105 protein-coding genes, 4 pseudogenes and 3 riboswitches (1 of these 112 cut by a window edge) are annotated in these 115343 nt (G+C 41.6%); of the genes and pseudogenes, 75 read left to right on the forward strand and 34 right to left on the reverse strand.

Going from position 1 to position 115343, the window contains the following annotated elements:
• The 7 genes from FQV26_RS08140 to FQV26_RS08170 all read left to right on the forward strand — a co-directional run.
• Positions 1–245, forward strand: the 3' portion of a protein-coding gene (locus tag FQV26_RS08140) for a sensor domain-containing diguanylate cyclase (protein WP_146556992.1). The gene continues 1402 nt to the left of window position 1, outside the view; only the last 245 of its 1647 coding nucleotides appear in the window; its start codon lies beyond the left edge, outside the window; the stop codon is at positions 243–245.
• Between the two features lie 242 nt (positions 246–487).
• Entirely contained in the window at positions 488–3304 is a 2817-nt protein-coding gene (locus FQV26_RS08145) for a 2-oxoglutarate dehydrogenase E1 component (protein WP_146556993.1), read from the forward strand.
• 18 nt (positions 3305–3322) lie between these two features.
• Positions 3323–4585 (forward strand): 2-oxoglutarate dehydrogenase complex dihydrolipoyllysine-residue succinyltransferase, encoded by a 1263-nt coding sequence (odhB, locus tag FQV26_RS08150; protein ID WP_146556994.1) that lies wholly within the window; start codon positions 3323–3325, stop codon positions 4583–4585.
• An 88-nt stretch (positions 4586–4673) separates the two neighbouring features.
• Complete coding sequence (locus FQV26_RS08155) at positions 4674–5264, forward strand: DedA family protein (RefSeq protein ID WP_146556995.1); 591 nt, start codon at positions 4674–4676, stop codon at positions 5262–5264.
• A gap of 224 nt (positions 5265–5488) precedes the next feature.
• Complete coding sequence (locus FQV26_RS08160) at positions 5489–5686, forward strand: DUF6501 family protein (protein ID WP_146556996.1); 198 nt, start codon at positions 5489–5491, stop codon at positions 5684–5686.
• Positions 5687–5868: 182 nt separating this feature from the next.
• The gene (locus FQV26_RS08165; protein ID WP_146556997.1) at positions 5869–6726 is read left to right on the forward strand and encodes an ATP-binding protein; all 858 of its coding nucleotides are present in this window, start codon (positions 5869–5871) and stop codon (positions 6724–6726) included.
• Positions 6727–6735: 9 nt separating this feature from the next.
• Entirely contained in the window at positions 6736–8589 is a 1854-nt protein-coding gene (locus FQV26_RS08170) for a vWA domain-containing protein (RefSeq protein WP_146556998.1), read from the forward strand.
• A 64-nt stretch (positions 8590–8653) separates the two neighbouring features.
• On the opposite strand, the gene FQV26_RS08175 is transcribed toward FQV26_RS08170, so the two are convergent.
• Together FQV26_RS08175 and FQV26_RS08180 are read right to left on the reverse strand one after the other, a co-directional pair.
• Positions 8654–9838 carry a toxic anion resistance protein gene (locus tag FQV26_RS08175; RefSeq protein WP_146556999.1) on the reverse strand — a complete coding sequence of 395 codons (1185 nt, stop codon included), beginning with the start codon at positions 9836–9838 and terminating at the stop codon, positions 8654–8656.
• Positions 9810–10517, reverse strand: coding sequence for a 5-bromo-4-chloroindolyl phosphate hydrolysis family protein (locus FQV26_RS08180; RefSeq protein ID WP_146557000.1), 708 nt, complete (start codon positions 10515–10517; stop codon positions 9810–9812). Before FQV26_RS08180 ends, FQV26_RS08175 begins: the two co-directional genes overlap by 29 nt.
• A 204-nt stretch (positions 10518–10721) precedes the next feature.
• On the opposite strand from FQV26_RS08180, the gene FQV26_RS08185 reads away from it, so the two are divergent.
• From FQV26_RS08185 to FQV26_RS08200, 4 genes are all read left to right on the forward strand, one after another.
• Complete coding sequence (locus FQV26_RS08185; RefSeq protein ID WP_146557001.1) at positions 10722–11018, forward strand: DUF1033 family protein; 297 nt, start codon at positions 10722–10724, stop codon at positions 11016–11018.
• Between the two features lie 183 nt (positions 11019–11201).
• Positions 11202–11402, forward strand: a complete 201-nt coding sequence (locus FQV26_RS08190) for a cold-shock protein (protein WP_008428384.1) — start codon at positions 11202–11204, stop codon at positions 11400–11402.
• 306 nt (positions 11403–11708) lie between these two features.
• Positions 11709–11915: a cold-shock protein gene (locus tag FQV26_RS08195; RefSeq protein WP_146557002.1), complete on the forward strand. Its 207-nt coding sequence runs from the start codon at positions 11709–11711 to the stop codon at positions 11913–11915.
• 52 nt (positions 11916–11967) lie between these two features.
• Complete coding sequence (locus tag FQV26_RS08200) at positions 11968–12444, forward strand: YkvA family protein (RefSeq protein ID WP_146557003.1); 477 nt, start codon at positions 11968–11970, stop codon at positions 12442–12444.
• Between the two features lie 677 nt (positions 12445–13121).
• Here the strand turns inward: FQV26_RS08200 and FQV26_RS08205 are convergent.
• Together FQV26_RS08205 and FQV26_RS08210 are read right to left on the reverse strand one after the other, a co-directional pair.
• Positions 13122–14729, reverse strand: coding sequence for an ABC-F family ATP-binding cassette domain-containing protein (locus FQV26_RS08205; protein WP_146557004.1), 1608 nt, complete (start codon positions 14727–14729; stop codon positions 13122–13124).
• A gap of 107 nt (positions 14730–14836) precedes the next feature.
• Positions 14837–15070, reverse strand: a complete 234-nt coding sequence (locus FQV26_RS08210) for a hypothetical protein (protein ID WP_146557005.1) — start codon at positions 15068–15070, stop codon at positions 14837–14839.
• A 267-nt stretch (positions 15071–15337) separates the two neighbouring features.
• On the opposite strand from FQV26_RS08210, the gene FQV26_RS08215 reads away from it, so the two are divergent.
• Positions 15338–16510: an MFS transporter gene (locus FQV26_RS08215; protein ID WP_146557006.1), complete on the forward strand. Its 1173-nt coding sequence runs from the start codon at positions 15338–15340 to the stop codon at positions 16508–16510.
• Between the two features lie 2 nt (positions 16511–16512).
• Here the strand turns inward: FQV26_RS08215 and FQV26_RS08220 are convergent, their stop codons facing one another.
• Together FQV26_RS08220 and msrA are read right to left on the reverse strand one after the other, a co-directional pair.
• Positions 16513–16824: a hypothetical protein gene (locus tag FQV26_RS08220; RefSeq protein ID WP_146557007.1), complete on the reverse strand. Its 312-nt coding sequence runs from the start codon at positions 16822–16824 to the stop codon at positions 16513–16515.
• 104 nt (positions 16825–16928) lie between these two features.
• Complete coding sequence (gene msrA, locus FQV26_RS08225) at positions 16929–17459, reverse strand: peptide-methionine (S)-S-oxide reductase MsrA (protein ID WP_146557008.1); 531 nt, start codon at positions 17457–17459, stop codon at positions 16929–16931.
• A gap of 266 nt (positions 17460–17725) precedes the next feature.
• Here msrA and FQV26_RS08230 point away from each other — a divergent pair, with 266 nt between their 5' ends.
• The 4 genes from FQV26_RS08230 (at position 17726) to FQV26_RS08245 (ending at position 21281) form a co-directional block, all read left to right on the forward strand.
• Complete coding sequence (locus FQV26_RS08230) at positions 17726–18673, forward strand: LCP family protein (protein ID WP_146557009.1); 948 nt, start codon at positions 17726–17728, stop codon at positions 18671–18673.
• Positions 18674–18731: 58 nt separating this feature from the next.
• On the forward strand, positions 18732–19919 hold the full coding sequence (locus FQV26_RS08235) for an AI-2E family transporter (protein WP_146557010.1): 1188 nt from the start codon (positions 18732–18734) through the stop codon (positions 19917–19919).
• Positions 19920–19983: 64 nt separating this feature from the next.
• Complete coding sequence (locus tag FQV26_RS08240) at positions 19984–20403, forward strand: sporulation protein (protein WP_146557011.1); 420 nt, start codon at positions 19984–19986, stop codon at positions 20401–20403.
• 533 nt (positions 20404–20936) lie between these two features.
• On the forward strand, positions 20937–21281 hold the full coding sequence (locus tag FQV26_RS08245) for a hypothetical protein (RefSeq protein ID WP_146557012.1): 345 nt from the start codon (positions 20937–20939) through the stop codon (positions 21279–21281).
• 155 nt (positions 21282–21436) lie between these two features.
• Here FQV26_RS08245 and FQV26_RS08250 read toward each other — a convergent pair whose 3' ends face one another.
• The 6 genes from FQV26_RS08250 to FQV26_RS08275 all read right to left on the reverse strand — a co-directional run bounded on the left by FQV26_RS08250 (position 21437) and on the right by FQV26_RS08275 (position 26002).
• A complete protein-coding gene (locus tag FQV26_RS08250) occupies positions 21437–21895 on the reverse strand; it encodes a hypothetical protein (RefSeq protein ID WP_146557013.1) in 459 nt (152 codons plus the stop codon).
• A 309-nt stretch (positions 21896–22204) separates the two neighbouring features.
• On the reverse strand, positions 22205–22624 hold the full coding sequence (locus FQV26_RS08255) for a VOC family protein (protein ID WP_146557014.1): 420 nt from the start codon (positions 22622–22624) through the stop codon (positions 22205–22207).
• 45 nt (positions 22625–22669) lie between these two features.
• On the reverse strand, positions 22670–23425 hold the full coding sequence (locus tag FQV26_RS08260; protein WP_146557015.1) for an energy-coupling factor transporter transmembrane component T family protein: 756 nt from the start codon (positions 23423–23425) through the stop codon (positions 22670–22672).
• Positions 23406–24836 (reverse strand): ABC transporter ATP-binding protein, encoded by a 1431-nt coding sequence (locus tag FQV26_RS08265; protein WP_146557016.1) that lies wholly within the window; start codon positions 24834–24836, stop codon positions 23406–23408. The genes FQV26_RS08260 and FQV26_RS08265 overlap by 20 nt, the downstream gene beginning before the upstream one ends.
• Positions 24829–25410, reverse strand: coding sequence for an ECF transporter S component (locus FQV26_RS08270; RefSeq protein WP_146557017.1), 582 nt, complete (start codon positions 25408–25410; stop codon positions 24829–24831). Before FQV26_RS08270 ends, FQV26_RS08265 begins: the two co-directional genes overlap by 8 nt.
• Position 25411: 1 nt before the next feature.
• Positions 25412–26002 (reverse strand): YkoF family thiamine/hydroxymethylpyrimidine-binding protein, encoded by a 591-nt coding sequence (locus FQV26_RS08275; RefSeq protein ID WP_146557018.1) that lies wholly within the window; start codon positions 26000–26002, stop codon positions 25412–25414.
• Positions 26003–26091: 89 nt separating this feature from the next.
• Positions 26092–26197: riboswitch (TPP riboswitch) on the reverse strand.
• A gap of 129 nt (positions 26198–26326) precedes the next feature.
• Here FQV26_RS08275 and FQV26_RS08280 point away from each other — a divergent pair.
• Positions 26327–26425 carry a VWA domain-containing protein gene (locus FQV26_RS08280; protein ID WP_261384283.1) on the forward strand — a complete coding sequence of 33 codons (99 nt, stop codon included), beginning with the start codon at positions 26327–26329 and terminating at the stop codon, positions 26423–26425.
• 142 nt (positions 26426–26567) lie between these two features.
• On the opposite strand, the gene FQV26_RS08285 is transcribed toward FQV26_RS08280, so the two are convergent.
• Positions 26568–27770 carry an MFS transporter gene (locus FQV26_RS08285; protein WP_146557020.1) on the reverse strand — a complete coding sequence of 401 codons (1203 nt, stop codon included), beginning with the start codon at positions 27768–27770 and terminating at the stop codon, positions 26568–26570.
• A gap of 91 nt (positions 27771–27861) precedes the next feature.
• A riboswitch (purine riboswitch) is annotated at positions 27862–27961 on the reverse strand.
• 300 nt (positions 27962–28261) lie between these two features.
• On the opposite strand from FQV26_RS08285, the gene FQV26_RS08290 reads away from it, so the two are divergent.
• The 13 genes from FQV26_RS08290 (at position 28262) to FQV26_RS08350 (ending at position 43709) form a co-directional block, all read left to right on the forward strand.
• Complete coding sequence (locus FQV26_RS08290) at positions 28262–29113, forward strand: glycerophosphodiester phosphodiesterase (RefSeq protein ID WP_146557787.1); 852 nt, start codon at positions 28262–28264, stop codon at positions 29111–29113.
• A gap of 197 nt (positions 29114–29310) precedes the next feature.
• A complete protein-coding gene (gene araD, locus FQV26_RS08295; protein ID WP_146557021.1) occupies positions 29311–30012 on the forward strand; it encodes an L-ribulose-5-phosphate 4-epimerase in 702 nt (233 codons plus the stop codon).
• Between the two features lie 4 nt (positions 30013–30016).
• Positions 30017–31705 carry a ribulokinase gene (locus FQV26_RS08300; RefSeq protein ID WP_146557022.1) on the forward strand — a complete coding sequence of 563 codons (1689 nt, stop codon included), beginning with the start codon at positions 30017–30019 and terminating at the stop codon, positions 31703–31705.
• Between the two features lie 16 nt (positions 31706–31721).
• Positions 31722–33206: an L-arabinose isomerase gene (gene araA, locus FQV26_RS08305; RefSeq protein WP_146557023.1), complete on the forward strand. Its 1485-nt coding sequence runs from the start codon at positions 31722–31724 to the stop codon at positions 33204–33206.
• Between the two features lie 151 nt (positions 33207–33357).
• Positions 33358–34485 carry a GntR family transcriptional regulator gene (locus FQV26_RS08310; RefSeq protein WP_146557024.1) on the forward strand — a complete coding sequence of 376 codons (1128 nt, stop codon included), beginning with the start codon at positions 33358–33360 and terminating at the stop codon, positions 34483–34485.
• 320 nt (positions 34486–34805) lie between these two features.
• Positions 34806–36326 (forward strand): arabinosylfuranosidase ArfA, encoded by a 1521-nt coding sequence (arfA, locus tag FQV26_RS08315; protein WP_146557025.1) that lies wholly within the window; start codon positions 34806–34808, stop codon positions 36324–36326.
• A gap of 107 nt (positions 36327–36433) precedes the next feature.
• Positions 36434–37777 (forward strand): ABC transporter substrate-binding protein, encoded by a 1344-nt coding sequence (locus FQV26_RS08320; protein WP_261384285.1) that lies wholly within the window; start codon positions 36434–36436, stop codon positions 37775–37777.
• Between the two features lie 115 nt (positions 37778–37892).
• Complete coding sequence (locus FQV26_RS08325) at positions 37893–38846, forward strand: carbohydrate ABC transporter permease (protein WP_146557026.1); 954 nt, start codon at positions 37893–37895, stop codon at positions 38844–38846.
• Entirely contained in the window at positions 38847–39686 is an 840-nt protein-coding gene (locus FQV26_RS08330; protein WP_146557027.1) for a carbohydrate ABC transporter permease, read from the forward strand.
• A gap of 33 nt (positions 39687–39719) precedes the next feature.
• Positions 39720–40340: a YesL family protein gene (locus FQV26_RS08335; RefSeq protein WP_186759672.1), complete on the forward strand. Its 621-nt coding sequence runs from the start codon at positions 39720–39722 to the stop codon at positions 40338–40340.
• 53 nt (positions 40341–40393) lie between these two features.
• Positions 40394–41557 (forward strand): family 43 glycosylhydrolase, encoded by a 1164-nt coding sequence (locus FQV26_RS08340; RefSeq protein WP_397430724.1) that lies wholly within the window; start codon positions 40394–40396, stop codon positions 41555–41557.
• Positions 41558–41599: 42 nt separating this feature from the next.
• Positions 41600–42691, forward strand: a complete 1092-nt coding sequence (locus FQV26_RS08345) for a galactitol-1-phosphate 5-dehydrogenase (protein ID WP_146557030.1) — start codon at positions 41600–41602, stop codon at positions 42689–42691.
• Positions 42692–43229: 538 nt separating this feature from the next.
• A complete protein-coding gene (locus FQV26_RS08350) occupies positions 43230–43709 on the forward strand; it encodes an SRPBCC family protein (protein ID WP_146557031.1) in 480 nt (159 codons plus the stop codon).
• A gap of 450 nt (positions 43710–44159) precedes the next feature.
• Here the strand turns inward: FQV26_RS08350 and FQV26_RS08355 are convergent, their stop codons facing one another.
• Positions 44160–44957 carry a GNAT family N-acetyltransferase gene (locus FQV26_RS08355; protein WP_146557032.1) on the reverse strand — a complete coding sequence of 266 codons (798 nt, stop codon included), beginning with the start codon at positions 44955–44957 and terminating at the stop codon, positions 44160–44162.
• A gap of 1360 nt (positions 44958–46317) precedes the next feature.
• On the opposite strand from FQV26_RS08355, the gene FQV26_RS08360 reads away from it, so the two are divergent.
• The 6 genes from FQV26_RS08360 to FQV26_RS08385 all read left to right on the forward strand — a co-directional run bounded on the left by FQV26_RS08360 (position 46318) and on the right by FQV26_RS08385 (position 51734).
• A complete protein-coding gene (locus tag FQV26_RS08360; RefSeq protein WP_146557033.1) occupies positions 46318–47238 on the forward strand; it encodes an ABC transporter ATP-binding protein in 921 nt (306 codons plus the stop codon).
• Entirely contained in the window at positions 47231–48187 is a 957-nt protein-coding gene (locus FQV26_RS08365) for an ABC transporter permease (RefSeq protein ID WP_146557034.1), read from the forward strand. Before FQV26_RS08360 ends, FQV26_RS08365 begins: the two co-directional genes overlap by 8 nt.
• Before the next feature lie 37 nt (positions 48188–48224).
• Positions 48225–48650 (forward strand): DUF4064 domain-containing protein, encoded by a 426-nt coding sequence (locus tag FQV26_RS08370; protein ID WP_146557035.1) that lies wholly within the window; start codon positions 48225–48227, stop codon positions 48648–48650.
• A gap of 352 nt (positions 48651–49002) precedes the next feature.
• Positions 49003–49854: an alpha/beta fold hydrolase gene (locus FQV26_RS08375; RefSeq protein ID WP_146557036.1), complete on the forward strand. Its 852-nt coding sequence runs from the start codon at positions 49003–49005 to the stop codon at positions 49852–49854.
• A 233-nt stretch (positions 49855–50087) separates the two neighbouring features.
• On the forward strand, positions 50088–50837 hold the full coding sequence (locus FQV26_RS08380) for a hypothetical protein (RefSeq protein WP_146557037.1): 750 nt from the start codon (positions 50088–50090) through the stop codon (positions 50835–50837).
• A gap of 123 nt (positions 50838–50960) precedes the next feature.
• Positions 50961–51734: a MerR family transcriptional regulator gene (locus tag FQV26_RS08385; protein ID WP_146557038.1), complete on the forward strand. Its 774-nt coding sequence runs from the start codon at positions 50961–50963 to the stop codon at positions 51732–51734.
• Between the two features lie 10 nt (positions 51735–51744).
• On the opposite strand, the gene FQV26_RS08390 is transcribed toward FQV26_RS08385, so the two are convergent.
• On the reverse strand, positions 51745–52413 hold the full coding sequence (locus FQV26_RS08390; RefSeq protein ID WP_186759837.1) for a CPBP family intramembrane glutamic endopeptidase: 669 nt from the start codon (positions 52411–52413) through the stop codon (positions 51745–51747).
• Positions 52414–52729: 316 nt separating this feature from the next.
• Here FQV26_RS08390 and FQV26_RS08395 point away from each other — a divergent pair, with 316 nt between their 5' ends.
• Positions 52730–53245, forward strand: coding sequence for a GNAT family N-acetyltransferase (locus FQV26_RS08395; protein WP_261384286.1), 516 nt, complete (start codon positions 52730–52732; stop codon positions 53243–53245).
• Between the two features lie 15 nt (positions 53246–53260).
• Positions 53261–53617: pseudogene (locus FQV26_RS08400) on the forward strand (cytidine deaminase); the annotation flags it as partial.
• 223 nt (positions 53618–53840) lie between these two features.
• Here FQV26_RS08400 and FQV26_RS08405 read toward each other — a convergent pair.
• Both FQV26_RS08405 and FQV26_RS19095 read right to left on the reverse strand, forming a co-directional pair.
• Positions 53841–54245, reverse strand: a complete 405-nt coding sequence (locus FQV26_RS08405) for a GNAT family N-acetyltransferase (RefSeq protein ID WP_261384320.1) — start codon at positions 54243–54245, stop codon at positions 53841–53843.
• Positions 54246–54582: 337 nt separating this feature from the next.
• Positions 54583–55056: pseudogene (locus FQV26_RS19095) on the reverse strand (class I SAM-dependent methyltransferase); the annotation flags it as partial.
• A gap of 276 nt (positions 55057–55332) precedes the next feature.
• Between FQV26_RS19095 and FQV26_RS19100 the strand changes: the two are divergent.
• Together FQV26_RS19100 and FQV26_RS08420 are read left to right on the forward strand one after the other, a co-directional pair.
• Positions 55333–55401: pseudogene (locus tag FQV26_RS19100) on the forward strand (DUF2695 domain-containing protein); the annotation flags it as partial.
• Between the two features lie 405 nt (positions 55402–55806).
• The gene (locus FQV26_RS08420) at positions 55807–56151 is read left to right on the forward strand and encodes a winged helix-turn-helix transcriptional regulator (RefSeq protein WP_146557041.1); all 345 of its coding nucleotides are present in this window, start codon (positions 55807–55809) and stop codon (positions 56149–56151) included.
• A gap of 192 nt (positions 56152–56343) precedes the next feature.
• Here FQV26_RS08420 and FQV26_RS08425 read toward each other — a convergent pair whose 3' ends face one another.
• The gene (locus FQV26_RS08425; protein ID WP_146557042.1) at positions 56344–56901 is read right to left on the reverse strand and encodes an NAD(P)H-dependent oxidoreductase; all 558 of its coding nucleotides are present in this window, start codon (positions 56899–56901) and stop codon (positions 56344–56346) included.
• A 395-nt stretch (positions 56902–57296) separates the two neighbouring features.
• Between FQV26_RS08425 and FQV26_RS19080 the strand changes: the two are divergent.
• From FQV26_RS19080 to FQV26_RS08440, 3 genes and pseudogenes are all read left to right on the forward strand, one after another.
• Positions 57297–57716 (forward strand): annotated as a pseudogene (locus tag FQV26_RS19080) (lamin tail domain-containing protein); the annotation flags it as partial.
• Positions 57717–58439: 723 nt separating this feature from the next.
• Positions 58440–59243, forward strand: a complete 804-nt coding sequence (locus FQV26_RS19085) for an endonuclease I family protein (protein WP_315898439.1) — start codon at positions 58440–58442, stop codon at positions 59241–59243.
• Positions 59244–59543: 300 nt separating this feature from the next.
• A complete protein-coding gene (locus FQV26_RS08440) occupies positions 59544–60152 on the forward strand; it encodes a GNAT family N-acetyltransferase (protein WP_146557043.1) in 609 nt (202 codons plus the stop codon).
• A gap of 511 nt (positions 60153–60663) precedes the next feature.
• Here the strand turns inward: FQV26_RS08440 and arr are convergent.
• Positions 60664–61080 carry an NAD(+)--rifampin ADP-ribosyltransferase gene (gene arr, locus FQV26_RS08450; RefSeq protein ID WP_146557045.1) on the reverse strand — a complete coding sequence of 139 codons (417 nt, stop codon included), beginning with the start codon at positions 61078–61080 and terminating at the stop codon, positions 60664–60666.
• 324 nt (positions 61081–61404) lie between these two features.
• On the opposite strand from arr, the gene FQV26_RS08455 reads away from it, so the two are divergent.
• Complete coding sequence (locus FQV26_RS08455) at positions 61405–62391, forward strand: aldo/keto reductase (RefSeq protein WP_146557046.1); 987 nt, start codon at positions 61405–61407, stop codon at positions 62389–62391.
• Between the two features lie 109 nt (positions 62392–62500).
• On the opposite strand, the gene FQV26_RS08460 is transcribed toward FQV26_RS08455, so the two are convergent.
• Positions 62501–63628, reverse strand: a complete 1128-nt coding sequence (locus FQV26_RS08460) for a 5-methyltetrahydropteroyltriglutamate--homocysteine S-methyltransferase (RefSeq protein WP_146557047.1) — start codon at positions 63626–63628, stop codon at positions 62501–62503.
• An 89-nt stretch (positions 63629–63717) separates the two neighbouring features.
• Positions 63718–63826: riboswitch (SAM riboswitch) on the reverse strand.
• A gap of 279 nt (positions 63827–64105) precedes the next feature.
• Positions 64106–64357: a hypothetical protein gene (locus FQV26_RS08465; RefSeq protein ID WP_146557048.1), complete on the reverse strand. Its 252-nt coding sequence runs from the start codon at positions 64355–64357 to the stop codon at positions 64106–64108.
• Positions 64358–64788: 431 nt separating this feature from the next.
• Between FQV26_RS08465 and desB the strand changes: the two genes are divergently transcribed.
• The 7 genes from desB (at position 64789) to FQV26_RS08500 (ending at position 73141) form a co-directional block, all read left to right on the forward strand.
• On the forward strand, positions 64789–65853 hold the full coding sequence (desB, locus tag FQV26_RS08470) for a Delta(10) desaturase DesB (RefSeq protein WP_146557049.1): 1065 nt from the start codon (positions 64789–64791) through the stop codon (positions 65851–65853).
• 582 nt (positions 65854–66435) lie between these two features.
• Positions 66436–69195, forward strand: coding sequence for a sensor domain-containing phosphodiesterase (locus tag FQV26_RS08475; RefSeq protein ID WP_146557050.1), 2760 nt, complete (start codon positions 66436–66438; stop codon positions 69193–69195).
• Positions 69196–69225: 30 nt separating this feature from the next.
• Positions 69226–70866: a thiamine pyrophosphate-binding protein gene (locus FQV26_RS08480; RefSeq protein WP_146557051.1), complete on the forward strand. Its 1641-nt coding sequence runs from the start codon at positions 69226–69228 to the stop codon at positions 70864–70866.
• A gap of 396 nt (positions 70867–71262) precedes the next feature.
• Complete coding sequence (locus tag FQV26_RS08485; RefSeq protein ID WP_146557052.1) at positions 71263–71607, forward strand: hypothetical protein; 345 nt, start codon at positions 71263–71265, stop codon at positions 71605–71607.
• A gap of 145 nt (positions 71608–71752) precedes the next feature.
• Positions 71753–72529, forward strand: coding sequence for a potassium channel family protein (locus FQV26_RS08490; protein WP_186759684.1), 777 nt, complete (start codon positions 71753–71755; stop codon positions 72527–72529).
• Between the two features lie 141 nt (positions 72530–72670).
• A complete protein-coding gene (locus FQV26_RS08495; RefSeq protein WP_146557054.1) occupies positions 72671–72871 on the forward strand; it encodes a hypothetical protein in 201 nt (66 codons plus the stop codon).
• On the forward strand, positions 72872–73141 hold the full coding sequence (locus FQV26_RS08500) for an OsmC family protein (protein ID WP_146557055.1): 270 nt from the start codon (positions 72872–72874) through the stop codon (positions 73139–73141). It abuts the gene before it with no gap.
• 204 nt (positions 73142–73345) lie between these two features.
• Here FQV26_RS08500 and FQV26_RS08505 read toward each other — a convergent pair whose 3' ends face one another.
• Entirely contained in the window at positions 73346–75760 is a 2415-nt protein-coding gene (locus FQV26_RS08505; protein WP_146557056.1) for a sensor domain-containing protein, read from the reverse strand.
• Between the two features lie 906 nt (positions 75761–76666).
• The gene (locus tag FQV26_RS08510) at positions 76667–77359 is read right to left on the reverse strand and encodes an AIM24 family protein (RefSeq protein ID WP_146557057.1); all 693 of its coding nucleotides are present in this window, start codon (positions 77357–77359) and stop codon (positions 76667–76669) included.
• Between the two features lie 280 nt (positions 77360–77639).
• Between FQV26_RS08510 and FQV26_RS08515 the strand changes: the two genes are divergently transcribed.
• Positions 77640–78524 (forward strand): proline iminopeptidase-family hydrolase, encoded by an 885-nt coding sequence (locus FQV26_RS08515; protein WP_146557058.1) that lies wholly within the window; start codon positions 77640–77642, stop codon positions 78522–78524.
• Between the two features lie 97 nt (positions 78525–78621).
• On the opposite strand, the gene FQV26_RS08520 is transcribed toward FQV26_RS08515, so the two are convergent.
• The 3 genes from FQV26_RS08520 to FQV26_RS08530 all read right to left on the reverse strand — a co-directional run bounded on the left by FQV26_RS08520 (position 78622) and on the right by FQV26_RS08530 (position 82503).
• Complete coding sequence (locus tag FQV26_RS08520) at positions 78622–80181, reverse strand: PH domain-containing protein (RefSeq protein WP_146557059.1); 1560 nt, start codon at positions 80179–80181, stop codon at positions 78622–78624.
• On the reverse strand, positions 80178–80672 hold the full coding sequence (locus FQV26_RS08525) for a PH domain-containing protein (RefSeq protein WP_146557060.1): 495 nt from the start codon (positions 80670–80672) through the stop codon (positions 80178–80180). The genes FQV26_RS08520 and FQV26_RS08525 overlap by 4 nt, the downstream gene beginning before the upstream one ends.
• Positions 80673–80907: 235 nt before the next feature.
• Positions 80908–82503, reverse strand: coding sequence for an ABC transporter substrate-binding protein (locus FQV26_RS08530; RefSeq protein ID WP_146557061.1), 1596 nt, complete (start codon positions 82501–82503; stop codon positions 80908–80910).
• 991 nt (positions 82504–83494) lie between these two features.
• On the opposite strand from FQV26_RS08530, the gene FQV26_RS08535 reads away from it, so the two are divergent.
• The 3 genes from FQV26_RS08535 (at position 83495) to FQV26_RS18745 (ending at position 84641) form a co-directional block, all read left to right on the forward strand.
• Complete coding sequence (locus FQV26_RS08535; RefSeq protein ID WP_146557062.1) at positions 83495–83884, forward strand: hypothetical protein; 390 nt, start codon at positions 83495–83497, stop codon at positions 83882–83884.
• A gap of 52 nt (positions 83885–83936) precedes the next feature.
• Positions 83937–84299: a hypothetical protein gene (locus FQV26_RS08540; protein ID WP_146557063.1), complete on the forward strand. Its 363-nt coding sequence runs from the start codon at positions 83937–83939 to the stop codon at positions 84297–84299.
• A 186-nt stretch (positions 84300–84485) separates the two neighbouring features.
• Entirely contained in the window at positions 84486–84641 is a 156-nt protein-coding gene (locus tag FQV26_RS18745; protein WP_186759687.1) for a hypothetical protein, read from the forward strand.
• 174 nt (positions 84642–84815) lie between these two features.
• Here FQV26_RS18745 and FQV26_RS08545 read toward each other — a convergent pair whose 3' ends face one another.
• Both FQV26_RS08545 and FQV26_RS08550 read right to left on the reverse strand, forming a co-directional pair.
• Positions 84816–85586 carry a Bax inhibitor-1/YccA family protein gene (locus tag FQV26_RS08545; protein WP_146557064.1) on the reverse strand — a complete coding sequence of 257 codons (771 nt, stop codon included), beginning with the start codon at positions 85584–85586 and terminating at the stop codon, positions 84816–84818.
• A gap of 99 nt (positions 85587–85685) precedes the next feature.
• Complete coding sequence (locus tag FQV26_RS08550; protein WP_146557065.1) at positions 85686–86435, reverse strand: SGNH/GDSL hydrolase family protein; 750 nt, start codon at positions 86433–86435, stop codon at positions 85686–85688.
• A 372-nt stretch (positions 86436–86807) separates the two neighbouring features.
• On the opposite strand from FQV26_RS08550, the gene FQV26_RS08555 reads away from it, so the two are divergent.
• The 8 genes from FQV26_RS08555 (at position 86808) to FQV26_RS08590 (ending at position 96465) form a co-directional block, all read left to right on the forward strand.
• Positions 86808–87791 carry a ketoacyl-ACP synthase III gene (locus FQV26_RS08555; RefSeq protein WP_146557066.1) on the forward strand — a complete coding sequence of 328 codons (984 nt, stop codon included), beginning with the start codon at positions 86808–86810 and terminating at the stop codon, positions 87789–87791.
• A 248-nt stretch (positions 87792–88039) separates the two neighbouring features.
• A complete protein-coding gene (locus tag FQV26_RS08560; RefSeq protein ID WP_146557067.1) occupies positions 88040–89239 on the forward strand; it encodes a cation:proton antiporter in 1200 nt (399 codons plus the stop codon).
• Between the two features lie 401 nt (positions 89240–89640).
• Positions 89641–89964, forward strand: a complete 324-nt coding sequence (locus FQV26_RS08565) for an IDEAL domain-containing protein (RefSeq protein ID WP_146557068.1) — start codon at positions 89641–89643, stop codon at positions 89962–89964.
• 490 nt (positions 89965–90454) lie between these two features.
• Positions 90455–91483, forward strand: coding sequence for an ABC transporter substrate-binding protein (locus FQV26_RS08570; protein ID WP_146557069.1), 1029 nt, complete (start codon positions 90455–90457; stop codon positions 91481–91483).
• A 35-nt stretch (positions 91484–91518) separates the two neighbouring features.
• Positions 91519–93261 (forward strand): ABC transporter permease, encoded by a 1743-nt coding sequence (locus FQV26_RS08575; RefSeq protein WP_146557070.1) that lies wholly within the window; start codon positions 91519–91521, stop codon positions 93259–93261.
• Positions 93258–94328 carry an ABC transporter ATP-binding protein gene (locus FQV26_RS08580; RefSeq protein WP_146557071.1) on the forward strand — a complete coding sequence of 357 codons (1071 nt, stop codon included), beginning with the start codon at positions 93258–93260 and terminating at the stop codon, positions 94326–94328. The genes FQV26_RS08575 and FQV26_RS08580 overlap by 4 nt, the downstream gene beginning before the upstream one ends.
• Before the next feature lie 287 nt (positions 94329–94615).
• Positions 94616–95614, forward strand: a complete 999-nt coding sequence (locus tag FQV26_RS08585; RefSeq protein ID WP_146557072.1) for an ATP-binding cassette domain-containing protein — start codon at positions 94616–94618, stop codon at positions 95612–95614.
• Positions 95611–96465, forward strand: a complete 855-nt coding sequence (locus FQV26_RS08590) for an ABC transporter permease (RefSeq protein WP_146557073.1) — start codon at positions 95611–95613, stop codon at positions 96463–96465. Before FQV26_RS08585 ends, FQV26_RS08590 begins: the two co-directional genes overlap by 4 nt.
• A gap of 253 nt (positions 96466–96718) precedes the next feature.
• Here the strand turns inward: FQV26_RS08590 and FQV26_RS08595 are convergent, their stop codons facing one another.
• On the reverse strand, positions 96719–97693 hold the full coding sequence (locus FQV26_RS08595) for a proline dehydrogenase family protein (protein WP_146557074.1): 975 nt from the start codon (positions 97691–97693) through the stop codon (positions 96719–96721).
• Between the two features lie 317 nt (positions 97694–98010).
• Between FQV26_RS08595 and FQV26_RS08600 the strand changes: the two genes are divergently transcribed.
• A complete protein-coding gene (locus tag FQV26_RS08600) occupies positions 98011–98586 on the forward strand; it encodes a GNAT family N-acetyltransferase (protein ID WP_261384288.1) in 576 nt (191 codons plus the stop codon).
• Positions 98583–99290 (forward strand): class I SAM-dependent methyltransferase, encoded by a 708-nt coding sequence (locus FQV26_RS08605; protein ID WP_146557076.1) that lies wholly within the window; start codon positions 98583–98585, stop codon positions 99288–99290. The genes FQV26_RS08600 and FQV26_RS08605 overlap by 4 nt, the downstream gene beginning before the upstream one ends.
• A 49-nt stretch (positions 99291–99339) precedes the next feature.
• Here FQV26_RS08605 and FQV26_RS18930 read toward each other — a convergent pair whose 3' ends face one another.
• From FQV26_RS18930 to fdhF, 4 genes are all read right to left on the reverse strand, one after another.
• A complete protein-coding gene (locus tag FQV26_RS18930; protein WP_222433895.1) occupies positions 99340–99468 on the reverse strand; it encodes a YhfH family protein in 129 nt (42 codons plus the stop codon).
• A gap of 77 nt (positions 99469–99545) precedes the next feature.
• Positions 99546–100838 (reverse strand): isocitrate lyase, encoded by a 1293-nt coding sequence (gene aceA / locus FQV26_RS08610; RefSeq protein ID WP_146557077.1) that lies wholly within the window; start codon positions 100836–100838, stop codon positions 99546–99548.
• Between the two features lie 588 nt (positions 100839–101426).
• On the reverse strand, positions 101427–101906 hold the full coding sequence (locus tag FQV26_RS08615; protein WP_146557078.1) for a helical membrane plugin domain-containing protein: 480 nt from the start codon (positions 101904–101906) through the stop codon (positions 101427–101429).
• 14 nt (positions 101907–101920) lie between these two features.
• Complete coding sequence (gene fdhF, locus FQV26_RS08620; protein WP_146557079.1) at positions 101921–104848, reverse strand: formate dehydrogenase subunit alpha; 2928 nt, start codon at positions 104846–104848, stop codon at positions 101921–101923.
• Between the two features lie 257 nt (positions 104849–105105).
• On the opposite strand from fdhF, the gene FQV26_RS08625 reads away from it, so the two are divergent.
• The 9 genes from FQV26_RS08625 to moaA all read left to right on the forward strand — a co-directional run bounded on the left by FQV26_RS08625 (position 105106) and on the right by moaA (position 112088).
• On the forward strand, positions 105106–105489 hold the full coding sequence (locus FQV26_RS08625; RefSeq protein ID WP_146557080.1) for a Na-translocating system protein MpsC family protein: 384 nt from the start codon (positions 105106–105108) through the stop codon (positions 105487–105489).
• Positions 105476–106291, forward strand: a complete 816-nt coding sequence (gene fdhD / locus FQV26_RS08630) for a formate dehydrogenase accessory sulfurtransferase FdhD (RefSeq protein WP_397430748.1) — start codon at positions 105476–105478, stop codon at positions 106289–106291. Before FQV26_RS08625 ends, fdhD begins: the two co-directional genes overlap by 14 nt.
• Positions 106292–106545: 254 nt before the next feature.
• Positions 106546–107829: an L-lactate MFS transporter gene (locus FQV26_RS08635; protein ID WP_146557082.1), complete on the forward strand. Its 1284-nt coding sequence runs from the start codon at positions 106546–106548 to the stop codon at positions 107827–107829.
• 256 nt (positions 107830–108085) lie between these two features.
• Positions 108086–109330 (forward strand): molybdopterin molybdotransferase MoeA, encoded by a 1245-nt coding sequence (locus tag FQV26_RS08640; RefSeq protein ID WP_146557083.1) that lies wholly within the window; start codon positions 108086–108088, stop codon positions 109328–109330.
• Positions 109318–109839 carry a molybdopterin-guanine dinucleotide biosynthesis protein B gene (gene mobB, locus FQV26_RS08645; RefSeq protein WP_146557084.1) on the forward strand — a complete coding sequence of 174 codons (522 nt, stop codon included), beginning with the start codon at positions 109318–109320 and terminating at the stop codon, positions 109837–109839. Before FQV26_RS08640 ends, mobB begins: the two co-directional genes overlap by 13 nt.
• Entirely contained in the window at positions 109826–110266 is a 441-nt protein-coding gene (locus FQV26_RS08650; protein WP_146557085.1) for a molybdenum cofactor biosynthesis protein MoaE, read from the forward strand. The genes mobB and FQV26_RS08650 overlap by 14 nt, the downstream gene beginning before the upstream one ends.
• Positions 110263–110496: a molybdopterin converting factor subunit 1 gene (gene moaD, locus FQV26_RS08655; protein WP_146557086.1), complete on the forward strand. Its 234-nt coding sequence runs from the start codon at positions 110263–110265 to the stop codon at positions 110494–110496. Before FQV26_RS08650 ends, moaD begins: the two co-directional genes overlap by 4 nt.
• Positions 110493–111056 carry a molybdenum cofactor guanylyltransferase gene (gene mobA, locus FQV26_RS08660; protein WP_146557087.1) on the forward strand — a complete coding sequence of 188 codons (564 nt, stop codon included), beginning with the start codon at positions 110493–110495 and terminating at the stop codon, positions 111054–111056. Before moaD ends, mobA begins: the two co-directional genes overlap by 4 nt.
• A 15-nt stretch (positions 111057–111071) precedes the next feature.
• A complete protein-coding gene (gene moaA / locus FQV26_RS08665; RefSeq protein WP_146557088.1) occupies positions 111072–112088 on the forward strand; it encodes a GTP 3',8-cyclase MoaA in 1017 nt (338 codons plus the stop codon).
• Between the two features lie 123 nt (positions 112089–112211).
• Here moaA and citZ read toward each other — a convergent pair whose 3' ends face one another.
• On the reverse strand, positions 112212–113327 hold the full coding sequence (gene citZ / locus FQV26_RS08670) for a citrate synthase (protein ID WP_146557089.1): 1116 nt from the start codon (positions 113325–113327) through the stop codon (positions 112212–112214).
• 522 nt (positions 113328–113849) lie between these two features.
• On the opposite strand from citZ, the gene FQV26_RS08675 reads away from it, so the two are divergent.
• Positions 113850–115145: an L-lactate MFS transporter gene (locus tag FQV26_RS08675; RefSeq protein WP_146557090.1), complete on the forward strand. Its 1296-nt coding sequence runs from the start codon at positions 113850–113852 to the stop codon at positions 115143–115145.
• The last annotated feature ends 198 nt before the right edge of the window (positions 115146–115343 follow it).

The following is a 115343-nucleotide window of genomic DNA, read 5'->3' on the forward strand; positions in this document are numbered from 1 at the left end:
TATGCGGCATTGTACCTGAAGAAAGTCAGTTGCACATTGAAAAAGTCATCAACCGCATCAACCAGACGCTTGTAGAGGGCTGGGAGATAGACGGCTACCGTTTCTCTCCGACATCATCAGCGGGGGTGTCTGTGTACCCTGTGCACGGCCATGATTTTGATGATTTAGTTAAAAAAGCGGATGCGGCTCTTTACCTGGCAAAAAGCAACGGAAAAGGAAAAAGCTATCTCTATACTGCCCCTTGAGCTTCAGGAACAAAGCAAATCAGAACAGCTGGATGAATGAAAGCGCTTTACATGTTGTTATGTGAATATTTTCACGAAAAGCCTTTGTTTTTTAACTTGGAAGTAGTAAGATTGATAGGGAATTTTAATCTTTTATTACCAAAACGCCTTCTGCTTTATGTCTAGTGGGATGCGTGATAAAATAGACGAGACATATACAAATAAAGTGACTGCCGTCAAACAAATAGTTGGAGGTTTTTTTAATGTCTAGCAATTATCCAGATGCGAAATCCCCATGGAGTTCCATTACAGGCCCTAACTTGGGATACATAATGGAAATGTATGATCTGTATCAAGAATCCCCAGAATTACTTGATCCAGAATACGTTGAACTTTTTAAACAATACGGACCACCTGCTGAAGCTTCCACAAGTCCACAAACTTCAGTTGCAGAAACTGTGGAGCCCAATAATTTCGAAAAAGTCATAGCTGCCGTTCATCTGGCTGAAGCGATCCGTGCACATGGCCATCTGGCATCGGATATCTATCCGTTAAAAGATCAGCCTATAGACACCTCACGCATGGAATCTTCGACTTATGGCTTGAATGATCAGGATTTAAAAGAAGTGCCTGTATCTTTACTATTGAACAATGCACCGGATAACGTGAAAAATGGTCTGGATGCCATTAATTACTTGAAATCACTTTATACGGATAAAGTTGCTTTTGAATTCTCACATGTCGTACAGCCGCAAGAACGCAGCTGGCTTCAGGAGAAAATTGAAGCAGGTGAAGTCAAGCCTAAGTTGGATGCGGACAAGAAGAAACAAGTTCTTGATTTGTTGACGCGTGTAGAAGGCTTTGAGAAATTCGTGCATCGTACATTTGTGGGACAAAAGCGTTTCTCAATTGAAGGTGTCGATTCACTGGTTGTCCTGATGGATGAATTGGTTCGTCTTTCCGAGTCGGCCGGAACAAAAGACATTATGATCGGGATGGCGCATCGCGGTCGTTTAAATGTGCTTACACATATTTTGAACAAACCTTATGAAATGATGTTCGCTGGTTTTGCGCATGTAGGAGACGATGCGTTTCTTCCAGAAGATGATTCACTCCAAATTACCAAAGGGTGGTTTGGCGATGTGAAATATCATATGGGTGCAGCTTATAAATCTGCAAATGGAACAAGTGTCAAACTGGCTTACAATCCTTCTCACTTGGAAATTGTCAGCCCGATTGTTGCTGGTCAGACCCGCGCTGCACAGGAACTCACTGAGCAAACAGGCGTAGCAAAAATGGATCCGAAAAAGGCATATGCCATTCTTGTTCACGGAGATGCAGCATTCCCGGGGCAGGGCATTGTAACCGAAACTTTGAACTTCAGTCGTGTTAAAGGTTATCAGACAGGCGGTTCAATCCATGTCATTGCCAACAACTTAATCGGCTTTACGACAGAGCAGTTCGACTCCAGATCAACTCATTACTCTTCAGATCCTGCAAAAGGCTATGAAGTACCGGTATTTCATGTCAATGCGGATGACCCGGAAGCTGTAGTGGCTGTTGCTCGATTGTCGTTTGAATACCGTGAAAAATTCGGCAAAGACGTACTGATCGACTTGATCGGCTATCGCCGTTATGGACACAATGAAATGGATGAGCCGTTAGTGACGAATCCGACAATGTACCATGGCATTCATCAGCACGATACAGTACGCGAACTTTACGGGAAGCAATTAGCAGAAGAAAAAGTTCTATCTGAAGATGATGTCAAAAAGCTTGATGCAGATACGCAAAAGGAAATGCAGGAAGCATACGACAGAGTCAAAGAAAACAAATCAGCTGATTTCCCGAAACTTGAAATTCCTGAAGCTGTTTTAAACGGCTTCCCTGAAGTGCCGACAGGCGTCGACAAAGACGTCTTGACGAAGATGAACGAAGAGCTGTTATCGTGGCCGAGTGATTTTTCTGCCTTTGGCAAGTTGGCAAGAATCCTTAAGCGTCGTGAAGATCCGTTCAATGATAAAGGCAAGATCGACTGGGCTCATGCTGAAACGCTTGCATTCGGTTCGATTCTGCAGGACGGCAATCCAATTCGCCTGACTGGACAGGATGCGCAGCGCGGAACATTCGCACACCGCCATCTTGTTCTGCATGATGAGAAGAATGGCAATGAGTTGGTGCCATTGCATCACATTTCAGATGCTAAAGCATCGTTCGTCGTCTACAACAGTCCATTGAGTGAAGCGTCTGTATTGGGCTTCGAATATGGCTATAATGTTGAAAATGAAAAAGCACTTGTAATTTGGGAAGCTCAATATGGTGATTTCGCCAATATGGCTCAAATGATTTTTGACCAATTCATTTCCGCGGGACGCGCGAAATGGGGCCAAAAATCAGGACTAGTTATGCTGTTGCCTCACGGCTATGAAGGCCAGGGACCTGAACATTCGAGCGCACGTCTCGAAAGACATCTGCAAATGGCTGCTGAAAACAACTGGACAGTTGCAAATCTCTCCAGTGCAGCAAACTACTTCCATATCTTACGCCGCCAAGCTAAGATGCTTGGAGAAGAAGCAATCCGTCCGTTAATCATCGTTTCTCCAAAATCGTTGCTGCGCCATCCGTTGGTCGGTGCAGACGTAGCAGATTTGACCGAAGGCCATTTCGAAACAATTATCGAACAGCCAAACATGGGCAAAGATGTGAAAAAAGTGAAACGTGTTCTTCTGGCAAGTGGTAAAATGGCAATTGACTTGGCCGAGCGGGTAAAAGATGGAAAAGGCTATGAGTGGGCTCATATTGTTCGGGTAGAACAATTGTATCCATTCCCAGCAGATAAGATTAAAGCCATTCTTGACCGTTATCCAAACGCCAAAGAGTTAGCTTGGGTGCAAGAAGAGCCTCAAAACATGGGCTCATGGACGTTTGCAGATCCTTATCTGCGTGAACTGGCAGAAGGCAAAGAAGTGAAATACTTCGGCAGAATTGCCCGCCAAAGCCCTGCAGAAGGCGATGGAGAAGCGCATAAAGTGGAACAAGCGCGTATAATTGATGAAGCATTAGCTAAATTGCAAGGATAATCTAAGGAGGAATTTTTTGTGGCAGAGATCAAAGTACCAGAATTAGCAGAATCGATTACAGAAGGAACAATCGCTCAATGGCTTAAACAGCCGGGCGAAACAGTTGAAAAGGGCGAATTCATCGTTGAACTGGAAACAGATAAAGTCAATGTTGAAGTTATTTCCGAAGAAGCTGGAGTTGTTCAAGAACATTTAGCACAAGAAGGCGATACCGTTGAAGTAGGTCAAGTAATCGCAATCGTTGGCGAAGGTTCTGGCGAAGCTGCAGCACCTAAAGCTGAAGAAGCTCCACAAAAATCCGAAGAGCCAACTAAAACAGAGGCGCCTGCGACTATGGAGCCTGTGGAAAAAGATGTGGCAGCTGAAGATCAATCTTCTTCTGATCGTACAATTGCAAGCCCTGCAGCCCGTAAATTGGCACGCGAAAAAGGAATCGACCTGGCTGCTATCTCACCAGTAGATCCTATGGGCCGTGTACGTGTTCAGGATGTTGAAGCGCATGGTTCGAAACCGGCTGCAAGTGCACCTGCTGCTAAAACAGAAGCGCCAAAAGCTTCTGCACCTTCTTCTGATGAAGAAAGTGGCCGCATTGTCCGTGAAAAAATGACAAGACGCCGCCAAACAATTGCAAAACGTCTTCTTGAAGTAAAACAATCGACGGCGATGCTGACTACATTCAACGAAATCGATATGACGAATGTGATGGCTCTCCGCAGCCGCAAAAAAGACCAATTCCTTAAAAATAACGATGTGAAACTTGGTTTTATGTCATTCTTCACTAAAGCAGTAACAGCTGCACTGAAGAAATATCCATATGTTAATGCTGAATTGGACGGAACAGATGTCTTGCTGAAGCAGTTCTATGATGTAGGAATTGCTGTTTCAACTGAAGAAGGCCTTGTAGTACCGATCGTTCGCGACACGGACAAAAAGAACTTCGCAGAAATCGAAGCGACAATTGGCGACCTAGCTAAGAAAGCACGCGACAAGAAGCTTTCGATTGCAGACATGTCTGGCGGTTCATTTACCATCACAAATGGCGGCGTATTTGGATCATTGATGTCAACGCCAATTTTAAATGGTACCCAAGTTGGTATTCTTGGTATGCACACTATCCAAAAACGTCCTGTAGCAATCGGCGATGAAATTCAAATTCGTCCGATGATGTACGTAGCTCTTTCATACGACCACCGTGTAATTGATGGAAGCGATTCTGTTGGTTTCTTGAAAATGGTCAAAGATATGATCGAGAACCCAGAAGATCTATTACTGGAATCTTAATAATCGTTCAAACCGATAGTCCTGCGTTGCAGGACTATCTTTTTTTTGTCATCATAGAGGATAGAACAGCCTAAAGGCGGTAGAGTCCATGGATATTTCATTCTTAATTGAGTTAGTAAAGGAATATGGGTACTTCAGTATGTTCGTCTTTAACTGGCTGCTGATATTTGGTGTGCCAATCCCCAATGAAGTGGCTGCAGCATTCTCAGGCGTGCTGACCGAAATCAGCTATTTCAAGCCAGTCTATGCTTTTTTGTCAGCTTATTTGGGGCTGATTACCAGCAACACTTTTGCATATTTTATTGGACGCAGTCTAGGGCCACGCCTGCTGAACCGATTGAACAGGACGCGTTTAAAACAGCCGATCAGCCGGTTCAATGACTTTTTGGAAAAACGCGGGGAGTGGGCCATTGCCTTCAGCTTTTTCTTGCCCGGCGTCCGCTGGGCAATGCCATACGTTGTCGGAGCAAACCGGTTTCCATTTATGCGTTATATGATGTTTGCGTATACTGCAGGATTTGTTTGGCTATTCATTTACTTCAACGTCGGCAGGACCTTTCCTTATGCATACCAGACGATTCTTGAGAACCTGCAGTTCTTTTTGATTTTGTTATCGGTACTTGTCATTGCTGTTATGTTATTGCGTTATTTTTACAGTACGAGAGTTTCTAAGAAGTAGTATATTCTTGTTAAGTAAAAGACCTATTATAAACAATTGCTATAGGCAAGCGCTTACTGAACATCGTTCTTTTAGAAGAGGGAAAAGGGTTGTTTATGCCTTCGAGGCGTTGTATTGATAAGTACAGTTCCTTGTTCTTAAGCTTTTGAAAATAGGTGCCAGTTTGAAATTAGTGCAGGTTTTCCTTATACTGAAGTATAGACAGATAGAAAAGGATGAGGATGATGATTCACAACGAATGGCTTGAAAGAGAAACGATAAAAACAGTAACCTGCAAGCATACCGATGCAGCAAAATTTTTGGTGTCGAATGTCTTGACAGTTGGTAAAGAATACGAAGTGAAAAACGAAACCGAAGAGTTTATTTTTGTGGTGGACAATACCGGGAAAATCGGCGGATTTTACAAAACCTACTTCGAGTAATATCAGAAACCGTAAACGAACCGGTGCAACCCGTGAAAGTGGAAATGCAGTTGCTAATCACAGCGGAATAACAGCATAACGGCGACTTTGCCGGAAACCCCTGGCTTCTTCAGCCAGTAAGAATGTCAAAAAGCCGATGGTGCATAAACATCGGCTTTTTCTATGGAAAAGAGGGAATGTAAATGTCATTAATTGAACAGGATATTGCCAAACGAAAAAAACGATTGCATGAAGAATACGAAAAATTAATCGGCCAACCAGGATATATCGCACCTGACAACCACTTATGGGAAGATATCCTGTCTGCGGTTGTCTTGCGAAAACCTGTATTACTGAAAGGACCAACAGGAGCAGGTAAGACCAAACTAGCAGAAAGCATTTCTTCTTTATTCGGTCAACCGATGCAAAGCATCAACTGTTCAGTTGATCTGGATGCGGAAGCCTTACTGGGTTTCAAGACATTAGTGCAGCGCGATGGACAAAGTGTCATTGAATTTGTGGAAGGCCCGGTAGTGACTGCGATGAAAAAAGGTCATTTTCTTTATATTGATGAAATCAATATGGCAAAAGCTGAAACCTTGCCGATCCTCCATAGCGCCTTGGATCACCGGCGCATGATGACAAATCCATTTACCGGAGAAGTGATTGAAGCACATCCGGATTTTGGAGTGATCTCAGCGATCAATGAAGGCTATATTGGAACGACGCCTATGAACGAAGCATTAAAAAACCGCTTTATCGCTTATCCGATTCCTTATCTGACCGGCCAGCAACTGGTTGAACTATGGAATCGAGAATTTCCTGAATCAGAAGAAAGTCTAAAGTCCTTTATGCTGAATTTAGCGGAAGATTTAATGAAGCAAGTAAAAAATGGCTTATTATCGGAAGAGGCTGCATCGATCCGTAGTCTGTTGGATGCCACTGCTTTATCTCAGTATATGGATCCGCTGCGCGCTGTGCAATACGCAATTGCTGAAAAATTGGAAGATGAAAGTGAACGCGATTTGTTCATGGACCTAGCTCATACTTGGAAAAAGTAGGTGAAAATAATGGCGTCAGTCAATCGGTTTATCCAATTTAATAATGAAACCATCGATACGAAGATGCTTCATCAAATGGAGCTGCTTGCAGGAGCTCTTGCAGATGCACCCTATCTTAAAGTGACAACTCGAAAATTGGTGGAACTGCGGCCTTCTGAATCGGCAATGTCTATCAGCGTCTTTTGGCGTCATCGTACGAAGCGAATTGAGCGTAATGGTTATCTATCGGATATTTATTTGATGGCGGCCGGCTATTGGCGTGATTTCGATTTGTCTGCGTGGCGCAAGTTTAGAAACAACAACACACTATTGCCCAATCTTCGCGAACAATTGCTATTATGTGCGGAAGAATTCCGGCTTTCTGAGAAGATAAAAAAAGCACGTCCTGGTACAGTGGGGGCATTTGAAACACGAGAAGCTGTATATACGGAATATCATGAAGATCAGTTTAGGCAAAATCAAAAAAAAGGTTTCAAAAGCGATTCATTGATAAATGCTGCTTATTTGAGCCTGCGGGGAATTGAAACGGATGCAATCGAAGGTTTCAATTCCTTATTCTTTATTTGGACGGATTTATTTGATTCAAAAACGACTAAGGATTCCATAAAAGTGGTGGACCGGATCATGGACCGTGCAGAGTTCTTGCTCGATTCAGATGCGTTGCACAGCTATTACACTTTCGGAGAAGCGGCTGAAAAAGTACCTCCTTTTCATTATCATGAAGGCATTGAAGCTGAAGAGGCGAAGGAACAGGAAGAAATTGAGACGATTGAAGAATGGTTTCAGTCCTGGCATCGGGAAACGGAAATGAGCGAAGCGCCTGCGTTGGAATTTGAACTTGAACGAGGTGATTCCCAGCTTGCTGAAGGCGGCAGGGAAGAGGAAGGGACTGGAGAGGTCCAACAGACGGCAAAAGGTGATTCAAGCGGAGAACATGCAGAAGACAACGATGCAGAAGACCAGCAGATGGAAAGCCAACCTAAAAAAGCAGAAGGTCGATTCGGTTCCGCCAATGACCAGGTTGTATTCTACGAATCCAGACTGAAAGTCAAAGGGGATCATCGCTTAGACATAGAGAGCTGGCGAAAAAAACAGGCTCCGTATGTACGGGCATTGCTGAAAGAGCTGAAAAAACGAATGACGCAAAGGCAAGAAGGAGTGCGGACAAACTTGAATGCCGGCAGGCTGTCAAAAAAATTGGTTCCACTGGCGATTGAAGAACGGCCCAAGCCGTTTTACCGAAAAACAGCGCCTTCAAAAGAACTGGACGCCGTTTTCTGTTTATTGATCGATGGCTCTGCTTCAATGCTTGATAAGCTGGCCGAAACGAAACAAGCCGTCCTATTATTCCATGACGTACTGCGTGGCTTGAACGTGCCTCACGAAATTGTACTTTTTTATGAAGATGCTTACGAGGCAAGCGATGCAGAACAGCCGAATTATTTTGAATGGATGCACAAATTCGAAGACCACGGGAAAAACCACGCTCAGCAAATAGCCTCATTGGATGCTCATGAAGACAATCGCGATGGCTTTGCAATCCGCTGGATGAATAACCGGCTAAAGCGAAGAACCGAAAAACATCGCTTTTTACTGGTATTTTCCGACGGAGAGCCTTCTGCCTATAACTATGCTGAAAATGGTGTAGTGGATACTGCAAATGCAGTGGCGGAAGCGAAAAAGCAGGGAATTGAAGTGCTGCATCTGTTTTTGAGCAGCGACTCGATCACCGAAGAGCAAGCGGCGTTTTACCAGATGATGTATGGCAATAAATCTGTTAGTGCGGATTCATTGGAACAATTTGTTGAACAGACCTTGCGTCTGCTGAAACGGAGCTTGCACTTGGTCATTCAGGCCGGATAATGAAGTATATTGTAATATAGAGATACAAAAAACCGGAAGCTCAATGCTTCCGGTTTTTTGTGATTTATATCGTGTTGTTTTTTTCATTGCCGTCGTGAATGGCAAGTAAGCGCTGTTTCAGGTCTTCTTCCATACGGCCTATTTCTAGTTCTGCAGCTTTACGGTTTCTGCGGCCTTCTGCTTGAATCTGTAATGTCTCTTCAATGGTTTCCAGAAGGTTTTCCTGGGTTTTCTTCAACGTATCGATTTCGACAATACCGCGTTCGTTTTCACGTGCCGTTTCGATCGAATTCATCTTCAGCATTTCAGAGTTTTTCAACAGCAAATCATTAGTAGTAGCAGTGACTTGCTTTTGTGCTTCTACTGCTTTTAGCTGCTTGTTCAATGTAAGTGCAATAGCAATTTGGTTTTTCCACAACGGAATCGATGTCATAATAGAGGACTGGATCTTTTCCGCCAAAGTTTGGTTGGTCTGTTGAATCATCCGGATCTGTGGTGCACTTTGTATGGTGATTTGTCGAGATAGCTGAAGATCGTATAAGCGTTTTTCTAGGCGATCCACATATTGCACCATGTCATTGACTTCTTGATAAACCATTTGATCATGAGAGCTTTCCGCTTTTTTGCGGAGAGCAGGAATCGTTTCGTTCATGATTTCATCGCGTTTCAGTTCAGCTGCTGCGATATAAACGTTTAATGCCTGGAAATAAGTTTTGTTTTGATCATAAAGCTGCTCGAGCATTTGAACATCATCCAATAATCCGCGTTTCGAATGGTCAAGTTGGATGCTGATGCGGTCAACCTGGCTGCTCAGCTTCTGGTACTTGCTCATCATTTCCTGAACCGAGTATTTTGCTTTTGAGAACAACTTACGGATTCCGGTTTTTTTTCCTTGCGTCAATTCTTCTGGATTTAATTCCTCCAGTTTTTTCATCAAATCGTGAAGGACATCACCGACAGGGCCGATGTCTTTGCGCTGCACATGGTCGAGCATTTTATGCGAAAACTGGCTGAGCTGGTTTTGTGCATTGGCGCCGTAAGTCAGGATGGCTTCGTTATCGCCAATCGGAATCTGCTTGGCAAGCTCGCGTGCCTTAGCTTGTTCTTCTTTCGTTAAACGGTCCATCAGAGCAACGGGGCGACCTTCAGCCTGTTCAGCAACAGTCTGCTCCTGTTTTTCTAATTGCACACCAAAAGGTGATTCCAAAAGATCATCCAATTCACTTCGAGTTGATGGTTTCTCTGTCATGTTCCACGTCTCCCTCTTGTTCAGGTTCTGGCTGTACGAGTAATTTCTGATTATTGTGCTGATCGACAGCCAATTGTGCATAATCCAACTCCATGCGCAGTTTTTCAACATCGCTGGACAAAACACGCTTCAAGTCCTGCTCCATCACTTTGTTTAGCGATAACAGCATTTCCCGCGTATCCTGCAAGGCAACACGCATTTCCTGGTCTTTGACGGGCTGACCGACCAAGAGTGTATATTTTTCCGTCAATTCAATAGCTGAATCCAGATGAGAATAAAAGAAAGGTTCAGCTAAATAGAATTTTCTCGGATTTTGCTGGACGACTGTAATAATTTTGTTAGCAATTTTTGTCATGTCCATTAATTGCTTAAAAGATGAAATGGAACGTACTTTATAATAATTGCCTTGAAGCTGTTTGATTTTTTCCTTGCCTTCTTTTATTTGAGTACGCACATTTTTGTATTCACTGCGTGTCATTCCAAGGTTTTTGGAGTCGGAAGAAATCTGGACTTGCTTAATGGTGCTGTTACTGGCTATATAAGTTCCGGCAGCCACTGCTCCAGAAGCGATCAACCCAATTTCTGCGCCCAAATAAAGAACAGGGAACATCACTGTCATGAGAGGCAAACTGACAGATTGCCTCTTTATAAAATTTTCAATCGGCTTTAGGGGCTTCATGCAAAGGACCTCCTTCACTGCTACTTTATCTATACGTTCTGGGCACTGAAAAGTTTCATTTCAGCGCTTGCTATACCTTATATTTTACGTGAAACAGCAAGTCAATACAAACTTTCGAATCCTTTTATAAAATTGGGTTTAACTCTTTACAAGCCGGTAAAGATTTGGCACAATGCTAATTAGATAGAAAAGGGGCAGGAAATAATGCATGAAATTGTCTATATAAGAGCGGATTATGAACCGTGGTGGATGTTTGAAGGCTGGGAAGAAAAAGTCATTTCACGCCAGGAATTCATAAAAGCTGAAGATGCACGCTTGTACTTGAATGAATTAATGGAAAAATTCACCTGGCAATTTTCTGAGCATGAACAGAGAGGAGTGGCCTTTGCTAGTTATTGGAACGAAGAAGAAACGGAATATTGCGAAAAATGCGAAGAGGATTTGCAGATATTTCATGGCCTGATTTGGCTATTAAATGGAAAACCACTAATAAGTTTTTAGATTTGTTTGACTTTTGTGGTCAATTTGATATAATAATTGTAACAACATGAAATCTTCACCAATTACAGCTATTCACATATTCCTAAAAGTGATCAGCAAGTGATGGTACTTTTGGGAATATGTGAATTTTTTTATTGGAAAGATTCCATATTGAAAATTTTTTTACCACAGGAGGTAATTTACATGCAAGAAGGAACAGTAAAATGGTTTAACTCAGAAAAAGGCTTTGGCTTCATCGAAGTTGAAGGCGGAGACGATGTATTCGTACACTTCTCAGCAATCCAAGGCGAAGGCTTTAAAACGCTTGATGAAGGACAACGTGTTGAATTCGAAGTAGAAGAAGGCAACCGCGGACCTCAAGCTACAAACGTTACTAAAGTTTAATAACCCAGAACCGCTCTTACTGGAGCGGTTCTTTTTTTATATAGGCCTAAACCTTAAACAGACGTCTGAAGAACTGTTGCTCCCACCCCTATTCATTTTACTTGTCTATATAATGATATTGATTATACCGAATGTTTTATATCAGAGAGCAAGAAGCGCTTCTCCATATATTAATCATCCTAACCTGCTCCATTTCACTTTTCCTCCAGAATTATGAAACTTCCGCTTAGCTATGACAGGTTTTTATTCAGAGGGAGAAGGGTATAAATAAATGACTGGATAAAGAGAATGTGGGAGGTTTTATAAATGGAAGGCAAAGTTAAATCATTTGATGAAAACAAAGGTGTAGGCATGATTACAGGTGATAACGGAGAAGATTTCTTCTTTGAGGAAATCAATATCAACGTCGATGGATTACGGAAACTGAATCCCGGACAACCTGTTAAGTTTACTATTTATGAAGGTGTAGCAGACAAAGAGCGCGTAGCGACAAATGTCACATTGGTATTTTAATCGTCAATGCGGCAGTTGCTTAATAACATGAAAGAAAAAGGGGGAGAATCAGATGACCAATGAATACTTGAACAAGCCATTGCCAAGTGAAAAAGAACAACAGGACTTCTATCAGAAGCTACGGGCAAAAGTTCAGAATTGGGTGGACAGTAAACCGGGAGTGGTTGGTACAGTCAGTGGTTATGTTCTCTTCGCACCGGACATGTTCCACCTCTTAACAAGAATGATGTTGGACAGCCGGATTGATTCAAAAAGTAAAGCAGCGGTTGGCGCGGGTATACTTTATTTCATCGCACCGATTGATTTTCTTCCTGAAATTCTGGTAGGTCCTGGCGGATTTCTGGATGATGTTGTAGTGGCGGTATTTGTCATCAATACAGTGTTGAACAAATTCCCGACAGAAGTCATTACAGATCATTGGGCAGGCGACGAAGATTTATTGGCACTTGTGAAGAAAATATCTAACTCAGGGAATAAATACGTTTCCAAATTGCCTGCAGGCCGATTGGTGAAACGTTTTACTAAATAAAGAAACAGGAGTAGAGCCATGGATCTGCGCAAATCCATGGCTTTTCTCTGTGTTGATTAAAAAAACGACCAAACTCGTATAAGCGAGTTTGGTCGTTTCAGACTGTAGACAAAGTCAAATTAAAATGAATAGGATGTATAATCCAACCGGGCTGGCCACTTCGCTTTCCGTGGGCTCAGCTTCAGCCTCCTCGTCACTGGAAAAACCCATGCTCCTGCATCGCTGCGCTAGCTTCGTCGCAAAGGCTTGTCCTTGCAAGCTTCGGCCAATGCCTTTCCTGCGGGGTCTTCAGCTTTCGTCGCTGCGCTGCTTCCAACAGGAGTCTTCGTGGCCAGCCCGGTCGGGATCGTATGGTTTCAATCAAAGGCAGAAGCCTGCTAGTCAGCTCAGGATAAATAAAGCCTGAGTAAGACTGTTAAAAAACCCTTCACTCGAGGATCCGAAGCGCAAGGCGGTGACTCCTGCGGGAAAGCGAAGTGCCGAAATCCACTCGGACGTAAGGCCGAGTTAGTTCGGCGCGAGCCCGCGGAACGCGTCCGCCTGGAGCGCAGGATCCGGTGCAAGTAAAATGAAATAAAGTTTCATTCGTTTAGTGACATATATATTCTTTTGTCTACAAGCTCAAACGACCAAACTCGTATAAGCGAGTTTGGTCGTTTTTAGATAGCAGATTGGTTTTAGTTTGTGATGCCTTGTGTATCTTTCCATTCCAGGAATTCATCATAGCCCAGTTGCTTATCAAGGATTGAACCGTCTTCGCGGATTTCAATCACGCGGTTTGCAACTGTTTGGATAAACTGATGGTCATGGGAAGTAAAGACCATCGCGCCTTTAAAGGCGATCATGCCATTATTCAATGCTTGGATCGATTCAAGGTCCAAGTGGTTTGTCGGCTCATCGAGCAAAAGGACGTTGGCGTGAGACAGCATCATTTTTGAAAGCATGCAGCGCACTTTTTCGCCCCCCGACAAAACTGAAGGTTTCTTTTTCACTTCTTCTCCAGAGAATAGCATTCTGCCGAGGAAGCCGCGCAGGAAAGTTTCGCTTTCATCTTCCGGTGAATACTGGCGCAGCCAGTCCACCAGCGACAATTCACTGCCTTCAAAATAGATGGTATTATCGATTGGCAAATAAGCGCGAGAAGTGGTAACGCCCCAGCGGATAGAACCTGCTTCCGGTTCGTCTTCTTCAGCAAGTATGCGAAGAAGAGCCGATTTAGCGAGCGGGTCGCCAATAAGAACGATTTTATCGTCTTTGTTCATATTGAAGCTGATATTGTTCAATAATTTCTTGCCATCAACTGTTTGGCTAAGATCTTTGACTGTCAAAACATCGTTGCCGATTTCACGGCCGATCGTAAAGTTAACGAATGGATATTTACGGGAAGAAGGACGGATATCATCCAATTCAATTTTATCAAGCATTTTCTTCCGTGACGTAGCTTGCTTCGACTTGGAAGCATTAGCGGAGAAACGGGCAATAAAGGCTTGAAGTTCTTTGATTTTTTCCTCTTTCTTCGAGTTCTGATCCGATGCCAAGCGTGTTGCCAATTGGCTTGATTCGTACCAGAAGTCGTAGTTCCCGACATACAGCTGAATTTTACCGAAATCAAGGTCAGCAATGTGTGTACATACTTTGTTCAGGAAATGACGGTCATGCGAAACAACGATAACGGTGTTGTCAAAGTTGATCAAAAACTCTTCCAGCCATTGGATGGCTTTCAAGTCCAGATGGTTTGTAGGCTCATCGAGCAGAAGAACATCAGGTTTACCGAACAAAGCCTGTGCCAATAGCACTTTCACTTTGTCTGAACCGGAAAGTTCAGCCATTTTCTTATCGTGTTGGTCTTCAGAAATGCCAAGACCCTGCAGCAGGATGGCCGCTTCAGATTCAGCTTCCCAACCGTTCAGTTCGGCAAACTCGCCTTCAAGTTCAGCAGCACGCATGCCGTCCTCATCAGAAAAATCTTCTTTCATGTAAATGGCATTTTTCTCGGACATGACCTCATATAATTTCTTATGGCCCATGATCACAGTTTCAAGAACAGCATGCTCTTCATATTCAAAGTGATTTTGCTTTAGTACAGCTAAGCGTTCACCAGATCCCATATAGACATTTCCGGATTGGGCTTCAAGCTCGCCGGATAGAATTTTAATGAACGTCGATTTACCGGCACCATTGGCACCAATCAATCCATAGCAATTGCCGGGGTTAAATTGAATATTTACATCTTCGAATAGTTTGCGGTCACCAAAGCGAAGACTTACATCATTTACAGCTATCATTTATACGTACCTCCTAAATTTCACAATAAGAAGAGTATACCACGAATTCCACGGAAATCGATAGCATTCGACCGTGGTCTCGGATAAACTAAAAATACAAGCTTGATTTATCTTGTTTTGCGTTCGATATAAGCTTCCAGCATGTCGAGTTCCTTGTTGAGCAAATACTCCATCTGCACATACTCGCGGCGGCCGGGAATATGTTCCGGCGTCAGGCCTTTCATCGAATAGATAAAGTAGTAGCCGCCAATCTGGCGGAATAGCACAACAACGTGCGGAAATTCATCAAAAATCGCTTTTATATTATATCGTTTCGCGTAACTCCAATTTACGAGTTTCATCAACTACCCGCCTTTCACACCTCCATTTTAAATGATAAGAGGGAGAGAACACAAGTTTGTACCATGTGCTAATTTGAAAAAAAAGCACAATAAGTTTTTTTGATGATGGTTGGTAATACAGTTGTTGAAAGCAGGGTGTTTTTTTCATTAATTCTGCAACCCATGTTGCCTTAATGCATCGCTTAAATTTAATTATGCAATTGAAGGTCCTTAAATAGAAAGAAAAAATCTTGTTTTACACTGTTTAATTCATAGGAGGAAGAGCTTGTGGCTGAAAAGCAAAAAAATCCAGCAATCGGCATGATGGTAGTGGGAATCCTGTTTGTCGCGTTAAACTTGCGGCCGGCCATATCATCCATTGGTCCGATGCTCGAACCTATTCGCGCAGATTTGAATTTAAGCAATAGCGAAGTAAGTTTACTGACGGCGGTACCCGTTTTCTGTATGGGGCTGTTTGCACCTTTGGCTGTAGTATTCGGCCGCAAATTCGGGTTGAAACGTTCAATTGCCATCTTGCTTATAGCTATCGGGCTATTCACATTGCTTAGAGGTTTTCAGCCAACTTATCCAATTTTGCTTGCCAGTGCATTTTTCATCGGTTTAGCAATTGCCATCATCAGTCCACTGTTGTCGGCGACGATTAAACGTGATTTTCCAATGCGGACTGCGGCATTGATCGGAGTCTTTTCATTCGGTATGGGTTTAGGGGCTACTTTGTCAGCCGGTTTGACGGGGGTCTTCTATACTGTAGCGGATTGGCCGCTGGCGATTGCCAGTTGGGGTTTATTGTCGATTGTAGCGCTGATAATATGGCTGCGTGTGGAACAACCGGTTGAAGTGAAGTCAGCGGAAAGCGGGCTGGAAACGATGGTTCGTGTATCACCATGGAAAACTAAGCGGGCTTGGTATATGTTGTTGTTTTTCGGCTGTCAATCGGCTTTATTCTTTTCGATGTTGACATGGCTTGCACCAATCGCCATTGAAAAAGGCATGTCCGTTTTGGCAGCCGGCGGTGTTTTGACTTTGATGTCTGCTGTACAGATTGCCGGGAATATCAGCATCCCGCTGTTTTTTAACAAATTTCCAAACCGCTTAGGCTGGATCATCACTGTTTTAGCTTTTGGTACTCTTGGGATTTTGCTATTGATGTTCGGTAATGTCGCTACAATCTGGATGGCTGCCGCCTTTATCGGGGTCGCACTGGGCGGTCTTTTTCCAATCGCTTTGTTAATGCCTCTTGATGAAACAACTTCTGCAGACGAAGCCAATAGTTGGACAGCGATGACGCAATCAGGCGGTTACATCATTTCAGCTTTTATGCCGCTGACAATCGGAATCGTCTACGATCAAACCGGCAATCACAATATTACTTTAATGATGCTACTTCTGTTTGTCATACTCATGATCGTTTTTGCAATACTGCTCAATAAAAAAGATTGAACTCATTCTTTTGGATCAGGCAGAAAAAAAGCTTTGACAATATGTGGCTGCAGCACGGCCATCCAAGACAAATACAAAGATATTAAAGGGAAGATGATGCACCAAGAAGAAATCATGGTGAATGAAAGTTCTGAGTTGGGAAAAAATGAAGTAAAATACCAATAATTATAGCTGATGGTTAAGACCATAGTTGTAATCGGGCCGATATAGACCCTTTTGGTGAGTATAGCCAATAGTAAACCAATTCCGATGACGACCATCGGAACAATCACCAACTGCATAACAACCGGGTCAATGGATTCAATGAGCTTCAATCGAGTACCTCCCTAAACTAATGTGGAAACATACTGACTCTGCAATTAGTAGTGTAGTTGTCGGAACAATCTGTCAATAAAAAAGTGTAAAAAAAGCTGACGCCTTAAGCGTCAACTTCAACCCATGTAGAGGAAAGAAATTCATCTCGGCCAGATTCTGCCCGATCATTCAAATAATGTTCAGGATTCTTCTTATAAAAGTCCTGGTGATAATCTTCAGCAGCATAGAATGGAGCTGCATTACGGATTTCTGTTACTACGGGTTTATCAAATCGTCCGCTGGCATCAAGTTGCTGTTTAGATTTTTCTGCAATCGCACGTTGGCGTTCATTGTGGACAAAAATGGATGCCCGGTAGGAAGGGCCGCGATCCTGAAATTGACCTTCGTCATCAGTAGGATCAATTTGCTGCCAAAAGATATCCAATAATTGTTCGTATGAGAAAACTTCGGGCTGGAAAGTGATTTCCACAACTTCCAAATGGCCGGTCGTACCGGACTTCACTTGTTCGTATGTAGGATTTTCTACATGTCCGCCGCTGTAGCCTGAAATCACTTGTTCAATGCCATCAAATTGATCAAATGGCTTGACCATGCACCAAAAGCAGCCGCCCGCAAATGTTGCTTTTTCTGTCATGATTTTGTCTCCTCTCAGATAGTAGATAACAAAAATCTTACCATTCCACAGCTTTTCCGACAATAAAAATGTTCTACAGCCGGTGCATTTAACATATGAGTTTTTTACCCTGTCATAAAATTGACTCGATTCAGACCGAATGTGTCCAAGCTGATTGAAAATCATGAATTGAATTCCTTAACCTATAAATTTTGTAGAAAGTCCGAAACTTAATGCCCAAATGAGCGTCTTATTGACGTAAAAGTTTAGAAAGGAGTGTGTTTAATATGGAAGAAGAATTACAGCACAACAAAAGAACAAGACGCAGAAAAAGAAGATTTCGACTGCGCGGCATCATCTTCCTGCTCCTGATCGCCCTTTTGATGATTGGGGCCTATGCATTCATACAATTTAGAAGTGGTGTCAGTCTAGCAGAAAATACGGAACAGGAACCCGTTTCCTTCGAGGAAGATGAGAGCAATAGCGATTATGAAAACATCCTGGTGCTCGGAGTCGATTCCCGAGGAGAAGAAAAATCCCGCACAGACACGATGATGCTTGTCACACACGACAAAGTCAATGACAAGGTTAAACTGACTTCATTTATGCGGGACATCTATGCGGATATTCCGGGCTATCAATCCTATAAATTAAATACAGCGTTTTATTTAGGTGGAGTTGATTTGCTGGCGGATACATTAAGAGAGATGTTCGGAGTAGAGATTCATCATTATGCAGTAATGGATTTTTCAAGTTTTGAAAACCTTGTGGATGTGGCAGCGCCGAATGGGGTGGAAATCGATGTGGAGAAAGCGATGTCTGAACATATTGGCGTTTCTCTGACACCGGGTGTCCAAAATCTAAACGGCAAAGAGCTTCTAGGCTATGCACGATTCCGTGCTGATAACGAAGGGGACTTTGGCAGGGTCCGCCGCCAGCAACAAGTCGTCGCTGCCTTGAAAGACGAAATGATCAGTGTAGCCGCTATACCGAACTATCCGAAATTAGCGGGTGCGCTGCAAGGCTATGTACAGACCGATATGCCTTTAAGCGATCAAGTAAAATTGGCAACCCAATTGGCAACCGGCGGCAGCAGTGAAGTTGAACGGCTGACACTTCCTGTAGAAGGAAGCTATAGCTATGGCAGCTACTCGCATGCGGGATCGGTTCTTGATATTAATGTCGAACAGAACAGGCAAGCATTGAGTGAATATTTGTCACAACCCCTAGACTAAATCACCAATGATTATGATAATATGAAGGTAGAAAGTCTATTCAGAAAAGGGGAAGTTTATGCAGCCAGATGACAAGCCATCTTTTTTTTCCACTAATTACATCCGCTTTTTAGGTGGGAGAAATACAGTATTCACGCTGATCTCTTTGTTATTGCTTGGATTGGTGGTATACGTTTTTAGGGAAGTATCGTTTCTCTTTCATCCAGTCAGCGTTTTTATGAAAACTGTTGTTTTGCCGATTGTCCTAGCATTAATTTTCTTCTATTTGCTGCGGCCGATATTGCGCTTACTGGAGGATTTCAAAATCCCACGCAACTGGGGAATCCTTATTATTTTCTTAGGCGTGGTCGGATTGATCACATTACTGATTGTATTGGTTTTCCCTTTTTTACGTTCGCAATTTCAAACGCTTATTGAAGAGTTTCCAACATATTTCATGCAATTACTGACAGATGTCGATGCGTTTTTAAGAACATCGTTTGTCGGCAATTACTACAGCGAATCCAACTTCACTATTGATACTTTGTTGACTACATTGCCTGGAAATATCACCGATACGCTGCAGAATACAGTCACAAGTATCATAACAGGCGTTACCGGTTTGATTTCTACTATTACTGGAGTCATTTTGTCGGTTGTCATCGTTCCGTTCATCTTGTTTTATCTATTAAAAGATGGTGAAAAGTTGCCGGAATATTTCTTGAAGCTGTTGCCGCCAAGATTTCGCGACGACACACGCGAGGTGTTCACTGAAGCGGATAAGCAACTCGGTGCCTATATACAAGGCCAATTGATTGTGGCATTTTGCATTGGGGTCATGGTTTATATCGGTTTCCTGATTATTGGAATGGATTATGCGTTATTGCTGGGAGTTTTAGCGATGGTGACGAGCATTGTTCCATATATCGGACCCGCAATAGCGATTACGCCTGCAGCGATTATCGCCTTGGTCACCTCACCTTTCATGCTGGTTAAACTTGCGATAGTGTGGACAGTAGTGCAGTTAGTGGAAGGAAACTTAATCTCTCCGCAGGTGATGGGAAAGACTTTGTTCATCCACCCGGTTACGATCATTTTTGTATTACTGACGGCAGGTTCTTTATTCGGCATAGTTGGGGTTATTCTTGGCATCCCAATGTATGCATTGCTGCGGGTATTGGTTTCTCACTTCTACAAGCTATTTAAGCGCCGCTACAACAGACATGAAACTAATTTGGAAAATCAGTACGATTATACTGAATTATGACCGTGTTTTGAAAAAGCTATATTGTGGTATATAAGAACTAACAAAAGTTGGGGGTTTCTACGTTATGAAGTTCAAGGATTTTTTATCATCTATCGGCATCGGCTCATTGAAAGTAAATACGGTTGTTGAAAGACCGCATCTCGAAGAAGGCGAGACATTGAACGGAACGGTTTATCTTGATGGTGGAGATGGAGAGCAGACCATTGATTTTATCGAACTGAATGTCGTCAGGCTTGTCGAAGATACGCGGGATGACAGCGATTTCGATTTTTACGAAACAATCGTTGCTAAACAAACGATGGAATTTGCGGGATCGGTCAAATCAAAGGATACGGTTATGCAGCAGTTCGAAATCGTTCCCGATGAACGTTGGGTTCTTGAACATCCGAAAGCAAAATTGATTTTGCGGACGATTGTTCATGTGAAAAATGGATTTAATGCAAGAGACGAAGACGATATTACTTACGGAACCATCGAGAGCTGAACTTCAGCTCTTTTTTTATGTCTAAAATCTATTAACGGCATTGCAACGAAATAAATTATTCAATACGGTTTTAACTTGAATCTTATTTCATGAAAGTCCAAATAGAAGTTATCAATAGACTTAACATTTTTTATGATTGATATTGATAATCATTCTCACTTATGTTAAGGTAAATAAGAACGATTGTTAAAGAGTTAAATGAGATTTGGAAGAAAATACAGAAAAAAATAACCGCTTGATCTCAAAATATCTCAGTAAAGGTTTTTACGTAAATTCAGGCCGTGACCCTGAATTTATGAAATGTCGAGTTTAAGCACATCAAGTAAAAAAGCTGTCGTTAGAATCTCTTTGTACTCAGAGGGAAACGAGTCAAGTGGCTGTTCGAATTTGTTCTGCTCAGCATTTTTGGAACAGCAATTGGCATGACGGCATGTTTAATTATGGATATCTTATAAACTAAACTGAAAATATACATACTTATAACTATAATAAATTTGATTGAAACTGAACTGAGGGGATAGGAGCGGAAGCAGATGAAAAAAAAGATACTTTTTCTGATACTGAGTCTTTTTGTTTCTCATCAGGCTCTGACTCAACTCCTAGATGAAAAATCAGTGACTACAGACTGTCTGAGAACAAATCAGGCAATTGAACTGGTTTTACTAAATGCAGAAGTAAAAGAAAAACAACAGACTTTAGATGTAGGAAGTGAAATGAAATTTTCTGGAATATCGGTAGCTGAGAGAAAAACTGAGGTGGTAAAAGCAGATCTGGATGAAGAAGCGGGACGTGTCAATTGGGGAACAGCAGTCATCGTTTTATGTGTTGCCTTTTGTGTATATTTGATTAATCGGAGTAAGCGGCAGGACATTGAGTAAATAAGAGCGGAACTCCGTCATACTAAAGAGAGTTAAATTGCTTTAAGTAAAAAAACCATTGTTTCTACTTGTCCTATAAGGATGAGCAGAAACAATGGTATTTTTTTAGAAAAAATGTTGGATAGTAGAATACAAACTCTTACGAGACATTAATTTCACGAGAGATCATAAATCATTTTGGCGCCTAAAGCTTTTATTTCAATTTCGGGAGATTGAGTCTTCATAAGAGTCATTTGTCTAAGCGCCGCTTTTTGAGCATCTTCGAAGTTTGAGTGATGATCGATTTTTTGTGTCGGGTGGAATTCAAATGGAACAGAAGGTGAAGATTTTATAAATAATAATATTATGTAACCTTTTAGAATAGTGGTTTCCATAAACGAATCTGGTTCAATAAGCAGTTCGTTATCAGGAAAGTAGCTGATTTTATCTTCACAAAGGATAGCTATTTTTTTTAGGATCCATAAATTTTGTTGAGTAAAAGGAGTAGTGGATTCGACGCGATTAAAGATCGTTTCTAAATCCAGTTCAAATAACGGAAACGAATAAGGAGGAGCTGATTTGAAAACAAAGTAAATTCGATTGTCCTGTTCATCTAGCAGCTGAAATCCGTTCACCTGAATTCCTCCCCAGTAAAGCGAAATATGTAACTGCTTTCATTATAATCGATAGAACGTTGTGGAACAAATGTTGTTTTTCGTTGTACATGTAAATTACTACATAAGGTTTACTCAATCAAATTCAAAACAAGTAATAACATAAAAAACGGAAATGATTAAAAACAAAGTAAAACAGCTTCAAGTAGGCAAATCCAGTTCCTTCAATAAAAAAAGAAACTCTCATTGTGAGAATTTCTTTTTTACTGATTAAAACAGTATGGAAAGCAAGGGGTTGAAAAATCGATTTTTGCATAGCTTTAACTTTTATCAGTCGAGTATGAGCTCAGGGTTCCAGACAACTTCCCATAAATGACCATCAGGATCTTGGAAATAGCCGGAGTAGCCGCCCCAAAAGGTTTCATGACCAGAGACGGTAACAACAGCTCCAGCTTTTTTTGCTTGTTCCAGCACTTTATCGACTTCTAGTTGGCTGTTGACATTATGTCCAATGGTCATTTCGGTGGGACTTGGTGGTGCTTGATGAACGTTTGCGTCATAGGAAATGTCCTGTCGTTTCCAGATGGCCAGCTGCAATCCAGGTTGAAGTTTAAAGAAAGCGACAGCTCCGTGTTCGAATTCCGTTCCGATAATTCCTTCAGTTGGAAACCCAAGGCCGTCCCGGTAAAACGATAAAGACCTTTCCAAATCATCGACACCCAGTGTTAAAACGGTCATTCTCGCTTCCATGTCATCACTCCCAGTAAAATCTATTTAGCATATCTTACCATGTTTTCAACTCAACCAACTGCCTCCTGCGCAACTTACAAACAAGATGACCAGAAAGACTCCAGACATCAGTATGTCTATGCGACCTATGCGGATTGGCCGATAAAAAGCGCTTCTCGGTTCTCCAGTGAAGCCCCGCGCTTCCATAGCGAATGCCGAACGTTCTGCCTTTCTTACAGCGCCTGCAAGCATGGGGATCAATACCTGGCGCATAGAGAGGAGCCGCTGCCAACTGTGCTTTTGCATTTTGGCACCACGCAGCCGCTGTGCTTGCTGTATTTGTATAAATTCATCTTTCATAACCGGCAGGAACTGATAGCCGACCATGACGCCATATGCCAACTTTGGAGATAGTTTCAACTGCTGCATGAGGCTTAAGATGAATTTCACGGGATCGGTTGTAAAGGCAAAGAGCAGAGACAAGGTAGAAAACGCCATGACACGGAAAGCGAGCGATAAGGCGCGGGCCCATTGTTCATCGGTTACATCTAATCCTGCAAATGACCAAATGACTGTTCCGCCAGTATCTGCGCCAAAGACAACGGTTGTCCATAAATAACCGAAGGCACCAATCGAGAAGGGCAGCATAAATAATAGCCATAGCTTCCATTTTGTACGGCTCATCGTCAGCTGAAGCAAGATGATGCTCACCCAGAACAGAAAAGGGGTCCAGGGATTGAAAAAGAATGCAATGGCCAGCATAGATAAGGTAATCAGGATAAACTTGACGGACGGATTCATGTCATGCAAAAGATTCCGCAAGAGGGGCCACTCCTTTCGGCGACAGCAGATGATGAGCTTCCATCAGCTCCGCATTGTCCCAGACCTCTTTAGCTGCGAACTTGCCGGTCATCTCTCCTTCTTTGACCAATAATACTGAATCAGCCAGGCTTGCAGCAAACTGCATATCATGGGTGATTATTAAAAATGTAGTGCCTTCTTTAGAGCGCTGGTCAATCAACTCAAACAGTTCCAAAAGCGCAGCGGCGTCTTGCCCGGAAGTTGGCTCATCCATCAACAGAACTGGCCGTTTATCGGCTAGCATGGCGCCAATCGCCACCCGGCGCTTTTGGCCATGGCTAATGGAGAATGGGTGCGCATCCTTTATCTCTACAAGCCGCAGACTTTCCATCAATTCATCGAGTTGAATTTGATTAGAAGCATTGGAATAGGCTACTTCTTTCTCAACTTGCTGCGTCAGGAACAGATACTCAGGAGACTGAGGTACATAGCCCAGACCTTCCGAATCGACAGTACCGGTCGTCCGTTTGTAAATGCCGCATAATGACTTCATCAAGGTCGACTTTCCGCTGCCGTTTGGACCGGCGATTACCACAATTTCTCCACGGTTGACGGAAAAAGAAAGCGGGGCAAGCAAGTGTTTGTCTTTGATGACAACTGATAGCTGTGCGACTTTTAAAGCTTTTGTCTGTTGGATAGCATTCTGCCGTTCTGGAAATGAAACTGCATGTTTTGATGTGAATTGCCGATCGGCTGCTAATTGTCCGTTTAAGTCCAGTTGTATTTCGCGTTCAAAAAACGATTTCCAAAGTTCCAAACGATGTTCCACTGCGATGATGGTAAGATTCGACTGCTGTTGCAAAGCTGTAAGCCAAGTAACAAATTGTTCTGCCGTGTAAGGGTCCAAATGAGATAATGGCTCATCCAGCAATAAAACTTCTGGATTCATAATTAGGGCACAGGCTGTAGCCACACGCTGTTTCATTCCACCGGATAAAGACTGAATGACAGTATTGCGCAATTTCGTCAATCCGGTAAGCTGCAATGCTTCTAGAATGCGCGGTTCCATTTCGTCAAGAGGTACGCGAAGGTTTTCCAATGTAAACGCCAATTCTTCTTCAACTGTAGGCATACAAAATTGCGAATCAGGATCTTGAAACACAGTTGCAATTCGATGATTGATTTCACCGGCTTCGTATTCATCAGCCAGTTTTTCGAACAAAGAAAGTTCACCTTCGACAATGCCGTCACAGTTCAATGGATACAGCCGATTCAGTAAGTAGAGCAACGTACTTTTGCCGCAGCCGCTCGGACCGGTTAAAACCACGCGTTCGCCCCGATGAACCTTCAGTGAAATTCCATTCAAGGTCTTCAATTCATCTTCAGGAAATTGAAACGACAAATTCTTCAGATGAAAAATTTCTTCAGGCATTCACATCACCTTTTTTCGCCCGCGCAATCGCATAACCGCGAAGCGAGCCTGTCGCAAGCAGTGCATCACCAATATACTTGCCGCCAATACCTGCAATGATGGCACCGCTGAGCACACGAATTGTGAACATCAAAGCGACAAAAGACGGATCCAGCGCTGCATAACCTGAAATGAAGTAACCGTAGATGAAGCTAAAAACAGCGGAACCGATACCAGCAAGCATGAGCACCAGTATATTGAAGTGCTTATAGCCAGTCAACGCGAATGCGGCTTCAGCGCCAAGTCCCTGAATAACACCGGAAAGAATCAGCCGGGGACCCATGGCATTGCCAATCAATACTTCAATCGCCGCTGCCATGGTTTCGGACATAAAAGCAGCGCCAGGCTTACGGATAATATACATACAGATAATTGACACGATAAACCAGATACCGAACATCCATTCATAGGCGAGCGGCCCAATGACTGCAGCCCAGATGTTGGCAGCATGGACAAACAGCAAATAAACGATGCCGAAGACTACGGCAAACAGCGACATCAATACGACTTCTTTCAGCTTCCATGATTTCAACATATTAAGCCCCCCCATGGGAAGGGCTGTTGATGCTCATTGATACGGTCATCACCAAATGACGATGTTCCTCGGAGCGAGCATTGGTGAATGCTTCTTCGTAAAAAGCGAATACATCGTGGATATCGCCGTGGATGCCGCTGGCGTAATGCATCGAATCGTTAAAGACACCCTGTTTTTTTGCACGATCCACTTCCTTGTAGATGACGGCCATGTAATCCGGATTGTTCATCGGATAAAGGGCAAACTGGGAAGAAACGTATTGTTCCGTATTATCCGTGTTTAGCAGGATGTCATCTTTATCCAAGTAGACGTCACCAGAAGAGTCACCGGGGCAGCCGATGGAAAAGGTGCCGGATAATGCGACATGCTCTCCAGTCTTTGCCGCATGCAGCGTCAGAGCTTTAGCGACGTTGAATACGTGATTCTGTTTTCCGCGTATGACGGTTGAGACGTCGTCGGTATGCATCCAAACGTTCGAGGTGTTCGTCTCGTTCAATGCTCCTTTTATTACTTTAATGAAATCGCCGGTCATCGGATGCAGCGAAAAGCGAAATCCGACAATTGGGCTGGTCCCGCATTGCAGTGGTTCCATATCAGCATTCCTCCTAAAAATTTGCACAAAAAAGACCGCATCCGCGAAGATGCAGCCATACTCTACAAATAATTTAAAAAGAATTATTTCAGAAATGCGCCGCACTTCCTCACGCAGGTATTATCCTGATCGAGTTATAAGGGATCGAAGCTTGCGCTTGCATCTCAGCCATAATGGGCACCCCTAGTGCAGAAAACGGTATGCGGTTTTTGTGTTCGGGTTGTTCCCGATGGGTTTAGTGTAGAGGAAGTGGGGGTGAATGTAAAGGGGGTTTTGAAAAGATACATGCAATAGTAATTGAAGTTGAGGTACTCGAGACGCTTTGTGGACAACGCGAACCTTTTCCGTGTCCCGGACATTGATCAAGTGAGTGGTAAAGAACTGTACAATCAAATGCTGAATGAATTTCCTGAGTGGTTGTAGGAAGCAAAGGAAAAAGGGGTTTTACGCAAGAAACGAAAAACTCTTCTGTACTTTATTTTTTCGGAGATAAGTAAATGAAAGAAGAATTATTAAAATCCCTAATGAAATCAATGGATTTCATTGGGGATTTTAGCAGTCTACGTTAATTTTGTTCGTAACCGGCATTGAACTTCTGTTTATCAATTTGTGCGGAATTTCGGTCAATTGCATGACGCGTTAAAGAGAATACTGCGCAGCCAAGAGCAATGAGCACGATAACAGCGCCAACCCATGCTGTGTTCGAGACAGAACCGGTTTGGGCCAAGGTGATGCCGCCGATTGCAGAACCGAGCGCGATGCCCACTTGCAGGGCAGAATTATTAAAACTTTGCTGAATGTCAGATGTAGCCGGATCAGTTTCAATCAGGTAGCTTTGCTGAGGCGGGGCGAGGCTCCAGCTCAGTGCTGCCCAAATGACCATCACCGGAAGGAATATAATCATTGAAAAAGTTGTCAATGGCAACAGTGCCAACACTGCTGCAAATGCTGAAATGACGATGACAATGCTTTTTTTCGAGCCAATCGAATCAGACATGGCTCCCCCAATCGCACCTCCGCTGACTGCGGCGATTCCAAAAATTAGGTAGCAGATGCTGACCCAGTATGAATTTAGCTGAAGGTTCGTTTCCAGAAAAGGAGTAAAGTAGGCATAGACTGTATAATGGCCAGCGAGCATAAACATTGTCGCAAGATGAGCGGTGCCGATTTTAGCACTCGCTACTGCTTTTAACTGCTGCTTAAGCGGAACAGCTGCACCGCCGGGAATCGGCTGGATGTAAAGCGCGATAAGAGCCATTGAGCCAACAGATAAAGCAGCGATGCCAAGAAAAATAACACGCCATCCGAATGCTTCTGATATGAGAATCCCAAGCGGTACACCAAGGACCAGAGATGAACTGATTCCCATAAAGATAAGTCCAATTGCTTTTGCCCGGTATGGCGGGGCAACAATTTTTGCAGCGATGGTCAATGACAAAACTACAATAAGTGCCGTGCTGGCGGCGGTAATGACACGGGCGATCATCATCCACGTATAGTCTGGGCTGAAGAAAGTTAAAATGTTTCCAAAAAAGAAAATAGCTAAGGCGATCAAATACACTTTTTTGCGGTCGTAGTTGCTGGTTGCGACGAGCAACACAGGACCGGAAATAGCATAGATGATAGCAAACAACGTGATCAGCTGACCCGCTGAGCTTAGGGAGACATCAAATTCCTCGGCGATTGTCGGCAAAATGCCGCCGACAATAAGTTCCACAAGACCAACGGCAACTGTGGACAGTGCTAAAATATATACTTTTAAATTCATGAGCGTGTACGCTTCCTTTCCTGAGTAAAGTAATAAAAAAATGGCCATAAAGATCTCTGTCAGAAAACACAAAAAAATCCTGATTACAAAAAACGAACAGATCGTTTTCTGTAATCAGGATTTTATGGTTCCTGGTAGAGACCCTTAAGCCATATTCTTAAGGTTATACAGATGCATATGAGTAATTACTATGGAATTCTACTATATTGATTTGGATTCTGCAAGTACGTAAAGCTAAATGGAAATAGATGCTGTCTAAATTATCTTTGAATGATTTTGAAAAAAATATTGTTCGACTTTTGAATTATGAAAGGGTCTACTTTATGTTAAATTCAGTTGGAATTACTAAAATAATTAAATGGAATTTTAAGTTAATTGCAATAAAATAGTTCCTTTAATTTACATTTTCTTAATACGCTATTAATACCTGCCTTATATTCACCATTTATGCTTAAGTTATCAAAAACATAAGGAGTGGTTATTTGAAACGGATGATGGTTATTTTGGCAGCGAGTCTTGCAATGACAACATTTACAGGATCTGCATTTGCTGCTGGACAGGGAGAAGCAAGCATCGCGATATCAAAACAGGATCAGCAAAAAATGGTAAACATCGCACACCGTGGAGCTTCGGGACATGCACCGGAGAATACGATGGAGGCTTTCCAAAAAGGATTTGAAATGAAATCGGACTATATTGAAATCGATGTCCAAATGACAAAAGATGGCGAGCTTGTCGTCATCCACGACACCACTGTAAACCGCACAACGGATGGAACAGGCAAAGTGGGCGATTTAACATTACAGGAAATTAAGCAATTGGATGCTGGCAGCTGGTTTAGTAAAGATTTTGCAGGCGAAAGTGTTCCTACATTTGAGGAAGTATTGGATGCGTTTCGCGGCAAAGTCGGCATCTTGATAGAATTGAAATCACCTGAACTTTACCCGGGGATGGAAGCGGAAATTGCGGATGCTTTAATTGAAAGGAATATGAGCAAGCCAAATAACAATAAAATCATCATTCAATCTTTTAACCACGAGTCCATGAAAAAATCGAAAGAACTCTTACCCAATCTTTCTCACGGGGTTCTAACAGGAGGAAGTTGGGCAAATGTAACGGAAGAACAATTAGCTCAATTTTCAACCTATGCTGATTATTTCAATCCAACGATGAGCATTGTGACAGATGAACTGGTTAACGATGTTCATGAAGCTGGAATGGAAATTTTCCCCTACACATCTCGATCACAAGAACAGGCGCTGCGGCTATTTGCTTTGAATGTAGATGGGATCATCACAGATTTTCCGGAGCATGTCTATTACCATCCTGTAAAGAACAAATAATTTTATACCAAACATGACAGGCAGAGAATTCTTGATCGAATTCTCTGCCTGTTTGATTTGCGTTCGCAAAATTTAATTTTAGCAATTTTAGAAAATATTTTCTGAAAATATAAATATATTATTGATTATACGTACATCTTAGGTTAATATTAAGTAAATAACAAACATGTACGTATATATTGAGGGGGATGTTGAAAATGTTGAAAGATCTAAAGCAACAAGTACTCGATGCAAACTTAGCCTTGCCTAAACATAATTTAGTAACTTTTACTTGGGGGAATGTAAGCGGTATCAGTCGGGAAGAAGGTCTTGTGGTCATTAAACCAAGCGGTGTCTCATACGAAGAAATGACAGTTGAAGATATGGTAGTAGTTGATTTAGCAGGCAACATTGTGGAAGGAAATCTCAAGCCTTCATCGGATACTCCTACGCATCTATACTTATATCAGAATTTTCCAGAAATAGGCGGGGTGGTTCATACCCATGCACCTTGCTCTACAAGTTGGGCACAATCAGGCAGAAGTTTACCGGCTCTTGGCACTACACATGCAGATTATTTTTACGGAACTATTCCATGTACCCGAGCGATGTCTGAAGAGGAAATTAACGGGGCCTATGAACTTGAAACTGGAAAAGTGATCATTGAGACTTTCAAAGATGTAAACCCCAATGAGATTCCAAGTGTCTTTGTACATAGCCACGCCCCTTTTTCATGGGGGAAAAGCCCGGATGAAGCAGTCCATAACGCCGTCGTACTGGAAGAAGTGGCGAAAATGGCGTTGCGGACTTACCAGTTGAATCCGGATGTAACCAGCATGGATCAAGTCCTTTTGGACAAGCATTATTTAAGAAAGCACGGGGCAGCAGCATATTATGGCCAAACGACAATAGGGGGTTAATAGGATGAATAAAAATTATGCAATTGGAGTAGATTACGGTACAGAATCTGGTCGCGCTGTTCTGGTTTCGTTGGAAAATGGCAAGGAAATTGCTGACCACGTAACGCCTTACCGCCATGGCGTAATAGATAAGTTATTACCGGATACAAGAATTCCATTGGAAGATGAATGGGCATTGCAGCATCCACAAGATTATATAGAAGTATTAAAGATTTCGATTCCCGAAGTATTGAAAAAGTCTGGAGTAGACGCTGAACTAGTTATTGGACTTGGAATCGACTTTACTGCTTGTACAATGCTGCCTATTGATACTGAAGGAGAACCTTTGTCCGATCATCCCGAACTAAAAGACAATCCTCACAGTTGGGTAAAACTGTGGAAGCATCATGCAGCGCAAGCGGAAGCAAACCAATTAAATGAAATAGCTGAAAAAAGAGGAGAAATTTTTCTTTCCCGTTATGGCGGAAAAATTTCTTCGGAATGGATGATCGCTAAAATCTGGCAGATCTTAAACGAGGCCCCTGATATTTATGACAAGACCGACCGTTTTGTGGAAGCAACAGATTGGGTAACTTCGCAATTGACAGGAAACCTGATCCGCAACAGCTGTACAGCAGGATACAAGTCTATTTGGCATAAAAAAGACGGCTATCCGAGTAAAGATTTTTTCAAAGCGCTGGATCCTCGTTTAGAAAACTTGGTTGAAACAAAACTTCGCGGAGAAGTGGTCCCGATTGGCACAAAAGCCGGGGAGCTTACGGAATCCATGGCACAAGCAACTGGACTAAAAGCAGGTATAGCGGTAGCGGTAGGAAATGTCGATGCGCATGTCTCAGTTCCGGCAATGGGCGTTACAGAGCCGGGAAAATTAGTAATGACCATGGGAACTTCCATCTGTTCTTTACTTTTAGGTGATAAGGAAGTCGAAGTAGAAGGCATGTGCGGGGTGGTAGAAGACGGCATCATTCCAGGCTTGTACGGATATGAAGCAGGACAGCCGGCAGTGGGCGATCTTTTTGCCTGGTTTGTAGATAACGCGGTATCCGCTTCCGTTGAAGCCGAAGCGGTTGAAGCAGGATTAAACAAGCATCAATTGCTGGAGAAGAAAGCGGCAGCTTATGCACCTGGTGAAACAGGATTATTGGCACTCGACTGGTGGAACGGCAACCGATCTGTCTTGGTTGATACGGATTTGAGCGGTCTTATTGTAGGAATGTCTTTAAAAACAAAACCCGAAGAGATTTACCGGGCTTTGCTTGAAGCAACGGCATTCGGTACGCGTAAAATTGTCGACGCTTTCACAGAAAACGGCTTGGAAGTTAATGAAATATATGTTTGCGGCGGTCTGCCGCATAAAAATCAGTTATTGATGCAAATTTATGCCGATGTCACGAATCGAGTGATTAAAATCGCCGACTCGTACCAAACACCGGCTTTGGGAGCCGCAATGTTTGGAGCTCTTGCGGCAGGTTCAGCAAATGGCGGATTTGATTCGATTCTTGAAGCAACCAATAAAATGGCCAGAATAAAAGACAAATACATCACGCCAATCCCAGAAAATGTTGCTGTTTACGAAAGCCTCTATCAAGAGTATTCCGTCCTCCATGATTATTTTGGACGCGGTGAAAACGATCTCATGAAAAGGCTGCGTGCCATTCGCTATGTTGCAAAAAAGGAAAATGCATTAGTTTAAATAAGGGGGAAGTTACATGCTGAAAGTGAAAGATTATGAGTTTTGGTTTTTAACGGGAAGTCAACATCTATATGGCAAAGAAGCACTCGATGAAGTAGAAAATAACTCGAAGCTTATTGCTGAAGGGTTGGATAAAAACGACAATATTCCATATAAAATTGTTTTTAAATCTGTTCTGACGAATGCAAACGATATAAGAAAAGTTATTTTGGAAGCAAATAGTGATGAAAATTGTGCAGGAATTATTACATGGATGCATACGTTCTCTCCCGCTAAAATGTGGATTTCGGGACTTGCATCGCTTCAAAAACCATTGCTTCATTTTGGTACACAGTTTAACCGTGATATCCCTTGGCAGGAAATTGATATGGATTTTATGAATTTGAATCAATCTGCTCACGGTGATCGCGAATATGGATTTATTGCTACAAGAATGGACATAGCCCGAAAAGTAGTCGTTGGCCATTGGGAGAAGGACGAAGTTGTTAAAGATATTGGCAGCTGGATGAACACTTCCGTAGCAGTTACAGAAGGAGTTAATATTAGAGTTGCCCGTTTCGGTGACAATATGCGGAATGTGGCAGTAACCGATGGCAATAAAGTAGAAGCACAGATCAAATTCGGTTGGACAGTGGATTATTACGGTATTGGTGATTTAGTAGAAGAAATGAATAAAGTCACTGAGGAAGAACTCAATAATTTGTATAGCGAGTATGAAAGCTTGTACGATCTTCCTTCAGAAGCTGCAGAACCAGGTGCGATCAGAGAATCTATCTTAGAACAGGCGCGCATTGAATTGGGATTGAAGAAATTCCTTTCTGAGCGGAATTACAATGCTTTCACAACGAATTTTGAAGATCTCCATGGCATGAAACAGCTTCCAGGCTTGGCTGCCCAGCGTCTGATGGCACAAGGATACGGCTTTGCTGGTGAAGGTGACTGGAAGACAGCAGCATTATTGCGTATGATGAAAATCATTTCAAGAAATGAAGGAACATCCTTTATGGAGGACTATACATATCATTTAGAACCAGGAAATGAAATGATATTAGGCTCTCATATGCTTGAAATCTGTCCAAGCATTTCTGCAACTAAGCCAAAGATTATTGTTCAACCGCTTGGTATTGGCGGAAAAGAAGATCCGGCTCGACTTGTATTTGATGGACAGGGAGGGAAAGCAGTAGTTGCTTCGTTAGTGGAATTGAGAGGCAGATACCGCTTGGTCATCAATGAAGTACAAGCAGAGCAGCCAACAGAAGAAACGCCAAACTTACCGGTTGCAAAAGTATTGTGGAAACCTGAGCCTTCATTAAGTGGAGCGACTGAAGCATGGATTTATGCTGGTGGTGCCCATCATAGTGTTTTCTCGCTTGAAGTTACAACTGATCAACTATATGAATTTGCAAACATGACGGGTATTGAATGCATTATTATTGATCAAAATACGTCTGTTAGACAGTTAAGAAATGAATTGAAACTGGGCCAGGTCATTTGGCAATAAGAACACCGCTTATAAAGACTTGCCGTTTGCTAAGCGGCAAGTCTTTATCTATCAAATGATGACTACTTTTATTTTGAAAATAAATATGCCGGGTTAACATATACGAACATGTTTATAAAACAGACATGCTTTTCCGAAAAGAGGTGATTAGATGACGACTAAGTACAATAGGGTTAAACGGGCGGTCAAATCCCGCATCCTCGATGGAATTTATATCCCCAACCAAAAAATCAGTTCAGAAAGTGAGTTAATGAAAGAGTTTGGTGTTAGCCGTCATACGGTCAGACTGGCAATTGGTGATTTAGTGACAGCAGGATGGCTTTATCGGGAGCAAGGCTCAGGAACGTTTTGTGCAGACAGAAGCTCCAATATCAGCTATCAGATTACAAGCCCAAATCCTCAGAAAAGCATTGCCATCGTCACCACATATCTGTCCGATTATATTTTTCCATCGATTATTAGAGGAGCAGAGTCAGTACTCAGCGAAGAAGGCTACCAAGTCAGTATATTCAGCACCAATAACAACCATGACATGGAACAGGGAATTTTGGAAAAAATACTTTCTCAGCAGTTTGATGGGGTAATTGTCGAGCCGACGAAAAGTGGATCTTCCAATCCCAATATTTCTTATTATTTGAAGTTGGAACAACTTGATATTCCGTATATCATGATCAACGCCTATTATGACGAATTAGAACCAGTAAGTATTGTGATGGATGATGAGAAAGCCGGTTTTTTGCAGACGGAACATTTGATTAGTCTTGGCCATAAGAATATTGTAGGTTGTTTCAAAACTGATGATAGACAAGGGATTAAGCGGATGAAAGGGTTTTTAAAAGCTCATCGCCAAAATAACATTCCGATCCGGCAGTCATATATCATTACCTATACTACTGAAGAAAAATATAAAAAACCTGTAGAAGAGCTGGAGAACCTGCTGGTTTCGAGCAGCGATTCAATTACGGGTTTAGTTTGCTACAATGACGAACTTGCGATGGCGCTGCTGGAATTATTGCGCACAAAAAACTGTAAAGTACCAGAGGATATTTCAATTGTGGGGCATGACGATTCGATGCTGGCAGAAGTATCAGAAGTGAAATTGACTTCGATTTCCCATCCGAAAAGTGAAATGGGGGAACTAGCAGCCAACGCTATTATTGCGCTGATCAATTCGAAAAATGATAATAGCAACAATTACAATGCAAGTTCAATGATTTATAATCCAGAACTGATTATTAGAAGTTCAACAAAGAAAATACCTTCTTTGGAAACCGTATAAATTATTAAATGCAGTCCATCATTGGTTTTCTTGAAAAGTTCTAAAGACATTTCTTTTCTGGTGGCCACCATCAAAAAAGAAATGCTTCTTTAAAAAATTTATTATAAATAATCTGAAAATTTCGTTGCAAAAACTTCTGTTTCGTATTATAGTTAATTGTACGTACAAGATGAATTATTTGTTCATGATATACGAACGTGTTGGGGAGGCGCGGCGCTTCACTTAATTTTTTATATTAAATGAAAGCGCTATCTATATCCAGTTGCATGATCTGTTAGATGTAGTAATAAATCTATTGGAATCGAAAGGGAGAGATAAGAATGCCAGAAGCGTTAAAGGCAAGCGTAATTTTAGATAAGAACCAACAGATTGCAAAAGTGGATGAACGTATTTATGGATCGTTTATTGAACACCTGGGAAGAGCAGTCTATGGAGGGATTTATGAACCAGGGCATCCACTGGCTGATGAGCAAGGTTTCCGTAAGGATGTCATTGAATTAGTCAAAGAGCTGAATGTTCCGATCGTCAGATATCCTGGAGGAAATATGTTGTCTTCTTACAACTGGGAAGATGGTGTAGGACCATTGGAAAGCCGTCCGCGCCGTTTAGAGTTAGCTTGGCGGACAATTGAAACCAATGAAATGGGAACCAATGAATTTGCTGATTGGGCTAAAAAAACCAATTCGGAAGTCATGATGGCGGTTAATTTGGGAACACGCGGAATTGATGCAGCGAGAAATCTGATCGAATATACCAATCATCCCGGCGGTACATATTGGAGTGATTTAAGAAAGTCGCATGGTTATGAAGCTCCTCATAATATTAAAACTTGGTGTTTAGGAAATGAAATGGATGGACCTTGGCAAGTAGGGCAAAAAACCGCCCATGAGTATGGAAGACTAGCCAAAGAAACGGCCAAAGCCATGCGTCTTGTTGATCCATCAATCGAGTTGGTAGCATGCGGCAGTTCAAATTCAGATATGCCAACTTTTCCGGAATACGAAGCGACTACCTTAGATCATACTTATGAAGAAGTGGATTACATCTCGCTTCATCAATACTATGGCAACTATTCAAATGATCCTGGTAACTATTTAGCCAAGAACATGGATATGGATTATTTTATCAATACAGTTATCTCGACATGTGATTATATTAAAGCAAAAAAACGAAGTAAAAAAACAATGAACTTAAGTTTTGACGAGTGGAACGTCTGGTACCATTCCAAAGAAAGTGACCAGAAAATCGAGCCATGGACGATCGCGCCTCCACAACTGGAAGACCATTATAACTTTGAGGATTCCTTGTTGGTGGGCAGCATGTTGATTACATTCTTGCAGCATGCAGACAGAGTCAAAATGGCATGTCTTGCGCAGCTCGTTAATGTAATAGCGCCAATCATGACAGAAAATAACGGCAGATCGTGGAAACAAACTATTTTTTATCCATACATGCATACATCGGTATTCGGCAGAGGGATCTCACTTCAGCCAATCCTAAATTCTCCGAAATACGACAGCAAAGATTTTACTGATGTACCATATATTGACTGCGCTGCGGTGTATAATGAAGAAGTAGAAGAAGTCACGATTTTCATGGTCAATAAGCACTTGAAAGAAGCGATTCCTATCACTTGTAATGTCAAAAGTTTTGAAGGCTACTCGCTGGTTGAACATATTGTACTTGAAAATGACGATTTGAAAGCGGTTAATACAGCGAATCATCAAGCTGTTTCACCACATAGTAAAGGAAGCGCAACTCTAAATGATGGATTGCTGGAAGTGAATTTATCGAAGACATCGTGGAATGTGATCCGTTTGAAAAGGAATTTGCAAAATTAAACAGAATCTAAAGGAGGTGGCTTTGTAAAAACTTTTATATATTTGACGTTAATAGGGTTAGGTGAATGGGAAGGTTCAAAAATAGCAAATGACAAGGGGGATTTATTTTGAAGAAACTAACTGGGTTTATGCTATTAATTTTCGTAATGTTGCTTGCGGCTTGCGGTGGAGGCGGAGACACGGCTTCGAGCAGTGCTGGTGAAGCAGATGCAGCAGTATCAGTCGGTGATGATATTGAAGGGGCAACCGAATTGAGCTTCTGGACTTTCAATGAGCAGCACATGGATCTATTCGAAGATTCTGCAAAACAGTGGAATGAAGAAAACCCTGATAAACCAATCAAACTGAATGCACAGACTTATCCATTTGATCAAATGCACAATAATTTGTCTTTGGCCTTGCAGTCTGGAACAGGGGCACCGGATCTGGCTGATATTGAAATCAGACAGTTTTCCAACTTCTTAAAAGGCGATGTTCAATTAGAAGCCATGAATGAATACGTAGAACCTGAACTTGATAAAAATGTTGAAGCACGTTTCGACTTGTATGCAAAAGACGACAATTATTACGGCATTCCATATCATGTAGGAGCGACGGTTATGTACTATAACCAAGAAATTATGGACGAAGCTGGTGTCGATATCGATTCTATCGTAACTTGGGATGATTATATAGAAGCTGGTAAACAAGTAGTAGAAAAAACTGGTAAATCAATGACAACTGTTGAAACGACTGAACAATTCACTCTTTTCCCTTTGATCAGCCAACGCGGTTCCAATTATTTTGATGAAAATGGCGAAATTATCATGGACAATGAAGTGAACGTTGAAACCTTGCAATTTGTTCAAGACATGATTTATAAACATGAAATTGCAGTAGCAGCGCCTGGCGGTAAGCATCATGCGGAAGAATATTATGGATTTATGAACAATGGTGGAGCTGCATCTCTTATGATGCCAATCTGGTATATGGGCAGATTCATCGATTATATGCCTGACCTTGAAGGCAAAATGCAGATCAGACCTCTTCCGGTATGGGAAGAAGGCGGGAATAGAACTGCTGGAATCGGCGGTACTGGTACTGTAGTTACAAATCAGAGTGAATCTCCTGATCTTGCGAAAGAATTTCTTGCATATACTAAATTAACTGAAGAAGCAAACGTGAAATTATGGACAGTGCTAGGATTCGATCCGCCAAGATTTGATGTTTGGGATAATGAAGAAATGAAAGCGGACAATAAATACTATTCTTATTTCCATGATGGCATTTTCGATATGCTTTCAGAAATCCGTGAAGAAATTGCACCAATTTATTACACGCCGGACTATAGCAGTGCACAGCACGAAGTAGAAAGCACTGTTTTGTACAATGTATTGGTTCAACAGAAGAAAACACCTCAAGAAGCTTTGACCGAAGCTGCAGAAGCAGTCAAGAGCAAACAGACAGATTAATAAGAGCGAAGGCAAGTGAAGCCTGGACTGTCATATTCGTATGGCAGTCGTAGGTTTTCTATGTAACTGAGTCAGAGCGTGAAAAGATGTTGAGTATAGAAAAGGAGGATTGAAAATGGTAAACGATCCTATAACGAATAAGCTGGAAGAAGCTTCTAGTGATAGAGTTTATAAAAAGCCAAGCAAACTGGCATTTTTAAATTCAAAAAAAGTTGCACCCTATGTATTTATATCACCTTTTATTATATCCTTTTTGATATTGACTCTTTACCCTACAATCCAGGCATTCATCATGAGTTTTCAGAGAGTGTTGCCGGGAAATGTTGAGTTTATCGGATTAAGCAATTATGAACGCATTTTTAACCCCACGTTTTTCCTAGCATTAAAAAATACCACTTTGTACGTTATCTTTACTGTCGTGATCTTGGTGGTAATTCCAATTCTGTTAGCGGTATTTTTAGATTCCAAATTAGTGAGATTCAAAACGATTTTCAGAGCATCGTTATTCATTCCATCACTAACTTCAATCATTGTCGCGGGTACAATTTTCCGTATGATGTTTGGTGAATCTGACACAGCAGTAGCGAATCAGGTTGTTACATTTTTTGGCCTGGAAGCCATCGATTGGCGGTACAACTCATGGTCAGCGATGTTCCTGATGGTCACCCTTGCTTCATGGCGTTGGATGGGCGTCAATGTACTGTATTTCTTAGCAGCATTGCAAAGTGTACCTAAAGAATTATACGAATCGGCAGATATTGACGGCGCCAATGTCTTTAAGAAATTCCGCTACGTGACATTGCCATTTTTGAAACCGATTACGATATTCGTGGTCACCATTTCAATTATCAACGGCTTCCGGATGTTTGAAGAAAGCTTCGTCTTCTGGGAGACCAGTTCACCAGGGAACATTGGCCTTTCAGTAATCGGATATATCTACCAAGAAGGTATTCAACAGAATGACATGGGCTTTGGAGCAGCTATCGGAATTGTATTGATGCTGATCATCTTCGCAGTCAGCTTCATCCAACTTATACTTACTGGAGCCTTTAAAAGGAGCGATGAATAGATGAAGAAGAAAAAAAATAAAGCCCTAAAATGGATCGTTAACTTAAGTTTTGTCTTTATCTCTTTTATAGCCCTTTTCCCGGTGTTCGGTTTGATCGTATCATCTTTTCGCCCATCATCCGATCTGATGCGGAGCGGAATGAGCTTAACGTTTGATCTCGGTGATTTAAGCTTAAGCAACTATATTTTTATTTTCACTCAAGCCGATTCCTACTGGCAGTGGTACGCCAACAGCTTGATTGTTTCATCACTTGTGATTTTCTTATCCCTCTTCTTTTCCTCGATGGTGGGATATGCATTGGCTTTGTATGATTTTAAAGGAAAGAACTTCATTTTCACACTCGTGTTATTCATCATCATGGTGCCATTTGAAATTTTGATGTTGCCATTGTACAAACTGATGATCACGTTGCAGCTTATCGATACGTATTTTGCGGTCATGCTTCCATTGATCGTTGCTCCAATCGCAGTGTTTTTCTTCCGGCAATATGCACTTGGCCTTCCGAAAGAATTGATGGACGCTGCTCGAATGGATGGCACTACAGAATACGGTATCTTCTTTAAAATCATGATGCCTTTGATGCTGCCTTCCTTCGCTGCTATGGCAATTTTACAAGGCTTGAACAGTTGGAATAACTTCCTGTGGCCGCTTTTGGTTTTAAGATCGGATAGTATGTTTACGTTGCCTGTTGGACTCGCGACGCTGCTGACTCCATACGGCAATAATTACGATGTATTGATTGCGGGATCTGTTATGACGATTCTTCCAATCGTCGTTTTGTTTATCTATTTCCAACGTTTCTTTATTTCAGGATTGGCAGTAGGCGGCGTTAAGGGATAGAAGGAAATCTTTAAGTTGATGGAGAGTGGCAGCATGAATGGTAAAGCAATCGTTACATCACTAGATACGATACTTCAATGGATAACTAAATTCGTTGTTTTAAATTTGTTTTGGTTTCTCTATACAGCCCGCGGGCTAGTCGTCTTCGGCATATTTCCGGCAACGGCTGCCGCATTAAGAGTCATGCATAAATGGCTGGATGGAGAAGAAGATATTCCGACAAGACAATCCTTTAAACAGTATTACAAAGAAGTATTCAAAGATGCCAATAAAATCGGGTGGACACTCTCTTTGGTCGGAGCAGTTTTATTTCTCAATTATAAGATTATTGCTGACTCTGATGAAGGAGTATGGATAGGAACCATTTTCGGGTTCTATTTCGTCACTTTTTTCTATCTCATTATCGTCGCTTGGACATTTCCTCTGTTGATCCGATTTGAAAATCATTGGATGAAACATCTGAAAAGCGCTTTGATCATCGGGTTAGTAAAAATCCATTATACAATTGCCATCTACACAGTGATGTTTTCAATTATTTACCTGACGCTCACTTATCCGGGAATTCTCCCTTTTTTCTCAATCAGTTTGTTTGTGTGTATCTGGTATTGGCTGTCGCTTCAAGTTTTAAAGAAATTGGAAGCAACTGTCCAATAACTGCACCTGTTCTTTATCTAAAAACCTAAATTAAACTATTAAAGCAGGAGAGATTGAATATGCCGAAATTTGATGAAGTAGCCGTAACCACACCCGTAGGAACGAAACCGGGGTTGCCGGAACAAATCGCCATCACTTTTGAAAATGGCGATAAAGCACTGGTTCCAGTGAAATGGGAGGAGCCGGAAACGGGATATTACGATGAAGCAGGCCGGTATGAAGTCGAGGGCCAATTAAAGCTTTTAGAATATCCAAATCCCCTTGTGGAACAAAGAGCCGATCCTTATATCTATAAGCATACGGATGGCTATTATTATTTCACCGGGTCTTATCCGGAATACGACCGCATTGTCTTAAGGCGCGCAAAATCAATCACTGAGCTGGCAGAAGCGGAAGAAACAGTTATTTGGAAAAAACGTGAGACGGGCATCATGTCATTGCATATCTGGGCTCCTGAAATTCATTATATTGACGGGAAATGGTATATCCATTACGCCGCCGGAGACGTTGACGATATCTGGGCAATCCGGCCGTACGTGTTGGAATGTGAAGCTGAAAACCCGCTTGAAGGAGAATGGAGCGAAAAAGGTCAAGTCAATACTGACTTCCAAAGCTTCTCATTGGATGCGACAACTTTTGAGCATAACGGAAAACGGTTTCTTGTATGGGCACAAAAAGTCGATGAAGAAACCGTTTCAAATCTTTATATTGCCGAAATGAGCAACCCATGGACAATAAAAAATGAACAGGTGCTGCTATCAACCCCGGAATTTGAATGGGAGCAGAAAGGCTTTTATGTAAATGAAGGCGCAGCGGTAATTAATAGAAACGGCAAAGTATTTATTTCCTATTCAGGAAGCGCTACGGATGACCGATATGTGATGGGGCTTTTGACTGCAGATGAGCAAAGCGATTTACTCGACCCGGAATCCTGGGAAAAATCCACAGAACCCGTATTTGTGTCAAATGAAAAAACCGCTGAGTATGGACCTGGACACAATAGTTTCACAGTAGCAGAGGACGGAGTCACGGACTTGCTTGTCTACCATGCTCGGCCTTACAAAGAAATCGAAGGCAATCCATTATATGATCATAATCGACATGCACGTGTACAACAGCTCTTATGGAGTGATGAAGGAACACCGATATTTGGTTACCCAGGACAAACTGAGTTCTTATTGGATCGAAAAATTACTGCTTTAGTAGAAGTGGTATGACGATTCAAGATTGCTCATTACCGGTGAAAGGAATGGGATTGGATGAATGGGAAAATGGAAGCGGCAGTATTGCACTCACTTGGTGAGTTTCAGACAGAGTTTGTTGAGATTCCCTCAATAACTGAAGATGAAGTGTTGATAAAAGTTAAGTATTGCGGCATCTGCGGTTCAGACGTTCCCCGGGCGATGTCTTCTGGTGCGAGAAAGTATCCGCTAATATTAGGCCACGAATTTGCGGGAGTCGTTGAAAGAACAGGGGCAAATGCCGGCCATATTAAAGCAGGCGATCGAGTAGTCGTAGCGCCGCTCATTCCATGCAATAAATGTGAGTATTGTTTAGCAAGCAATTATGGACTGTGTGATGATTATACGATTATTGGCACTGGCAGCGATGGCGCATTTGCGGAGTATGTTAAAGCACCAAAAAATCATGTTCTTCAAATCGCCGATACGATCGACTTTGAAACAGCCGCTGGTATAGAACCCGCAGCCATCGCTTATCATGCGGTCCAAAAAGCGGAATTGAAACCTGGTGAATCCGTAGTGGTTATGGGATGCGGTCCAATTGGCCTGCTGACTATTCAGTGGGCGAGAATATTCGGTGCAGCCCAAATCATTGCAGTGGATATTTTCGATGAAAAACTGGAAATGGCAAAAGAGCTGGGGGCTACTCTTACATTCAACGCGAAATTGTGCAATCCTGTCGAAGAGATTGTCAAAAGTACGGGATTAGGAGTAGACGTTGCTATTGAAACTGCTGGCAGTGCGATTACGCAACAGCAATCCATTCTGTCGGCCAAGAAAAAGGGCCGAGTCATCTTTTTAGGGATAACCCACGTTGGCATGAATTTAGAAGAGGCCACGATGGACCATATCATGCGCGGTGAGTTGAAGATTCAAGGATCCTGGAATTCGTATACAGCTCCTTATCCAGGAATCGCCTGGAAGGCAAGCCTCGATTTTATGGCAAAAGGCGAACTTACATTCAAATCGCTTATTTCTCATAAAATCAGTGTTGACGAAGTGGGTGACTATATCAAAGGAATGGCTGATCGAACCCTTAGCTACAATAAAGTCTTGGTGTCTATGGACAGAGAAGAACAAGTAACGAGCAGCAAGCGTTATATAGGTTGAATCGGATAGAGGCGAAGCCGCTGAGAGAAGTTCTTTTCTTTTAGCGGTTTTTTGTATGGAAATTAAATTTTTTGTGCAAGTGGACAAACTATAGATGTTGTACAAGATACTTATAATTTGCCTAGGGAATTCCAAAAGGGGCTGGAGTCTCGATTGGTTTACTTCATAATATAGATTTTTAGATGAAAATTATTAAGATTCCCTATTAAGTATTTTGATTCTAAACCTATGATTGCTTAAGAAATCAGTGAAATCTTGTGAAAGTGAATAGTCGATGAGTTTACATATCAGCATTTGTAGAAAGAGTAGGAAATTTTATAAGACTTCCAACCTTTTTTCGTTTGTAAAGTGTACTTTACGAACGGCTCATGGTAGAAACTACATAGTCAAGGTTATTTTGTTAAGTAGCAATGAATGTTAATATAGTAGTCAATATTAACAATAAATTAAAGCTCATGGCGTCTAAAATTTTAATTTAAACAATTTTGAGTTGAGAGGCTTTAAAAGATAAAGAAGATTGCTTGGAGGAGGTTCACTTATGCCCATTATCACGCATGAAATTTATATCCAAGCTCCAATCAGTGTTTGTTTCGATCTTGCCAGAAATGTCGATGTTCACACCGAAACTACTGCGAAGACAAAGGAACGAGCTATTGCAGGAGTAATGACAGGGGTAATGGAAGAAGGAGAGAGCGTTACTTGGGAAGCTATTCATTTTGGTATGAAACAAAAGCTCACTGCTAGAATCATCGAAATGGAAAAACCCAATCGATTTATAGATGAAATGGTGAAAGGAGCATTCCATTCTTTTGTCCATACGCATGAATTTATCGAAAAAGACAACGGTACAATTATGAGAGATAGGTTTGTTTACCGTTCTCCTTTAGGAGTTCTAGGAAAAATAGCAGACAAATTATTTTTAGAAAAGTATATGAGACATTTTATTGTGAATCGAGCCATTGAATTGAAAAAAATAGCGGAGTTTAAGAAGAGAGAGTTTACATACCATTCCATGTAGAAAGTAGAATTATTTAACGAGCGTTAATTTTACAGCTTTCATTTATTACTTAACGATTGAATGCATAATGCAAGAGGGCCAGCTTATGGTTTCTTATATCGCTAAAACAGGTGAGTTCCTGGAAGATGAAGAGTGAAGACTGAAAATTCAAGCAATCATTAAATAGCCTGCAGCAAGAACGTCCGCAGTACTTTTTCAAAGGCTGTATACATTTTTTGTGAAAAATATACAGTTTTTTCGTGAACGCCTTTACACATGCCTCTAGCGGCTTGGTGAACAGAGGGGTAGTGCTCTTCCTGTCATCTGAGCATGATAAAACAAAACTGACACAAATGAAATAAGAAGAATTTTATTATACGAAGTATATTTCATACCTAATTAGGCCAAAGAATTATCGGAAAGTAGCAATTAAAAGGGCCAACGCCAAATGCTGTGCGCTTGCCCTTTTCTCTATGCCAATATTTTGGCCATATAAATTTCACTATGCAGCTCGTCGCGAATAATCAGGGAAGCTCTGCGAATTCCTTCAGACTCATACTTGTTTTTTTCAAAGAGTTTTCGAGCTCCAATATTCGCTTCAACTACTGTAAGTTCAAAACGTCTTATCGCTTTTTCAATTGCCCATTCTTCTGCTTTTTGAAGAAGTGCAGAAGCGATTCCTTTGCCTTGCGCGTCTGCTTGAATGGCTATGAGCACGTTCGCGCGATGAAGGGCTCGTTTAGAGTTATTCCCTTCGACCATCAAGTAGCCGACATGCTGTCCATTTAAAATAGCTAAAAAGATAATCGAATGGCCGCTTTGATTCCAATCAATAATTTGTTTTCTCACTTTTTGAATAGAGCGTTTACTTTCTTCTTTTCCATACAATAAAAAGTCGGATTCTCCTTCTGTTGTTTTCTGCAATTCAACGAGAAAACGTGAATCGCCGTGTGCAGCAGAACGTATTAATAAGATATCCTCATCGCTATTCTCAGTTTCCGTGGTATTCAGCAGATCGATCCTTTCGAAAGCAACATAACGATTTGGTTCAACATGCTTTACAGTATAGCCAGCTTGTGTCCAAGCCTGGAAGTGCTTGGCCGGTGCTTTTGTCTTTTTCCACCAACTACGATTTAAGTAAGCACTATGAGGAAGGTTTTGACCCATGATTTTCTCGATTTCAGTAAACTGTAAGGTAATAGTCGGATTTGTTGCGGTTGAGAAATAGTTAGCTAATGGGATGTATTTCTTTTCTAATGTCATATCCATTGAGTTACATTCCTTTCAAATAAAATGGTTCTGAGGAGATAGGTAGACTTAAGCATGATGACCTGATCATGTTTTGTTTCATCAATACGAAAGTAAAAGTTTATTGTTTAAGTCCTTTGTCGTTTGATCAACTAATTGATGCTTTTCTTCACACCCATCATAATGGATGGAGCCAATAAATAAATACATCTTTAGCTATACCAGGTATTTTGAGCCTTCTACCGCATTTTTTTCTGCAATGCAGATTTATACAGAAATTTTACTAAGGATTTTCTATGCTCACTTTTGATAGCGCTGTTGAAATGGCAATAGTTCATTAGAAAGTGTCCTAACAAGCAAAGAGTAAAATCAGGTATTAAAAGTACTTAAGTGCAATTACTTCGATTTTCACGAATGTAATTAACTTCTGGATAATGCGACGAATAAGCCCTTATATAACTTCGCTCCTTGGCAGACAAGACAAGCTACTGTGAATATAAATTTGCCAATTATTATATACCTTTCTTAATTACCATTATTATTTAATGGCGTAGACCTTATATACCCGTTTTTTTAGATTTAATCTGTTTCATATAAAAAAAGTGAAACTTTTTACACTATATTTTTCGTTTTACTGGGATATAACGGAAAGGCATAGCGATTATTCAGATGATCTCCCCCTAAATGGGTTCGATTGACCTAGTGGTTTTTGAATATCTCAATAAATTAAGGTAGGGGATGATTTCTATAATTTTATTTGATAAAGAGTTAGAAGACGATCTTTTCTTATAAAGATAATTCAATTCAATTGCACTGGCTCAAAATAATGATATAAGCATCTACTACTAGAACCACTGACGGATTAAACGGAAATAGGCTGGCATTAGAAGGGGGAATTACTGAGTTCGGGCCAGCCAATTGGCTGCTTAACTTAGACTTTGATTTACAGCGGAACTACTATTTCTTCCAAACTCTTTTGAAATAAATATCAACTAGAGATTAAGGGGAACTCGAATTATTATATTAGTCTACATGTTAGCGGTAATTAGAAGCTGTTTAGGTATAAAGCTAATAGAAGCACTTTGTATAATGTCGATTACCAGGAAGTAAAACGGCCAAACCGGAATTTTTTTTAGCTGCTCATCATTTCAAATTTGTACAGCAATGAAATCATTGCCTACACCATCAGCGACACATAAACCATGAATTTCGTCCTCACAGTCATACGCCCATTGAAAGTGCATGGATTTAAGAAAAGCGGCTACATCTCTATCATAAATTTGTTGAAGTCTTAAGTTTTTATTGGAATTCCCATTTTCAGGAACTTTCTTTCTCATCTTTCGTAAAAGAGGAGTGGAAAGTAAATATGGAGGTGTACATCTTGTCAAAGACGGCAATGCAATTGGTGAATTTAAAAAAGACAATCGGTAGTAAGCCCATTATCAAAGGGCTGGATTTTGAAATCAGAGCAGGTGAAGTGTTCGGGTTTTTAGGGCCGAACGGAGCAGGGAAGACAACAACGATCCGGATGATGGTGGGATTGATCGACATCACAGAAGGCGATGTGTTGATCGAGGGTAAAAGCATCAAAAGGGATTTCAAAGGGGCCATTCAACATGTTGGTGCCATCGTTGAAAATCCTGAAATGTATCCCTTCCTCAGTGGTTGGAAAAACCTAAAGCAATATGCGCGAATGGTGGAAGGCGTTTCGGAAGATCGTATAAAAGAAGTGGTATCGCTAGTAGGACTTCAAAAGGCAATTCACGAAAAAGCGGGTCGCTACTCGCTCGGTATGCGTCAGCGCCTCGGCATTGCGCAAGCTTTATTACATGGACCATCGATTTTGATTTTGGATGAACCGACAAATGGCTTGGATCCTTCGGGAATACGAGAAATCCGGAAATACATACGCAATCTGGCGGAAAAAGAAAACGTGGCGGTTATCGTTTCAAGCCATTTATTGACTGAAATTGAATTGATGTGTGACCGGATTGGTGTTATCAAAAATGGCGAATTGATTGCCATCGAAGAAGTGCGGAGCGTTGAAAACAAAGAAGCGCTTAAAGAAGTCTATATCGAGGTCGAACCGCTGGAAACGGCCAGAGCTTACCTCGACAACCATCTTTCGAATGGAGTCGGTGTTGGCAATAAGGAACTTTCCATGTCGGTCAAACGTGAAGAGATTCCGCAGATCCTAAAGAACTTGATAGAACAAGGCATCAACATTTACGGGGTCCGCGTCCTTCAGGCAACGCTGGAAGATAAATTCTTTGACCTGATTGGAGAGAACAGCATTGAGTAATTTACTGAACCTGATCTGGAACGAACAGATAAAATTATATGCCAAAAAAGCGACATGGGTTATGTTTGCAGCCCTGCTAATTGTGGCCATCGGAGGCGGAATCATAACGAAATTCTTCGGAACCGAATCGGATTTCAAGGAATACGGTGACGATTGGCAGGCAGAATTGCAGGCAGAAAATGCACAGCTGACGGCTGAAATGGAAGAAGAAGAATTTGCAGGATTTATGAATGAAATGACCATCGCAGAAAACATTTATCATATAGAAAACGATATCAAGCCACAGCCATATGACGGCTGGGAATACGTGCTTGAAAACAGTTTCCTGACGTCGGTCATTAGCCTGTTCACGATTATTGTGGCGGCAGGCATTATCTCAAGCGAGTTCAAATGGGGCACTATCAAGCTACTGCTGATCCGGCCGATATCACGGACGAAGATTTTATTGTCAAAATATCTGTCCGTCCTTATTTTCGCCTTTACCTTACTCGTTTTCCTGTTGGCTTCGTCATGGTTGGTCGGTGCAGTGTTGTTCGGACTGAACGGCTTGAACCCGATGGTCGTACAGGATTTGATGCCGGGCTATGTGCAAAATGATGTAATTGGTGAAATCGTGAAATCTTATGGCTTTAGTCTTGTGACACTCGTGATGATGGCGACATTCGCCTTCATGATTTCTGCAATTTTCAGAAGCAGCGGAATGGCAATTGGCCTGGCGATCTTCCTGATGATGGCCGGCAACGCGATTGTCGCATTCCTATCGCAATATGCATGGTCAAAATACATTCTGTTCGCCAATACGAATTTGGCACAGTATACAAATGGCATGGAACCAGTTATTCCTGGGATGTCGATGACGTTCTCGATCATCGTACTGTTAGTCTACTTCGTCATTTTTATAGCAGCATCGTGGGCAGCTTTCACAAAACGGGACGTTGCAGGAAACTAGAAAACACTTTTGAATGTAAAACTAGGAGGAATAATAAATGAAACGTACAGTAGAAACAGTCTTGGGAATTATGGGAGCGCTTGGGTATGCATTTATGGCAGCACTTGGAGGATTCATGATCTGGATGCAGAATAATCGAGATATAATGGAAGAAACAATGACAGGAACAGGCGATCCGACGACCGACCTTACTATGGAAGAATTTGAAGGAATGATCGATATCCTAGGTACAGGCGGCTGGGTACTGCTTGCATCAGCCATTGCCGCAATTGTTCTCGGAATCGTCGCAATGGTCTTACTGAAAGGCAATAAAAAGCCAGTCTTCGCAGGAATAATCTTCATCGCGACTGCAGTAATCGTCGCAATCATCACTACAGGTGTCGGAATCATTGCCGGCATTTTCTACCTGATTGCCGGTATCATGTGCCTCGTGCGCAAGCCGCAAAGAACTTTGGAAATGTAATGTTGAAAGTAGAGGCTTTTCGCTCAGCGAAAAGCTTCTTTTTTTTGTCTCTTGTTGAGAGAAGTTGCAGGTTGTGAGATTCGTTTTTAGTCAGGAGAGGAAGAGCGATAGAACGAGTTATGGTTGATTAATTTATGATAGAAGGAATGAGCTTGCAACAGGAGAAAGTTGAGACTAACCAGTGTGAGATAATAAGGGGCGTTTTTTCTGCAATCCATCAGATTGATTTCTCCGATTAGCAAACGAAAGCTAGACTTCTCTTAGCGATTTTTATTAAGGTATACTTCAAAAAATACATATATTGTATAATTGGATATGAATAATAAGAAGAATTAGAAAAGGGGGATGTACGATGTGGAAAGAAAGAATTGTTGAAACCGAAAGAGGTAGTTTTGAAGTCTTTGAAGCAGGAAAAGGCGAACCATTAGCTGTCACTCACCTCTACAGTGAATTTAATCGAAGGGGCAATTCGATGGCCACCCCTTTTACGGACTTTTATCATGTCTATCTTATTAACCTTCGCGGAGCCGGACGTTCTGTTAAAGCTCTAGCAGCTGAAGAATACAGCATGGACGAGACATTAAAAGATCTGGAAGCACTTAGAACAGCACTGGATTATGAAAAGTGGACTTTTGCTGGGCATTCAACAGGCGGAATGCTCGCTTTAAAATACGCCATTCATTATTCAGCATCGCTCACTAAAATTATCGCTGGCGGTGCGGCAGCAAGCAAAGATTATGGAGATGATGAGAATAGTATCTACTGTCGGAAGAATCCTCACTACAACCGGATTGTTGAAATCATGGAATTGTTGAACGATCCGGAAACTACCTCTAAAGTGCGCCAAGAGATTAGTTACGAATGGGCTTTGATGTCTTATCGATCAGAGGAGAAACTAAAAGAATCGATGAAAAAGCCGAACAGTGGCAAAACAATCGGTCCCCGTTTGGAATATTTCAGTAAGAATGAATATCCAACCTATGATATCCGAGAGCAATTAAAAGATATTAACCTTCCAACTTTCATTTATTCTGGGAAATATGATGCGCAGTGTCCATTAAGGTTCAGCGAGGAAATCGCCGAATTGATCCCACAGGCGAAGGTCACTGTTTTTAAGGAAAGCAACCACAATCCTTTTTCAGAAGAGGAAAGCAAGTTCTTAGAGTTTGTTAAAGAAACTCTTTCAGTAAATAGCGTTGAGTGAACTAGAAAGATGGGGAATATCGGGTTACATAACAGCAGTTATCGGTAAGGAAGAGACTTCATTAAAAGTTTCTTCTTTTTTTCGTTCGTTTAAAGGTACTTTTAAGAACGCTTTATTCCTAGAAAATCGTTATCCAAATTATGTTAAAGGTAAGGTAAGAGTATCTGACTAATTTGATAAGTGAAAATTTCTATATAATCAAAGAGAGAACGCGAAAAGAAGGAGTTCAGTAAATGAAACATATTTATGCCTTTGAAGACATTAGCGAATATGAAAAGTATCAGGAGATTATTCAGCGTTTTAGCAAACGGTTGAACGAGTATCAAGTACTCTTAGAAGAAAAGTATGCCTTGGTAGACAAACCAAAAGGAGTGGTTTGGACTTCAGCAGAAGCAGCAACATCTATTTTTTCTGATTTGCCGATTCCTGCATTTACGAATAAAGACACGATTTACATATCACCGGATGTAAAGGCTTGGAGAAAACTATTTATGCAGCAACTGGACGGGAAAGACCTTCCTAATATTCAAGGTTTTTACGAACAGATTTCTGAGAATCACATCCTCACAATATTAGGTCACGAATTAACTCACCATTCAGACCTATTTTTAGATGAATTTGAAAATGAACGAGAAGGTAGTATTTGGTTTGAAGAAGGCATGTGTCAGTACTTGCCAAGAAAACTTCTTTTAACTGATAGAGAATTCAATGAAGTATCAACGATAGAAAAGGAATTAGTGGATGTGTTTACAAGAAAATACGGAAATCGGTCTTTAGATGAATTTGGAAGCAAATCCTATACAGCAAGTTTATCGAGTATCATGTTTGATTATTGGCGAAGTTTTCTTGCCATTAAGTATTTAGTAGAAAATCGCTTTCAAAATAACGCAAATTTGGTTTTTAAAGAATACCATAAATGGGACAAAGAAGGACGAAAAATTTCCCTTACTGAATATTTCAAGTTAGAAAAAATTTCGCTGTAATTATTTATCTGGAATTTCAGGTCAATATTTCAGCAATATGACGTACTTTTTGTTAGTGATGTATTAAGAATTCTACATATCAGCACTTATCAGAAGTAGAAATGATAGGGGGAACTATAACTAGTGGAAAACGAAGAAAGTGCTAGGTACTTATCAACGGGAAAATTGTCGAAGATCCTGAATATCTCGGTGCGAACAATTCGTTATTACGATCAAATCGGGTTGGTGCAGCCTTCAAAGAAGTCTGCCGGTGGCAAACGATACTATTCCAAAGAGGATATCCTGAAGTTGCAAAAGGTACTTCTACTCAAATCATTGAATCTCTCGCTCGAAGATAGCCGAAATATATTGGCAGAACAGTCGATGGCTGCTATCTTGCTTGCCCATCAGTCTTTGTTGAGTGAAGAGGTGGAACACCTGACGATTTCGTTGAAGCATACTCAAACGCTATTGAATCTGCTGGGCTTAAAAGCAACCCTTGACTGGGAAGATTTAATTTCCTTGGTGGCAAATGCAGAGATAGAAAAAGACTGGAATCAATATTTCTCTGCGGAGCAGCAAGTGAAGCTCACCAACCGTTTACCGAAGCTTGAAAACGGGGATGCCGCCACAAGAAAGTGGATCAATATCATCCGAAGAATCGAGCTTTGCCTGAAAAATGGCGTTACACCTACCTCATTAGAAGGTCAGCTCATTCTGGAGGATGTCGACATCCTGACAGAGGAAACGTTTGGCAACGATCCGGAACTGCTCAATACTTTTTGGGAAGTCCGCAAATCTCCCGAGGCGTCTGCGGAGTTGGGTCTCTATCCCATCTCACCAGCTATTATCGACTACCTGGAGATGGCGCCGCCGAAAAAGAAATCCCTTCCGACTGATAGCCGAAAAGGATTTTGAAAGAAGGCAGTTAAGCTAGAGCAGTTAGGATTACTGCAATCCCGTTAAAAATTCCATGTATCAGGATACTCGGGATGACGGAACCAGTTTTATAATAGACCCATGAAAAAATAAGACCCGATACAAAGTTCACCGGCAATGTATTGAATGTAGGAATGTGCACAGCCGTAAAAATAAGAGAACTGATCAGCATGCCACTAAAAACCCCATAGCGACTGCTGAAAAATCGGTAAAGAAAGCCGCGATAAAAAATTTCTTCATAGATAGGAGAAATGATAGCGGCTGAGACAAATCCTATTCCGAAATTCAACAAAGTCATCTGCGACTGGAGACTTTCGGTTTTGCTGTTTTCCGTCCCTATTCCTACAAAAGACATGAAAATCACCAACACGATGCTCACCATGATCAGAATGATGGTCCAAACGGCTATCAGCTTCCACTTTCTAAAAGGGAATGAGCGAACGCCAACAGCTTTCCAAGACTGCCCCTTGGGTTTCAGAACAAGGAAATAAAGCGCGGTTGTAAAAATGATGGCCATAATTAGGCCATTCAATGTACCGGCATATAATTCATTTTGAAAAACGTTTACTAAATAATTAAACAATACAGTTTCAATAAAAATCGGAACCAGTACCAATACAAGAAACAGCATGTAAATTAAATCCCGCCATTTCCACATTTCATTTCGTTCAAAAGATCCTTCTATCAAGTTTATCCCTCCAGGTATCCAACTTACTGATACAAGCATACGTGGTGACGTAAGGGAACCTGCAAGGATTTTTGTTGCATACATCTAATTTCGATTTTGAAAATGAAAATTAGAATATAGATAGGTCGATTTGAAGTATGATGAAAAGTTAAAGGATATGCCAGTTTGATTTGTACATGCTGACTTATCTGAAGGAGAGAAGTTTTGTTTGATTTTCTTCACTGTTATTGTTCTCAGATGTGTACTTTTGATCACTAAATAATCTGAGTGCCAAGGAGAGAAAATAATGAATTACACTATTCAGGCAATGTCACAAAAACAAGCTGAAGAAATCGCAGCTAACTGGCATTATGCTGGCGAGTATTCTTTTTACGATATGGATGCAGATCAAGAAGACTTACAAGCATTCCTGGATCAAAAAATGCGAAAAGAATCTTATTTTATAATCAAACAAAATAACGAAGTTATAGGCTTTTATAGTTTTATTCCAGTTGGCAACAATACGATTGATATAGGATTGGGAATGAAGCCAAATTTAACGGGAAATGGAAAGGGTTTTGAATTTTTGAAAGTCGGCTTAGACTTTGCAAAATCAAAATATGATCCGGAACAAATCATATTATCAGTAGCTACTTTCAATAAAAGAGCGATAAAGGTCTATAAAAAAATTGGATTTAAAGAAGTCGAATATTTTATGCAAACTACAAATGGTGGAAACTTTGAATTTCTGAAGATGATTTATGTATGTAAAGAAAGAACTCCTATTAAGGAGGACAAAATGAGTATAGAAGAAAAGTTATAGAAAGCAGCAAAAGAACTTATACAGAAAAGATTTCCTGCTGGTTGGGGAGGTGCTGCAGCATTGCATACCCAAAGCGGAACTATTTTGACGAGTATTGCTCCAGAAGTAATTAATGCCTCTACGGAATTATGTATTGAAACAGGAGCTATAGTAGAAGCACACAAACTAAATACTGCGGTAACACATTCTATTTGTGTAGTGGGTGAAGATGAAGATTCCGAATACGTTATTCTCACTCCATGTGGGGTTTGCCAAGAACGATTATTTTATTGGGGCGAAGACGTACAGGCCGCTGTTACAACTACTGAGAACGAGCTGGTCTATAAAAAATTGAAGGACCTGCAGCCATATCATTGGTTTAACGCATTTTAGAAATAGAAGTTTCTTTCCATTTGTTCTTATCAATGTACTTTGATGAACCATTCGTAAAGTACAAAAAGAAAAAGCAGTGCAGATCAGCAATTGTTATTAATTTTTGTTTAAATGTACTTTTAGAAACAGTTTTTGGTAACAGAACAACGGCCAAATAGAAAGCGTATTCGAGGAAAATCGAATACGCTTTCTATTTAAATAATGAACGGTGTATAGGAACCGATCAAGTTAGTTTGGCAAAAGCAACAAGGGTTCCTCGATCACAAGAGTGAAAGCCATGTTTTTCATAAAAGTGACGTACATTGGAAGCTTCTTCAGTTAACAGCACTTTTTGGCGAACTTCTTCAAATTTCTCGAGTACTTGATTCAGCAATTCAGTAGCAATTCCTTGATTTTGATGTCTATTGAGCACAAGGATATCTTGTATATAAAGGATTGTAAGACCATCGCCAACAACTCGTATCAAACCAACCAAGTTTTCTTCTTCCCATGCAGATAATACATACAAAGAGTTTAGTAGTGCTTGTTCTAATTGATTGATATCCTTCGTGTAAGCATACCATCCCACATCTTCGTAAAGAGCTATTAAATTTTTTTGGTCAATTTGCTTCGTTTCTTTGAACACCATAGTCAATATTTTTCCTCCTCAAAATTTTTGTTTTGAAGAGTACATACGCAATTTTCCACTGTCTTATACCTCCCTTAACTATTTAGCAAGTAAGATGAAATTCCATGCGGTTGTATATAAGAGCTAATTAGTAGTTTCGCTATCTTTACTTCTTGACACAGACATAAACCAGTTCAGTGCTGGAAGTTGCTAAGGGCACTTTCTCCCAAGAGCTGTAGATTTCTGCAATGGCAAAACCGTTTTGTTGCAATAACCTTTCCATCTCGAGAGGGAACACATACCTTAACGAAATGCTATCTTTCTCAACGGTTCCTTGATCAGGTCCATCGAGTATTTCTCAAACTGACAAACAATGCAAAATTTGAGTCAGTGAATGATAAGTTTCTACATTTTTCTCTTTGATTTTTCTATGTCGTTTATCCGTGTAAACTCGTATTGATTCATCCACCTCAGCCAATTCTTTTAAGATTGGGAATCTCGTGTTGAAAATAAAAACACCTTTCGGCTTTAAATGTTTACGGACGGATTGCAGTAACTGATTTTGCGACTCATTAGTCAGAAAATGTTGGAATGAATTTCCCGTCATATAAATCAAAGGAACAGTAATGTTGAGAGAAAGCTTTGTGCAATCCTGTAAAATCCACTTAATGGGTAGAGTGTCGTTCGCTGTTTTTTTTCTAGCTTGATCTAGCATGCCTTCATGGAGATCTACGCCAATTATGTTGTACCCTTGCTTAGCTAAAGGAATAGTAACTCTTCCTGTGCTGCATCCTAAATCGATTACCGTTCCTTTTGATTTTTTAGCCCATTCAGCAAGGAAGGGTACATCGTTTTAATAATCTTGATATTCTAAGTCGTAGTATTCAGGGTCTTTATATTTTTCTAGATTGCTTTTAAAAATATCTTCTTTTATTTGACTCAATGTATTTCCACCTTATGAGCTTATTTTCAGAATTCCGAAATAATTCTTCCTCTAATATAGCATAATGGTAATTTTTTAGGTTGAATAGTTAGAATTTGTAAAACGATATACATTCATACAAAGGATTGGTGTGATAAGAACGTAGCTTAAGGTAAAAAAGCTAAGCTAGTTAAGTCTTTTCAAAATAAAGGAGGATTTTGCAGCTGTGAAATTCTGCTGAATGTCATCGCTTAAAGATATCTATATTTTAATATGTAGAAGAACTGGTAACAGGTAGTTGTAAAGCCAGTGAAAGTTACGATTTATAGGGTAGAGTAACCGAAACCTCAATGAAAATGATGAAATAAATTTAAATGAAGTTCGCATTAGAAGCAGTTTATATATGAAAGATTAGAGGATAAGCAGTTTAGCATTGTTCTTTCTCATTTGTCTTTTAAATAGGCCATTACAAAAACTTTTGAAAATAGATTCTAAAACTAACCAGTGAAGAGTACCTCTGGAAGATCTTCCATCAAAGTTCTTCACGATTGGACTCTTCCCAATACTCGAGTCATAATTAAAAAGACTGGCGGAGCAGAGTTCAAAGAAATTGTGATAAGTATTTTGGAGGAAAAATTAAACAGTAGGGAGTGTTCTGAAATGCGAAGTGAAACGGTCAAAAATTCTTTGCCAAGTGGTGTGGATTTACCAGCTACCGGGTTTGGTTATACTTTGTCCTTAATCGGCGGTAAATATAAAATTCTTATTTTGTATTGGCTATATGAAAATAAAGTCATCAGGTTTAACGAGTTGAAACGAAATATAGGTACGATTTCTTTTAAAACACTCAGCGTCATGTTAAAAGAATTGGAAGCTGACGACATAATCATACGCACAGAATACCCGCAAATACCGCCAAAAGTTGAATATTCTTTATCTGAGCGTGGTCGCTCACTCATTCCCGTACTAGATATGATGTGTTACTGGGGAGAAAAAAATCGGTAACGTGTTGAATGGTTTTTGAAATCCAACTATTTTTAAGTAATCGCGGCAACTTCCTCTTCAGGCTGTACTGTATCATTGAGGAAATAAATTTTTTCGCCTAGCTAAAAATTGAAAATAAGAAAAGGGGCTGATCCGCCTGTCATATTGACAGGCGTGAAACAGCCCTTCCTTTTTTGCATTATAGGCTTTTAATTACAACGCATCTATAAACTCTACATATTCTCTAGAGCTTTTTGTTAATTCGTTTTCTTCCGCCTCGCTATCCTCTTCAATAGCTCCTTGCGCTTCCTCTTTCCCGTATAAAGAATAGAATGACCGGTAATCGGCATCGCAATAAAGAAAAGTTGTTTCAAATGGACTTAATAACTGTTCCAGCGTATACCCATATTTTCCACCTTCACTATAATCAGATTGTTTTGCTCCAGCAGAAACGGCTAATGCCACTTTACGGTTCACTAAATGATTCCCGCCATTTGAACCAAAAGCCCAGCCATAAGTTAAAACATCATCCAACCATTCTTTTAACAGTGGGGGACAATTAAACCAGTAGACAGGAAATTGTATAACCAGATTGCTATGTGAATCAATCAATTTTTGCTCTCTTTCAACATCTATTTTCCCTTCCTTATAAACCTTATAGAGCTCATGAACTGTATACTTTTCTGGATATTTCTCAAGCTCTTTTAACCAGTTTTTGTTTACTCGAGATGTTTCCATATTGGGATGGGCTATAATTACAAGTGTTTTCATAAAGCGTACCTCCTTATTTATGGGAATGCTGTTCCACTTTTAGTATAGCGTCCCTATTTTATTTGATAAGTACGCACTAATTATTCAGGTACTATCCTAAAGGTGAGTACTTCCCTTTATTTCTTTCTGAAAAGAGATTTTAGAATTGTTTGTGTGCCTGGCACACAAACAATTTCACAGGGATTTTTGTGTTTTATTAACTTTATGTAATTTTTGCTAAATTAAATTGACGAAGAGGAAAGCGTTCGGTAAAGTTTAATAAGAGAATAGAAAAAATTGTAAATAAAATTAATATATTATTAATAATTTACAATAAATTATCGAGGTAGCCAGATAAACTAGCGGTGCCGGTGCTAAAAGAATAATTTTACAGAAAAGAGGAGGACGACATTACGATGGACAAAAAAATATGGAATAAATCCGCAAAGGCGCTATTATCCGTGGGGTTGGCTGCGAGTCTGTGGTTGCCTAGTTCACAAGTAGAGGTTCAAGCAGCTGCAACAGCAAGCGATCTTTTTATTTCGGAATATATTGAGGGTAGCAGCTTGAACAAAGCAATCGAGATTTACAATGGGACTGGCGCTTCAATAGAGTTGAATCCTTATTCATTAGCGTTATATGCAAATGGCAGCACATCAGTGCAAAGCGAAATGGCGCTTTCCGGTACTGTTGCAAGCGGTGATACAGTAGTCCTTTATCATAGCGGTGCAGATTTGGCGATTCAAAACAAAGGAGACCTGCAAAATAACAGTGTTATCAACTTTAACGGCGATGACGCATTAGTATTGAAAAAAGACGGGACACCAATCGATTCGTTTGGGCAAGTGGGCACGCGCATTGAAAATGCGAAAGATGTCACGCTGGTTCGCAATCCGTATATCCAGACTGGAGATAACATTTTGGACGATGCATTCGACCCTTCGACTGAATGGATTGCGTATCCTGTTGATACATTTGAGCATTTAGGGAGCCATACGATGAACGGGTATGGTGAAACGCCAGTTCCTACTCCAGAACTGCAGCCAATGGAACCGAAAAAGAGTTTGCGCTACGAGAACCTGGAAAAGAAAAAACTAACGATTGGGCAACCAAGTGTATCAGTTACGTTGGATGGAAAAGCATCAATTTCAGATGGCGTCTATGTAAAAGGGAAGTACGGAGAATTCCATGGTTCTGGATTCGAAGACGTGAAGGTGATATTAACCCCTGCTCGTGAGGAATCAATTTTTGATTTTACCGGAATTGACGTAAAGCAAGTGGTGGTGGATGGCAAGAACGTTTCTGAAATCAGAGGAGCTGAAAACATCCAGAAAATCGATTATATCAACGGAGCAGACTATGAGGCGATCCGCTTCTACAGTTCTGATGGAGCACCTGTCTCTTCCCCTCATTTGCCGAAGGAAAACAAGGCGCCAATAGCAACGAAAGTGTTTGCTGGCGAACACGTATGGACAGGTGGTAGCTTACAGTATGACCTGACTGAATATTTCTCCGATCCTGAAGGGCAGAGCCTATCATTTTCAACGACCAAAGGAACGATATCCGAATCGACATTGACACTCAACTTGCCAGAAGGATCCCATATTGTAGGCGTAACAGCAAGCGATGGCAATCAAAGCATCACCCAGTCATTTTCAGTGACTGTGTCTACAGAAGCTCCACCCTCAGATGAATATTATGAAACAGCGAATGGTTTGCAGGGGGCAGCGTTGAAAGCAGAGCTCAATGAAATCATTGATAACCACCAGCAACTGAGTTATTCGCAAGTGTGGGACGCATTGAAGATAACGGATGAAGACCCGAACAACCCGAATAACGTCCTCTTGTTGTATAGCGGAGAGTCGCGTTCAAAATCTTTGAATGGCGGAAATGTTGGAGACTGGAACCGCGAGCACACATGGGCGAAGTCTCATGGCGGCTTCGGCACAGCGATGGGAGCGGGGACCGATATCCACCATTTGCGCCCGACCGATGTACAAGTGAACGGACTGCGGGGCAACCTGGACTTTGATTACGGCGGAACTTCCGTGAGCGGCTGCGATGGCTGCTTGCGCACAGCTACTTCTTGGGAGCCACCGGATGAGGTAAAAGGCGATGTGGCCCGTATGCTGTTTTACATGGCAGTCCGTTATGAGTCAGATGATCCGGTGGACTTAGAACTGAACAACCTTGTGAATAATGGTTCAACGCCTTACCACGGCAAGATTTCCGTTTTGCTGGAGTGGCATGCGCAAGATCCTGTCAGCGCTTGGGAACAGCAGCGCAACGAAAAGATTGAAAATATCCAAGGCAACCGCAACCCGTTTATCGACCATCCGGAATGGGCCGAATCGATTTGGTAAGCAGTTGTTCGTACTTTGTTTCTGTGCTAGACACATAAACAAAACAAAATTTGCATATGACAGTTCATGGGTAAAATTAAAGAATATATCAAAAGAGAGAGAAAATGCTAATAGTTGAGCATCATCTCTTCCTTTTGGCTTTATAAAGTGTATTGTACCGAACAGTTTATTATGAAGAAATCCACCTTAAGTGCTTGCTCTATGTAAATTTGCGAAAGTCGATAAGTTTCTTGAAGCCCATTACCAGGTATGAAAGAAGAAACTTGATAGCGAAAAATATGAATGATGAGAGGGAATATGATGGAGCCTAATACGTCGGAGAGTTTATTTAAAATAGAGTGTGAAGAATTCTACCTTCAAGAGTTTTCCGTTAAGGATGCCGAACAAATTTACCGAATTTCCAACCAACCTGAAATTTTTAATTTTCTGCCAGACTGGAGATCAACGAAAGAACAAAGGCTTACTTGGTTGATTAATTATGAAATACCAGAAAATCAAGCGTTTCTTAAAGCGGTTGCATCGAAATCACATGTCGACGGTCATTTTTTGAAATTAGGGGTATTTCTCAAGAATACGAATGAATTTATTGGTTGGTGCTGTACAGGCATCAAAGAGGAATTGCCTTCGCCAAACAGAGAAATTATATATGCCATTTCAAGTGACTTCCAAAAGAAAGGATATGCCACAAAAGCTTCCCAGGGAATAATTGATTATTTGTTTACACACACAGATTTAGAGATTCTCAACGCGGTAGCTTTAGTGAGCAATGTTTCATCAAATAAAGTTATAGAAAAATGCGGATTCACCAAACAAGGTCAGCAAACGATTGATCTTGAACTCTACAATCACTATGTATTAAAAAAATCAAATTGGTTAGAGAGCAGGCAGAAATTACTCATTAGAGGGTAAACTCCTTATAAAAGTCGATTGGTAAAAAGACCAAGTTATTTCAAACGAATACTAATTTAAATCTTAACCTGTATGATAAATGTGATAAGTTCAACTTACTTGTATAAGAAATAGGTTAATAGCAGCTAAATGATTCCAGGCCAATAGAAGGAGCAGGACTTGAATATACTAAAGAATTATGTGAATCAATTTTTAATTTATCCAACCGTTTTTATTGCCGTTTCATTTATTTTTGATTATTTTCGAGGGAATTGGAAGTGGTTCAATACCGCACTTGTTATAATTCTTGTTTATTATTTCATCGTGTCATTTCTATTTTATTTTGATTTAAAAAAAATAAAAAATTTAGAGAAGCACATGTAATTTTCGGTGATTATACGGTTCTTTGAAATCGCATCATTTTAAAAGTGCTTTGTGTCTAGTAGAAAACTGCCCTCATCGAAACGATTTGTTTCGATGAGGGCAGTTTAAATCGGTTCAGAAGTATGGGCAAATAGTAATATTTTCTTCATCAATCCAGTATAATGGCCTTTCCTTGTTCACGCAAACTTTTTAAAGATGAAAGCATGTGATTGATTTCTTCGTCGGAATGCCTCTCCCACGTTCCTAATTCAGCAATGATTTTTAGCGGTGATTGGGATCTGTAGGAGCGGGTTGGGTTTCCGGGAAATCGCTTATCGGTTAAATTTGGATCGTTTTCAAAATCACCTACTGGTTCTACGATATAGATTCTCTCTTTTGCTTGGGAAGCTGCTAATTCAGCACCCCATTTTGCAGCTTCCAAGGTCGCCGTGAAATAGATATAATTGGATTTTTTATCTTGGTAATTGGACAGGTGTTGAGGCTCCAGCGCATCGCCAATCTTCAATTCTGCTTTTGTTCCATGAAAGAAAGGACCTTGATCTAATACGTCTTTTTTGTCATGCATAACAGATCTGCCTCCTCGGTTAATATCGTCGTCTGTAACAGTATAGGACAGGAATTTTGGAAAGAGTAGTCTATAAAAAAACTGAGATTAGTCGTATAATAGAAGTAGAGAAAGAGTTTCGACCAAATAACTCTTTATACATATATCTTAAAGCTTCAAAACCTAATTTCTCGCTGTTGATAATGAGATATTAGGCTTTTTTATGCGTTCAAATGTAAAATTTTCTGTCACCGGCTTGCATCCACTTCGTTTATTCAAATTCACAGAGGGTAGATATTTATGTGGGTTTTAACGAATTCAACTATCTAAAAGAGGTGTTTGTAAATGAAAAATGAACTGACGATCAAAAATAAGCTAGGTCTGGGTACAGCTCCTCTCGGCAATATGTTCCGAAAGGTTCCGGAGGAAGAAGCGATGAAAACGATCCAGTCTGCATGGGATGAAGGAATCCGGTACTTTGATACGGCTCCTTTTTATGGAGCTGGATTGGCTGAGATGAGACTCGGTGAAATATTATCTTCTTATAAGCGTGACGATTATCTGCTGAGTTCAAAAGTTGGGCGGATCGTGCTGGACGAAGAGGAGAAGAAAGAAGGGCTATTTGAATACGGCCGCAAGAATAAGATCTTGACAGATTATACAGAGGATGGAACGCTCAAATCGATTGAAGACAGCTTGAAACGTCTGAAAACAGATCGTTTGGATATGGTCTATGTACACGATATCTCACCGGACTTTCTCGGAGATGAGTGGATTACGAAGTTCGATGAAGCGCGTAAAGGAGCATTTAAAGTGTTGGACCGCCTCAGAGATGAAGGCGTAATAAAAGCTTGGGGACTTGGAGTGAATACGACTACCCCAATCGAAGTGGCGCTTGAACTTGAGGAAGTTCATCCTGATCTTAGCTTATCTGCCACACAATACACGTTGCTGCAGCATGAGCGAGCACTCCAGCGGATGATGCCACTCGCACAAGCGAAAGACGGGGGACTCGTGATTGGCTCCGCATTTAATTCTGGTGCATTATTGGGTGGAGACCATTTTGATTATAAAGAAATCACGCCTGAAATCAAAAAAAGAGTCGAGCGATTTACTGATGTGGCAAACAATCATGGCGTAAGCCTGAAAGATGCAGCACTGCAATTTTCAACAGCTCACCCTGCTGTAAAAGCAGTAGTGACCGGTTCGACAAGACCTGATCGCATCAAAGAAGACCTGCAGGCATTACAAGCAAACATTCCCGCTGCTTTTTGGAAGGAACTCGTAGAAAAGGGACTCATTTCTTCTAAAGCAGTGTTGCCGGTAAAATAAAAGGAAGTCAAAATAACAAAGCGGAAAAAGTTTCGGTTTAACTAACGAAACCCACTAACTGCAAACAAAAAAGCAAGGCGGCTCAATAGAGTCGTCCTTGCTTCTTAATTTATTGTCCGAAAATTTCTTCGGAAACTTCGACGATATACCGCAATTTATCCCATTGTTGCTGTTCAGTCAGTATATTGCCATGATGAGTTGATGCAAATCCGCATTGCGGGCTGATACAGAGCTGCTCAAGCGGTACGTATTTGGCCGCTTCAGCAACGCGTGCTTTAATGAATTCTTTGTCTTCGAGCTCGCCGTTTTTTGAAGTAAAGACTCCGAGTACAACTTTCGGTCCGCCTGCTGGAATATGTTCAAGCGGCTGAAAGCTGCCTGAACGATCGTCGTCGTATTCGAGGAAGAAGCCGTCGACTTTTTCTTTAGCAAAAAGGGTTGGTGCAATCAATGCATAGCTGCCTTCGAATGCCCAGTCGGATTGATAATTGCCGCGGCACAAGTGAGTCGTTACTGCAAGATCTTCCGGCTGGTCTTCTAGAACTGCGTTTGTGACGCGAAGTGCCAAGTCAATCAGGTATTCGCGGTTATATTGACCGTCGTTGAACGGAATATCCGGAGAAGACAGGCCGGCAATATAAACATCATCAATTTGTATGTAGCGTGCGCCAGCTTCATAGAAAGCTTTAAAAGCATCACGGTATGCTTGGATGACATCTTTTGCATATTCCTCAAGATCCGGATAAATGTTTTCGTCTCGGATACCCTGATTGAAAAATTGGTTCGGGCTCGGAATCGTCAACTTCGGAATGGCGCGGCCACCGACAATTTCTTGGAATTCAATAAAATCGCTAACGAAGGGATGGTTTTCATTGAATGAGATTTTCCCGATATTGCGGACGTCATATGCTTCGGTTTCTACATTTTTGAATGAATAGCCTTTTTCGGGTGTGTATCCTTCAAATCCGTTGATATGTGCCATGAAATCGGTGTGCCAGAACGTCCGACGGAATTCACCGTCTGTAACAGCTTTCAAGCCGACTTCGATTTGTTTGTCGACGATATGCTTAATTTCCGTCGTTTCGACTTCTCTTAATTGCTCTGCAGTTATTTTGCCTTCTTTGAAATCTTTTCTAGCTTGATGGATGCTTTCCGGACGAAGTAAACTTCCTACGTGATCTGCTTTGAATGGTGCTTTTTTGACCGCTTTCGTTGTTTCTGTAGTTTGGTTAGTCATGTTTAATTCCTACTTTCTGTTTTTAGTTTTTTAAAATAAAAGCGAGGCTTTCTTCAGAAAGAAGAAAGCCCCGCTAAGGAAATGCATTCTTCTTATCTTCTAGGCTTGTTCGCCTACTGGAAGTAGCACCTTGTCCTATAGTTAGGGCGGTTGCTGAGACATCACAGGGCCAAGTCCCTCCGTCTCTCTTGATAAGAATTAAATTATTAAGTTAGTTGTAAGTTGATGTTTATTACATTAAACCAATCTCCAAAAAAATGCAAGAAAATTTTAAATATATTATTTATTGAAATCTGTTCCATTAAAGTTCCCCAGCGCCTAAATAAGTGAATCCTGAAAAAGAATCTCAAGAATAACCAATATTTTCTATTTGAGAGTTTCGTTGTTTAAAAAACAAAAACTTTCTTGAAATCAACGAACCTGCTTCGTCAAACATTGCATTCTACTATATAAGCCACTGATTCGATATAAAATTTATTACTCTCGACTCCTCAATTCATCCTGGAGATAATCTGCAAAATCAAGCCAGGTTGTTTCGTCTGTCATCACACTTGAATTTCTGCACTCATGTATTTCACGGATATAAGTTCTTAAATCAGATTCTTTTATACTTTTGATATTTTCTTTGATCGTGTCAATGACAAGGGCAGCTGAATCTGCACTGCTGCTTAATGAATACCTAAAAGCGAGAAACAAAATGTCATTGCTTACTGCTAGTTCCTGTTCCATTTTTCTACCTCCTTAAACTTATTTTCTTTAACCCCTTTATTACAAAGGTTCATATTTTCATTCTACCCTTACTTATTTGTATTTAATCTCTAAAAATTTTTTAACTATATTCGGTTTATTGACATAATCAATAAATAAATATTGAAAAGCTTAAATAAATATTATGAATTTGTAGAGCGAACGTATACAGTAATAAATAGGAGAATGCTCGAGGTTATTACTTGAATCTTTCAAAGGGGCATTTGGAAGGTGATATAAGGATATTTTCAGTGATTTATGAACATCTAATTCCTAATAAACGACTGTTTGGTCGACTATGTGATAGAGCTCTTTAGAAATATGATTATATATTATAGCCAAACTGAGCTGGTTTTGGAGGCGCCTTGTCGGTAGGATAGAAAAAGTATTATAGTTTAATTGGAGGAAATAAAATGAATAAAGAGTTTCACTCATTTGGCTGGTATGCATCCAAGGTATCGCCGCATCTGCCCAAAAAGGCATTTAAACCGGTTCCGGGCCGTTTACTTGGAGGTCTGGCTTACTTAATGATTACAATTGCAGGAATGTGGACTATTGGGGTATACGACTTGCCATTTCTAGCCAATATCGCCATTTCGTTTGTAATTGGAACAAGCTTTGCTGCTATGGGTTTTCTTGGGCATGAGATCTTGCACGGAACGGTAGTGAAAAAAGCGGGTCTGCGTAATTTACTCGGAGCTGTTTTCTTTTTCCCTCTTCTTACCGGTCCGAGATTATGGCGTAAATGGCATAACATGACACACCATGTTCATACTCAAAATGAAGAGAAAGATCCGGATACGTGGATGACAAAAGAAGAGCTAGACAAAAAGCCTGCACTGAAAGTTATTTATCGCTTACCGTTTTCAGTCCGTGCATTTCTAGAGTTTTTCTCTTTGTGCTTTTTATTTACGCTGCATTCCACAAGAATGTTTTTCAATTATGTTAAAGAGTTCCAGCCTGAAAAGCGAGGAGCTGTTTGGATGCAGTTTTTACTGCCTTGGATCGTCTGGACAGGCCTAATTTTCTTTGTAGGGATAACAAACTGGCTATTTATATTTTTAATTCCACATTTAATTGCAAATGCAATTGTAATGGGGTATATCTCTACTAACCATCGATTGAATCCACATGTTCCGGTCAATGATCCACTGGCAAACACCTTATCGGTAACGGTTCCTAAATGGATTGATGTTCTGCATTTTAATTTCTCTTATCATACAGAGCATCACATATTCCCAAGTATGAGCTCAAAATATTATCCTTTAGTGAAGGAAAGTATAAAAGATAAATGGCCCGGTCTTTATCATGAAATGCCAATGTCGAGTGCTTTGAAAGCGTTATGGAAGACTCCTAGGGTATATTACAATGGAAAAGAATTAATTGATCCTCAAGCAGAATTAGTTTACGGTTCACTCGGAAATGGTCTTAATCCAGAAGCCGTTGAATCGCGACCGTTGAAAGTTAACAATGTATAAGAAGAAATAAAACACATAAAGTTTTGAAGGAGGTATCTTGATAAAAGATACCTCCTTTTTTTGTTTGGCAGCTCATAGCTCAATAGGATAAATCTAAAACGACGAAGTCTACTTATTTTTAATCTAATTGAAAGCATTCTTTTTTAAAACTAACAATTAAATGAGATTCATTTTTACTTATATCTTACTTTTATTAGCAGAGTTTAGTATCTAAGAATGGACGATTTTTGGAACAAAGAAATTGAGCGTACATTTTAAAGTTCCCAAATTTTTATGATTGAAGCCCTTCGCAAAAAAATAAAACCATCATAAGTACCGTTTCTTACAAAAACTTAACAGTCTTTCAGATGCAACCAGCAAGAAAATTAAATTTATCTAACTTTATATCATTAAGTCACACATTTTTTGCGTTAACCACTAATTGTTTGCTCGGAAAAGTTTTAACGAATAACAAATAGTGTGTTTTTTCAAAATTAGTAGCAAAGATGTAGTTTTAAATGTTAAAATTAAGAAAATAAGACTATTTATAGTATTGCTAAGGGAAATCCATTAATCAAAATAGTACATCTGGAGAGTGGTTCAATGTTAGAAGGACAAACACGATATTCCCGTCTTGCACATATTACAAAGCTGATCAATACTAAACTTGATTTACGTGAGATGCTTGAGCAAGTTGTCACGGCGATATCGAAGGAAATTGTTCGCTGTGATTCAGTTGGAATTTATTTGCCCCAAGATGATGGCAGTTTCAGGGGCTATGTTGGGAAGCCGAAACTTATCGCTGGAAGAACCTTGGATTCCCATGTCATCGACACAGAATTTGATTTACTCGCCAAAGAAGTAATTAATACTCAAAAAACCATTTATATATCTGATACAGCAAAAGACAATCGTCCTGACCCGAGAGCTGTAGAAGGATTTAAAATTCAATCATTACTGGCACTTCCTATTTCTTATGAAGATGAACTGTTTGGATTGGTTTTTTTATTCGATTACGGTGTGCCCATGAATTTGACAGAAGAGGAAATACAGACAGTCGAAGCTTATGTAAATATGGCTGGCGTGGCCATCCGCAATGCAGCCAATCTAACTCGTAAGGAGAATTTGCTGGAAGAGAAACAGTTGCTATTAGATCTTACCCGCGAATTATCGATGAAATCTTCGATGCAAGACGTTTTAAAAGTATGTTTTTTTTATATAAGCAGAGTATTGAAGAATTCTAACATCGGCATTCATTTTCTTGATCCATTGGCCGAAAAACAAATCAAACCTGCTAATCTTAGTACCGACAGTGACTGGACAGAAGAGGATTGGCTGGCTATGCATCAAAAAAGCCGAATTGACCAGACAAACGATGCCGTTTTCCAGGAAGTGATCAGAACAAAAAAATACTTATTGATTCCAGAAGTATCGACAGATCCTAGACCAAACCAGGAAATCTGCAGGAATTTCGGTATAAAAGGCATGTTCATGTTGCCGCTTGTTGCAATGGGACAAGTGTTGGGTGCTCTTGCATTGGTGGAACTAAAGGAAAGAAAGATGACTTTTGCAGAAACAGACATGCAGCTTGCCCAGTCGATTGCAGATGCCACAGCCTCTGCAATCTCAAACCTTTTGTATATGGAGAGGCAGGAAGTGATTATTGAACAACGGACTTCAGAAATCATGATTAAAAACAATGAACTCAAAAAAGTGATTGCAGAGATGAAGAACTTAAGCCGGGAAAAGGAATTGATTTTGAATTCAGCCGGGGAAGGTATCTTCGGTCTGGATTTGACCGGCAGGATTACGTTTTGCAATCCAGCAAGTGAGGTTCTACTTGGTTACCAGACAGGAGAACTGATTGGGAAGCATTCCCGTGTCATTTTTTCAAAATCAAAAACTAATCTTCCAAAATTAAACTCTTTTGTCGGTAATCAAGAATTCATTCGAAAGAATGGTTCTAACTTTTCAGTGGAATATAATATTTCCTCTATAAAAGATGAAAACGTGACGCTGGGTGAAGTGGTAACATTTCGAGACATTACAGAACGAAATAAAATGGAAAAAGAGATTAAACACCTAGCCTTTTATGACAATCTGACCAATCTTCCCAACAGGGTTCTGCTAAATGATTTGCTTACTAAAGAAGTGGAGTTTGCCCGCTTAAGTGGCGAGAAACTGGCTGTATTGTTTTTGGATTTAGATCGTTTTAAACTGGTTAACGACAGTTTCGGGCACAGTTATGGAGATTTATTATTGAGAGAAATTGCAGACAGACTTAAAAGTAATATCACAAAAAGAGCAGTTGTTTCACGGCAGGGAGGCGATGAATTTACTGTTGTGATGCCAAACATTCAAGGTAAACAGGATGTTTCCCAAGTTGTTCAACAAATCACCAACGCTTTTTTAGAACCATTTTGCTTAGAAGGTTTTGATATATACATGAAAACTAGCATCGGTATCAGTATGTTTCCAGAGGATGGAGATTCTGCTGAAATATTGATTAAAAATGCAGATGCAGCAATGTATAAATCAAAAGAGAAATCAGGAACTAATTCGCACTTTTTTGAAACAAAAATGAGTCATCGCAATTTAGAAAGCATTCAACTGGAAAACTTGCTTTATAAGGCACTGGATCAACAGGAACTAGTGTTGTACTATCAGCCGCAGATTGATGGTAAAACGAATAGGATGATTGGAGTTGAGGCCTTGTTAAGGTGGAACCATCCTGAAAAAGGGCTTATTCCGCCGATAGAGTTTATACCAATTGCGGAAGAAACCGGTCTGATTGTTCCCATAGGAAAATGGGTGCTTATAACTGCTTGCCATCAATTAAAGCAATGGCAGAAAAAAGGGCATATGAATATGAGTATTTCTGTTAATTTATCAGGTCGGCAATTTGAAGAAGATGACTTAGTGCTGATGATACAGAGTATTTTGAAAGAGACATCGCTCTCTCCCGAGTATTTGCATATCGAACTTACGGAAAATATGATTATCCAGAATTCGGAAATTACGCTTGAGAAAATGAAGCAATTAAAAGATTTGGGTGTCAAAATTGCGATCGACGACTTTGGAACCGGTTATTCATCACTCGGTTATTTAAAAAACTTTCCGATTGATGCCTTGAAAATCGATAAATCGTTTATTCAGGATGTCATGACGAATGAGGCAGATGCGGCCATTACGAATACGATTATCACATTGGCCCAAAATCTGCAATTGGATGTTATTGCAGAAGGAGTCGAGACTAAAGAACAAAAAGATTTTCTGTTATCAAAAAACTGTCGGTACATTCAAGGGTACTACTTCAGTAAACCAATTAAAGCCGAGGAATTTAACAGGATCTATTTACAGTAATTATCAATAACTAGGGAGAGTGGGATTGGGATGAGAGCAATTCGTTCTGTTTTGGAATATTTAGAGGGAAACGGCGTTAAGTACGTATTTGGAATACCTGCAGGTTCGGTCAATGCATTTTATGATCAACTTTTAGATTTTCCTGAAATCACACCAATTGTTACAAAACACGAAGGAGCCGCGTCTTATATGGCGGCTTCCTATGCAAAGTATTCACAGCAGCTGAGTGTATGCATCGGCAGTAGTGGACCAGGAGGTACTAACTTAGTGACAGGAGCTGCTAATGCGATGCGGGAGCATTTGCCGATTCTGTTTCTGACTGGGGCAGTGCCGGTCAGTACGATGGGATTGAACGCTTCTCAAGAACTCGATGCTCAGGCAATCTTTCAATCTGTGACCAAGTACAGTGTAACGGTGTTGGATTCAGCGGATTTATTGGATGAGATTGCAAAAGCGACACAAATTGCACTTTCAGGCGTACCCGGTCCTGTCCATGTTGCGATGCCAATTGATGTGCAAATGGGGAATATTGGAGAGCTGCCTATGCCGGTGCTGGAAGTAGAGCGGCATCCATCAATTGATCCCACAATAGTAAAACAAGTAGCTGACCATTTGATGCAAAAGAAAAATGGGATCATCTTTGCGGGACAAGGTGTGCGTAATTCGGTAGCTGAAGTATTAGAACTTGCAGAATTGCTCAATTGGCCAATTGTCGCGACACCTGTGGCAAAAGGGCTTTTCAGAGAAGACCACCGGCTATTTGCTGGCGTATTTGGGTTTGCCGGAAAAGAGCAAACGTCTTTGCTGGTTAATGAAGGGGATGCAGAGACGTTGCTTGTCCTAGGATCAAGTCTAGGTGAGACAGCAACAAGTAATTACAACCCAAATCTGGCAAAAGGACGATTTGTGATTCAAATTGACTTTGATTCTACAGTTTTCAACCGAAAATATCCGGTCGACATTCCAATACTTGGAGACATGTCCGATAGTTTAAAGGCGCTAAATGAAGAACTCAAAACAAGAGGGCTGAAGCGACCGACAAATACGAAGTTAATCGAACCAGAATCAGCGCCTGAAACAGTCGAGGTATATAATACAAGGAATGTCTTGCGGAAATTGCAGGAATTCTTGCCTTCTTCTACCCGTTATACCATTGATATAGGAGAGTTTATGGCCTATGTTATCCATGACATGGAAGTATTGGAAGAAGATACATTTGATATCAATGTGCATTTCGGAGCAATGGGGAGTGGACTAAGCGCAGCTATCGGCTCAAAACTCGCTGAACCTGATCGACCTGTAGTCGCAATCACAGGAGATGGCTGCTTCTTTATGCATGGGATGGAAATCCTGACTGCTAAAGAATATAATTTGCCTATTTTGTTCATTGTTATGAATAACGCACGCTTGGGTATGGTATACCAGGGACACACGTTGCAGTACAAACGCTCACATCCATCTTTTGAGCAGGAGCCTATTAATATTGCAGCAGTGGCTGCAGCAATGAATATTTCAAGTTTCCGTGTAGACACTTTGGAAGATATGTCTCAAAATGTGATTGATGCGTTAACAAACTTAAACGGTCCTGCAATTTTAGAGGTAGCATTAGTCGATAACAGCATTCCACCGATGGGGGATAGAGTTAAGTTCCTATCTTCATTTGGAAAATAGAAATAATCGAAGCCATTCTCCGATAGGAGGATGGCTTTTCTCTTAGATATTTTGATTAAGTTTTACAAATTACTTCAATAATAGTCTGGAGATCTCTTTCAAATGCATCTGGGACCGGGTCACCCACATAGCTGGAATAATAACACGTTTACTTTCTTTCTATTGAAACCTAAGAAGCATTAAGTTTTCATCCGGCCATAAGAACGATTTAATCTGTTCGAAACATGATTGGTAGAGGCAACTTGAACATCGGTATATTTAATGCCTGCTCTAACTTTATAACTTACTCGTTTTCTACTTTCTTCTTAATAAATAAATATTTACCGAAAACAGAGCAATCTCTACTTTCATTGGGTATAATAAGAACAAATGTTCTCATTTAAAAGGAGGTAGCTTATGGAAGCAAGAATTAACAGCGGTAAAAGAAATTTAACAAAGCAAACACGGTGGGATGGACTTTTCGTTTCGGAGCATGCTTGGGATTATAGCAAAGACTCCGTTAGTAATCCGCAGCCCATGCTCAGTGCCGATGAACAAGGAGCCATCATTGATATGCTGATAGTAGCCTATGAACGTGAGTGCACGGTGTTTATCCAATCTTGGCAAGAACGCCATTTTCACTATCACCGTTGCACTATCCGAAAAATGGATTGCGAGCAGTGGATCATCACATATGAAGATGAGTTTGGCGAACGGCAACTTGCAGTTGCTATGATTACTTCAATATACATGCTTGACTGATCAAATGCACCTGCGTACTTGACTGGTGCGAATTTGATAAAGATTTGTCAGTCTCTTGTTCTGATAGCGCTGTTAATAGCAATAAAAATGAATAGCTGTCGCGAATGTTTCATAATGTATAATGAGTAAGGAGGGAGGTTTCAAATTGATAATACTTCGCCGGCTCTATTTACAGGCAACCAGTTTGTCGTGGCTTATTCTTACGATCAGTACGATTATACTGATCGTGTTCAGTACGTTTATGCTGCCTATCATCGAGCCATCTACTTTTATACGATATTCAGATTCCCTGTGGTTTACAATGACGACGATTTTGACGGTCGGTTACGGTGACTTTTATCCGTCAACGCATGCAGGAAGAATTTTTACAGTTGTTTTTCTATACATAATTGGCATTGGGTTGTTTGCGTCTTTCATTGGGAAGGCAATAGAAAGTCTGACTTTACATAAAAGGCGTGAAGAGAGGGGGGAGTTAATGTATAGGGGACAGAACCATATTGTTATCATAGATTGGTCCTATAAAGCTGAAAATGCTATAGCTGAAATACTCAAGCAAGATGAACAAACCGAAGTTGTCGTGATTGATAGAATGGAAAAAGCTAAAGAGATCCACACGAGAATTCATTACGTCAGAGGCAATGCGACACATGAGAAAGTTTTGCGGCAGGCAAATGTTCAGCATGCAAAAGCGGTGTTGATTTTTGCGGATGACCGGATTGAGGATCAGATGCTGACTGACGGAAAATCGCTGCTGATTGCAACAGCTGTGGAAAGGATGTCTCCGGGTGTCTACACGACAGTGGAAGTTGAGCGGGAAGAGCATCTTCCTAATTTCTCACATATTAAAGTTGATAAGTTTATTATGTCTAATGGGACGATAGCGAAAATGGCAGTAAACTCAATTTTTTCTGAAGCGAAGTAAAGTTGAGAAGCAATACCGTGTTTTTCATCGATCTTTCTAGTGATTCTAGGGGAAATAGAAAAAAACATTAAACTGTATACTTCTTTTCATTTGCGGAAAAGTCAGTAAATTGATACTCTTTTAAAAAAGGAGGATGATTAAGTGAGTGAACCTATCGAGTTGACGAAAATAACCATTATCCAAAAAGATACTGCCAATAAAATACGTGAAGCGTATATTGGAGATTTTGAAGAACCTGTTTTGTATGGTGTCCATGGAGGCGTGAAAAAATTTTACGGTGTTGAAACCAATCCGGAATATCCTTCGACATTGGATCATATTGTGGCATCCGCTGGCGGTTGACTGGTTGGGACATTATCCGGCGCGCTGGAAGCGCGTCAAATTCCGACTTCACCAGATAAAGTTCGTGCTGACGTTCAAGGAACAATTGAAGCTCCAGAAGGCGTATTGAAAATAACAAAAATCACAGCCCATTACTATGTAAAAGTACCCGAAGGAAAGCAAGAAGCAGCAGAACGAGCCTTGGCTGTTTTTGATAGAGGCTGCCCTGTGGCACAAACCCTTAAAGGGGCAGTAGATATCCAGCATACATGGGACATTGAAACCTATTAATCATATGAAATTGAATTGTGTGTATTGTAGACCTGCAGATTTAAGCAGGTCTTTTTTAATTGCGAGAAAATCTTGTTGAGAACGGAAAGTAGCACTGCTTTGTACATACAGGTTTTCATCCATATGATACATAAAAAAATAGGAAGCCGATGTCACTAGTTACCTGTGACTCCGCCTTCCTATTTGAAATTAATGTTTTGTGAATTAACGAGATATTTTTGTCTCTTTATACCAGATCTGCTCCAATTGATCTGCTGGAAGCGGTCGGCTGTAAAAGTATCCCTGCCCGATAACATTGAATTCTTTTAACGCAGTTACTTGCTCCACAAATTCAATACCTTCTACAATAACTTGTGCATTTAGGTTTTTTCCGACATCAATTATAGCTGCCAATATAAACAAGTTGCGTCGATTGCCAAGGACTTCATCAATAAGGGATTTATCAATTTTTAGCGTGTCAATTTCGACATTTTTAATCATATTCAAGGAAGAATAGCCTGTACCGAAGTCATCAATTGCTATTTTTACACCGAGCTTCTTCAATTCTTGAATTAGTATAGAAGATTCTTCGATATCCATCATCACACTCTCGGTAATTTCAATTTCCAAGTAGCGGGGATCCACATTTTCTTTTTCTAAAATTTGCTGTACTTTCCAACTGAAATCCACGTCATGAAATTGTCTAGCCGAAACATTTACTGACACTTTCACTTTTGAACGCCCTTCTTTTTCCCAGACTTTCATTTGGTGGCATGCCTCTTCGATTACCCACTCGCCAATTGGCAAAATAAGTCCTGTCTCTTCAGCAAGGGGTATAAATTCTGCAGGAGAGATTAAGCCGCTTGGAGAATTCCACCTTATCAGCGCTTCGATTCCAACGAGATTTCCTGTACGCAAATCAATTTGCGGCTGGTAATAAAGTTGAAATTCTTTTAGCTTAAGCGCCTCGTGTAAAGCTTTTTCTAACTGAAGCTTTCTGGACATTTTCTCTTTTAAATCTTCTGTAAAGAACTGATAGTTATTTTTCCCTTTTTCTTTTGCTGAGTACATAGCCATGTCCGCTTGCTGAATGAGTATTTCTTCATTACTGGTGCAAATAGGCTGCATGCTGATGCCGATGCTAAGTGTGATGACTATTTCCTGTCCCAATAGAAAGATTGGCTGCTTCATGTCTTCTAAAATCTTTTCAGCAAGTTGACGCACATTTTCTTCAGTTACATTTTCGACTACAATGATAAATTCGTCGCCCCCAATTCGGGAAATGACAGCATTGTGCGATAGGGAAGCTTGAACTCGAGCTGCCACTTGTTTAAGGAAGAGATCTCCTCCATGATGCCCGAGCATATCGTTGATGCTTTTGAAATTATCGAAATCCACGAGAAGAGTGGCAATCGTCTGTCGTTTTTCTTTCGTTCTTAAAACGACTTCCTGGAGATTCTGATAAAACCAATGGCGATTGGGTAAGCCTGTCAATTGATCCGTAAAGGCCAAATCGTTTATCCGCTTCTGCGTCTGTTTTTTCTCGGTGACGTCCCGAACAATAACAAATACCCCATTCACCTGGCCTTTTTTTCTTTTTGGAACAGCGTTGATATCCACGACGATTATTTCACCGTTTTTATTCTTGATCAGCTGTTCAAAAGTAACAGCATTTCCTCCAAGAACAGTTGAAAAGAAAATATTCACTCGCTCAAGATCTTTTGCTATCAATGCAGGAAAAGCCAGAGTCAATAATTCCTCCTTAGAATAACCGGATAGGTTTTCAGTCATTGTGTTAGCATCGGTAAAAAAGCCGAATTGGTTTATTTCAAAGACTGCATCCAGATTGTAATCAAAAAGAGAACGGTACTTTTCTTCATTTTCTTCTAACAGACCTAGTACTTCTTTTTCTTTAGATATATCTTTAACAATGCCATACACGCCAACTATCTTCTCATCGACGATGATAGGTAGATAAGTGATTTCTAAAGGAATCTTGTCCCCGTTTTTTTTAGTGCCGACAGCTTCGTAATTCTGTGGTAAACCTTCCAATGCTTCTTTGAAATAGTCATTAATTCTTTTCAAATCATCCGTACCCAATGTTAAGTGGAAGGTCATTGTGGTTAATTCCTGCAAAGAATATCCTAAAAGACGTTCTAATGAGGGGTTAATGTCCAATAAATTACCGTGGAGGTCTGTAGAAAAAGCACCGTCTGGATTGTACTTAAAGAGGGACTGGTAGCGTTGGCTGGTTTCTTCCAGTTTTCTGCTTATTTTCTTTTGCTCTGTAATATTCCTCAAGGTCAATTGAATGGCCGGTTTTCCTTCGAATAGAACACCTACTCCAGATACTTCGACGTCCACGACTGAATCATCTTGATGCATGGTAAGAAGTTGCTGCTCCATCGGTGGAGCAATAACTCCAATTTTCATATTTCGAATACGATCTTGAACAATCTCTTTGAAGGCGGGATGAACATAATCAATAATTGATTTTCCTATTAAATCACTTTTGCTTGTTACCCCGATCATTTTTAAACAAGCATCGTTGACGAAGACTACTTTGTCATCACGATGGACAACTATCGGTTCAGGGGAAAGTTCCACTAAACGACGGAACCGTTCTTCACTTTTTCTCATCTTAATTAGGTTCCCCTTTCAATCGTGAACGTTTTCAAATCAAGAAAAGCTATAGTAGAAAGAAATACCAGTAAAGTTTAAGAAATAAAATAGTATTTGAGCTTGTAGACAAAAGAATATACATACTACTAAACGAATGAAACCTCATTTCATCTTACATGCACCGGCTCCTGCGCTTCAGGTGGACGCGTTCCGCGGGCTCGCGCCGAACTAATTCGGACTGGAGCCCGAGTGGATTTTTTTTATGTCGCTAGCACTGCTCCCGCAGGAAGCGAGTCGGGCTGTGGCTGACTTGTTTGCGACGAAGCAGCGCAGCGATGCAGGAGCATATCTCTGCCCTTCGCCGCCTTGCGCTCCGGATCCTCGAGTGAAGGGTTTTTTTCAACAGCCTTGCTCAGGCTCTATTTATCCTGGGCAGATTAGCAAGCGTCTTCCTTTGTTTGAAGCCACATGATTCCAGCCAGACCGGTTGGATTGTACATCCTATTCATTTTGGTTTATTTTGGTTTGTCTTTGCCTACAGTCTATAGTATTTATCTCTATATTATTTCAAGAAAATCTATAAGTCCCATTATACCTTACTTTTTTTATAAAAAAATTAAGTATAAATACCTATTTTTAAAGATTTGTAAAAAACAGGATAAAAAATATTATTATTAAATCAAGTTTATTAGGAATATGTTTACCTCCAAAGTTTGTAGAGAAGCTGGAGATACCTTACCAAGAATCGAGCGGCAAAATAAAATACTGTCTTTATTCACAAGAATGAAGAATAAGAAGAGACACCCGATCAATATATATGAGACTGTAGAGCTTTGTGTTGCTTCTTTTAGTGCATACCGATCCAGTCAGAAAAAAAGACCCGTCAACTGCCGAATGGCAATTACCGGGTCTTCAAGTATGAACTTAGCTCTGCTGTACTTGATAAACTTCCTCAAAAGGCTGGACCACGACAAACCCATTACCAGAAAACTTCATCTGAACTGATTCGCCGCTTCCTCTGCCAAATAAACTTTTCAGCTGAATATCGGTAACAAACTCTGGTTCCAGATTGCCTGACCAGGCAACTGTTGCGTTCGGATCTGTAAAGATGGGTCTGTCAGATGTTACAAGTAAGGTAAGAGGCTCATAATGTGATGTGAAAGCGACAAGACCTTGTCCTTCCAAGTGGACATTGAAAAGGCCACCAGCCATCATCCCAGCAACGCGGCGCATTAAATTAATGTCCCACTTCAGTCCATCTTGAAAAGCGAGCAGGTCATTTCCATTGATGAAGATGCTCTCGCCTTCCAAGTCCAATATGGTTATTTTCTTGCCACGATCTGCTACGTAGAGCTTGCCCTTACCGTTAGCCTTCATCAGTTGAGCGCCTTCTCCGCTGAAGGCTTTCTTAACGAATTTTCCCAGACCGTGCTCAAGCATGCCTTCACGTTCAAACTTGATGCTTCCTTCATAAGAAATCATAGAACCTGCTTTTGCCCAGACCAGTCCATTTAAGTTCACTTCAAGGAGACGGTCTGTCTCGAGTTCAAAAAACTCACGTGCGCTTTCATCCTGTTGCGTTTTCTGAACAAATTGATGAATAGAATACTTCAACATACAAATTCCTCCTTTGCTCGAATGATAGTATTTACGTTCTAGTCCTTGAATAGTTCCAGTGAAATGGAATAGCTTGTTGCCTAATTATATAAATTTAGCTTTTAGTTTTGCGGTGACTGAATTAGTTGCCTAGTAAAGGAAAAACATATTCCCACGAACAGCGAAATGATATTAGCCGGACAGACTCATATTCCCGGCCTGTTTCTGCAAAAAAGGGGAATCCTGGTTTGGGAGAGAATTAACAAGTGAACAGTTGGTTAGAAAAGGGAGGTAGAAATGGATGGAAAATGCAACCGAAGGATTTATTCCTGTTACAGGCGGAAGAGTCTGGTACCGGATTAGCGGCAAGGGGCCTGGAATACCATTATTGGTTTTGCACGGTGGTCCGGGTGCGAAAAGCAGTGACCGCGATCCCCTCCGGCAATTAGGGATGGACCGGCCGATCATTCACTATGATCAGCTTGGGTGCGGTAAATCAGACCGGCCAACGAATACTGATTTATGGACAGTGGACCGTTATGTAGAAGAGTTGGAGCAAGTCATCAAGGCGCTGGAATTGGAAGAAGTCCATATTCTCGGACATTCCTGGGGAACGATGCTCGCCGCTTCCTATCTGTTAAAAAAACCTGCCGGCGTACGCAGTATTATTTTCTCAGGACCGGCTCTGGATGCGCAAAGATGGGAGCGGGACCAGCGGAATTACTTGAAAAAATTCCCGCAGAAAATCCAGGAAACGGTTGAAAAGAGCGAACGGGAACAGACAACCGATTCTGCGGAGTACAAAGAGGCGATGTTGGCCTTTTATAAACGGCATATGTGCCGTGTCGACCCATGGCCAAAAGAGATGAAAGCGGACATGAAAGCATTGAATCAACAAATTTATAATTTTATGTGGGGAGCTTCCGAATTCACCGTCACCGGCACTTTGAAAAAATTCGATGTGACTGATCGCTTACATGAAATCGAAGTGCCCACGCTTTTCTTATGCGGACATTTTGACGAAGCTACTCCAGAAGCAACCGAATATTATGCGAGCTTGGTACCGGATGCTGAATTTCATGTATTCGAGAACAGTTCACACATGCCTGGAATAGAAGAACCGGAGGCTTATGTGGAGACGGTCCGAGAGTGGTTGAACCGACAGGAGTTGCGGCCAGGGGCTTAAGGAAATTCTGACTTTTACTGTCTTATGAAGAAAAAGCTGCGATTGCGACTTATCAGCAAAACATGAAATGAACATCATGCTCAAAAAAGATAACTCTTTACCGGAATTCCGGCAAAGAGTTATCATGGTTTGTAGTATCCAGTTTTACTTCTTTCGTCCTTCCGCGGTACCAACCTTGAAACGTACGTGCCAAAGAATCCGGTACATCCTCGAGATAGGAAGTATGGATAGGTCTGGCACGAGTCACAGTTTGAAGAGAAGAAAGGCCCAACGCGCGCTGAATCCGATTTTGGGTAATTTCGACTTCAACAATTTTACCCCGCTTTGTAACAAATAGGGTAGAAGTGTAACCCCCATTTTTTAACTGGATCATTTCATCGTTTAAACAATAACGAGTATGAAGGAAATCCAAAATACGGGAAATGACTACCAGTACTAGAAGCAGAATAGAGGCAATCCACCATGTGCTGTTGATTCCCAAAAAATTCGGTTGGAAGTAAAACAGCAAAGCAGTAGCAATCAGCCACAGCCAACTTGGTTTGATCATGCGGACCCAAAATGAGCGTCGCGGCAGGCGATGCATGTCTTCTTGGATGTGGTAGCCTGGCAGCAGTTCAGAAACGATTGAATAGGCTTTTTTCTTGGGAAGAAAAGGGTAAAGTGAGCTAATGCTCAAATCATCTGACTCCATCGACAGACTTCCAGCACTGATTAATTTCACTTCGGCTAATCCGAAAATACGCTTTGAAAAAGATTGGGTAATTTCAATAGCTTGAACTCGTTCTTTGGCGATTGAAAAAGAAGCTTCTGATAAAACCCCCTTTTTAATGTATACGCGCGTACTATCGGAAGAAATTTCGTATCTCCCGTATTTAATGAATGTGTGGACAATCCCAAAAATGAAAGAGGCAGTGATTATTAAAAGTATTGCTGCAGTGATCCCTAAAGATGAACTCACTAAGCTCGTGCCAATCCTATCCAGACGCTCTTCAATACCGATAACTTCGGAAATATTATACAAAAGTGATGCCAGAAGTGGTACAAGCAGAAAAAAACTGAACGATGTCATAGAAGCTTTTAATAGATCCCGGTGTGTCGGCTGAAAATGGATAACACGGTCATCCTGCGGCTTAGATACGTAAGGGACTTGCTCAGCACAAGCTGGTGCTTCGGTCTCGTTTAGACTTGTCTGCGGTTCATCTTCAACAAACTTACTAGGTTCCTGAACAGCAGCTTCCAACCGTGCCGCTTCTTTTTTTGTTGCTACTTCAAATTTCACTGAAGCATCTTCACCGGCGATTCCTGTTTCAAAGCTAATTGAAGTCAAACCGAACAAACGGTGGGAAAATGATGTGTGGCGGTTAATATTTTGTACTTTTGAAAACGGAATAGACTGCTCAGTTTTACTAAAAATACCTCTTCGCAAATAGAAGCGCTGATTGTCAAGTGAATAAGTGGTGGTCAGCCAATTTAACACTGCGGACACGATGGACCAGAGAATAAACAGTAAAAATATATAACGTCCATATAAAAAAAGAGCGGAATGATTGTCTGATTGAAAAATGAATAAAAACAAGAAAATAAAAACCGAGTTCCGAATCAGTTTGCCAATTTTAAAAAGAATAAAGCTTGGATGGTGGCGGCGGTTTTCGTTCATTGTTCCACTTCCTTGATTTTAGCAAAGTGAGCAATTTTCACTCGCAGCTCAGCCGCTTTTTCTTTTGGCAGCGCCGGAATAGCATGACTTGAGCCCATCGTTTCTACTGACAGGGAAGCAAGTTTGTACTTGCGCATCAAAGGTCCCTGAGTTAAAGAAACTGCCTGGATTTTTGTCATCGGCACCAATTGCTCCGTCCGGCTCCATATACCAAACTGCAAATGCAAAAATTCTTCGTCCAAATCATAGCGCCAGCTTTTATATGTAAGCGGAGGACTTAAAATGGACCAGACAATTCCGATTAAGAAAATAACTGCAAGCCCAATCAGCACCCATCCAATCCAACTATACCAGCCGAAGAGCCAATCCAGATAAAGCAACACGGCAAGGATGACACCAGCTATTACATTGGAAATAAGTTCTTCCATGCGCCAGTACTTAACAGCATTGGGCGAAAGAGAATGCCGGGGAGCAGCATAATGATCATTCATAGCTATAGCACCACCATTTTCATAAGTTAGTATTCTATACGTTGCACAAAGGCCATGGTTTCATGAGTTGGATAATTTGCTGTGTCTCGAAAGAGGAAAAGGGGAAATTAAGGATCAGCGATATAAATAAACCTTGTAACAGCTATAGAACTTGAAAAAATTCATAAAAAAGATGGCTCCAATCCTTTGACAGGATATTGGAACCATTCTTTTAATTTTTTTTAGTAACAGTCTTTTATTGTTCAAACTCAATTTTTGTTGTCATTACTCGGCCAGTGGGGTGCGGATCAAATCCAATAATGTTTTCTTTACCGGCAAGTGATGGCGATGTATGGACAAGTGGAATGACAGGTGGATTTTCGTGCATGATTACCTGCGCTTGTTCATAAAGTTCGTTGCGTTCTTCTTGGTCTGTAGTTGTTCTCGCTTGATCCAAAAGCGCGTCCAGTTCGGGATTGTCGTACTGTGTTGAATTGGTAGAACCGATATTGTCGCCATGCCAGAGAGTGTAAAGGAAATTATCCGCATCTCCATTCATACCGGTCCACCCTAACAGGAAGGCATCAGCTTCTCCATTCAGTGCTTTTTCGATATATGTTGCCCATTCGAAAGTTACAATTTCCGCTTCGATGCCGATATCAGCAAAATTGGATTGCAGATATTCAGCAACTTTTGCCCCATCAGGCATGTAAGGGCGAGAAACAGGCATGGCATATAGTTCCATTTTGAAGCCATCTGGCAATCCAGCTTCAGCAAGAAGTGCTTTTGCTTTTTCAGGATCGTATGGATACGGTTCGATGTTATCGTTATACCCTTCTACAGCTGGGGGTATTGGGTTTTTTGCTGCAATAGTTCCTTCGCCGAAAAACGCATCGATCATTGCCTCTTTATTGACTGCATGGCTAAGCGCCTGTCGAACGAGAGGATCGTCAAAGGGTTCATGTGTCAAGGTCATCCCAAGATATCCTAGATTAAGAGGTGGCCTTGAGAAGAGTATGAGCTCTGGATTTTCTTCAATCTGGGCATGATTCTCAGATTCCAAACCGGCTATCAAATCCACCTCTCCGCTAAGCAATGCGTTAAGGCGAGAGGAATTATCCGGTATAGTCCGGAAGATAACCTGCTCGAGTTTAGGATAGCCGTCCAACCAGTAGTCTTCATTTTTTTCAAGAACAATTCGTTCATTGCGCTGCCATTCTTTAAAAATGAACGGTCCGGTACCAACTGGGTTGCTTCTATATTCGTCTCTCGAATCTTCAATCGCTGCTGGACTTGAAATAGATAGTGGCGTAAGTGCCAGATCTTTCAATAATGTCGGTTGAGGTTCTTTTAGTTTAAATTCAACTGTTGCCCCATCAACTGCACTGATTGACTCAATATTATGTGCTTCATCTGCTTTGTATCCACCAAAAACACTTCCATACATTGGAAAGTTTTCAGCGTTTCCATTCATCCATCTTTCGAAATTGAAAACGACCGCTTCGGCGTTGAAGTCAGTTCCATCGTGAAATTTTACTCCTTCACGAAGAGTGAAAGTATAAGTAAGACCGTCTTCCGCTTCTTCCCATTCGGTCGCAAGCATCGGCCCTATGGTAGTCTCGCCTTCTGAGAAGGTAGTTAAAGTCTCCAATATACTCTGTGCTACATTTTCAGATTCGCCATCCGTAACTTCAGAAGGATCCAAAGAAACTGAGTCGCCGCCGCGGGCGAAAATGAGGGTGTCTTGTGTGGGTGTACTTTCTCCGCTTGACTCATCATTAGAGCATGCTATCAAGAAGAAAGGGAAGAAGAAGAAAATAGATAAAATTAATGTTAAAGATCTTTTTTTCATCAAATCACTCCTTGTAGTGAGATTTTCGTCCTAAAAAATGTTAAGTAAATTAAGCTACTAAAAATACTATGTGTAATAGTATAAAGTAAAATAATCAACTTATGTAAATATTTTAAGTTTTCTATGTATGAAGCAAAATTTATTATTTAAATTTATGAAGTTTTTCATTTGCTGATAGGAATAATTGTCCATGAGATAGGAGACAATTGCGTTTAACTATGGAGAATTACACAATAATGAAGCAGCAGAAAACCACTCCAGTAGAAAAAGTGAAACAAAACGGAGAAAAACTTTTAAAGACTTTTAGGTTTTTCCTTATTTTAGTAAAACGATGCGAATACGGAATTCTAATGTATGCAGCAATCAATCAAATCAGTTTTCTTGTAGAGCATGTTAAGGAAGAAGAGGTCCTGATTAGGCATCTTCTTCTTTTCTGTTTGCAAAAGGATCTTTTCTGTACTTACTCCACTTATTTCTTTTTTCGGAAATTATGGCGATGTTAGAGGACTTGTTTGCAGTTGCACTTAGCTTTAACTGTGTGCAAGGTTCTTTTTTTTTATAAGCAGAAAATGTTTTTGATAAATTTAATATATAGAATAAAAATTCATTTATAATTGTTTAAATACAAACAAGTTTTTTTGAAGTTATACTAAAAAAACATAATTTTTTTCTGAATTAAAAGAATTTTCTATAAGCCTTTACATATTTTGTATTATATACTAGGCTTAATGTATTGGTAAATAACTATTTTGTTGACAATTATAGTTTTTTAGAGAGAAATGATTATATTTTTAAGCGTTATTGTTGAATACCTTTTACTGAATTATCTGACTAATTTTATTTATGGGTTAGTGAAGATTTAAATTTTATGCAATGTCTCGAATGGTCTATTGAGTTTAATTAGTATTGCTCTGGTCATCTGCAAAGCAATTCTTATAAGTGGAAGTTTTGCAAATAATTTTACCGAATGAGTTTGAAAGGAGTGGTAGAAATGATAGAAACCGAATCCCTGACAGTAACTGCTGAAAACGTAAGCCGCATTATAGGTGCAGAAGTGGAACTATCAGAAAAGTCTTTGCAGCTAAAAAAGAAAAGAAAGATTAAAGCCCGTCAAAGCCCTGATATGTTTATCTGCTGGTCACTTGATTTGATTGTTTCCTACAAGTTGCTTGGGGCGGTCAATGAGGCTGAAGTGTTTCTTCTACCAGAAGAGCTGCCGGTTTTTACACGGGCATTGATCCAGCATCCTATTTTATTTCCGACAAGTTTTTCGCAGCACTTGTCTATGGAGCGTGGAATGTACTGTATTCGCTTGAAGTCGCAGGAGCCTGCCGAAAATTTTGCTGAACGCCTTTCCGAAGCACTCAGTGAACTTCACTAAAAAAAAGAACTGAAAATCCCCCTAGGACAATGGCTGAAGGAGAGGAGTCAATATGGAACAAACGGACCAACTGCCTCAAAAATCAGTTAGCTATTATTTTCTGAGATCCAAAGACGTGCATATTGAAAACGGTTCGGCTTTCATCACGTTCTTTGCCCGTCTCACAAAAGAAATTACTTTTAGTAAAGAAGGGGAGATGCAAACTGAGATTCAGACCATGTGGGTGGAAATTGATGAAGTGAAGCAAGAACAGGCATCACAAAAGGATAAGGCTTTACCGAATTGCATGCGCCGATATGAGATCCTGCCTAGTGTCTTTTATAGCTTATGGAAATTATCAAAGGATTGCCCAAGAGAACTTTTTTACGTAACCCCCTATCACCGGAAATCCACCTGCGAGAAATTTATAAACTAGGTGCCATCATTACAAGCTAAAGCAATAGCAGAATCAATTTTTAGTTTCATTTTTTTATTGAATCAGAAGTCGTAGTAGCAGAGTTTTCCTATTCATGAAAGCAGTTTAATCGGCTTTCTTAAAAGAATGGAATACCGACCGTATGTTTACTATTTATGAGGAACAATACTAAGGAGGATGAAATTGATGACTGTAATGATCAAAGAAGGAACTAAAATGGAGAAACGCGTAAAAACTTACTTGGAAGTATATGAAGAGTACAGGAACGGCTATAAACAATATAAGTTGGATAAAGCTGCGCTGAACTCCAGAGTGGAGAAAGCTGAACCAGCTGCAAAATGACAGCTGCCTTAAATGTCATGTCCCAGGTAGTCGCCTGTATCTCGGCGTAAAGAAAAATTATAAATTTAAGTTAAACCGCCGCACCCCAAACCATTTCGGTTTTTTGGATGCGGCGTTTTAACTATACATTCGATCAGTATGGATTTTTAAATATCCAAAGTTCGTTTAAGTGGATCACCTGCTGCGCAATTTAGACAGCAGACGCAAAATTTCCAGATACAGCCAGACTAATGTTACAAGTAAACCAAAAGCTCCGTACCATTCAAAGTATTTTGGGACTTGTTTCTCGGCCGCATTTTCTATGAAGTCAAAGTCCAACACCAGATTCAATGCGGCAATAATGACAATGACCACACTGATTCCGATGCCAAGAGGAGTCGATTCGTGCAAGTGAGGAATTTCAAAACCAAAAAAACCGCCGACAAACGAAATAATGTAAACCAGGAAAATGGCGCCTGTCGCTGCGACAATGCCGAGCCTGAAATTTTGAGTTACTTTAATGAGACCCGATTTATAAACGAATAACAAGCTCAGCAGAACACCGATTGTAATCAGGACAGCCTGGAACACAATGCCACCGTACTGGGCTTCGTATTGCGCCGATACCGCTCCAAGAAATAACCCTTCAAGCAATGCGTAAACGGGTGCTGTAAATGGAGAGATTTTTGGGACGAAAATAGTTATTAAGCCTATAATGAGTCCGCCGATACCTCCTACTAGAATTAGCGGTAGTACGCTGTCTGGGCTGCTGACAAACTGATTCCAAGAATAGACGAAAGTCACTAGCACCAACAATAACAAAATAAATGTTTTATTGACGGTGCCCTGGATGGTCATTTTACTGCCAGTCTCGGTATCTTTAAAATTTTCAAACGCTTCCGTTTTTAAACTGGGATTTCCACTTCTCAATTCGATCACCTCGTAATTTATTTCAAGCGGTTTCATTATATCCTTTTGTTCAAGATAAATACATTACCAAGCAGTATGTTAGTTGATCACAAAAAAACTGCAGCCCGATGCATCGGGTTGCAGTTTTTCTCCGTATTAATGTTTTACAGTTTCCAAGCAAAAAGCTTCCAAGCCAATTTCAGCGAGCACTTCCTGACCAGCAACAGTCGGATGAACGTCTTGCGGAATGACGTATTCGTCTTGATTATCCCCAAATGCGCTGTAGGCATCAGCTGCTTCTACATTGTAGTAGGCATGTGCGGTTTCGGCATAAATTGCATTAATGTAAGGTAAGTACTGGTCTGCAACGTGATGGAACGGATCGTTCAATTGAAATGGATTGTAGATGTTGAACAGAACGATTGGGGCATCTGTCAACGAGCTTATTTCTCTAATGATATCCGATAGATTATCAAAAGCGTCACTAGTTGCCAACTTCTGTTCAATCAGCTTCCGTAGCAATTCGGGATTACCACCGCTTTCTGCATTGGCAGTTCTTAAAATTTCTAAAAAGTCGTTGCTGCCGATATTAAGTGTTACGTACTCGGCATGATGGACAGCTCGCCGTAACTTTTTGTTAGTTTCCAAAGCCACAAGCAAATCCTGTGTTTGCCAGCCGGGAACACCTAAATTACGGACCCGTAAATCTGCATCTTCACCGATTAGGAACGGGAATGCGACTTTAGCTGGGCTTTCATTGGTCTGGCCAAGGTTGTAACCGAAAGGAATTGAATCTCCCAGAGCCACAAGGGATTCTTTGCCATGTCCATTTTCAGCGAAAGCAGCCGGGGTTCCGAGCGATAAAGCTAGTAAAACGGCTGCAAAAATACATAAAAACTTAGTCATAAGGCACCTCCTTTCCAATTTTTTCATTTAGTATAAACCTAAAAGACGGAATTGTCTGTATAATTAAATAAAAAAACATTAACAAACTCATAATTTTAATATCCGCTTTTTTCCTCTTAAAATGAGGATGAGAATAGAAAGAAAAATATAGAGACTGTGTTCTTGCTAGAGGATCCAACCTTTATAAACATTTAAGGGTGAACCTGTTTTATTTAGCTCGTAGTTAAGAAACCGCTTGCTAAGAAAATTAGACGTTTCGTTGGCGGGCATGGAAAACCCTTGTAAAGAAAACGTAATGATCAATGAATTTAGTACCTATTACTAATAGTTGATGTTAGAATAGGGCGAGGACATCAAGAAGGGGCGAATTAAATGAACACTTCGAAAGCCAGAATTACAGCCATCGGTTCATATGTACCTGAAAAGAGGCTGACAAATCACGAATTGGAAGAATTAGTGGAAACCAATGACGAATGGATCGTTCAACGGACTGGAATAAAAGAACGCCGAATTGCTTCGGAAATTGAATTTACAAGTGATATCAGCATTAAAGCTGCTGAAAATTTAATGGAACGCTATGACAAAACCCTCGACGATGTCGATATGATTATCGTCTGTACCATGACACCTGACTTTAAGACACCAAGTGTATCCGCTCTTGTACAGGCAAAGCTTGGCATCAAAAACACAGGAGCCATTGACTTGAACGCAGCATGCTCTGGGTTTGCATATGGATTGCACATGGCGAACGGTTTAATAACATCCGGGCTGAACAAAAAGATTTTAGTGATTGGAGCGGAAACCTTCTCCAAAATTCTGGATTATAGCGATCGTTCGACCTGCATCCTGTTCGGAGATGGTGGGGGAGCGGTTCTCGTAGAATATGACGAAGAAAAGCCGAGCTTTATCGCTTCTCATATGGGAACAAATGGAGAGCAGGCACATAACCTTTACTGTACGGATCTTTCCAACAGAATGTTCGGAAATGAATTGGCGGTAAACGGATTTGTCACTCAAAATGGGCGTGAAGTCTATAAATGGGCGGTTAATACCGTTCCAAAAGGCATGAATACGTTAATGGAAAAAGCGGGTTTCAAAACTGAACAAGTAGATTGGTTTGTTCCGCACAGCGCCAACCTCCGCATCATCGAGTCGATATGCAGCAGAAATGGACTGCCGCTTGAACGAACGATTTATAGCCTTGAGTATTTCGGCAACACTTCGGCAGCTTCAATTCCTTTATCATTGGATAAAGGAGTCCTTGAAGGAAAGATCAAGCCAGATGATAAATTGCTGCTCTACGGTTTCGGCGGTGGCCTGACGCATGCGGGAATGATTATTAACTGGTCGATTTAAATTTTTGTTCACAAATAATTTAATGAATAAATCAATGAAGACACCTTCCATAGCCGGCTAAAGTGATAGCCGCAAAATGGGGGTGTTTTTTGTCTTGAAAGATATTTTGTTTATCTTATAAACCTTCTAAGCTGCTGCAGGATCTCATAGGGATAATACAGCTAAATCATTTATTGTTAAGAAGTTTCATAACTCATTTTTAGGTTAAAAGATATAGAAGTGGCTATACACGTCGAGGAGGGATATTGATGTTTACTCATCAGTTGCTTATCTTACTATTTATAGGTTATATCGTTTACACAATCGATATTCAAAAGAAATTCTTTCCTGTCCCTGTTGTACTGGTAGTAATTGGTTTGGGTTTGTCATTTATCCCTTATTTTGATAGCTTCAACATATCAAAAGAAATCATTTTTAATGTATTCCTGCCTGCTATCCTTTTTACCTCCGCTTATCAGTTTCCTTTAAAACAATTAAGAGAAAACAAGGGGATTATTTTAACTCTCAGTACAGTTGGTATGATCGCAACGGTATTTTTACTCGGACTCTCAATATTTTTAGCGGGAACCGTATTTACTGCTTTATCTTTTACTGCATCATTTCTGTTGGCTTCAATACTCGCCCCGACTGATCCGGTTTCTGTCACAACAATTCTAAAAGAGAGCAGTGGAGCGGAGCAAATTGCAGACGTAGTGGAGGGGGAATCGATGATCAATGATGGAACAAGTATCGTCTTTTTCACCATCTTCCTTACTATGTTTCAAACCGGCGGGGGTTTTTCTGTCGGCAAGTTTGTCTCTGAGCTTCTGCTGGTGTCGATTGGGGGAGTCTTGCTCGGTGTTCTTGTGGGCTGGCTGATGAGTAAGACGATTCGTTTTACGAAAGATAAAAAATACCAAGTCATACTGAGTGTGGTCGGTGCCTATGGCGCATTTTATCTAGGTGAAGCGATAGGCGTTTCTGGGGTTTTGGCGACAGTAGCTGCGGGAATATTCGTATCTTTTGAAATGAGCAAGGAAATAGAAGAAGATAATTTACAGGAGTCACTTGATGGTTTCTGGGATATTACAACACCGGTATTATTGGCTGTGTTATTTCTTTTAATTGGGATTCGCGGCGCTGAATACCTCGCCTTTCCCGGGTGGTGGTTCGCAATCGCCATCTTCCTGCTGGCAATCATTGTCCGTTTCATGGTGATTGGGCTGTTGATTTACGGCGTGCCGCAATGGCGGCATGAATTTAAAAATGATTTTTCTACGATTTCCTTAACTGCATGGTCAGGCATCAAAGGCGCCATGTCAGTTGCTTTGCTGTTATGGCTTGAAGAAGCGGCTTCAGGAAAAGATCAAATTCTTATATCTCTGGCATTCGCCGCCATTCTTCTTTCTCTGGTCATCCAAAGCATCGGTATCTATCCTTTATCTAAAGTTCTAAAAAATCTTCAATAGCAAATTTGTATAAACGTGGTCAGCTCTAATCTAAGCTGGCAAGGATAGAGCTTTTTCATTTTTACTAAAGGACATACCAGCAGAATACTTGTCATTCGGGGAATGCCCTGTATACCTCACCATAACTATCTCGAATTTGAGGCATAAAAATTGATAAAACAGATTCGAAAACGTAAAATTAGACTTATCAACAAGTTCTCATGATTGTACTGCTGGCTGCATTTTCTGAGCTTGAGAACCGAATGAGCTGTTGAGAACCATATTTTGAGGGAATAATTCTTTTAAATTGCACAGATCAAGTTTGCCGGTGTCTAGTTAGGGAAACAGTGACAGTAAGATGAATTAACGATTTTACTAACAACTATAAAGAACGATAAATAATGTAAAGTAGGTGCATAGATATGGGTACGAATAAAACGATTTTAAAAACAAGTGACTGGGTGAAAGGCAAATCCCGCCACGACGAACTGATCATCGGTTTCATCGATTCCATGAATGTCCTAAAAGAAGCTGTGAATGTTACAGTAGTGGAAAGTGATAATGAGGAAATGATCGGCTTGACCATTCCAATGTCTATTCACCAAGTCGAAAATATTCCTGAATCAGATAAAAAAGATGCGGCACAATTGAGCTTCTTGATCGACCTCGCACTTGCTACGGACGACAAAGAATGGTTCCAGGAATTGTCCGCGCAGTTGAATGCCAAAAAAGAAGCGGTCAATTAAAGTATACTCTTTAACAATAGATACTTGAAAAAGCAGAAGCCTTCGAACGAATAGGCATCTGCTTTTTTATGTTATAAATATGACGTTTCCAAGATGCACAAGTTAACTAGCTCAAATGCGTCTGCAGCAGCTATGTTTTCAGTTAAAGGGAGGAAGAAAGTCTTGTGAATGGCATATTACGAAACCGCTTTTAACGGCAGCAACTGATAGGTAAAGATTATTGGACTTTTAAGTGGAAATAATATGTATCTTATGTACTTGACTATTTATATTTGACCTGCCAAGCCTGGCAATTTATAGTTGCTATATAAGGAAAGAGCTGGCGTAAGAAAGAAGAATGAACGGATATCAAGTTCAGATAAAAGCACTTTTCAGGATTTTAATAATATTTCTTAACATTATCTTAATGATGGCTACACAAAATAGTTCTATACTTATTTAGAGTCTTTACATAAGAACAGTCTGATGCATAATTTGAGGGGGAAATAATATGAAGAAGATCTTTTTTGGTTCGGCGTCGTTGTGTATGGCGGCTTTTTTGGCAGCGTGCGGAAGCGAAGATAGTGGGACGGCTACAGAATCACCAGAAGGCGGAACGGGTGTTTCCGGTACTTTGGATTTCTATACCTCTCAGCCGGATGCGGATGCCCAAGGGCTGGTGGATGCTTTTAGAGAGCAAAATCCCGATGTGGAGATCAATATTTTCCGTTCAGGAACAGAAGAAGTTGTTTCAAAAATTCAAGCGGAAAACCAAGGTGGCAATATTCAAGCAGACGTTTTGTTGGTTGCGGATTCCGTAACTTTTGAAAACTTCAAATCTGAAGATCTACTGCTGGCTTACGAATCACCTGAAGCGGAAGCCATCGATGAAGCATTTATCGATCCGGACGGAACTTATGCCGGTACTAAGATCATGGCAACAGGTTTGATTGTCAATACTAATGAAGTGACGGAACTTCCGACCGGCTGGAATGTTTTGACTGATGAGGCTTCCAAAGGACAAGCTGTTATGCCAAGTCCATTGTATTCCGGTGCTGCAGCCTATAATTTAGGTGTCATCACCAGACAAGACGGATTAGGATGGGAATTCTACGAAGCACTTCGCGACAATGACATTACCATCACTCAAGGCAACGGAGCAGTGCTCGAAAGCGTTGCAACTGGGGAAAAAAGCTATGGCATGATCGTCGATTACTTGGCGGCACGAGCGAAAAGCGAAGGGTCTCCGGTTGATTTAGTTTATCCGGAAGAAGGTGTTCCAGTCATCACTGAGCCGGTAGGAATCATGGCCAATACGGAAAACGAAGAAGCGTCTAAAGCCTTTGTTGATTTCATCCTTTCAGAGCAAGGGCAACAATTGGCTTCTGAACAGGGCTATACTCCGATCCGGGAAGGCGTGGAAGCACCGGAAGGTCTGAAAACGCTGGATGAAATTACTATTTTAGATGCGGATGCGGTTGAACTTCTAGAAACACGCGATGAAGACAAAACGCAATTCGGACAAACTTTCGGGCAGTGAAGCCAGATTGAATTTCGATGCGAGGAGTTACTGATATGACGGTAAAACAGCCAATGGTTGAGGAGAGAAAGAAGAGGGATTCCTCTTTTTCTCTCTTTTTTCAAAAAAAGAATTTCTATAAAATTATCGGCCTGCTGGCCATATTTGTGTTTTTTCTGTTACCCGTCCTGCGGCTGGTCTGGCTAAGTTTTGTGGACGACGGATCGCTGACGCTGCAATATTATACAGATGTCCTTAGGGAACCCGCGACTTGGAATACAGTCCAGAATACACTCATAATCGTTGCGGGATCCACAGTTTTGGCATTGGTGCTTGGCGTGCTGTTTTCCTGGATTGTTGCTTATGTGCGGTTGAGCGGAAAAAGGGCGATGCAGCTCTTTATTTTCCTGCCATTCATTATTCCTTCCTATATAACGACCTTAGCCTGGACCCAATTCTTCAGCGCATCCGGTCCGGTTACAGCAGTGCTGTCCTGGCTGCCCGGCGAGCTCGCCGCGCCGAATCTCTATAGCATCGGGGGCATCATCCTGTTGCTTGGAATTTCCCATTACCCGTTAGTATATTTATTCACAGTGAATGTTTTTCGGAAGATTCCACGCGAATTGGAAGAGGCAGCGGCTACCAGTGGACTGTCGAAAAAAAGGGCGTTCCGGAAAGTGGTTCTTCCACTGGCGCTGCCCGGAATTGCCAGCGGTGGTCTCATTGCTTTCCTTTCGAACCTGGATAATTTCGGGATTCCGGCATTTCTGGGTACACCTGCGAATATACGCGTTTTAAGCACTTATATTTACGAGCAGGTCGTTGGCTTCGGTCCTTCTGCATTCTCGCGGGCGGCTGTTTTGTCAGTCATCCTTGGTATTATTGCGCTGGCCGGGACTGTTCTGCAATGGTTCTTATTGCGCCGCAGTAGAGTCAATGAAACGAATAGAAGCGATTCGACACCACGTATCCATTTATCATCCGGCAAGCAAAAGCTGTTGGAAGTTTCGTTGTGGATTTTCCTTCTTGTGACGAGTTTAATGCCATTGATTACAATGGGGGCTTTGTCGCTCATTTCTGCGTATGGGGTTCCATTTAATCTTGAAAATCTATCGTTGCGTAACTATGAGTATGTCTTCTTGACTGATTCCAAACCTTTATCGGCTCTATCAAACAGCCTGCAGCTTGCCTTCTTTACTATGCTGATTTGTCTGTTGCTCGGTACTGCGATGGCATATTTGCGCTTCAAACACCCTGATTGGAGTACTAAAGCTGCGGAACTGTTCATGACCATTCCATTTGCATTGCCCGGTACAGTGTTTGCGCTGTGTATGATTTTTATGTGGCTTGAGCCGGTTCCGGGATGGAACCCGGGCATCTATGGCACTGTATGGATCTTATTCATCGCCTACGCAACCCGTTTTCTGGTGCTTCAGGTTAGAGGCAGCTATACAGCATTTTTGCAGATTGACCCATCAATGGAAGAAGCGGCACGGACTTCAGGCGCCGCCGGCTGGGTAAAGTGGCGACGAATTTTACTGCCATTGCTGTTTCCTGGAATTCTTAGTGGTGCGCTGTTGGTGTTCTTGATGGCACTTACTGAATTGACGGTTTCTAGCTTACTATGGTCATCAGGATCTGAAACGGTCGGTGTCGTCATTTTTGGTTATGAACAGGCGGGCTATTCCACCTACTCTACAGCATTTTCAACGGTTCTCGTATTGGGCATCCTGCTCGGAGGTGGATTGTTTATGCTGCTTAGCAAGCTTTGGGACAGAAAGGTGCTGAAAAATAAATGATCAACGTCAATAATGTAACAAAAAAATACGGATCGTTTACTGCGCTGCATTCCATTGACCTGGAAATTGGCGACGGCGAATTTATCGCTGTGCTTGGACCATCCGGTTGTGGCAAAACGACTTTATTAAAATTGCTGGCAGGATTTATGGGGCCGACGGAAGGGACCATTTCAATGGACGACACAGTCCTGGCATCGGCAAAGCGCGTTCTGCCTCCTGAAAAACGCAATATCGGCATGGTTTTCCAATCGTTTGCTTTATGGCCGCATATGACTGTAGCTGAACATGTTAAATTCCCGCTTAGCTACCATCCGAACAAAATCAAGGAAGGCAAGAAGGAACTGCAGGAACGCATTGGTGAAGTGCTGAAACTGGTGGGACTTGCTGCGCTTGCTGAACGCTATCCATCAGAATTGTCTGGCGGACAAAAACAGCGTGTCGCGCTGGCCCGAGCAATTGCGCCATTGCCCAATCTGCTTCTGATGGATGAACCGCTCAGTGCACTTGATGTTGAGCTTCGTATGGAAATGCGCAAGGAAATTCAGAAGCTTCACCGGGAAACCCAAGCCTCTATCGTTTTTGTCACGCATGACCAGGGAGAAGCACTAGCTATTGCAGATAAGATCGTGGTCATGAATCAGGGACGCATTGAACAGATTGCGCCGCCCGAAGTACTTTACACGCGCCCGGAAACGGAATTCGTAGCGACATTTGTCGGTAAATGCAACCTTGTGAAAGGGCACTGGCAAAATACCCATTTCGTGCCAGCCATCGATTCGGCAAACACATGGCCGGATCTGGGTGTAGCGGATAGTTTTAAAGAGAGTGGAATCTATCCTGTACGACCGGAACAATTTCAACTTGCGGCGGCCGAAAAAGATGGTTTGCAAGGAGTCGTTTCATTTGTCCAATACCAAGGACATGAAATCCACTATACGGTTGAAGTAGGGCAAGAAACCTGGACCATCCACGAATCGGTTTTTGCTTCCCGCTTTAACATCGGTGATTTTGTCGGCATTTCATTAAAGCATGTCCCAATTCAAAAAGGCTCGCTTGTTTCTAATTAAATACTATTAATGGCCAAATGCATGCGTACATGTATTTGGCCATTTTGTTTAACTTGAGCTTTTATTAATAGAGGAATTAGAAATAAAATAAATCATTAACTAAAAAAACTAATTATTCACACTTTAAATAAGAACAAATGTTTGGTATAATGATTTATAGCGTAAGATGTACGGGTAGTTGAACCAAATTGCCAAGGTGAAAGACACTTGGTTACAAAATCCTGAGTAGCAGTGACAGTGTTTTCGTTAATCCATTAATCATTAACATATAGAAAAGGGTGAGGAGATTGAATGAAGACACAACATCATTACAGACCGGTGATTACGCCATTGAAGCCAGAGGATTAGTAAAAGTATTTGGAAACGAACGCGCAGTGGATGGTGTCGATCTGACCATTCGGAAAGGTACAGTTTATGGATTTTTAGGTCCCAACGGCGCCGGCAAGACAACCACCATACGCATCTTGGCAACACTTCTACCAGCGGATGCTGGGAACGCCTGGATCTTTGGCAATGACTTGAAGACAGATAGTGCGGCCATTAGAAAGCGCATCAGCCTGACAGGCCAGTATGCTTCAATCGATGAGGATTTGACAGGAATGGAGAATCTAATGCTGATCGCCAGACTGATGGGTTACTCACGCAGACAAGCAAAAACAAGAGCCCAGGAACTGCTATTGGCCTTTGGACTTGGACATGCTGCAAAACGCCAAGTGAAAAACTATTCGGGCGGAATGCGACGCAGAATCGATATTGCAGCAAGTATTGTAGTGACTCCAGATCTGCTGTTTTTGGATGAACCGACAACAGGACTCGACCCCCGCAGCCGTAATCAAGTTTGGGATATTATTCGGACGCTGGTTCGTGCAGGAACAACCGTTTTATTGACGACTCAATATCTTGAAGAAGCAGACCAGCTGGCAGACAAAATCGGGGTTATCCAACACGGCAAGATTATCGCAGAAGGCACGAGCAGTGAGTTAAAAGCATCAGTTGGACGCGGCACATTGAACGTTCAGCTGGCCCATGCGGATGATCAGCAACGGGCCTGGTCCATACTTGAAAACCTGCTTGGTGCACCAATTCATTTGGGGGCTGACTCCACGTCTCTGACTGCACAGGCAGATGACTCTGCGCTGGTGGCAAAAGTTTTAAGTGAATTTGCTCGCCAACATATCGAGTTAAGTGATCTTTCACTTGGGCGTCCTAGTCTAGACGAAGTCTTCCTGAAATTGACGGGTCAGGTTAGCGAACAGCAACAAGATTCCGGGAGGGATATCTTATGACTGTCCATCAAGAAACTAGAGAATCGACTGTTGCAACTACCGGCACAGATGAACGTTTGCTCCAAGCTGTCGCTTCTGATAATCGCCCGCATCCTCCAAATGCATGGTCATCGACTACGGCTTTTGCAACACGTGCTTTGTTGCGAATCAAGCACGTTCCTGAACAGATGTTTGATGTCACAGTATTTCCAATTATCTTCCTGTTGATGTTTACGTATCTTTTTGGCGGAGCCATCGCGGGATCCACAAGTGACTACTTACAGTTCCTGCTGCCAGGCATTCTGGTTATGACCGTCGCCCAAATCACAATGTACACTGGAATGGACTTGAACAACGATATAAGAAAAGGAATTTTTGACCGATTCCGCACTTTGCCGATTTGGCTGCCTTCTGCTTTGATTGGTTCTTTACTGGTCGACGTCATCCGGTATTCCTTAGCTTCTGTGATTATGATCGGGCTTGGACTGCTACTTGGCTTTCGGCCAGAGGGAGGTGTAGTAGGCGTCCTGCTCGCCATAGTTTTGGTGCTGATTTTTTCATTTAGTTTGTCTTGGATTTGGACAACACTCGGGTTAATTGTACGTTCCGAAAAGACTCTGATGATGATCAGTTTCATGGTATTGATGCCGCTGACCTTCATTAGTAATGTATTTGTGGATCCGGTTACGCTGCCGACTTGGCTGCAAGGCTTTGTCAACAGCAATCCAATTTCGATCCTTGCGACAGCAGTCCGCGGATTCATGCAAGGAACCGGTACTTGGCAGCATGTAGCCAGTGTTTTGCTTGTTTCCGCTATCATGACCGGCATTTTTGCGCCGCTCACCATGTACTTATATCGGAATAAAAAATGACAGATTCTACGCTTTTTCATGTAGCTGGGGCATAACTTGAACAAGAACGTTTAAGGATATTTGAAAATTTGACTGGGAGAGAATCTAACAGTAAAAAATGGATGCAAAAAACCTGCAAACCTTGGAAAGGTTTGCAGGTTTTCTTGTCTTGCTGCTGTGGAGCAGAATTTAGAGAACCTTAACGAGTGCAGCTTCTGCTGTTAAAAATTGTTTCCGCCGACTCTATGGGTTTTTAAGATTTCAGGAAGATAGATTACGATTTTTTGCTTGTCAGACGGCCAAGTAAAAATGCACCTGCAACAGCTCCGATAGCTGCGTTGGTTTTCTTAGTAAAAACTTGTTTAACTACAAGGTTTAAGTTCTGCGGTCGTTCTGCAAGTCTGCGCATAAAGTAGCCGTACCAGTCTGTACCAAACGGAATGTAAGTACAGAAATTATAACCTTCTTTCGCAAGTTCCAGCTGCATTTCCTTGCGGAAGCCGTAAAGCATTTGGAATTCAAATTTCTCTTTAGGAATATCGTGATCAATGACAAATTGTTTTACATGATTAATGACATTATGGTCATGTGTAGCAATAGAGGTAAACTTGCCATTCAACAGATGATATTCAATCAGTTCAATAAAGTTCGCATCGATTTCTTCTTTGTTTTGGAAAGCAACAGTATCCAATTCTTTATAGGCGCCCTTCACGATGCGCAAGCGGTAATTGCTGTATTTTTTTATATCTTCATCCGCTCTGAAAAAGTATGATTGAATGACAGTGCCGATATTGTCATAGTCTTTCGATAATTCATCCAACAAATCGAAAGAAGGTTGTAGGCGTGCATAATTTTCCATATCAAAATTGATGAAAATGCCATATTTCGAGGCTTTCTCAACAATTTCTTTGATGTTTTCAAAACAGAAATCGTAATCGATATCTAATCCAAGCTGAGAAGGCTTTAATGAAATGTGAGCATCTACTTTATGTTTATGGATGGCTTCCACCACGCCTAAAATCTGCTTTTTCGCTGCCAGTGCTTCTGATTTTTCATGTACAAATTCACCCAGATTATCAATAGTGCAGCTAATGCCTTGAGCATTCAATTCTTTAATGCTCTCAATGGCCTCTTCGATATTGGTTCCCGCTACAACGCTATGAGCTCCTAGTTTGAAACCGTAGCTTTGTGCAGCCTTATTTAAAAGTTGGTTCTCCGAAAGATGCATAAAGAAGTTTTTAATGATCATTTTTTATTGCCCCAATCTTATCTGAATTTTGTAGCGGAACAAATTGTTAAAAAACAAAAAGAAAATTTAAAGTTTCAAAAATAAAATATACCGCAAAATAATTTTGCATTAATAATTATCTCTATCTATAATAATGCAAAAAAATAATGCATTTTGCAATCATTATTTTTTTGTAATTTGAACTCAATGAATTTTTTTAACAACTTATGCCTTAAAAGTGACAATCAGGAGGAGAATATCCGAAATATAACAACTTTGATAGAATAGAGTAAATGTCTACTAGAAATATATGTTATTACAGCAAGGAGGTAAGACCGTTGAAAACAGGCTATATTTTCGAATCCGAGCGATTGGGCTTTAGGCGCTGGAAAGAGGAGGACCGTGTACCGTTTGAAGTAATGACTGCAGATCCAGATGTCATGCGATTTTTCCCGAAGTTATTGAATAAAGAAGAAGCAAACCGATTGATCAGCCGCTTTGAAGCCCATATGGATAACAAAGGCTATACGATGTGGGCGGTGGAACGCAAAAAGGATGGCGTATTTATCGGATTTATCGGCCTATTGGAAATTACGATGGAAATAGAAGGTCAAGGGTCAGCTGAAATTGGCTGGCGACTGGACAAACAGTTCTGGAAACGAGGATATGCGGTTGAAGGGGCGTTGGCTTGTATAGCATATGCATTTGGCCCCTTGGCAATGAATCAAGTCTACTCATTTACTTCAACAATTAACCAAGCTTCCGAAACAGTCATGCAAAGGATTGGAATGACCAAAATAGGCGAGTTCGAGCATCCAAAGTTGGATGAGGTCAGTCCCTTAAAGAAGCATGTGCTTTATAAAATTAATAGGCAGGAAGAATTGGAAATTGATCATTTAGGAGATGGAATATGAAAAAGCAAGTACAGGAGACCTTTGATAAACTGGCAGGAGTCTATGAAAGGATGGGGGATGCAAATAATTTATACAATACCCAGTATGAGAGACCTGCCATGATGAAGCTTATAGCTTCTGATTTATCTGGGCTGCAGGTACTCGACGCAGGGTGTTCAGCTGGCTGGTATTCTCAGCAACTTGCCGATAAAGGAGCAAAAGTGACAAGCGTTGACATGAGTCCGGAAATGGTTAACATCACAAAAAAATTAGTGGGTGATCGAGCTGAAGTTCTCTGTCTCGATCTGGAAGAGCCTTTGCCGTTTGCAGCTAGCAGCTACGATATGATTGTCAGCTCATTGACATTGCACTATCTGAAAAACTGGAAAGTAACATTTTCAGAGTTCAGTAGGATATTGAAGCCTGGTGGGAGCTTCATTTTCTCGATTCATCATCCCTTAACAGATTTGCAATTGCTGAAGGATGTCTACTATTTTTCAACTGAATTGATTGTCGACGAATGGCATAAAGAAGGGAAAACCTATGAGGTTCCATTTTATAGAAGGCCATTAAGTGACATCTTCAATGCGCTGCTGCCCCATTTCGCCATTGAGGAAGTGGTGGAGCCGAAACCGACAAGCGTATTTAAAGAATTTGCACCTGATCAATACGAAAAACTGATCAAAATCCCAAACTTCCTGATTCTGAAAATAAGCAAAAAATGAACAGCACAAGCAAACCCCACTCGAAAAATCGAGTGGGGTTTGCTTGTTTTTATTCGTCTTTATTGCACATGCAGCGTTCACATTCGTAGATGATCGACTGGTGCTGCTCTTTGATTTCGCATCCGCACTCGCGGCATTCTTTCTTTGTGCGTGACTCATAATTTTTCGTCGTGTTCATAAGGATCTCCTCCAATAGTTTAGTTTTGTTTGAATGCCGTGGCGTGGGATAGATGCTGGTCATAAGACTGCAGTGTATTATTTGACTGTTGTAAATTGAGCTGTTTCAGTCGAGCCTTTCATCGCTGTCGTTGAGCTTGTTCCTCCAGAAACAATCTGCGAAATCTCATCAAAGTAGCTTGTGCCCACTTCGCGCTGGTGGCGCGTTGCTGTGTAGCCTTTTGATTCATTAGCGAATTCAGCTTGCTGCAGCTTCGAGTATGCCGCCATGCCGTTGTCTTTGTAATCGTGAGCAAGTTCGAACATGCTGTGGTTCAATGAGTGGAAGCCTGCCAAGGTAACGAACTGGAACTTGTAACCCATCTTGCCAAGCTCAACCTGGTATTTCGCGATGGTTTCTTCATCAAGTTTCGCTTTCCAGTTGAATGAAGGCGAACAGTTGTAGGCAAGCAATTTGCCTGGGAATTCTGTATGGATCGCATCAGCAAATTGCTTAGCTTCTTCCAGGTTCGGGTGAGAAGTTTCACACCATACAAGATCCGCGTAAGGTGCATATGCCAGGCCGCGTGCAATGGCTTGGTCGATGCCTGCGTTCGTGCGGTAGAAGCCTTCTGGTGTACGTTCGCCTGTGATGAAGGCGTGGTCGCGTGGATCGATGTCGCTAGTGATCAAATCAGCTGCATCTGCATCCGTACGGGCGATGATAATAGTCGGTACGCCAAGTACATCAGCTGCCAATCGAGCAGAAACCAGGTTTCTTATAGCATTTTGAGTTGGAAGCAACACTTTGCCGCCTAAATGTCCACATTTTTTCTCAGAAGCCAGTTGATCTTCAAAGTGGACGCCGGCAGCGCCTGCTTCGATCATCGCTTTCATCAATTCGTAGACGTTCAGCGGTCCGCCAAAGCCGGCTTCAGCATCTGCAACAATCGGTGCGAACCAGTCAAAGCCTTCTGTGCCTTCAACGCCGTCGATTTGATCAGCCCGTTGAAGCGCCTGGTTAATTTTCTTCACTACATCTGGAACGGAATTGACTGGGTATAAACTTTGGTCAGGGTACATCTGGCCTGCAGAGTTAGCATCTGCAGCTACTTGCCAGCCGCTCAGGTAAATTGCTTTTAATCCTGCTTTAACCTGTTGAACTGCCTGGTTGCCAGTCAATGCACCGAGTGCATTCACAAAATCTTCTTCATGAATCGAGCGAAACAAGCGTTCAGCGCCTTTTCTCGCCAATGTATGTTCAATTTGGATAGAACCGCGAAGCTTTACAACTTCCTCAGCTGTATACATTCGTTCAATGCCGTTCCAGCGTTCATCCTGCTCCCAACTCTTATTCAGTTCCTCGATTTGTTGAAGTTTGTTTGTGACCATGTCATCCATCCCTTTCTGATTGGAGAAATTAATGAACAAACTGTGTTAATACAGTTTGTTTTCTTGTTAATTAATATATAACAGAAAAAAGCTGCTGTCTTATAATTTGGATAAAAGCAAGTATTTCGAGATTAAAGCCGGTATTCACCGATAAAGTAGCAGATTTAATTGATAGTGAGTTATAGCGCAATTTTAAAAAGTCTCGTTGTTATCAAACACTAGAGAAGGGAGGAGTGTTAATTATGAAGTATGGGATCGAATCAAGAGCAATATGAAGTTTATGAGAAGGAAAGCATACTGTGCAAGGCAGACTTCTTATGGAAAAATACACAAAAAATAATAACAAATCAACTTAAATCTTCATGCTGTTGAAACTAAATAGCAGAATGAAGCCCATTATTATTTCAGTTCCTTCTATTAATAAAGAGATCTAAGCGTACTGACTCGCTATAGCCCATATAAGGCATAATTAACTTTAGTGCAGGCAACCTGTTTCATTCGCATCAACTAAACAAATATAAAAAAACAGCCGCGGCTATGAAAAGCCGTGGCTGCATATAAGAAAATATCGACACTTGGTAGAGACGCTTAGCGGTCCAATCCTTTTCCCATGCCTTTAAGGAAATTAAGACCGAATTTAATGGTGCGATTGATATCGGGATCCCTGAAGGCTTTTACCAGCTGAAGCACTCCAAGCTTTTTCCCATTATTGTTGTGTGCTTCTGCTTCCTTTAGTCCATTAACCACACTTGAAGCCAGTTTGCCGGTTGATGCCGGGTCAATCGCTGTCAATGCACCTGCAGCGCTCATCATATTGTTGATGAGATTGGTGACAGGTTCACGGGTCACTTGCCCCATCACTACTTCGGCAATGCCTTCTTTTGCCTTGACCATCGCAAGGACTGCATCAAGGACTCCGGCATCATCCAGATCACCAGTGATGGCCAATAGTTTATTGAGTGCCTGATCCTGTTCAGCAATAAGAGTTTCCAGTTCATAGAGCTTTTGCTGACGAATCTCTTCAGCGGTCCATTCTTTTTTCTTAATTTGCGTTATTGGACTTGCCATAGGACATCACCTTTCTATCGTTGATCTGTCAAATGCACATAGCCTTCACGTGCCCATTTGCGTTCCACTTCGATGCCGGACACCGGCGTACGTTTCTTGTCCCGCGGATTTGATTTCGGCAGCGGGCGTTTGACATGGTCTTTCAGCACTTCCATACGGACCTTGGTCTGCTTATAAGCAGGTGTATTCGTCCGCTTGTCAGCAGCCGGACCTGTCAGGAAATTGATGGCTGTTTCTTTTTTGGTTGAGTTCATTGGCAGGAATAGTTCATTGCCTTTTACTCTTCCGGTTACAATAACCGGCAGTTTTAACGCTCCGTAAGGGGAGACAAGGCGAACGGTCGAACCGTCTTCAAGCCCGCGTTCTTTTGCCAGCTGAGGAGACACTTCAACGAAAGTCTCAGGCAATTTGGAAATGATGCCTCTGGATTTATCTGTCATATTACCTTCATGGAAATGCTCCAGCAGTCGTCCGTTATTAATATGAAGATCGTATTCTTCAGGGAAGACTACAGGCTCTACCCAGTCAGATAAAGCAAATCGTGCTTTTTTATCCGGAAAATTAAAGCCGTCAACATAGAGTAGCGGTGTGCTTTCTCCTTCCAGACTGCCCCATAAGAAACTATTCCAGCCTTCCATTGATGCATAGTCTGCCTTGGCAAACAACGGAGACAAGCTTGCCATTTCAGCAAAAATCTCACTTGGATGGCTGTAAGTCCATCCTGCACCGAGACGGTTGGCGATTTCCTGAACAATCCACCAGTCAGCTTTTGACTCTCCGAGTTCTGGAAGTGCTTTATACAAACGCTGGACGCGGCGTTCAGTATTGGTGAAAGTACCGTCTTTTTCAAGCGATGGCGCTGCTGGAAGAATGACATCCGCATATTGTGCTGTGCGGGAGAAGAAAATATCCTGTACTACAAAAAAGTCGAGCTTTGATAGGACATCGTCCACGTGATTTGCGTTCGAATCCACTAAAGCCATGTCTTCACCAACGACATACATGGCTTTCATAATGCCTTCATCAACGGCTTGTAACATTTGGGTATTATCCATACCAGGCTTGTCATCGATTTTCACACCGTAAGCCTGTTCAAATTTTTGGCGGGCATTGTCATCAGTGACATGTTGGTAACCTGGCAGCCAACCCGGCAAAGAACCCATATCGCAAGCGCCTTGGACATTGTTATGTCCGCGGAGCGGGTATGCACCGGCGCCTGGACGACGGTAATTCCCAGTCGCCAGTAAAAGATTGGATATCGCGGCAGACGTATCTGAACCGCCGGTGTTCTGAGTAACACCCATGCCCCAAAGGATACAGGTACCATCCGCATCACGGATCATTTCAGCTGTGCGGATCAATGTCTCCTTGGCTACGCCACTGCGTTGTTCGGCATAGTCCAATGTGTATTGATCAAGCACTTCTTTGAAATCAGTAAAGTAATTGACGTTGTCGTCGATAAATTGCTGATCATGCCAGCCTTGATCAATCATGTATTTTGTTACAGCCATCAGCCAGACTTGGTCTGTGCCTTGTTTTGGTGTAATGAAGATATCCGAGCGTTCGGCCATTTCGTTTTTGCGCATATCTGCCACAATTAATTTTTGGCCGTGCAATTTATGGGCGCGTTTAACGCGAGTCGCCAACACCGGGTGGCCTTCAGCAGGATTGGCACCAACGATGATGACCAGTCCTGCACTTGCGATATCTTTGATGGTACCGGCATCTCCGCCCATGCCGACCGTACGGAAAAGACCGTCTGTCGCAGGTGACTGGCAATAGCGGGAGCAGTTGTCCACATTATTTGTTTCGAAAACTTGTCGGCTCAGCTTTTGAATAATGTAATTGTCTTCATTGGTGATTTTTGAAGAAGAAATAACGCCAATGGAATCTTTGCCATTCTGTTCTTTAATCGTTTTGAATTTCGAAGCGACTAAGTCAAGTGCTTCTTCCCAGCCGGCTTCAACGAATTCGCCATTTTTTCGGATCAAGGGAGTGGTGATGCGTTCTTCACTATTGACGAAATCCCAGCCGAACTTGCCTTTGACGCAGGTAGAAATAGCATTGGCAGGTGCTTCTGAAACCGGCTGAATTTTAAGGATTTCCCGGTCTTTTGTCCAAATTTCAAATGAACAGCCGACACCACAGAATGTACATACCGTTTTCGTCTTTTTAGTGCGTGTTTCACGCATCGTAGCTTCCGCATCCGATACGGCCATGATGCCACTGTAGCCTGGTTCGACATCTTTCACTAAATCGATCATTGGTTTAAGGATCTTTTCCGGAATGGCGGTCATAAAGCCAGCTTCTCCAAGCATGGATGTTTCCATCAAAGCATTGCACGGACAAGCTGTTACGCATTGGCCGCAGCTGACGCAAGAAGAATCGTTGATTTTCGCGCCGCCGTCCCATAAGACAATTGGACGGTCGCGAGACCAGTCCATCGTCAGGGTTTCATTCACTTGCAGATTCTGGCAGACTTCTACGCATTGTCCGCAGGCGATGCATTGGTTCGGGTCATAGCGGTAAAAGGGGTTGGTCAAATCGACTTCGTCGACCGAGCATTTTGGTTCGAACGGATATTTTTGATGCTCAATTTCCATCATGTCAACCGTATTGTGGACTTTGCAATTGCCGTTATTATTGTCGCAAACGGTACAGTACAGTAAATGATTTTCAAGAATCCGGTCCATGGCTTCGGTTTGTGCTTCTTTAGCACGCGTTGAAGCCAGCTGGACTTCCATGCCGGAAGCGGCGGGAGTCGAACAGGCGCGGACAAGCTGACCGTCAACTTCAACTATGCATGTGTCGCAGGTTTCGATTGGATCCACTTCGGGCATATAACAAATTTGTGGATGCAGAATTTTTTCTTCGTTAAGCACCTGCAGTATGGTTTTACCCTGTTCGAATTCAACAGAAGAGCCGTTAATCTTAATGGACATGCCAAAACCTCCTTATTTGAATGAAAAAAATCCACTATGAAAAACACACTTGACAAGTGCATCTGTTTCATAGTGGAATAGTGTCTTAACAGGACTTGTTAAATGACCAATCCATGCTTATGGGTTAAAGTGAAAGCGCTGCCGCACAGAAGTACGGCAAAACCAACGTATGCTATTATTATAAACAGTTGAAATGCGATGCACAACTAGAATATCAAATAGTCAAAAAATAATGAGTCGGAAAGAGGAGAAGACCAATGTCCAGACAAATCCATGAGTTTAATGACATCATTAGAAAGCTGCGGAAAAACCTGTTCGGCAAAGGTCCCGAGCGCATCCAGACCATCTTTGTCAACGACATGGCAATTTCGACTTTGTATGGAAACCTGAGTCCGTCAGAACAGTTTATCGCCAGAACACCCGAGGGCAGGGAAATGGTCCATGCTGCACGGACACGAATGATCCAAAGTGTTTACGCAACAGCAGCGCCTGCCGGGATGGAGGAATTGCTAGGAGCCAAATTTGTCCACCTGTTCTCAGACATTAAAGTCGAAGACGATATTGCCGTATCGGTTTTTCTGTTCGACCGGCCAATTGATCAAAAAGGATTTGGAGGGAGTGCAACAGATGCAGCAAGATAAAACGCGGAAGATCCTTCGCTACGAAAAAGGTGCATTTACCGAAAAAGAAGACCGTGTTGTCGTTGAACAGCCGGCTACTATCAACATAAACGGCAAAGAATTTATCACCATTGTATGTTCACCTGAACACATGGAAGAAATGGCGATCGGCTTCTTGGTTGCTGAACGAATCATTCCAAATTACCGGGATATCCAGGAGATTCGCTTGGATGAAAAAAGCGGAACGGTATACATCACTGCTGAGAAAGTCTACCCGTTTTTCGAGCAGCTGCAGAATAAGCGGTTTATCAGTTCCTGCTGCGGCATGAGCCGACAAGGCTTCATCTTTGCACATGACGCCATGATTGCTAAAAAGATGTCTCAAGTCCGTGTTACCTTGACGCCCGAAAATTGTTTCCAGCTTATGAACGATATGGCAAACTCAGCAGAAATGTTCAAACAGACCGGTGGGGTCCATAACGCTGCACTTTGTGATGCAGATGGCATCATCGTTGCGCGAATGGATATCGGCAGGCACAATGCTTTGGACAAAATATACGGGTATTGCCTGATGAACAATATCGATGTACGTAACAAGGTCATCGTCTTCAGTGGACGGATATCATCAGAAATTCTGCTGAAGGTAGCGAAGATTGGCTGTGAGATCGTTCTGTCTAAATCCGCTCCGACTGAACTGGCATTAACCTTGGCCGACGACTTAGGAATCACGGCAGTCGGCTTTATCCGAAATGGGTCATTTAATCTTTATACACATCCTGAACGCATCCTGAATGAGAAAAGCACCGTACAGACAGAAAAATAAAAAATGGTGACAAAAAAAGTTAAGGATGCTATGATTCTAATCGTCTTACTATTCGGTAAGTTTAACCGGTCAATTCCGAGCGGGTTACACCTAAACATTTGAACGGATTAAACTGGCCAGTTCCGCTTTTGAAGTCTCTAAATCCCTGCCTTTTTACTGGCGATCAAGTCAATTGCCAGAAAGAAAATTAATGATTCGGCTCTCTGAAATCATTTTATATATTATTAACAATTTATTCAGGAGGTTAGGGGAAAATGAAAAAGAAGCCGAAGAACAGATGGTTGATTGCTTTATCTGCTGTCGGGATACATATTTCGATTGGATCTGTTTATGCCTGGAGCAATTTTACGAATCCATTGATTGATCAGTTTGGATGGACCACAAGCCAAGTGCAACTGACATTCAGTATCGCTATCCTGTTTTTAGGATTGTCCGCAGCATTTTTTGGCAGTTTTGTAGAGAAGTACGGGCCCAGAAAAGCTGGGCTTGTAGCAGCATTTTTCTTTGGGTTCGGAATTATCGGGTCAGGGTTTGCTGTAAGCGCTTCCTCTTTGCCGATGCTCTATGTATTTTATGGAGCCCTCGGAGGAATTGGATTAGGCATCGGCTATATAGCACCTGTTTCAACTTTAGTGAAATGGTTTCCTGACCGCAGGGGGCTGGCTACTGGCCTTGCCATTATGGGCTTTGGTTTTGCGGCAGCCATCAGCAGTCCTATCATGGAAATACTGATCACATCAGTTGGAGTGGAACAGACTTTTTATATACTGGGTGCTGCCTACTTGATCATTATGGTGTTGTCTTCTCTTTATCTTGAAAAACCTGAAGAAGGTTGGGCACCTGCTGGTTTTGAAGAAAAAGTGAACAGCGGCAAGGCAGAAAGAAAGATCGATTTATCCCAGCTGACTGCCAATGAAGCGGTTAAAACTAAACGTTTTTATTATTTGTGGATCATGCTGTTTATTAACGTGACATGCGGAATCGCCATTTTGTCGGCCGCGAAACCGATGGCTATTGACAGCATTGGCATGACGACCATTCAAGCAGCAGCTTTGGTTGGTGTCCTTGGAATCTTCAACGGCCTTGGCCGTCTCGGATGGGCAGCGATTTCCGATTATATTGGACGTCCGAATACGTATACGGCTTTCTTCGTAATCCAGATTGCGTTATTTGCATTGCTGCCATTTACAACCAATGCGATATTCTTCCAGATTATGCTGGCCATCATCTACACTTGCTACGGGGGTGGATTTGCTTCGATTCCCGCATATATTGCGGATATATTCGGCACCAAACAGCTTGGCGCAATCCATGGCTACATCCTGACAGCTTGGGCGGCAGCAGGACTTGCCGGTCCGTTGTTCGCAGCATTCATGAAAGATAAGACAGGCAGTTATGAAAGCAGCCTGCTGTTTTTCGCGGCACTTTTCGTTGTGGCGTTGGTAATTTCACTGGTCATCCGTCTCGATATCCGTCGGATCCGTGCTAAGAATGAAGAAGCTCAAGTACTGCCAAGAACCGAAGTCGTCAGCGATTAATGTCTAATTATTGAACGACGATGGTTGCATACGACAATCATTTAAAGCCGAAAGAATACGGACGCTTAAACAACCTTGAAATCATACTTTTCAAGGTTGTTTTTATTTTTTTTAATAAAGGCAGGTTTGACAGCATAAGAGGCATTGTATAAGTTTAATACGAGCAGGGCTATTCTTAAAGATCATAAAGATACATAATGAATTTCAAAATCAATTTAAATAAAAAGACATATGAATTTGAGGGAGCTGAAGATTAATGGTCGAGAAACGCAATCCGATTCCTGTTTCAGGGGCGATTCAACGGGTATTGAAGCATGCTTTGCCGCTGGGTGCTGAGAAAGTGGAATTGGAAGAAAGCTACGGCCGCATCCTTGCTGAACCGATTGTCGCTCGAAACGATGTGCCGCCGTTCAACCGGTCTCCTTATGATGGCTACGCCATCCGTTCTCAAGATTCTGAAGGAGCATCAGGCGACAACCGAATCGACTTTACAGTAATCGACCATATCGGGGCGGGTGAAGTGTCGGCTAAAAAATTGAAGGCTCAGGAAGCAATCCGCCTCATGACCGGTGCCCAGTTGCCAGAAGGCGCAGATGCAGTAGTGATGTTTGAACAGACGATCGAAACAAAGGATGGCATCACGATTCGCAAGCCGTTCGAAACTTGGGAAAATGTTTCCATGCAGGGTGAAGACGTCCAAAAAAATGAAGTGGTTATTGACAGCGGGAACTTAATTAATCCTGGAACGATTGCACTGCTTGCGACATTCGGCTATTCCCAGGTATCGGTGGCGAAGCAGCCGGTTATCGGAATTCTTTCTACTGGTACGGAATTGCTCGCAGTTAGCGACAAACTAGTACCAGGAAAGATACGAAACAGCAATGGGCCGATGATTGTAGCTCAGCTGAAACGGATGGGTTTGCGATGCAAAATGTACGGCATGTCAATTGACAAATTGGACGAAAGTTATGAAGTAGTCAAAAAAGCGGCGGCTGAAACCGATTGCCTGATTACGACGGGAGGAGTTTCCGTCGGTGATTTTGATTTCCTGCCGGCAATTTATGAGCGGTTAAACGCTGAAGTATTGTTCAACAAAGTGGCCATGCGCCCAGGGAGTGTAACGACGGTTGCAGTGGCAAATGGACGATATTTATTCGGCTTATCCGGTAATCCCTCTGCCTGCTTTACTGGATTTGAGTTATTCGTCCGTCCGGCTTTGCTGAAGATGATGGGAGCAGGGAAACTCTATTTGCCCCAAACACAAGCGAAGCTGGGAGAAGATTTTTCTAAAGCTAATCCTTTTACCCGTTTTATCCGTGCATCTTATGATGGCGAGACGGTGACGCCGGCTGGCTTCAATAAGTCGAATGCTGTATCATCTATCGCACGAGGCAATGCATTGATTGTTCTGCCGGGCGGTACTCGCGGTTTTCAATCGAGTGATGTTGTGGATGTCCTGCTTCTTGGCGTGGAAGAGGGTTCTGACAAATGGCAGCTGTAAAAGTACTGCAAGTGGTCGGCTTCAAAAACAGCGGCAAGACCACTTTGACGTTACACTTGCTGAAACAGGCGAAAAATATTGGGAAAACGATTTCGACCATCAAGCATCACGGCCATGGCGGGGCACTTGAGATGCCGGCTGCAGGAACCGACAGCACCCGGCTATTCGAAGAAGGAGCGGAGTGCTCGGTCGCTTATGGCGGTGGGGTCATTCAAATGCATCAACGAAAAGCAGAAGCGTCATTGAGTGAACTAGTGGCACTTGCTTCTCTCGCAAATCCCGATTTGGTGTTAATTGAGGGCTTTAAAGATGCCGACTATGAGAAAATTGTATTGCTGCGGTCACCGGAAGATTGGGTAGAACTTCAAAAGCTTACACATATCAAGTTAGTAATTACAGTGGATAAGATGGCACTGGACAATATGCCGATTATTCTGCAGAATGACAGTAAGCAATTGCACGCTTGGTTTAACAACTGGATGGATGGTGGAAGAAATGAAGGCATTTGAAATAGTGACAGAGGCAATCAACCCTCAAGTTTATGCGGATTATGTGCTGCGACCTGAAGCAGGCGCTGTAACTTTGTTTACAGGACATGTCCGAGAATGGACAAAAGGCGTGCGGACATTGCATTTATCCTATGAGGCATATATACCAATGGCTGAGAAAAAGCTGACACAGATCGGCGAAGAAATCGAACAGCGTTGGGAAGGAACAAAAGTGGCAATCGCCCATCGTATCGGAGAACTGCAGATCAGTGACATCGCGGTCGTTATTGCGGTTTCTTCACCGCACCGGAAAACAGCCTACGAAGCAAACGAGTATGCTATAGAACGAATCAAAGAAATTGTGCCGATCTGGAAAAAGGAAATATGGGAAGACGGCGAAGAATGGATCGGCGATCAGAAGAAAAAACCGGAAGGGGGATTGACATGATCAGCTTGCGTTATTTTGCAGGACTCCGGGAACAAACGGGTGTTTCAGAAGAACAAGTCGATATGGCTGGACAAACTGTGGAAGATCTATGGCAATGGGCGACCGAAAAATACCCAGATTTTTTGTCAGGGGCGGCACGCGTCGCTGTTAATGAAGAGTACGCGCTGCCGACAGATATTTTGGAGACCGGAGACGTTGTCGCTTTTATTCCACCAGTCAGCGGAGGATGAGCTATACAGTAGGCATCCTGCTCGCAGGCGGCTTATCGCGTCGTTACGGTTCGCCAAAAGCGTTTGCCATAGCGGAAAACGAGTTTTTTTACGAACGCGCATATAACGCACTGGAACGTATTTGTGACCAGGTCGTCATTGTTTCCAGACCCGAACTGCTGGCACGTTTTCCATCTGAATATGATGTCATTACCGACCTTGACTGGATTGCAGGACAAGGCCCATTGGCCGGTATCCTTTCAGGTATGACGGCAAGGCCAGCGGATAAATACTTCGTATTGCCTTGTGATATGCCGTTTGTTAAAGCTGCGGAAACTGATAGGCTTATGTCGTTAGTAGAAGACTCATCGGACATTACAGCTGTTCATAACGACAACGAGAACATTCCTTTGTTCAGCGTCTGGAACAGCCGTGTTAAAGACCGGCTGGAGCAGGAGCTTTCAGGCAGGCAACACCGTGTGATGAAATTCATGGAGAAAGTGGATACTGTTTGGATTGAATCATCAGAAATTCATCAGGATCCGCTAGTTTTCCGAAATTTAAATGAACCGGAAGACTAAGAGAGGGGTGGCATCATGGCCATACAACCAGTACAGGACCAATATCAACGTCCAATACGGGATTTGCGGATTTCAGTCACCGACCGCTGTAACTTCCGTTGTTCATATTGTATGCCAAAGGAAGTTTTCGGTGATGATTATGTATTTTTGCCGAAACAGGAATTACTGTCATTTGAAGAGATCCATCGTTTGACCAAAGTTTTTGCGGCGATGGGCGTTAAGAAAATCCGGTTGACTGGCGGAGAACCGCTTATGCGTAGAGGACTGCCTGAACTAGTCAAAAAGATCCTTTCAGTTGAAGGTATAGAAGACATTGGTTTGACGACCAATGGCCTGCTTCTTGGAAATCACGCTCAAGCACTTTACGATGCAGGGCTGCGACGCTTGAACATCAGCCTGGATGCATTAGATGCTGAGTTATTCGGCAAGCTTAATGGCAGAGGTGTCGATCCATCGCATATTTTAAAACAGATTGATTTTGCCAAGCAAATTGGTTTTGAAATCAAAGTGAATATGGTCGTACAAAAAGATGTCAATGAACATGAAATTCTTCCAATGACAGCTTATTTCAAAGAAAAAGGCATCACTTTGCGCTTTATCGAGTTTATGGATGTCGGCAATGACAATGGCTGGAGCTTTAAAAAAGTGGTAACCAAAAAGCAGATTCTTGAAAAACTGCAAACAGTTTATAAATTGGAGCCAGTGGATAAGGACTACTACGGTGAAGTGGCGAAGCGATATCGTTTTGAAGAAGGGAATGCCCAAGTCGGTTTTATTACGTCAGTCTCGGAGTCTTTTTGTTCTTCTTGTACACGTGCCCGACTTTCTTCAGACGGAAAATTTTATACATGCCTATTTGCAACGGGACATTTTGATATCCGTGAACTGATTCGGAACGGCCTGACCGATGAGGAATTGCTTGAGAGAATTTCCGCCGTTTGGGAGCGCCGCGACGACCGTTACTCGGATGAACGGACTGAATTAACAGCAAAAAACCGCAATAAAATTGGCATGTCGTATATTGGTGGATGATTGAGTGGCTGAACAATAGAAAAGGCGTTTCCTGTGAATACAGGAAACGCCTTTAGCTATTTTTTATAGGGAATTCATATTTGCTGTACACAGAAAAATGTCGCTGTCTTAGCTAGTGGTTTATTATCTTTCTTCAACCGGCACGTAAGTCTGCATGCCCGGTCCAATGTAATCCGCACGCGGACGGATCAAGCGGTTGTCTGCGTACTGCTCGAGGATATGCGCCAGCCAGCCCGATGTGCGGGATACCGCAAAAATCGGCGTGAACAAGTCATGCTCAATGTTCAGGCTGTGGTATACAGATGCGGAATAGAAATCCACGTTCGGCGGCAGGTTTTTCTGGCCTGTGACGATTTCGTCGATCTTCACCGACATCTCGTACCATTTTTCTTCACCGCGGATCTTCGTCAATTTCTGGGACATGTCGCGCAAATGCTTCGCACGCGGGTCGCCCTTGCGGTAGACGCGGTGGCCGAAGCCCATGATTTTTTCTTTGTTCGCCAATTTTTCTGTGATGACTTTTTCCACGTTGTCGACTGAGCCGATTTCCGTTAGCATCTTCATCACTTGTTCGTTGGCGCCGCCGTGAAGCGGGCCTTTCAAAGCGCCGATGGCTGCCGTAACACCGGAATAGACGTCAGACAAAGTTGCCACTGCCACACGAGCTGTGAACGTCGAAGCGTTCAATTCGTGGTCGGCGTGAAGCACCAAAGCTTTGTTGAACGCTTCCTCTTCGATCGCTTCCGGCAGTTCGCCAGACAGCATGTACAGGAAGTTGGCCGCGAAGCTCAGGTCGGTTTTCGGGGCAACCGGCTCCTGGCCGTTGCGGATGCGGCCGAAGGCCGTCACCAGCGTCGAAATCTTCGCTTGGATTTTGATGGCTTTGTTGTAATTCGCTTCCGGGTTCATCACTTCTGCTTCTTCATCGAACAAGCCGAGCATGGAAACCGCTGTGCGGAGTGCCGCCATCGGGTGGACATTCTTGATGTCGTATGTTTTGAAATGATCCAATACGGCCTGTGGAACAGCCATGTTGTCAGCCAGCTGCTGCTTCAGTTCTGCCAGCTCGTCCGCTTTCGGCAAGCGCTGGTGCCACAGCAGGTAAATCACTTCTTCGAAGCTTGCGTTTACGGCCAAGTCATCAATATCATAGCCAACGTATGTAAGTGTGTCATCAATGATCGAGCTGATGGCGGATTGGGTTGCTACTACGCCTTCTAAACCTTTAGTTGTTGTCAATTGAATCTCTCCTTTTCATCTATTCAAGCAGTGTCTGAGTTGTTTTCTGGTAGAGATGAAATTTGTATGAATACTCAGTAAAGCGTTTACATTTGTTTGCAAATGTAAATCCAAGAAAGGTCAACACGTCAGCTTGGAATAATTGTGACTATTTTGTGCTATTTATTTACTTTAACTTAAATTTTTAAGAATTTTAGATAAAATGACTGCGATTGCATTTTTTGTGATTAAAGCAGCAAATTCGATAGTTAAAAGAGAGGATTTCAATAAAGAGAGCAGTATTTAATAGCATTGACAGATTAAGTTAAGAGTTTTTGTTATTCTGTTATAATATATAAAAAATATTATAAATTTTTCCATGGCAATCACTCTTACAGCCACGTGGGTTGGACTGCTGTAACACCATAACTTTATTTTTAAATTTTCAAAAAAGTATTTGTTTTATTTTAAATATACATGTATTCTCTGAAGAATCACTTCTGACAGAAAGAAGTGGATATTCACGTAAAGGGAGGATATTCGATGGGCACAACAAAAAATAGATGGCTAATCGCTTTAGCAGCAATTGCCATCCAGTTATCGATCGGGGCAGCTTATGCCTATAGTGTTTATACGACGCCAATCAGCAGTGAAATGGGGTGGGCGCCTAAAGAAATTACCTACGCATTCACGATCATGATGGCACTCGGTGGTATTTCCGCTGCATTCTTCGGTGGATTTGTCGAGAAGAATGGACCTCGAAAGTCAGCAATCGTCGCAGCGTTCCTGTTCGGTTTTGGACAAGCTGGTGCCGGTTTTGCTATCCAGATCGACTCACTGATCTTATTTTTACTTACATACGGTTTCTTGAGCGGACTCGGACTTGGGGTAGGCTATATTGCGCCAATTTCTACTCTAGTTAAATGGTTTCCGGACCGCAGAGGACTTGCTACGGGGATGGCGGTCATGGGCTTTGGTGCAGGTGCATTGATTACCGCACCAGTTGCAGCTAACCTGATCGGTTCATACGGTGTTAGCACAACCTTTTACATTCTCGGCATCAGCTACTTTATCTTGATCTTGTTGGGGGCGTCTTACATTGCACCACCACCAAAAGATTGGATGCCAAAAGGAATGCAGCAAGCCATCGACTCAGGCAAAAAAGTGATGAAAAAAGATTTGGCGCAGTTGACTGCTAAAGAAGCTGTGAAAACTCGCCGTTTCTGGATGGTTTGGTCTATGATGCTGATTAACGTCAGTGCCGGCATTATGATCATTTCTGTGGCATCACCGATGTCACAGGAAATGATGGGACTTTCTGCCGCTGGCGCTGCCACATTGGTCGGCATCATGGGAGTATTCAATGGCGGAGGCAGACTCGGATGGGCTGCACTTTCTGATTACATCGGACGTCCGACGGTCTTCACAATTTTCTTTGTACTGGAGATAATTGCATTCACCATGTTGCCGAACATCGGCAATGTCTTGATATTCCAAGCGATGATTTTAATCATTGTCAGCTGCTACGGGGGAGGATTCTCCAATCTTCCAGCATTTATCGGCGATCTATTTGGAACGAAACAACTAGGTGCAATTCATGGCTATTTGTTGACCACTTGGTCACTTGGAGGCATCATTGGACCGGCTATCGTTTCACAGATCCGAGAACGGACAAATAGTTATGAACCAGTATTTTATGTCTTTATTGTTCTCGCTTCCATCGCTTTTATCATTTCGCTGTTGATCCGCTGGGACATCAAACGAGTTGAAGGACAACAGAGTACACAAAAGACGACGACTGCTTCAACCGGGCTGAATCTCCAAGAAGGCAATAACTAATACTTTCGATGCTTTTCACTTCTCTGCAGAACATTCAGGTAATATAGATCTATATTACTTTTATGCAGATGAAAAGAGAGTCTGAAGTCATAGTAATATTTTGATTGTTTTAAGTAAGTAAAATAGATTATAAAAAAGTCGTCTCCATAACCTTTCAGGTTTGCGGAAACGACTTTTTTATATTGAAAAGCTTTAGAA

Source organism: Planococcus sp. CPCC 101016, from assembly GCF_007859295.1.
Classification (GTDB): domain Bacteria; phylum Bacillota; class Bacilli; order Bacillales_A; family Planococcaceae; genus Planococcus.

What these genes read in the sequence shown, in the direction of transcription:
- mobB (WP_146557084.1), top strand. Translation starts at nt 109,318, where the DNA reads ATGGCAGCTGTAAAAGTACTGCAAGTGGTCGGCTTCAAAAACAGCGGC.
- FQV26_RS08615 (WP_146557078.1), bottom strand. Translation starts at nt 101,906, where the DNA reads ATGGCAAGTCCAATAACGCAAATTAAGAAAAAAGAATGGACCGCTGAA.
- arr (WP_146557045.1), bottom strand. Translation starts at nt 61,080, where the DNA reads ATGCATGACAAAAAAGACGTATTAGATCAAGGTCCTTTCTTTCATGGA.
- FQV26_RS08530 (WP_146557061.1), bottom strand. Translation starts at nt 82,503, where the DNA reads ATGAAAAAAAGATCTTTAACATTAATTTTATCTATTTTCTTCTTCTTC.
- FQV26_RS08370 (WP_146557035.1), top strand. Translation starts at nt 48,225, where the DNA reads ATGAAACGTACAGTAGAAACAGTCTTGGGAATTATGGGAGCGCTTGGG.
- FQV26_RS08180 (WP_146557000.1), bottom strand. Translation starts at nt 10,517, where the DNA reads ATGAAGCCCCTAAAGCCGATTGAAAATTTTATAAAGAGGCAATCTGTC.
- FQV26_RS18745 (WP_186759687.1), top strand. Translation starts at nt 84,486, where the DNA reads ATGACTGTAATGATCAAAGAAGGAACTAAAATGGAGAAACGCGTAAAA.
- FQV26_RS08535 (WP_146557062.1), top strand. Translation starts at nt 83,495, where the DNA reads ATGATAGAAACCGAATCCCTGACAGTAACTGCTGAAAACGTAAGCCGC.
- FQV26_RS18930 (WP_222433895.1), bottom strand. Translation starts at nt 99,468, where the DNA reads ATGAACACGACGAAAAATTATGAGTCACGCACAAAGAAAGAATGCCGC.
- msrA (WP_146557008.1), bottom strand. Translation starts at nt 17,459, where the DNA reads ATGACAGAAAAAGCAACATTTGCGGGCGGCTGCTTTTGGTGCATGGTC.
- FQV26_RS08455 (WP_146557046.1), top strand. Translation starts at nt 61,405, where the DNA reads ATGAAAAATGAACTGACGATCAAAAATAAGCTAGGTCTGGGTACAGCT.
- FQV26_RS08310 (WP_146557024.1), top strand. Translation starts at nt 33,358, where the DNA reads ATGACGACTAAGTACAATAGGGTTAAACGGGCGGTCAAATCCCGCATC.
- FQV26_RS08230 (WP_146557009.1), top strand. Translation starts at nt 17,726, where the DNA reads ATGGAAGAAGAATTACAGCACAACAAAAGAACAAGACGCAGAAAAAGA.
- arfA (WP_146557025.1), top strand. Translation starts at nt 34,806, where the DNA reads ATGCCAGAAGCGTTAAAGGCAAGCGTAATTTTAGATAAGAACCAACAG.
- FQV26_RS08525 (WP_146557060.1), bottom strand. Translation starts at nt 80,672, where the DNA reads ATGAATGATCATTATGCTGCTCCCCGGCATTCTCTTTCGCCCAATGCT.
- FQV26_RS08330 (WP_146557027.1), top strand. Translation starts at nt 38,847, where the DNA reads ATGAAGAAGAAAAAAAATAAAGCCCTAAAATGGATCGTTAACTTAAGT.
- FQV26_RS08155 (WP_146556995.1), top strand. Translation starts at nt 4,674, where the DNA reads ATGGATATTTCATTCTTAATTGAGTTAGTAAAGGAATATGGGTACTTC.
- FQV26_RS08300 (WP_146557022.1), top strand. Translation starts at nt 30,017, where the DNA reads ATGAATAAAAATTATGCAATTGGAGTAGATTACGGTACAGAATCTGGT.
- FQV26_RS08545 (WP_146557064.1), bottom strand. Translation starts at nt 85,586, where the DNA reads ATGAAACCGCTTGAAATAAATTACGAGGTGATCGAATTGAGAAGTGGA.
- FQV26_RS08245 (WP_146557012.1), top strand. Translation starts at nt 20,937, where the DNA reads ATGAAAAAAAAGATACTTTTTCTGATACTGAGTCTTTTTGTTTCTCAT.
- araA (WP_146557023.1), top strand. Translation starts at nt 31,722, where the DNA reads ATGCTGAAAGTGAAAGATTATGAGTTTTGGTTTTTAACGGGAAGTCAA.
- FQV26_RS08605 (WP_146557076.1), top strand. Translation starts at nt 98,583, where the DNA reads ATGAAAAAGCAAGTACAGGAGACCTTTGATAAACTGGCAGGAGTCTAT.
- FQV26_RS08505 (WP_146557056.1), bottom strand. Translation starts at nt 75,760, where the DNA reads ATGAGAAAAAGTGAAGAACGGTTCCGTCGTTTAGTGGAACTTTCCCCT.
- FQV26_RS08345 (WP_146557030.1), top strand. Translation starts at nt 41,600, where the DNA reads ATGAATGGGAAAATGGAAGCGGCAGTATTGCACTCACTTGGTGAGTTT.
- FQV26_RS08425 (WP_146557042.1), bottom strand. Translation starts at nt 56,901, where the DNA reads ATGAAAACACTTGTAATTATAGCCCATCCCAATATGGAAACATCTCGA.
- desB (WP_146557049.1), top strand. Translation starts at nt 64,789, where the DNA reads ATGAATAAAGAGTTTCACTCATTTGGCTGGTATGCATCCAAGGTATCG.
- FQV26_RS08170 (WP_146556998.1), top strand. Translation starts at nt 6,736, where the DNA reads ATGGCGTCAGTCAATCGGTTTATCCAATTTAATAATGAAACCATCGAT.
- araD (WP_146557021.1), top strand. Translation starts at nt 29,311, where the DNA reads ATGTTGAAAGATCTAAAGCAACAAGTACTCGATGCAAACTTAGCCTTG.
- FQV26_RS08580 (WP_146557071.1), top strand. Translation starts at nt 93,258, where the DNA reads ATGATCAACGTCAATAATGTAACAAAAAAATACGGATCGTTTACTGCG.
- FQV26_RS08290 (WP_146557787.1), top strand. Translation starts at nt 28,262, where the DNA reads ATGATGGTTATTTTGGCAGCGAGTCTTGCAATGACAACATTTACAGGA.
- FQV26_RS08635 (WP_146557082.1), top strand. Translation starts at nt 106,546, where the DNA reads ATGAAAAAGAAGCCGAAGAACAGATGGTTGATTGCTTTATCTGCTGTC.
- FQV26_RS08540 (WP_146557063.1), top strand. Translation starts at nt 83,937, where the DNA reads ATGGAACAAACGGACCAACTGCCTCAAAAATCAGTTAGCTATTATTTT.
- FQV26_RS08570 (WP_146557069.1), top strand. Translation starts at nt 90,455, where the DNA reads ATGAAGAAGATCTTTTTTGGTTCGGCGTCGTTGTGTATGGCGGCTTTT.
- FQV26_RS08420 (WP_146557041.1), top strand. Translation starts at nt 55,807, where the DNA reads ATGCGAAGTGAAACGGTCAAAAATTCTTTGCCAAGTGGTGTGGATTTA.
- FQV26_RS08195 (WP_146557002.1), top strand. Translation starts at nt 11,709, where the DNA reads ATGGAAGGCAAAGTTAAATCATTTGATGAAAACAAAGGTGTAGGCATG.
- FQV26_RS08555 (WP_146557066.1), top strand. Translation starts at nt 86,808, where the DNA reads ATGAACACTTCGAAAGCCAGAATTACAGCCATCGGTTCATATGTACCT.
- FQV26_RS08175 (WP_146556999.1), bottom strand. Translation starts at nt 9,838, where the DNA reads ATGACAGAGAAACCATCAACTCGAAGTGAATTGGATGATCTTTTGGAA.
- FQV26_RS08405 (WP_261384320.1), bottom strand. Translation starts at nt 54,245, where the DNA reads ATGGTGTTCAAAGAAACGAAGCAAATTGACCAAAAAAATTTAATAGCT.
- FQV26_RS08625 (WP_146557080.1), top strand. Translation starts at nt 105,106, where the DNA reads ATGTCCAGACAAATCCATGAGTTTAATGACATCATTAGAAAGCTGCGG.
- FQV26_RS08560 (WP_146557067.1), top strand. Translation starts at nt 88,040, where the DNA reads ATGTTTACTCATCAGTTGCTTATCTTACTATTTATAGGTTATATCGTT.
- FQV26_RS08265 (WP_146557016.1), bottom strand. Translation starts at nt 24,836, where the DNA reads ATGCCTGAAGAAATTTTTCATCTGAAGAATTTGTCGTTTCAATTTCCT.
- FQV26_RS08350 (WP_146557031.1), top strand. Translation starts at nt 43,230, where the DNA reads ATGCCCATTATCACGCATGAAATTTATATCCAAGCTCCAATCAGTGTT.
- FQV26_RS08165 (WP_146556997.1), top strand. Translation starts at nt 5,869, where the DNA reads ATGTCATTAATTGAACAGGATATTGCCAAACGAAAAAAACGATTGCAT.
- FQV26_RS08475 (WP_146557050.1), top strand. Translation starts at nt 66,436, where the DNA reads ATGTTAGAAGGACAAACACGATATTCCCGTCTTGCACATATTACAAAG.
- FQV26_RS08235 (WP_146557010.1), top strand. Translation starts at nt 18,732, where the DNA reads ATGCAGCCAGATGACAAGCCATCTTTTTTTTCCACTAATTACATCCGC.
- moaA (WP_146557088.1), top strand. Translation starts at nt 111,072, where the DNA reads ATGGCCATACAACCAGTACAGGACCAATATCAACGTCCAATACGGGAT.
- FQV26_RS08395 (WP_261384286.1), top strand. Translation starts at nt 52,730, where the DNA reads ATGAATTACACTATTCAGGCAATGTCACAAAAACAAGCTGAAGAAATC.
- fdhF (WP_146557079.1), bottom strand. Translation starts at nt 104,848, where the DNA reads ATGTCCATTAAGATTAACGGCTCTTCTGTTGAATTCGAACAGGGTAAA.
- FQV26_RS08595 (WP_146557074.1), bottom strand. Translation starts at nt 97,693, where the DNA reads ATGATCATTAAAAACTTCTTTATGCATCTTTCGGAGAACCAACTTTTA.
- FQV26_RS08255 (WP_146557014.1), bottom strand. Translation starts at nt 22,624, where the DNA reads ATGGAAGCGAGAATGACCGTTTTAACACTGGGTGTCGATGATTTGGAA.
- FQV26_RS08480 (WP_146557051.1), top strand. Translation starts at nt 69,226, where the DNA reads ATGAGAGCAATTCGTTCTGTTTTGGAATATTTAGAGGGAAACGGCGTT.
- FQV26_RS08575 (WP_146557070.1), top strand. Translation starts at nt 91,519, where the DNA reads ATGACGGTAAAACAGCCAATGGTTGAGGAGAGAAAGAAGAGGGATTCC.
- FQV26_RS08590 (WP_146557073.1), top strand. Translation starts at nt 95,611, where the DNA reads ATGACTGTCCATCAAGAAACTAGAGAATCGACTGTTGCAACTACCGGC.
- FQV26_RS08440 (WP_146557043.1), top strand. Translation starts at nt 59,544, where the DNA reads ATGGAGCCTAATACGTCGGAGAGTTTATTTAAAATAGAGTGTGAAGAA.
- FQV26_RS08160 (WP_146556996.1), top strand. Translation starts at nt 5,489, where the DNA reads ATGATTCACAACGAATGGCTTGAAAGAGAAACGATAAAAACAGTAACC.
- FQV26_RS08145 (WP_146556993.1), top strand. Translation starts at nt 488, where the DNA reads ATGTCTAGCAATTATCCAGATGCGAAATCCCCATGGAGTTCCATTACA.
- FQV26_RS08240 (WP_146557011.1), top strand. Translation starts at nt 19,984, where the DNA reads ATGAAGTTCAAGGATTTTTTATCATCTATCGGCATCGGCTCATTGAAA.
- FQV26_RS08550 (WP_146557065.1), bottom strand. Translation starts at nt 86,435, where the DNA reads ATGACTAAGTTTTTATGTATTTTTGCAGCCGTTTTACTAGCTTTATCG.
- FQV26_RS08390 (WP_186759837.1), bottom strand. Translation starts at nt 52,413, where the DNA reads ATGTGGAAATGGCGGGATTTAATTTACATGCTGTTTCTTGTATTGGTA.
- FQV26_RS08485 (WP_146557052.1), top strand. Translation starts at nt 71,263, where the DNA reads ATGGAAGCAAGAATTAACAGCGGTAAAAGAAATTTAACAAAGCAAACA.
- FQV26_RS08285 (WP_146557020.1), bottom strand. Translation starts at nt 27,770, where the DNA reads ATGAATTTAAAAGTATATATTTTAGCACTGTCCACAGTTGCCGTTGGT.
- fdhD (WP_397430748.1), top strand. Translation starts at nt 105,476, where the DNA reads ATGCAGCAAGATAAAACGCGGAAGATCCTTCGCTACGAAAAAGGTGCA.
- FQV26_RS08640 (WP_146557083.1), top strand. Translation starts at nt 108,086, where the DNA reads ATGGTCGAGAAACGCAATCCGATTCCTGTTTCAGGGGCGATTCAACGG.
- FQV26_RS08465 (WP_146557048.1), bottom strand. Translation starts at nt 64,357, where the DNA reads ATGGAACAGGAACTAGCAGTAAGCAATGACATTTTGTTTCTCGCTTTT.
- FQV26_RS08355 (WP_146557032.1), bottom strand. Translation starts at nt 44,957, where the DNA reads ATGGATATGACATTAGAAAAGAAATACATCCCATTAGCTAACTATTTC.
- FQV26_RS08325 (WP_146557026.1), top strand. Translation starts at nt 37,893, where the DNA reads ATGGTAAACGATCCTATAACGAATAAGCTGGAAGAAGCTTCTAGTGAT.
- FQV26_RS08375 (WP_146557036.1), top strand. Translation starts at nt 49,003, where the DNA reads ATGTGGAAAGAAAGAATTGTTGAAACCGAAAGAGGTAGTTTTGAAGTC.
- FQV26_RS08185 (WP_146557001.1), top strand. Translation starts at nt 10,722, where the DNA reads ATGCATGAAATTGTCTATATAAGAGCGGATTATGAACCGTGGTGGATG.
- FQV26_RS08565 (WP_146557068.1), top strand. Translation starts at nt 89,641, where the DNA reads ATGGGTACGAATAAAACGATTTTAAAAACAAGTGACTGGGTGAAAGGC.
- FQV26_RS08515 (WP_146557058.1), top strand. Translation starts at nt 77,640, where the DNA reads ATGGAAAATGCAACCGAAGGATTTATTCCTGTTACAGGCGGAAGAGTC.
- moaD (WP_146557086.1), top strand. Translation starts at nt 110,263, where the DNA reads ATGATCAGCTTGCGTTATTTTGCAGGACTCCGGGAACAAACGGGTGTT.
- aceA (WP_146557077.1), bottom strand. Translation starts at nt 100,838, where the DNA reads ATGGTCACAAACAAACTTCAACAAATCGAGGAACTGAATAAGAGTTGG.
- FQV26_RS08510 (WP_146557057.1), bottom strand. Translation starts at nt 77,359, where the DNA reads ATGTTGAAGTATTCTATTCATCAATTTGTTCAGAAAACGCAACAGGAT.
- FQV26_RS08275 (WP_146557018.1), bottom strand. Translation starts at nt 26,002, where the DNA reads ATGGAACCACTGCAATGCGGGACCAGCCCAATTGTCGGATTTCGCTTT.
- FQV26_RS08190 (WP_008428384.1), top strand. Translation starts at nt 11,202, where the DNA reads ATGCAAGAAGGAACAGTAAAATGGTTTAACTCAGAAAAAGGCTTTGGC.
- FQV26_RS08205 (WP_146557004.1), bottom strand. Translation starts at nt 14,729, where the DNA reads ATGATAGCTGTAAATGATGTAAGTCTTCGCTTTGGTGACCGCAAACTA.
- FQV26_RS08270 (WP_146557017.1), bottom strand. Translation starts at nt 25,410, where the DNA reads ATGTTGAAATCATGGAAGCTGAAAGAAGTCGTATTGATGTCGCTGTTT.
- FQV26_RS08210 (WP_146557005.1), bottom strand. Translation starts at nt 15,070, where the DNA reads ATGAAACTCGTAAATTGGAGTTACGCGAAACGATATAATATAAAAGCG.
- mobA (WP_146557087.1), top strand. Translation starts at nt 110,493, where the DNA reads ATGAGCTATACAGTAGGCATCCTGCTCGCAGGCGGCTTATCGCGTCGT.
- FQV26_RS08335 (WP_186759672.1), top strand. Translation starts at nt 39,720, where the DNA reads ATGAATGGTAAAGCAATCGTTACATCACTAGATACGATACTTCAATGG.
- FQV26_RS08520 (WP_146557059.1), bottom strand. Translation starts at nt 80,181, where the DNA reads ATGAACGAAAACCGCCGCCACCATCCAAGCTTTATTCTTTTTAAAATT.
- FQV26_RS08380 (WP_146557037.1), top strand. Translation starts at nt 50,088, where the DNA reads ATGAAACATATTTATGCCTTTGAAGACATTAGCGAATATGAAAAGTAT.
- FQV26_RS08675 (WP_146557090.1), top strand. Translation starts at nt 113,850, where the DNA reads ATGGGCACAACAAAAAATAGATGGCTAATCGCTTTAGCAGCAATTGCC.
- FQV26_RS08460 (WP_146557047.1), bottom strand. Translation starts at nt 63,628, where the DNA reads ATGACTAACCAAACTACAGAAACAACGAAAGCGGTCAAAAAAGCACCA.
- FQV26_RS08200 (WP_146557003.1), top strand. Translation starts at nt 11,968, where the DNA reads ATGACCAATGAATACTTGAACAAGCCATTGCCAAGTGAAAAAGAACAA.
- FQV26_RS08650 (WP_146557085.1), top strand. Translation starts at nt 109,826, where the DNA reads ATGAAGGCATTTGAAATAGTGACAGAGGCAATCAACCCTCAAGTTTAT.